Source organism: Gordonia sp. LUNF6 (genome assembly GCF_047041125.1).
Classification (GTDB): domain Bacteria; phylum Actinomycetota; class Actinomycetes; order Mycobacteriales; family Mycobacteriaceae; genus Gordonia; species Gordonia sihwensis.
This window is the reverse complement of record NZ_CP178181.1, coordinates 1307686-1423028: the sequence shown is the minus strand read 5'-3', so window position 1 is coordinate 1423028 and position 115343 is coordinate 1307686. Positions and strand designations below refer to the sequence as shown.

The window sequence follows — 115343 nt, the reverse complement described above, 5'->3', positions numbered from 1 at the left end:
CCACTGCCACCTATGCCGTCGACCACGACGATACCGGCAACAACTTCGCTCACTGCCACAGCGCGACAGACGCCGCCACCTCGCGGACTCACCGTCAAGTACGTCGTCCGGCACCTCGCTTTCGATTTCGGATACGCACCGATCATTCCTGAGACCGGACAATTTGATAAACAGCGCACACTGTCGCCCGACTCACCTCCCGAGGGCGGATTTAACGACTATTGGTCACAAACACTGCACTTCGCCACCACACCCGAATACGTCGGCTTCTCCGTGACCTCTTACGACTACATGCCGATCCGATGCGAAGTATGGATCAATGGGGAACTGAGAGTCGCTCACGAGCAGGAGGACAAGAACACGCCCTTGGTCTGCCGCGCCACCAGACGCACCAGCTAGAACCGGAAATCGAATCCCAGCGCGAGCCCGATCGTGTTGTCACCGGGTCTCGCGTCCTGACGGGTTGCTCACGCGCACCTATGGGTCGCGCCTGAGATCAGTAGCCACAAGGCGTACCGAGGGCAAATCGCCCTCGGCGCGCCTTGCCACGTCTGATGTCAGCGGCGTCCCGGTCTACGACACTCCCGGGGTACGGGACGAGCGTTCTGCCAACCGCACGAGGCACCATCGAAGGATGACGCATCGCACTTCACCGATCGCCGCCCTCGCGGCCGCGATCCTCGCGTCGCTCGGCATCGCCGCGACGTACGAGCTCCTCGTCGTCTCGTACGCGGGCCAGATGGTCGATCAGGACGTGATGGAACTGATGGGCGCGCGCACCGGGAACGACGCTCCGACGGGCGGTCTGCTCGCCGAGATACAAGTCCCCGTGCTCGCCGGCTGCGGCCTGCTGATCGGCGCGATCTGTCTCGCGCGACGATCCTGGCGGCTCGCCCTGCACGCGAGCCTGCTGATCGGCGCCGTCGTGGTGCTCGCGGTCGTCCTGAAATCCGAGCTGCAACGACCGCCGCTGGACGTCGGCAACGCGCTCAACTCGTTCCCGTCCAACACGGTCGCCGCGTTCGCCGCGGCGGGGATCGCCCTGTGCGCGGTCACGCCCCGCCGTGCGCGGCCGCTCGCGGCGATCGCCGCGACGGCAGGTCTCGGAGTGGTCTCGTTCACCGTCGTCAGCCAGCAATGGCACCGACCGTCGGACGTCATCGGCGGAGCGCTCCTCGCGGTCGCCGTCGCGGCGGTCGTCGATCTGCTGATCCCGGCGTGGAACGCGCGGCCGGCACGCGCTCACACCGAGCACGACGTGCGGGACTGGCAACGGTCGCGAGCGGCTGTGCGGTGAGACCACCCCGGGCGCACCCCTAGACCTGCCAGCCCTCCGCTTCTCGCCACCGCTGCCACAGGTCGGCGAACACCCCGCCGCGCGCGAGCAGGTCGTCCACCGCACCCGAGTCCACCACCCGGCCGTGGTCCAGGACGATCACCGAGTCGGCGAGCGCCACCAGCGCGGGTCGGTGCGTCACCACCACAACCGTCCGCGTCCCGCGGATCCGCCGCAGCGAATCGACCACGGCGCGTTCGGTGATCACGTCGAGTGACGACGTCGCTTCGTCGACCAGCAGCAGTCCGGCGGGCTTCGCCAGCGCGCGGGCGAGCCCGACTCGCTGGCGTTCGCCGCCCGACAACGTATTGCCGCCGTCGCCGATCCGCGAGTCCCAGCCCTCGGGGAGCGAGTCCAGCACGGCGTCGAGTCGAGCGAGATCAGCGATCTCGACGAGATCGGGCTCGGCGCTGGTGACCACGTTCTCGCGCACCGTCCCCGGCCGCAGCGAGGTGGTCTGGAAGACCATCGACGCGTTCTGCAGCCGACCCGCGGCAGTCGTCTCGTCGCCGCCGAAGTCGACTCGTCCGGTGCTGGGTTCGCGGAGCCCGGAGATGACGTCGAGCAACGTCGACTTGCCCGAGCCGGACGCTCCGACCAGCACCGTGATCTCCCCGGCAGGGATGGTCAGCTCCACCCCGTCGAGGGCCCGCGTCCCGTCCGGGTAGGTGTAGCCGACCTCGCTCAGACGGACCGGCACGGGAGCACCGTAGGCTTCGCGGAGCGCGTCGTTCGACGTCGATCGCCGCACTGTGTTCTGTTCGGCAGCCAGATCCTCGACGACCAGGTCGCGCAGCTGTGCCAGCAATCGCTCCACTCCGGCGATCGGGGTGGCCAGCAGCGAGAGCGAACCGGTGGTCTCCACCACTCGCAGCAGGACGACGACCATCGCCGCCGCGGTGACTCCGGAGAGGGTGCCGTCGAGGTAGAGCGCTCCGGTCGTGACGCCGAAGGCCAGCAGAACGACCTGACCGGCGACGGTGAAGAGCAGGTCGCCGGGGATCTGCCAGGCGAGCAGCCGGAAACCGCGCCGCCGCGAATCCGCGAGCACCTCGTCGACGGTGCCGGTGCCGACCCCCGCGGCGCGCAGCGTGGGCTGTGCCCAGCCGAATTCGAGCATGCGGTCGTCCAGCGCGCGGCCTGCCTCGGCGAACCGATCCTCCGACTTCGCGACGGCCCGGCGTCCGCCGTAGAAGGCGCCGAGCAGGACGATACCGCCGACGAGAGCGACCACCGCGAGCTGCCACGACACGAACAGCAGGCCGACGGCCAGCATCGGCACCAGCAGGGCCGCATGGATCAGCGGCGAGAAGAGCAGGACGATCGCCGAGACCGACTCCGGGCCGGACTTGGTGACCAGGTCGCGCAGCCGGGACGCACGATCGCCGTGGAGTTCGGCCGGATCGAGCCGGCCGATGGCCGACACACCGGCGCTTTCGGCCGCGTCGATCAAGCCGAATCCGACGCGGAGTCCGGCGCGGGTCGCGAGGATGTCCGCGGTCCAGCCGACCGCGAGCACCGCGACCATCGCCGCCACCCAGACCCACGCGTCCGACGGGGTGTCGCCGAACAACGCGCGCAACAGCGGGATCGACAGCAGCACGGCCGCCGCCTGCAGCGCCGTGGACAGCGTCGTGAGCGCGTAGAAGGCGAGGCGGTGCGGCCGCCCTGCGGCGCCGGTGATGACGCGGACGTCGGCGAAGACGGTCGGCAGGATTCGGGTCGAGTCTGAACTCATCGGAGGGCCTCCTGCGCCTGCGCGGTCATCGCCGCGTATCGTCCACCGGCCGCGATCAGTTCCGGTCCGGTCCCCTGCTCCACGATCTGTCCGCCGTCGAAGACGACGATCCGATCGGCGTCGGCGACGGTGTGCAGTCGGTGCGCCACGATGAGCACCGTGCGCCCCGCCAACAGCCTCGACAGGCCTTGCCGCACCTCCCACTCCGAGTCGGGGTCGGCGGCGGCGGTCGCCTCGTCGAGGACCACGAACCGCGGGTCTCCGAGCAGCGCCCGGGCGATCGCGACCCGCTGCCGCTGGCCTCCGGAGAGGCTGTCGCGATCGACCACCGTGTCGTATCCGTCGGGCATTGATTCGATGACGTCGGCGATGTGAGCCGCCCGGGCCGCCTCCGCGATCGCCGCACGATCCGCGTCGGGCATGCCGAGCGCGATGTTGTCGGCGATGGTGCCGCGGATGAGCTGGACGTCCTGCAACACCACGGCGATCCGCTGCCGCAGCTGCACCTCGGGAATGTCGCGCAGGTCGACGCCGTCGAGCAGTACCGCGCCGGCATCCGGGTCCCACAGGCGAGCGACCAGAGCCGCCACGGTGGACTTGCCCGCACCCGACGGTCCGACGAGGGCCGTCGTCCCGCCCGCGGGCAGGTCCAGGTGCAGGTCCCGCACCACCGGCCGACCGGGCGTGTAACCGAAGGTGACGCCGCGCAGTTCGACTCGCGCCGGGCCGCTCGGCTCCGGCCCGGTGCTGCCGTTCTCCGCCTGTTCGAGCTCACCGCTCGACAGCAACAGGTCGAGCGAGGTCTTGCCGTTCATCCCCTCGCGCAGTCCGCCGACGGCGTACGACGCGGCGAGCAGCCGGTCGCCGAACGAGGTGCCGAGGATCAGGAAGGGCAGGATCGCGGCCGCGTCCATCTGGTCGGCGGTGATCAGTGCCGTGCCCGCCAGCGCGACCACCACCATCGACGTCGTCGGCCGGTTGAGCTGCAGAATCACCGACTTCGCATCGATCGTGGCGCGCTGCCAGTCCTTCAGGAACTCGGTGAGACGCCGCAGTCGGGCGGGCAGGTCGGTGATCGCGCCGTCGCCGAACACGCGGCTGACCTGCTGCGTGCCGATGTAGCGTTCGGCGTCGCCCGGCAGGGTCGCGTCCCATCGCATCTTCTGTTCCAGGCGGGCTCTGTCGGCAGTCGCCAGGCGTGCCATTGCGACGATGTACCCGAGTACCGGCACCAGCAGCACCAGAGCGAGTACCCAGTTCACCGAGAAGAGGTACCCGAGGATCGCCAGCGGCGTGACGATCGCCGTCACGAGATCGGGCACCGCGTGGGTCACCAGGTAGTGCAGCGACGAGATGTCGTCGGCGACCAGCTTCTTGACCTCCGCGCTGCGGCGACCGAGGAACCATCCGAGCGGCAGTCGGGTGAGTTTGTGGAGCACTCGCCGCCGCAGCGCCGCGGCATACACCTGGTCGTAGAAGTGCAGCACGGTGATCAGCACCGCGCTGCCGGCGGCGCCCGCCACCAGAACGATCAGTGCCGTGACCGCGACGTCGATCAGCTCGTGGCGGTCGGCCCCCTCCACCAGCAAGCGCGCCAGCTCCGCGAAGAGCACCAGTGGCACAACCGCGAGCACCGCGAGCACGAGCGCGAACAGACCGGCGACGATCAGCGCGGGAAGGGCGGGTTTGAGGACGGGCTCGGCGGGCGCTGCGGCCTTCGGGGCGCGGGGCGGGGTCAGAGCGGCCGCGACATCGTCCGTCGCCGTCTCGGAGGCGGTCGACACGGCGGTGTCCTCAGTCGCCGTGTCGACCTGTTTTCCCATCGCACGTCCGGCCATCCAGTAGGCCTGGGTGTGCATGGTGGCCTTGTTCTGCTCGTGGTTCAGGGCGAGCGCGCCCTTGGCCAGTCGCGTCGCCTTGCTCTCGGCCGTGACCCACGTGTGCCATCCGCGATAGTCGTCCTCGCCGATCGCCTCGGTCAGCGCCCGGCGGTCCGGACTGGTGGGCACCCAGTCGACGGTGAGGCCCGGATGCTCGGGCAGCGGCAGGTCGCGGTCGTCGTCGTTCTCGTGCTCGATGACCGCCCGGATCGGGATGTCGTCGCCGATCTCCTCGATCAGCCGCACGATGGCCGGCCATGCCGCCACGTCTCCCATCAGCAGGTATCCGCGCGGACGCTCGCCGTCCGCGGCGATGTCGTAGCCGTCGCCGCCGAGCCGTGTCATCAGCAGTTCATCGCCCACGACGGCATTGCGCGCCCAGGTGGACGCGGGTCCGGCCGGATCGTGGACGAGGAAGCAGATCGCGAACGTCCCCGCCGCCGGGTCCGGATCCAGCAGCGTGTATCCGCGTTGATGGAACTTGGCCGCGTTGTTCACATCCGGGAACCAAGCACGGATCCAGGCGGCCGGCTTCTCGCCGCCCAAGTGCAGGATCTCGCCGCACTGGAACTCGATGCGAACGACGTGTTCGGTCACCCACCGCACACCGGTGACCGTCGCCGGATGATTCTTCGCTCCGAGAGCGCGAAGCACCGCTCCCTGGAAGCCCTTGCCCATGTCCACCCCATCGTCAACCACTCGAACCTAAGATTAGGCTTGGCTAATTAGTAGCAGACTGGTGGCAGAACGCACAGTGAGGGCGGCCGCACCGGGCCCGATGCACGGCAGCCGACCAGGTACCTTCGATAGTGTGAAGTCCTCTCTGCCGTCGCCCGCCAAACGACGTCACCGCCCCGCACTGATCGCGCTGGTGGCGGTCGCGGCATGCGCTTGCCTGGCGCTCGCCTGGTGGCAGTGGGGCCGCTACGAATCGTCGACGGGCACCGGCCAGAACCTGGGATACGCCCTGCAGTGGCCGGCCTTCGCGGTGGCCGTCGTGTACGCCTATCGCCGCTTCGTCGTGATGGAAGCCGATCCGGACGCTGAACACCGCGACCGCGCCGAGCCGACCGAGATACCCGAGGGGGTCCTTCCCGAGCGGCCCACGCGACACGACCCGTCGGTCGCGGCCATCCTCGACGCCGCCCCGGACGACGACCTGGCCGAGTACAACAGATACCTCGCCGAACTCGACAGACACCCGACGCACGACTGACGCATCAGCTGAAATCTCCGCGCGACCGATGAAGGACCACGACGTGACCGAATCCGCCAAGACCGCCGACGACGCCCCGGACGGGACTGTGACTGCGACCATCCCCCAGATCCGCAGCGCGCTGCTGCGCTACCGCGTTCTGGCCTGGGTCACCGGCGTGTGGCTGCTCGCCCTGTGCGCCGAGATGATCGCAAAGTTCGGCTTCGGAGTCGAGGGCTTCGGCTGGGTCGGCGTCGCTCACGGCTGGATCTACTTCATCTACCTGATCTGCACCGTCGACCTGTCGATCAAGGTCCGGTGGCCGCTGCCGAAGCTGGTGGCGACCGCGATCGCGGGCACCATCCCGTTCCTGTCCTTCTGGTTCGAGCACATTCGCACTCGCGATGTTAAGGAGCAGTTCAAGCTCGATCAGTGATCGTCTAGCTCGATCCCCAGGCGCTCGGCACCGGCCTTGTAGAGGGCGACCACCTCGCGACGGATGGACGCTCGGTCGGTGAGCTCGTTCGGCCACGGCACGCGGACGGGACGGTCCGCTCCGTCGACGGTCGCCGTCCACTCCCCCGCAACCGAGTCGAAGCCCGTCATCACCGCGGCGGTGGCGTCGGGTTCGGCGAACGCTCGCACAATCGCGAGATTGTCGTCGGCGTGGTCGTCGTTCATATGCGACAGGACGGCGGAGACGACGGACTCGTCGAAGGCCGTCACGACTGGCCCTCGGCGAGGGCCCGGAGTGCCGGGACCAACTGTGCCAGCGCCTTGCCACGGTGGCTCAGCGCGTCCTTCTCCGCGGGCGGCAGCTCCGCGGAGGTGCGCCCGGCGGCCACCTCGTCATCGGGAATGAACAACGGGTCGTAACCGAAGCCGTTCGCGCCGCGCTCGTCACGCAGGATGGTGCCGCGCCACTCTCCGCGGACCACGGTCTCGGCGCCCGTCGGCAGCACCAGCGCACACACCGAGACGAACGCCGCACCGCGTCGTTCGTCCGGTACGTCGGCGAGCTGGGCCAGCAGCAGGCGATTGTTGGCGGCGTCGCCGGCGCCACCGCTCCACCGTGCCGACAGGACTCCCGGCATGCCGTTGAGCGCGTCGACGGCGAGGCCGGAATCGTCGGCCAGCGATGGCAGTCCGGTTGCGGCGACGGCCGCGCGAGCCTTGAGCAGCGCATTGTCCTCGAACGTCGCACCGTCTTCCACCGGTTCCGGATAGCGCGTGACATCACCCAGCCCGAGCACCTTGAGCCCGGTGATGCCCGCCGCTTCGACGACGCGTCGCAGCTCGGCCAGCTTCTTGGCGTTGTTCGACGCCAGCAGGACCGTCCCGGTCACTGCCCGCTGCCCGGGAGCGATCCGGGGTACGGCTGCGACAGCACTTCGCGCTGCGCGGCGACGATGTTCTCAATGCCGGCGCAGGCCACGTCGAGCATCTTGTCGAGCGTTCCGCGCGCGAAGGTCGCGCCCTCGCCTGTCCCCTGCACTTCCACGAGGGTGCCCGCGTCGGTGGCGACCACATTCATGTCGACCTCGGCACGCGAGTCCTCGTCGTACGGCAGGTCGAGGCGGACGCGGCCGTCCACCACACCGACGCTCACCGCCGCGATGATGCACGACAGCGGCTGCGGGTCGGCCAGCTTGCCCGCCGCGCCGAGGTAGGTGACGGCGTCCGCGAGCGCGACGTAGGCGCCGGTGATGGCCGCCGTCCGCGTTCCGCCGTCGGCCTGCAGGACGTCGCAGTCGATGGCGATCGTGTTCTCACCCAGCGCCGCCAGATCGATGCACGCGCGGAGAGAACGTCCGATCAAGCGGCTGATCTCGTGCGTGCGTCCGCCGATCTTGCCGCGCACCGACTCACGCTTCGAGCGCTCGTGGGTCGCGGCGGGAAGCATCGAGTATTCGGCGGTGAGCCAGCCGAGCCCCGATCCGCGCCGCCACGACGGCACGCCCTCGGTGACGCTGGCGGTGCACATGACGCGGGTGTTGCCGAATTCGACCAGCACCGAACCGGCCGGATGAGAGGTGAAACCGCGGGTGAACTTGATGGGCCGGAGTTCGTCGTCTGCCCGGCCGTCTGCTCGTGAAGTCACGCCCCGACCTTACTGGACAGGCCGACATATCCGCCGACGAGGCGGTGCCGGGCAGCGCGCAGCACATCCGCGCAACTCCGCGACGAACGCGCGGGCTGGGAGCGCGCGTCCGTCGTCGAACTGCGCGGATACAAGAACGGGCAGACCGGAAGCGACCGTCGCGGCTCAACCAGCGAGGCGACCTAGGCGACCGGCTTACGGACCTCGATGACCTGACCCTGGTGGACGAGTTGCAGCGGTCCCGCATACTCGCCCGACGCCTCGTCGAGGATGGCGGCGGAGTCGGCCCACGGGACCACGTGAGTCAGGGCGAGCGAGCGGACCGATGCGCGGGCGGCCACCTGTCCGGCTTCGACCCCGGAGAGATGCAGCCCCTCGGGCCGGACGCCGGGCTCGTGCGTCCACGACGCCTCGCACAGGAACAGGTCGGCGTCGCGCGCGAGATCGACCACCTCCTCGCACACGCCGGTGTCGCCGCTGTAGGCGAGCACCTCGCCGTCGGGGCCGACGATCCGCAACCCGAAGGTGCTCGGCGGATGGTTCACCTTGTACGGCTCGATGTGGAGGCCGTGGATCTCGACGGCTTCGCGGTCGACCCACTCGCGCACGTCGTAGGTGTCCGACAGGTCGTCCACCTCACCCGGGTACTCCGACGCCCCGGCACCGACGCGCAGCGCCGTGCCCTCCGGCCCGTACAGGAGCGAACGTTCGGTGGCCGGAGTCGGCGCCCACCGACGCCACACCAGCATTGCGGGCAGATCCATGCAGTGGTCTGCGTGCAGATGACTGAGCAGGACGGCGACCTGGTTCGGATCCGCGTGCTGCTGCAGTTCACCGAAGACACCGTGTCCGCAATCGATCAAGACCGGCGGGTGTCCGTCGGCCTGAACCAGGTATCCGGAGCACGGTGCACCAGGGCCGTTCACACTCCCTGAACACCCGAGCACCGTCAAACGCATGGGACACACTCTGCCATGCCGCTCCGGAAATCCGGCATCAATCCGCCCTCCTGTGACCGGTGAGTTGGCACTGCATCGACCGTGCCGAACGCCACACGGGAGTGGTCAGAAATGCTCTACGTGGCCCACCGAAGGTCCCAAGAACCGGGTCGAGAGCTTGCGGAACGAGTCCGGATCGCCGGTCGCGGAGAAATGACGCCGGGCCACGCGATTCGAGTGCGGATGCAGGGCGTCGCGCTCGGTCAGGACGCGGACAGTGTCCTTCGCCGTCTCCTCGGCGCTCGACACGAGCGTCACCTGATCGCCCATCACCAACTGCACCACACCCGACAGCAGCGGATAGTGGGTGCACCCCAGGACCAGAGTGTCGACGCCGGCCTCCTGCAGCGGCTCGAGGTAGCCCTCGGCAAGACCCAGGATCTGGCGTCCGCTGGTGATCCCCCGCTCCACGAAGTCGACGAACCTCGGGCAGGCGACGGCCGTGATCTCCACATCGCGTGCCGCGGCGAACGAGTCCTGATACGCGCGCGACGCGATGGTCGCCTCCGTGCCGATGACGCCGATCCGACCGGTCTTGGTCGCGACCACCGCGCGACGCACGGCGGGCAGGATCACCTCGATGACGGGAATCGGGGCATAGCGTTCACGCGCATCGCGCAGACAGGCCGCCGACGCGGTGTTGCAGGCGATGACGATCGCCTTGACCCCACGGTGCACCAATTCGTCACCGATGGCCAGCGCATGCCTGCGGATCTCCGGAATGGTCAACGGCCCGTACGGCCCGTTCGCGGTGTCGCCGATGTAGATGACATCCTCATCGGGCAGCTGATCGATGATCGCGCGCGCGACGGTGAGCCCGCCGACGCCCGAGTCGAAGATGCCGATGGGACCGGTTTGCAGCTCGGTTATCGGGGGCCTCCCTTGAGTTCTGGTCGTCGGGGCTCAGAGCTGCCCGGATCGCGTCGGTCGCTGAGCATCCACGCCGCCAGCACGCCGCCGACGGCGCCGAACAGGTGTCCCTGCCACGACACTCCACCTCCGTGCGGCAGCACGCCCCACAGGATCCCACCGTAGACCGCCAATAGGACCACCCCGCCCAGCACCTGCCACACGTCGCGGTTGAATAGACCGCGGACCAGCAGATACGCCAGCCACCCGAAGACGATCCCCGATGCGCCGATCGTCACCGAGCCGGTCGGGGCGGTGAGCCACACTCCCAGACCGCTGATGACCCATACGATCGCCGTCACCCACAGGAAGCGTCCCGACATCAGCAGCAGGAAGCCGAGCACCACGCCCGGGATCAGGTTGCCGATCAGGTGAGCGAAGTCCGAGTGCAGCAGCGGCGCCCAGATGATCCCGTCGAGTCCGGACAGCCGTCGCGGCACGATGCCGTACTCGTCGAGGTCCCCACCGGTCGCCATGTCGATCGCCTCGACCACCAGCAGCACGACGGCGATGACGCCCATCGTGATGCCCGACCGCTCCCACTTGGGCATCGGCGACCGACGCGGCTTCGGAAGACGAGGGTCGGACGGCGACGCGATCCCGCCGCTCATGCGTCGCCGAAGGCGGAGAACAGCACGTCGCGGTATGCCGGGATCCCGGCGACGCCGGTCGCGGCGACCACCGCCGAGACGATCGCCCGCTGCACCACCGTCGCCGATGCGTCGGCCAGTGCCGCGACGATCGCGGTGTCCGGGTCCATCCCCGGCGGAACGTCGACCGCGGTGTCCGGATCGGCGGCCTTCTCGCCGGTGGCGACGGCGAACAGGGTGTCGCCGTCGAGCGGTGAATGCGCGGGACGGACCGCCCGCGCGAGGCCGTCGTGCCCGGACATCGCCAGACGCCGGGTGCTCGCCACCGACAGCGTGGCATCCGTCGCGACCACCCCGATCGTCGTGTTCAGTACCGTGCCCTTTGCGGTGAGCTCGGCGAGCCTCTTGATCTCGAGTTGCTTCGGCGCGCGCAGACGGTGCAGTTCGAGGTCGTCCGCACCCCACGGCAGCCCTGTCGACGGATCGACGACACCGCCGACCGGATTGGCCACGACGAGAGCGCCGATCGTCAATCCGCGAGCCGGACCGTCGGAGAACGTGATCGACGCGGTGCCCACGCCGCCCTTGAGTGCGCCGGCGCGCGCCCCGGTCCCGGCCCCGACCGATCCGATCGCGAAATCGGTCCTGGCGTCGGCGAGCGCCCGCGCACCGAACTCGACGGTCGGACGGTTCTCCCACCGGCCGACCGGGAGGTCGAAGATGACCGCGGCCGGCACGATGGGCACCACGTGCCCCTGACCGTCCATCGGCAGTCCGACGCCGGCCTCCTCGAGTCCCCGCATCACTCCGTCGGCCGCGGCAAGACCATAGGCACTGCCACCGGAGAGCACGATCGCGTCGGCGCCGCGGACCGTGTTGACCGGATCGAGCAGGTCGGTCTCGCGCGTCCCAGGACCGCCGCCGCGCACGTCCACCGCCGTCGCGCACCCGCGCGGCAGGGTGATCACCGTGGTCCCGGTCGCCCACCCGCTGCCGGGTTCAGCGACACTCGCGAGCACCACCTCGTCGTCGAGTCGGTGGTGATGGCCCACCGCGATTCCGGCGACATCCGTGATCCGGTTGCCGGGGCGCGACACAGACGACTTCGGCTCGGTCACCATCCGTCGTGCCCCCACTCCCCTTGCGACGGGTCCTCCGGCTGCGTCCACTCCGCCGACATCAGTGCTTCGACCAGCAGCCCCTGCACCACCGACAGCCAGTCGTAGACGTCCTGGTGTGCGGCGTGCGGATGGTCGGGCGGCAGCTTCGAGGGCTCGTCGGTGATCCCGAGCATCGCGCCCAGGGCCAGTCGGATGTCGGTGAGCGCCGTCAGCCAGCGGTCGGCCTGGGACTCGGTCAGCGAGACGTCCCCGCCCCCGCTCGGCAGTGTTTCGAGAACGGTGCGTGCCGCGGCGAGTTTCGCGTCGATGATCTGCGGTTCGTTGACGCTGCGCAGTCCCCCGTTGAGGTCCGCGGCGATCGGTCCGGCCGCGAGTTCCGGCTCCTGGTCGGGTCGATGGAAATCGGGCAGCAGCCGTCCCAGCGTGACATCGTCCGGTGCGCGGGTGTGCCCCGTCTGGATCCCCGTCAGCTCCGACAGTTCGTCGCGCGGAGCCGACTCGGCACGCTCGTTGAGCAGATCGGTGATGGACTCGACCATCGACGCCAGCAGTTGGCATTCGTAGTTCTCGAGGTTGGAGCAGATGCGGACGTCCTCGCCCGCACCGGTTCTGCGCCAGGTCCGCATCAGGAGTCGTGCTGCATGGTCGCCCACAGGCCGGCCGCATGCAGTTTGCGGACGTCGGCCTCCACCTTCACGCGGTCGCCGCTGGAGACCACGGCCTTCCCCTCGGTGTGCACCTGCATCATCAGCGCCTTGGCCTTCTCCTCCGAATAACCGAAGATCCGCTGAAAGACATAGGCGACGTAGTTCATGAGATTGACCGGGTCGTCCCACACCAGCGTCACCCAGGGGCGGTCGTGAGTCACCTCTGGTTCTGCCACCGCGGTACCGGTGCTCGTACCTGGTGTCGCCTCATCGCGCGCCATGAGTAATAGGGTAGCGAAGGTGACCAGTACCGCGCTGCTGACCGATCAATACGAGCTGACCATGCTTTCGGCCGCCCTGAGGGCCGGGACGGCGCAGCGCAGCTGCGTGTTCGAGGTCTTCGCCCGCCGCCTCCCCGACGGCCGACGCTACGGAGTCGTCGCGGGCACCGGACGTCTGCTCGACGCCCTCGAACGCTTCCGATTCGGTCCGGAGGAGATCGACTCGCTCCGGACCGTGGTCGACCAGGACACCCTGGCATGGCTCTCCGACTACCGCTTCCGCGGAGAGATCGACGGGTACCGCGAGGGCGAGCTCTACTTCCCCGGCTCGCCCATCCTGACCGTGCGCGGCGGCTTCGCCGAAGCTGTGGTGCTGGAGACGCTGATCCTCTCGATCCTCAATCACGACAGCGCGATCGCCTCCGCGGCGGCGCGTATGGTGAGCGCTGCCGCGGGCCGCCCGATCATCGAGATGGGCGGACGCCGCACGCACGAGCGCGCGGCGGTCGCCTCAGCGCGCGCCGCATATCTCGCGGGAGTCGACGCGACCAGCAATCTCGAGGCCGCTCGCACCTACCGCGTGCCGAGTGCGGGAACCGCGGCGCACGCGTTCACGCTCTCGTTCGCGCATCCCGACGGCAGCGACGAGCGGGCCGCCTTCGCCGCGCAGGTCGAGGCGCTCGGCGTCGGGACCACCCTGCTCGTGGACACCTACGACATCACCACCGGTGTCAAGAACGCGATCGAGGTCGCAGGCACCTCGCTCGGAGCGGTCCGGATCGACTCGGGGGATCTGGGCGTCCTCGCCCGCCAGGTACGCAGGCAGCTCGACGAGCTCGGCGCCACCGGCACCAAGATCGTCGTCTCCGGCGATCTCGACGAGTACGCCATCGCCTCGCTGCGCGCCGAACCCGTCGACATCTACGGCGTCGGAACCTCGCTGGTGACCGGCAGCGGTTCACCGACTGCGGGCATGGTCTACAAACTGGTCGAGGTGGACGGCGTCCCGGTCGCGAAGCGGTCGAGCCACAAGGAGAGCCACGGCGGACGCAAGCGCGCCGTTCGCGCAGCCCGCGCGTCCGGAACCATCGTCGAAGAGATCCTGTTGCGTGCCGACGCGCCCGCGGATCAGGCGATCCCGGGCACCGGAGGCCTGGACGTGGCCGAACTCCAGATTCCACTGGTCCGCGGCGGCGACCGAGTTTCCGGGCTGCCTACACTGGAGCAGTCCCGCGGGCATCTCGCGCACGGGCTCGTCACCCTCCCGTGGGAGGGTCTCGGGCTCAGCCACGGCGACCCCGCAGTCCCCACCCGCTACCTGACCGAACCGGAGAGTCGATGACCGAGGAGACCCCACCGCGGAATCGTGCGCTGATCGTCGTCGACGTCCAGAACGACTTCTGCGAGGGCGGCTCCCTCGCGGTGGCCGGCGGCGGTGCGGTCGCCGCCGCGATCAACGCGATCACCGGCTCGTATCCGGTGGTGGCGGCCACCCGCGACTACCACGTCGACCCCGGGGGGCACTTCTCCGAGACCCCCGACTTCGTCGACTCGTGGCCACCGCACTGCGTGGTGGGCACGCCCGGCGCCGAGTTCCATCCGGCCTTCCGCACCGGCCCCGTGCAGGCGGTCTTCTCCAAGGGCGAGTTCGACGCCGCGTACTCGGGCTTCGAGGGCCGCGACGAACACGGAAACGGCCTGGCCGACTGGCTCACCGCGCGCGACGTCTCCGAGGTGGACGTCGTCGGCATCGCCACCGACCATTGTGTTCGCGCGACCGCGGTCGACGCCGCCGCGGCCGGCTTCGCCACACGTGTGCTGCTGGACTTCACCGCGGCCGTCGCCGAGACCACCACCGCGACCGCGTTCGACGTCATGCGCGACGCGGGAGTCGAGCTGGTGGGCACCCTCGTGCACACCGGTGCCCCTCACGAAGACGACGCGGCCGAGTGAGCGTCCCCGATGTCGCCGACCTCCTGGCCACCGCCGTCGAATCCCTCGGCGGAGCCCGGCGCGACGGTCAGCTGGCGATGGCCGAGGCCGTCGGCGAGGCGATCGAGAACGACCATCACCTCGCGGTCCAAGCCGGTACCGGCACCGGAAAGTCGCTGGCCTACCTGGTCCCCGCGCTCCGGCACGCCGTCGACACCGACGAGACCGTCGTCGTCTCGACGGCCACCATCGCCCTCCAGCGCCAGCTGACCGAACGTGACCTACCGCGTCTCGCGGGCGCGCTCGCGAAGCCGCTGGGCCGCGAACCGTCGTTCGCGATCCTGAAGGGTCGCGCCAACTACCTGTGCCTCAACAAGATCCACTCGGGAGTGGCCGACGAGGATCCGAACGCCGAGCTGTTCGACGCCTTCGACCTGTCCCGCATGGGCCGCGAGGTGACGCGGTTGCGCGAGTGGACCTCCGACACCGAGACCGGAGACCGCGACGATCTCTCCCCCGGCGTCAGCGACCAGTCGTGGCGCCAGGTGAGCGTCTCCTCGCGCGAATGTCTCGGGGCGTCGAACTGCCCCTACAGCGAGGACTGCTTCGCCGAACTGGCACGGAAGAAGGCCGGCGCCTCCGACGTCGTGGTCACCAACCACGCGATGCTCGCCATCGACGCGATGAGTCCGGCGACCATCCTTCCCGAGCACCGCGTGGTGGTCATCGACGAGGCCCACGAACTGGTGGACCGGATCACCTCCGTCACCACCGAGGAGATCTCGGCCGCGAGCGTCTCGCAGGTCGCCCGCCGGCTCGGCAAGTTGATCGACGACGAGAGCGCCGACGCGCTGGTCGGCGCGGGCGAACAGCTGGAGTTGCTGCTGGAGGACTCACCCCAGGGCGAGTGGACCCGACTCCCGAGCGGCGCACCCGAGGTCCTCGCATCGCTGCGCGACCGCCTCTGGAACGCGCGGAACGCGGTCGGTCCGGCGCCGTCGGCAGGCACCGATCCGGAGGCTGCGGCCGCCAGGCAGATGGCGCTGTCGGCCACCGACTCGCTGCACGATTCGGTGGTGCGAGTGCTGACGGTCTTCGCCGAGACCGACATCACCAAGAGGCACGACGTCGTCTGGCTGTCCGCCGACCGGATCCGCGGAAACGTCCGCCCGACGCTGCGGATAGCGCCGTTGTCGGTGGCCGGGCTGCTGCGTACCTCGCTGTTCACCGACTCGACTGTGATCCTCACGTCCGCGACCCTGACCATCGGCGGCAACTTCGACGCCCTCGCACGCACCTGGGGGCTGCCCGCCCACGGTGGCAAGGACGTGGAGGCCGCGGGATGGCGCGGCATGGACGCCGGCAGCCCCTTCGACTACCAGCGCGCCGCGATTCTCTACGTCGGCAAGCACCTGCGGGCGCCCGGCCGTGACGGCATCGCGGAGTCGACGCTGGACGAGATGGTCGATCTGATGAACGCTGCGGGCGGTCGTACCCTCGGCCTGTTCTCGTCGATGCGGGCCGCCAAGGAGGCCGCGGAGAAGCTCCGCGACCGAGTCGGGTTCCCGATCCTGTGCCAGGGCGACGATGCGACGTCGGCACTGATCGAGAGATTCGCCGCCGACGAGGCCACCTGTCTGTTCGGCACTCTGTCGCTGTGGCAGGGCGTCGACGTCCCGGGTCCCTCGTTGCGGTTGGTGATGATCGATCGGATCCCCTTCCCCAGGCCCGACGACCCGCTCCTGTCGGCGCGCCAGCGCGATGTGGACGCGCGCGGCGGCAACGGCTTCCTGACCGTCTCGGCGAACCACGCGGCACTGCTCCTCGCCCAGGGCGCGGGCCGGCTCCTCCGCGCCACCGACGACCGCGGCGTGGTCGCCGTGCTCGACTCACGTCTGGCGACGGCGCGGTATGCGGGCTACCTCCTGGCCGGGCTTCCACCGTTCTGGCGGACCACCGACCGCGATGCCGTCCGAGCCGCGCTCACCCGCTTGACGACGGGCGCCGCGAAGAAGTGACGGGGCGATCGTGACGGACCCGCTGTGGCAGCGGCTCGGCGCCCGGCCCCGCGTCGCGGACACCGAATTCGCCGTGTGGGCGCCCAATGCGCGATCGGTCACCGTCTTCGGCGACTTCGACCGATGGGCGGGCACCGACCACCCGATGGAGCGCGGACCGCACGGCGTCTGGACCGCCACGGTCGACGGCGCGCGGCCGGGAATGGCGTACAAGTACCGCGTGGTCGGAGCCGACGGACTGACACGCGACAAGGCCGATCCGCTCGCCCGTGCGACTCAGCGACCACCCGAGACGGCGTCGGTGATCGCCGGTCCGTCGTCGTTCGTCTGGAACGACGAGACGTGGATGGCCGCGCGCGCCGACCGGCGCCCCGAGCGCGAGCCGATGTCGATCTACGAGGTCCACCTGGGGTCGTGGCGCTCGGGCCTGAGTTATCGCGAGGCCGCCGTCCAGCTGGCTGAGTACGCCGCCGACCGCGGCTTCACGCACGTACAGCTGATGCCGATCACCGAGCATCCCTACGGGGGATCGTGGGGCTATCAGGTCGGCTCGTACTTCGCCTGCTCCAGCCGGTGGGGCACCGCCGACGACTTCCGCTTCTTCGTCGACCACCTGCACTCGAAAGGGATCGCGGTACTCCTCGACTGGGTCCCGGCGCACTTCCCCAAGGACGCCTTCGCGCTCGGCGAGTTCGACGGCACTCCCCTCTACGAGCACGCCGATCCGCTGCGGCGGGACCAGCCGGACTGGGGCACGTACGCGTTCAACCTCGGTCGGCCCGAGGTCCGCGACTTCCTGATCGCGAGCGCCGTCTACTGGTGCTCGGAGTTCCATCTCGACGGGCTGCGCGTCGACGCGGTCGCGTCCATGCTGTACCTCGACTACTCGCGCGGCCCGGGCCAATGGCGGCCGAATGCGCGCGGGACACACGAGAACGACGAGGCCGTCGACTTCCTGCGGCGCCTCAATGACGCCGTCCACGAGGCGTGTCCGGGCGCCGTGATGATCGCCGAGGAGTCGACGGCGTGGCCGGGGGTGACAGTCTCCACCGACCGCGGCGGGCTGGGCTTCGACTTCAAGTGGAATCTCGGCTGGATGAACGATCTGCTGTCGTTCCTCTCGCTCCCGCCGCGGCGGCGTGCGGAGCTGCACGAACGTGTCGCGTTCGGCCTCACGCACGCCACCGCCGAGCGCTACGTCCTGCCGATCAGTCATGACGAGGTGGTCCACGGCAAGGGCACCCTCGTCACGAGAATGCCAGTCTCAGCCGACGCTGCGGCGGGGGTGCGGCTCGCCCTGGCCTTCCAATGGGCCCATCCCGGCAAGAAGCTGCTGTTCATGGGGCAGGAGTTCGGGCAGACCCGAGAGTGGGCCGACGACCGCGGGCTCGACTGGAACCTGCTCGATCCGGACGGGTCGAACGCCTCGGTCCACCGCGGCATCGCGCTCGCGGCCCGCGACCTGGCCCACCTGCACGCCGAACTGCCGGCGCTGCACCGAATGGACTGCGACGCCCGCGGCTTCGCCTGGCTCGACGCCCGCGACACCGCCAACACCGTCATCGGCTTCCTGCGGCTGGCCGACGACGGGGCGGCCACCGGGGGCCGCATCGTCGCCTGCGTCTTCAACTTCTCCGACCGCGATCTCCACGGCTACCGGCTGGGCTTCCCGCTCGCCGGGCCGTGGCGCGAGATCCTCAACACCGCCGCGCGGGAGTACGGCGGTCACGGGGTGGGCAACCTGGGCCGGATCGTCGCGGTCGACGAGCCGAGCCACGGCCGTCCCTACAGCGCGGCCATCACCCTCCCCGCTTCCGCCGCGGTCTTCTTCACACCGGGCCGCTGACCCTGCCGGTGGCCGGCGGACGGTCGGAGGCGTCAGTACAGCGCTGTGTCAGTACAGCGCTGTCGCCAGCTTCCGGCGCGCTGCCGTGACGAAGGGCTCGGCGGGGTCGAAGAGCTCGAACAGCTCGAGGAGCCGGGCGCGCGCCCGGGTGCGGTCGTCGTCGCGCGTCACCTTCACCAGCTCGATGATCCGATCGAACGCGGCCTCCGGCCGCTGACCGAGCAGCAGCACGTCGGCTGCGGCGAGCTGAGCGTCCACGTCTCCGGGCGCGGCGGTGTTGACGATCTCGGGTTCGTGGGCCTGCGCTCGGGTGACGAACTCGAGGTTGCGGACCACGGACTTCGCCTCGACGTTGTCCGGCTCGAGTTCGGCGATCGCGCGATAGGCGGCCAGCGCCCCGTCGAGGTCGCCGGAGTTCATCAACTCCTCGGCGGCCGCCATGCGCGGATCCTGCTCGGGCTCGTCGTCGGATGCCGTCGCCGCGGTCTCCGGAAGCAGATGTCCGGCCTTCGCGAAGATCTCGTCGATCCATCCGCGGATCTGCTCCTCCGGCTGCGGCCCCTCGAACATCGCGACCGGCCGACCGCCGATCAGTGCGATCACCGTCGGCACCGACTGAGCACCGAAGGCCTGTGCGATCCGCGGGTTCGTGTCGACATCGACCCGCGCGAGTGCCCACCGGCCGCCGGCTGCCTCGGCCAGGCGCGCCAGCACCGGGGACAGCTGCGTGCTCAGTTCCGACCACGAGGCCCACAGGTCCACCACCACCAGCTGCCGGGTGGAGCGTTCGACGATCTCCGTCTCGAAGTCGAGTTCGGTCACATCGAGGACGACGGCGCCGGGGCGAGAGTCAGAAGCGGGCCGGGACGCAGCTGCCCGCTGCGCCTCGGCCCGCTCCTTGAGAACTGACAGATCTACGGCACCCGCCATCGCGATGGCGGCGTTCGCCGGTTCATTGCGTCGAGAAGGTCTGGTCACACCTTCAGTGTGTCACGATCGGCGGACTCACTGAACGTCGAGTCGGACAGTTCGCCCAGATGACCGTTCTTACTGGCCCACTGCTCGAACCACACCGTGAAGAACGGCGGGATCGAGGCGACGAGTGCCAGCGCCAGAACCTTGAGGTTCCACTTCAACGACCGCGCGGTGAGCACGGTGATGATCAGGTAGACGACGAACGCCACACCATGGAGCGCGCCGGGGACCATCGTCGCCGCATCGATTCCGGCTCCGTACTTGACCCCCATGCTGATCAAGAGCAGGCCCCAGGTGATCGCCTCGATGACGGCGATCAGCCGGAAACGCTTGGCCGGGGTCGAGACGTCGAACACGTTGCCCATCCCACTCACGCCTTCGGGACTCGGACGATGAGCGCATCGCCCTGGCCGCCGGCGCCGCACAGCGCCGCCACGCCGACCCCGCCGCCGCGACGGGCGAGCTCGAGAGCCAGGTGAAGCGTGATACGTGCGCCCGAGGTACCGATCGGGTGACCGAGCGCGATTCCGCCGCCGTTGACGTTGACCTTCTCCGGGTCGACGCCCAGCGCGCGGGTCGACGCCAGGCCGACGGCCGCGAAGGCCTCGTTGATCTCGATCAGGTCGAGATCGGCGGGGGTGATGCCCTCGCGCTCGCAGGCCTTGACGATCGCGTTGGCGGGCTGCTGCTGCAGCGACGAGTCCGGGCCGGCGACCACACCGTGGGCGCCGATCTCGGCGATCCATTCGAGTCCGAGCTCCTCGGCCTTCGCCTTGCTCATCACGACCACGGCCGCGGCTCCGTCGGAGATCTGCGAGGAGTTGCCCGCCGTGATCGTGCCACCCTTGCGGAACGCCGGACGCAGACCCGCGAGGGTCTCCACGGTGGTGTCGGCGCGCACACCCTCGTCCTCGTTGAACAGGATAGGGTCACCCTTGCGCTGCGGGATCTCGACCGGAACGATCTCGTCGGCGAAGACGCCCTTGGCGATCGCCTCAGCGGCCAGCCGATGGCTGCGCGCGGCGAAGGCGTCCTGCTCCTCACGGCTGAAGCCGTCGGTGTCGTTGCCCTGCTCGGTCAGCGCACCCATCGGCTGATCGGTGAAGACGTCGTGCAGTCCGTCGAACGCCATGTGGTCGACCAGTTCGGTGTTGCCGTACTTGAATCCCGAGCGGCTGCCGGGCAGCACATGCGGGGCCTGGGTCATCGACTCCTGGCCGCCGGCGACCACGCAGTCGAACTCGCCCGCGCGGATCAGCTGATCGGCGAGCGCGATGGCGTCGATTCCCGACAGGCACATCTTGTTGATCGAGAGCGCCGGGACGTCCCAGCCGATGCCCGCCTTGACTGCGGTCTGCCGGGCCGGCATCTGGCCGGCTCCGGCGGTGAGGACCTGTCCCATGATCACGTACTGGACATGCGACGGGTCCACGTTGCCGCGCTCGAGCGCGCCCTTGACCGCGACCGCGCCGAGATCGACGGCGGAGAAGTTCTTCAGCGATCCCTGCAGGCGTCCCTGAGCGGTGCGCGCGCCGGAAACGATCACTGTGGTGTTGTCGGACATGTATCAGCTCCTTGGCGGTGGGGGCAGCGGTCGTCACGGCGGCACACGCCGTCGCTGCGGTACTGCTCGGGGCAGCCGCGATGGCGACCCCGTCTGCAAACAACGCTACCGTTATGGCATGACCAACTCCCCATCGAACGACGTGACAAACACCACCAACGGAGGCCCTCTGACCTCGATCGGCGATCTCGTGACAGCGATCGACCATGTCGGCCTCGCGGTCCCGGATCTCGACGCCGCAGCCGCCTGGTGGCTCGACAACTTCGGCTTCGCGAATCAGCACGAGGAGGTGAACGAAGAGCAGGGCGTCCGCGAAGCGATGATCGGCCCCGAGAACGGCGACACCTTGATCCAGCTCCTCATGCCGCTCAACGAGGAGTCGACCATCGCCAAGTTCATCGACCGCAACGGACCGGGAATGCAGCAGATGGCCGTCCGCGTCACCGACCTGGACGAGGTCGCCAAGCGTCTGACCTCGGCGGGAGTGCGACTGCTCTACCCGCAGCCCAAGCGCGGAACCGCCGACTCGCGCATCAACTTCGTCCATCCGAAGGACGCGGGCGGGGTTCTCCTCGAGCTGGTGGAACCGGCCGTCGGTCACTGATCACGACCGCATTCTCGTCGCCGAGCGGGCGGTCGGCCCCGTGCCGGCCGCCCGCGCTGTGCAAGCTCGCTCGCAACACCCCGCATTCGATACTGAATTCGGACGCCGATCGGACCTAGACTGGCATCATGTCAGCCCCTGGACATCGTCAGAGCCCCTTCCCCATCGTGATGCGCGGATACGACCGCGACCAGGTCACCGATCACCTTCGGCGGCTCGAAGCCGAATTGCGCATGATGGCCGCCGATCGTGACTCCGCTCATGCCAGCGCGGACGAACTCCAGGCGCATCTCGACGACGCCCGACACCGCATCCGTGAGCTCCAGGACGAGGTGAACACTCTCTCCGTCCCGCCGACGACGGTCGCGGGGATGACCGAGCGCGTCTCCCGCATGCTGCAGTTGGCCACCGACGAGGCCAGCGAAGTCCGTGCCAACGCCAAGGACGAGGCCGACGAGACGCTGTCCGTCGCCCGCCAGGAGGCCGAGGACATCCGTGCGTCCGCGGCAGCGGCCGCCACCCGGACCAAGGAACTCGCGCAGGAGCACGCCGACGCGAAGATCACCGAAGCCGAGGAGCGAGCCGCCGAGATCGACGAGGCCGCGCGGGAACGCGAAGCACAGTCCAAGCGGGATCTCGAGGCCGCACGGGAACGGGCCCGGGAGATCATCGCCGCCGCCGAGGAGGACGCCGCGCGCCTGCGCGGGGCCGCGCACAACGTCGCGATGAACCGCCTCGCACGCTCCCGTGAGCTGGCGGAATCGGCCCACGATGCACACAAGCAGATCCTCGACCACCTCGACGCTCTCCGCGAGCACATCACCAACCTCCCCGGCGCCCTCGAACTGTCGGACGAGGAGCGGGATCTGGTCTCTCTCACCGAGACCGACGACCTCGAACTCCTCAACCGCACGCTGCTCGGGAGGGATCGATTCACCCCGCAGGACGACGCCTCCACCACGCCGGCCGAGAAGACCGATGTGCTCGACGCCGTCGACGCGGAATACGACGACGATCACGGTGACGAGCGCTACGGCGGTCCGGCGCGTAAGGAGGACTCACCGAAGGGCGATCAGGTCACGGCCTGACCGTCAGAACAGCTTGAACTCGTTGTCCTCGGTGCCGCGCAGCTTGTCGTAGTCGAGCGTCACGCACCGGATCCCCCGATCGTTGGCCAGAGTCTTGGCCTGAGGCTTGATCGCCTGTGCCGCGAACACTCCGCTGACCGGTGCGATCGTCGCATCGCGGTTGAGCAGATCCAGATACCGCGTCAGCTGCTCCACACCGTCGATCTCGCCGCGTCGCTTGATCTCCACAGCGACGGTGTGGCCATCCGCGTCTCGGCAGAGGATGTCCACCGGCCCGATCGCGGTCATGTACTCGCGGCGGATGAGCGTGTAGCCGGCACCGAGCGTCTCGATGTGCTCGGCCAGCAGTTCCTGGAGGTGTGCCTCCACACCGTCCTTCACCAGTCCCGGGTCGAGCCCGAGTTCGTGGCTGCTGTCGTGATGGAATGCCGCGATGCTGATCCGCAGCTGCTCCCCCGCCTTGTTCTCGACCACCCAGACCGAGTCGATACCGTCGGCTCCGTCTGCCGCCGGCTCCTCGACGAGCCAGCACGGCGGGCTCATCCAGTTCAACGGCTTGTAGGCTCGGTCGTCGGCGTGAATGCTGACCGAACCGTCGGACTTGATCAAGATCAGCCGCTTCGACATCGGCAGATGGGCGGTGAGCCGACCGACGTAGTCGACCTGGCAATCGGCAATCACAAGACGCACCTCAGCGAGTGTAGTGGAGACCCCCGACGCGCCCGAACAGCCTTGCCGAGCCGTATCCGAGTCACGAACGTTTCGACTCGCTTCGCTCGCTCAACCAGCCTGAAGGGGGTGCTCCCTCAACCGGCCTGCGGGAAGTGCTCTCCGACTCCTCGAGGTTTGTCGAGTAGGCGGGTGAGCGTAGCGAGCACGCCGTATCGAGACCACTCTGCCCGTCGTGCGGTGGTTTCGACTCGCTTCGCTCGCTCAACCAGCCTAAGAGGGTGCGCGCTCGACCGGCGTGGAATCGCCGGCTCCCTCGAGGTTTGTCGAGTAGGTGGGTGAGCGTAGCGAGCACGGCGTATCGAGACCAGTCTCCCGTCGTGTGGTGGTTTCGACTCGCTTCGCTCGCTCAACCAGCCTGAAGAGTGCGCGTTCGCGGTCCGTCAGGCGCGCCGTACCCCAGACACCACTCGCCGGCCGGGGGTCACGTCCCGGGAAATGGGTTGAGCCCCGATCAGACGGGGTCTGATCGGGGCTCAACAAGTTGTGTTCGGCGGTGTCCTACTCTCCCACACCCATTACAGTGCAGTACCATCGGCGCAGGTGGGCTTAGCTTCCGGGTTCGGAATGGGACCGGGCGTTTCCCCACCGCTATAGCCGCCGTAACAATATGAAACTATCCACACCACAACCCCCACCCAGGGGAATCATGGTTTGTGTGTTGTTTCAGAAGTACATAGTGGATGAACGAGCAAACATTCTGTGTGCGTGTAACAATCACCGAAACCGACTCACACAACCTCGTGATTCGTTGAATCCGAAAAAACAAATTGTTGGTGAGTGTTGTTGGTAAGTCCTCGGCCGATTAGTACCGGTCACCTGAACACATTACTGTGCGTACAGTTCCGGCCTATCAACCCCATCATCTGTAGGGGGCCTTACCCCACCCGAAGGTGGGTGAGAAACCTCATCTTGGAACAGGCTTCCCGCTTAGATGCTTTCAGCGGTTATCCCTTCCGAACGTAGCTAACCAGCAGTGCTCCTGGCGGAACAACTGGCACACCAGAGGTTCGTCCGTCCCGGTCCTCTCGTACTAGGGACAGGTTTCCTCAAGTTTCTACACGCGCGCGGCGGATAGAGACCGAACTGTCTCACGACGTTCTAAACCCAGCTCGCGTGCCGCTTTAATGGGCGAACAGCCCAACCCTTGGGACCTACTCCAGCCCCAGGATGCGACGAGCCGACATCGAGGTGCCAAACCATCCCGTCGATATGGACTCTTGGGGAAGATCAGCCTGTTATCCCCGGGGTACCTTTTATCCGTTGAGCGACACCGCTTCCACACGCCGGTGCCGGATCACTAGTCCCGACTTTCGTCCCTGCTCGACATGTACGTCTCACAGTCAAGCTCCCTTGTGCACTTACACTCAACACCTGATTGCCATCCAGGCTGAGGGAACCTTTGGGCGCCTCCGTTACACTTTAGGAGGCAACCGCCCCAGTTAAACTACCCACCAGGCACTGTCCCTGAACCCGATCAGGGTCCGAGGTTAGAAGCCCAATACGATCAGAGTGGTATTTCAACAACGACTCCACCCACACTAGCGTGCCGGCTTCACAGTCTCCCACCTATCCTACACAAACCGCACCGAACACCAATACCAAGCTATAGTGAAGGTCCCGGGGTCTTTTCGTCCTGCCGCGCGTAACGAGCATCTTTACTCGTACTGCAATTTCGCCGAGCCTGTGGTTGAGACAGCAGAGAAGTCGTTACGCCATTCGTGCAGGTCGGAACTTACCCGACAAGGAATTTCGCTACCTTAGGATGGTTATAGTTACCACCGCCGTTTACTGGGGCTTAAATTCTCAGCTTCACCACCCCGAAAGATGATTAACCGGTCCTCTTAACCTTCCAGCACCGGGCAGGCGTCAGTCCGTATACATCGTCTTACGACTTCGCACGGACCTGTGTTTTTAGTAAACAGTCGCTTCTCTCTGGTCTCTGCGACCACCACCAGCTCACACCGAAAAAGTGATCACCGGTCGTGGTCCCCCTTCTCCCGAAGTTACGGGGGCAATTTGCCGAGTTCCTTAACCACAGTTCACTCGATCGCCTTAGTATTCTCTACCTGACCACCTGTGTCGGTTTGGGGTACGGGCCGTGTACCAACTCACTAGAGGCTTTTCTCGACAGCATAGGATCACCGAATTCACCACAACGGCTACGCATCACCTCTCAGGCTCAAAAAGACACGGATTTGCCTATGTCTCACCCTACAGGCTTACACCAACTATTCCACCAGTTGGCCCGGCTACCTTCCTGCGTCACCCCATCGCTTGACTACTACACCCAAGGTCCCACGCAGCCACCATCAGAGAAATCCGAAGAAATCAACGACAGCTTTTGGATGGTTAGTACAGATGATTCATCACTGGGCGCGGATACACGGGTACGGGAATATCAACCCGTTGTCCATCGACTACGCCTGTCGGCCTCGCCTTAGGTCCCGACTCACCCTGGGCGGATTAACCTGGCCCAGGAACCCTTGGTCATCCGGCGGACAAGTTTCTCACTTGTCTTTCGCTACTCATGCCTGCATTCTCACTCCCACACCCTCCACAACTGGATCACTCCGCTGCTTCCACGGATGCAGGACGCTCCCCTACCCACCCACACCACTACACACCCACCCGCAGGCAGGCATGGATGAAATGTGTGAGTGCCGCGGCTTCGGCGGTGTACTTGAGCCCCGCTAAATTGTCGGCGCAGAATCACTTGACCAGTGAGCTATTACGCACTCTTTCAAGGGTGGCTGCTTCTAAGCCAACCTCCTGGTTGTCTCAGCGACCCCACATCCTTTTCCACTTAGTACACGCTTAGGGGCCTTAGCCGGCGATCTGGGCTGTTTCCCTCTCGACTACGAAGCTTATCCCCCGCAGTCTCACTGCCACGCTCTCACTTACCGGCATTCGGAGTTTGGCTGACGTCAGTAACCTGATAGGGCCCATCGGCCATCCAGTAGCTCTACCTCCAGTAAGAAACACGCAACGCTGCACCTAAATGCATTTCGGGGAGAACCAGCTATCACGGAGTTTGATTGGCCTTTCACCCCTACCCACAACTCATCCCCTCCATTTTCAACTGAAGTGGGTTCGGGCCTCCACAACCTCTTACAGCTGCTTCACCCTGGCCATGGGTAGATCACTCCGCTTCGGGTCTAGACCCAGCGACTCAACACGCCCTATTCAGACTCGCTTTCGCTACGGCTACCCCACACGGGTTAACCTCGCCACTGAGCACTAACTCGCAGGCTCATTCTTCAAAAGGCACGCCATCACCCACCACCCCAAAAGGGTGCGCAGGCTCTGACGGATTGTAAGCGTCCGGTTTCAGGTACTATTTCACTCCCCTCCCGGGGTACTTTTCACCTTTCCCTCACGGTACTAGTCCGCTATCGGTCACCAGAAAGTATTTAGGCTTACCGGGTGGTCCCGGCAGATTCACAGCAGATTCCACGAGCCCGCTGCTACTTGGGAACAATCGAAGCCAGTCAACACGCTTTCAGCTACGGGACTCTCACCCACTACGGCAGACCATTCCAGGCCACTTCACCTAACATGTCGATTTATCACTGACCCACCGCACGGCAGCACGATGAACGATCACCCCACAACCCCACACGCACAACCCCTGCCGAGTATCACATACGCATGGTTTAGCCTCCTCCGCTTTCGCTCGCCACTACTCACGGAATCACACTTGTTTTCTCTTCCTGTGGGTACTGAGATGTTTCACTTCCCCACGTTCCCTCCACACCCGCTATACATTCACGAGTGGGTAACACCACATCACTGGTGCTGGGTTTCCCCATTCGGACACCCTCGGATCACAGCTCGTTTGACAACTCCCCGAGGACTATCGCGGCCTACCACGTCCTTCATCGGCTCCTGGTACCAAGGCATCCACCGAACGCCCTCAAACACTTACAACAACACCCACAAACACACCCCACACACCAAACAGTGCCCGAGGCGCGAATGCGGACAACAAACAAAAACAACGATCACAACACGCGATCGCACAAACCAGAATCGAAATTGCAGAACACACAAACCCAACAACAACAAATGCTGCCGGGCTAGATGCTCGCATCCACTATGCACTTCTCAAACAACACACACCCACCACCCCCAACACCCCACACTCGAGGCGGAAAACAGTGAGCACCAAGACAACCCGCGCAGAACGCGTGTTCCCTCAGAACCCCGATAGTGTGCTTCGTCCACAACCGCAATCACTCACGGTCGACCACCCGCCGGCCCGCCCGCATCTCGCAGGCCACCGACAAACAAATGATGGTTTCTTGTGTTTCACCCATGAACAAACACCGACCCGATACACATTCGGCACCAGCATCGACGTGTTGTTTGCTCCTTAGAAAGGAGGTGATCCAGCCGCACCTTCCGGTACGGCTACCTTGTTACGACTTCGTCCCAATCGCCGATCCCACCTTCGACAGCTCCCTCCACAAGGGTTAGGCCACCGGCTTCGGGTGTTACCGACTTTCATGACGTGACGGGCGGTGTGTACAAGGCCCGGGAACGTATTCACCGCAGCGTTGCTGATCTGCGATTACTAGCGACTCCGACTTCATGGGGTCGAGTTGCAGACCCCAATCCGAACTGAGACGCGCTTTAAGGGATTCGCTCCACCTCACGGTCTCGCAGCCCTCTGTACGCGCCATTGTAGCATGTGTGAAGCCCTGGACATAAGGGGCATGATGACTTGACGTCATCCCCACCTTCCTCCGAGTTGACCCCGGCAGTCTCCTGCAAGTCCCCGGCATAACCCGCTGGCAATACAGGACAAGGGTTGCGCTCGTTGCGGGACTTAACCCAACATCTCACGACACGAGCTGACGACAGCCATGCACCACCTGTACACCAACCACAAAGGGGGGCCGTATCTCTACGGCTTTCTGGTGTATGTCAAACCCAGGTAAGGTTCTTCGCGTTGCATCGAATTAATCCACATGCTCCGCCGCTTGTGCGGGCCCCCGTCAATTCCTTTGAGTTTTAGCCTTGCGGCCGTACTCCCCAGGCGGGGTACTTAATGCGTTAGCTACGGCACGGAACTCGTGAAATGAGCCCCACACCTAGTACCCACCGTTTACGGCGTGGACTACCAGGGTATCTAATCCTGTTCGCTCCCCACGCTTTCGCTCCTCAGCGTCAGTTACTACCCAGAGACCCGCCTTCGCCACCGGTGTTCCTCCTGATATCTGCGCATTTCACCGCTACACCAGGAATTCCAGTCTCCCCTGTAGTACTCAAGTCTGCCCGTATCGCCTGCACGCCTGCAATTGAGTTGCAGAATTTCACAGACGACGCGACAAACCGCCTACGAGCTCTTTACGCCCAGTAATTCCGGACAACGCTCGCACCCTACGTATTACCGCGGCTGCTGGCACGTAGTTGGCCGGTGCTTCTTCTCCAGGTACCGTCACTTACGCTTCGTCCCTAGCGAAAGAGGTTTACAACCCGAAGGCCGTCATCCCTCACGCGGCGTCGCTGCATCAGGCTTGCGCCCATTGTGCAATATTCCCCACTGCTGCCTCCCGTAGGAGTCTGGGCCGTGTCTCAGTCCCAGTGTGGCCGATCACCCTCTCAGGTCGGCTACCCGTCGTCGCCTTGGTAGGCCATTACCCCACCAACAAGCTGATAGGCCGCGGGCCCATCCTGAACCGCAAAAGCTTTCCACCACCAACCATGCAATCAGTGGTCCTATCCGGTATTAGACCCAGTTTCCCAGGCTTATCCCAGAGTCCAGGGCAGATCACCCACGTGTTACTCACCCGTTCGCCACTCGAGTACCCAGCAAGCTGGGCCTTTCCGTTCGACTTGCATGTGTTAAGCACGCCGCCAGCGTTCGTCCTGAGCCAGGATCAAACTCTCCAACAAAAAATGCAGAAACCACAAGATTTCAACACAAAGCCAGAAAACAGAACCTGACCAAATCCAAAAAACTGACATGGTAAAAAATTCATCCAAAACACTCACCAACCCCCCAAAAGGGCCGGCAAGCACAATCTGTCCAAAAATCTCCCACGCCACAAAACAAAAAAATAGTGGCACAAGAAATCCAAAACACACTATCGAGTTCTCAAAGAACACACACCCACCAGAACCAACCCCCACAAACAAGGGCCGAACACCAGCAGACATCTGCAATTAACTGTCAGCCACCCCGTCTCCGAGGCGACCTTCCCAGCCTACCAGACCGGAATCCTCCCTGCAACCGCGACATTCTCGAACTCCGAAGAAGAACGGGAAGTCCGCCAGACGCAGGACCGCTACTCTACCCCCACCACCCCGGCAAGATCAACTCACCGACCGGAAGGACATTTCGCTCGCCAGCACCGACGCGCTGACCTGCAATAAGTTACGCAGCGCGGCCCGGAAGGTCAAATCGCCAGGTCGCGAGAGTGAACATTCGGCGGTTTCCGCAGGTCGACGGTCGCAGACCTGTACTTTCGGTCAGCTCCCACGACCGTTGGGTCAGTTACCCCGAGGGCGCCACCGTCTTAGCGTCGGAGAATGAGCACCGCCACCGCACTCCCAGCCGCTCTATCTGCGCCGACACGTGGCTTGGTCGTCGAGACCGTGTCCGGCCGCTCGGCACTCGCCGGTTTCCGAGGATCCGGTCGGCTGAGGTGGCGACGATCCGGCGATCTGCTCGAGCTGGCGCACCCCTACGGTCCACGCGACATCAGCGATTCGGTGGTTGTCGGCGAACTCACCGCGCTGGTGTCGGCCGGCGCGATCGCCGGCCAGGAGGAGTTCGAGGCTGCGGCGGTCGAACTCATCACCGGGTGCACCGCCGATTCGGACGAGGCCTGGGTCGCCTTCTATCGCAACTCAGTCCGGGAACTCCGTGATGGCTCAGTGCCGTTCAGTCCGATCCATCGCCGCGCTCGCGGCCTTCTCGTCGGCGAATCCGTCCTCGAGGTGGGCTCGTGCTTCGGCTTCTTCGCCCTGCAGTGCGCCGGCGACGGATTCGCGGTGACGGCCACCGACATCTGCCAGGGCGCCCTGGACCTCCTCGGCCGCGCCTCGTCGAGCCTGAATCTCCCGGTGACGACCGTCCCGGGCGATGTTCGCCGCCTGCCTTTCACTGATGACAGTTTCGACACAGTGACGATACTGCATCTTCTGGAGCACCTCCCCGCAGACGATGTCTGCACCGCGATCGCCGAATGTTGCCGGGTCGCGCGGAGTCGCGTGGTGGTCGCGGTGCCGTACGAGGATGAAGTGTGTCCCCACTTCGGCCACCTCGAGCTGCTCCGCGAGGCCGACCTCCGGCAGTGGGCGCAGGCGGTCGGTGAGCACCGCACGACGATCTTCGCCGACCACGGTGGCTGGCTCGTCATCGACCTGTAGACGAAGACGGCCGTCATTCACCGCCGGGGTCGCGATCAGATCAGTCCGCGCTTGCTCGCGACGTACACCGCGTCCGTGCGCTTCGAGACCCCGAGCTTCCGGATCACATTGCGGATGTGGAACTTCACCGTCGATTCCGAGATGAACAGCGTTCTGCCGATCTCGGCATTCGATTTTCCGTCCGCCAGCAGCTTGAGTACTTCGCGTTCGCGGTCGGTGAGATCCGCCGGCGCCTCGTGCTCACCGGACACGGTGCGGAGCACGATCGCGGCACTCCGCGGGTCGAAGGCGCTTCCGCCCGTCGAGACGGTGCGGATGGCGCGGATCAGTTCGGTGGTGTCGACGTCCTTGACCACGTACCCCTTGGCGCCGGCGCGGACGGCCCGCACCACCAGATCGTCGTCGAGGAACGTGGTGAGCACCAGAGTCGCGACCCCGGGATTCCGCTTGGCTATCTCCCGGATCAGGCGCAGACCCTCGTATTCGGTACCCGCCGTGAGCTTGAGATCCACCACGACCACATCGGGCGCACAGTGGGCGATCTCGGCCAGCGCGGCGTCGAAGGTTCCGGCCTCGCCGACCACCACCACGTCGTCGTCCCGCTCCAGCAACGACCGCAGGCCTTCGCGCAGCAACGCGTGATCATCGATCAGGACCGTACGTATCGGTGCACCCATCAGATCTCCTCCTCCACCGAGTCGCCGGAACCCGGCGGAACGAGCGGCAACACGGCGGCGATCCGCACGCCACCGAGCCGCGACCTGCGGATACGCAGAGTCCCGCCGAGTTCTTCGGCCCGAGACGCCATGTTCGCCAATCCCCGATGACGGCCGGCCGCGCGGTCTCCGGCCAGTGCTGCCCGCAGAACCGAACGCAGGTCGTCGGGATCTCCGGCCCCGTCGTCGTCCACCCACAGCGTCACCCGCTCATCGGTGTAGCCGAAGGTGACGTTCACCCGTTCGGCCTCGGAGTGCACGGCGGCATTGAACAAGGACTCCCCCGCGATCCGCAGCACGGCGTGCTGGAGGTCGCCGGAGAGCTCGCGCGGCCGCCCACGGACGGTCACTGACGTCTGTGTGTCGGCAGGCATGTGCAGGGCGCACAATTCATCGAGGGTCTCGGCGATGCTGGGCGCCGGTGTCCGCGCATCGGCGAGCGTGTAGATCGCGTTCCGCAACTGCTCCATCGCGTCGCGAGTGAGCCGGACCGCCTTGTCGACGTGGTCGGCTGCCGGACCCGACACCGACGGGCGGCACAGTTCCATCTGCAGCCCGGCCGAGAGAACCGACTGACCGACCGAGTCGTGCAGCTCGCGCGCGATGCGCGCCCGCTCGCCGCCCAAGAGTGCGGTGCGCTGGGCCGCGGACAGCTCGCGCTGGGTCCGGAGCAGTTCCGAGTTCCGCTCCGCGAGTTCCTCAGCCCGACGGTCGGTCTCCGCGAACAGCGCGGCATTCACCATCGCCACAGTTGCCTGACCGGCGAGGATGCGTAGAACCATGAGATCGGCCGGGTCGACGTCGCGGTCGGCGGGCGTCCACGCCGACAGTCCGCCCACCACTCGCCCGTCCAATTCGACCGGCACATGGATGTGGTGCTCGGAGACGATCGGGCCGTGAAGGACATCGCGTTCGCCGCGCAGGACGTCGTTGAGCCTGTTGAGCACCTGATCGGGCAGATCCGTCGGCTCGGTCGCGATCCGGACGCCCTCGAAGGCCATGATCCGCCCGTCCCCCGACGCGATCAGGTGCCGCGGGGTGGTCTTGCCCAACTGACCGTCGGCCAGCGCGAACAGCACCCAGTCGGCGCCGAGATGGTCTCGTACCGTCTCCACCACCGCGACCACCAGTGCCTCGGGCCCCTCGGCGGTCTGCACCAGCGCCTTCGAGATCCCCTCCAACGCGGTCATCACCCGGCTCAGGCGCGCCGCCGTGCCCCGGAACTGCGCGTAGTGCCCGCCTTTGACGGTGCGCAGGCCGACGAGGCTGGCGAGGTCCGGTTCCTTCTCGGGCACGGTCACATCGCCTGCCGGTACAGGTCGAGGATCGCGGCCTCCTCCGGCCGCCGCGGGTTGGTGATCATGCACGAATCCGCCAGAGCGTGCGAGGTGAGCAGATCCAGGTCACCGGACCGCACGCCGAGGGGCGACAACGTGTCGGGCATGCCGACCCGCGCCGCGAGCCGTGCGACGGCGTCGGCCAGCCGGTCGGCCACGGCCCGCGGGTCTCCCGACGTCGCCAGCCCGACGGCGTCGGCGAGTTGCACGAAGTCGTCCGCGCACACCACGGCGTTGTAGCGGATGACGTGCGGCAACAGGACGGAATTGATGGTGCCGTGCGGGGCGTCGCAGTATCCGCCGACCGGGTGGCTCATAGCGTGGGCGGCGCCGAGGATCGCGTTGGTGAACGCCATACCGGCCCGCAGCGACGCCAGCGCCATCTCCTCGCCGGCTCCGGCGTCGCGCGGGTCGTCGACCAGCCGTTCCAGGTTATTCCACACTCCGCTGAGCGACTCGAGCGCGAGCGAGTCCGTGAGCCTACCGTGAGCCAGGGACACGTACGCCTCGACGCAATGGGTGAGCGTGTCCATCCCCGCCTGCGCGGTCACTTCCGGCGGTGCGGTGGTGAGCAGCGTCGGATCGATCACCGTCACATTCGGCACCAACGTGCGCCCGATGATGGTGACCTTGGTCCGCCGCTCGGGATCGTTGATGATGCAGAACTGAGAGACGTCGGCCCCGCTGCCGGCTGTGGTCGGCACTGCGACCAGCGGCGGCAGCGGCCGCACCGCACGGTCGATGCCCTCGTACTCGAGGATCACCCCGCCGTTCGACGCGAGCACGGCGACGCCCTTGGCCGTGTCGATCACCGATCCCCCTCCGAGGGCGATGAGGCCGTCGGCACCGTGTGCGCGATACGCGGCGAAGCCGTCGGCCACCTCGCCCGCCCGAGGGTTCGGCGTCACGTCCAGATACGACGCCGGACTCAGACCCTGGGCACGGAGGTCGTCGAGCAGTGCGCCGTACCAGGGCGCGGCCTCCAGGCGGCGGTCGGAGACCACCAGCGGTCGGCGGACCCCGAGCCCGGCGACGGCCACGGCGGCCTCCGGGAACGATCCGGGGCCGAGCACGATCTCCGGCGTGTGAAACTTCGCGACGCTGGTGGTGGCGCGCCGCGGCGCCCGGTCACCGTTCACCGATCACCTCCTGTTCGCCGGTGACGCTACCCCGCTCAGCGCAGCGCCGCGCCGAGTTCATCGCACCGGGTGAGGATCTCTTCACCGTCGCGCGCGCTCACGACACCGGCACAGTGTTCGGCGTAATCGCCTAGCGCACAACCGGTTTGGTTCCAGTATCGGGAGGGTTCCGGCGTCAGCCATGCCACTCGGTAAGCGCGGCGCGCGATCTCGGCGAAGAGGTCCACCCGGGGATCGAAGGCGTTGCTCCGTCCGTCCCCGACCACCAGCACGCTGGTCCGCCGGGAGAGCAGGTCGCCGAAGCGGTCGAGCACGGCGGCCCAGGTGCGTCCGTAGTCGCTCGTCGCGGCGAGGTCGAGACCGTCGGCGGCCAGGACTGCCGCCAGAGCGTCGTCGGTGTCGGCGGCCCGCAGAGCCGGCGTCACAAGCACCGGATCGTCGACGAAGGCCATCACCTCGCATCGATCGCCGAAGCGGTGCAGGGTCTGAGCGAGCCGCAGGATGAAGCCGGCGACCGGGCGCACCGATAGGGAGACGTCCACGATCACCAACAGTCGCACCGGCCCGGGCACGGTCCGGCGTCGCCACAGGTCGACGGGAATCCCGTCGGTCGCGATCGCCGCGCGCATGGTGGCTCGCATGTCCAGACGGCCGGTGTCGGCGAGTCGGGGAACCCGTCTCGGAGCTCCTCGCATCCGCTGGACCAGCCGATGACAGGCCCGATCGAGATCGGCCTGGTCGCGGTGTTCGACGGCAGTCCCGGCCGGATCGGCCGCCACCGTCTCGATCCGCTCCGACAGTGCGTCGACGAACCGCGCGAGGGCTTCCTCCAGCGCCTCGCGCCGTTCGGCGCCGAGCCCGGCGACCTGGTCGCACGGACCGTCCTGCTCGTACGCCGTCCGGCCGTCACCCGCGCCGAGCGCGCGCAGCAGACTGGCCGCGTCGGCCAGCGACAGCGCGCCGCCCTGGACGCGCGCGGTGCTCGCGACCAGTTCTCCGACGTCCGCGGCAGCGGCGTGGTCGACATCGATCGTGTACGTCGCACCGCTGCTCACGTTGTCCGATTCGGTCGCGACCTGCAGTTCCTCGGTGCCGGACGAGACGGAGAAATCGTCGTCCTCGCGGTGCGAGCTCTCGCCCGTCCGTTCGGCGGCATCGGGATCGTCGATCATCAGATCGCCGATCTCCTCGGTGTGCTCGTCGGCACCGATCATCCGTCCGGCGCCGGTGAAGTCCTCGTCCCAGGCGACGTCGTCGGGCAGATCGTTGACGACGGTCCGCACCTTCGGCCGATCGGCGGCCGTCTCCTCGGGCCGGCCGAGACCGAAGTAGGTCGCGAACGCACGCTCGAACATCGGCTGCTCGTGCGAGTACTTCACGCTGGCGCACCGGAGCCCCGTCCGGAGGCGATCGAGATCGGCCGCTCCGACGATGTCCATCACACGCCGGATCTCGATCACCTCCGCGGGCGACGCCGGGAGGCCGTGGGCTCGCAGCGTGTGGCCGAAGGCCACGGCGAGACCGTCGAGCACGGTCATCGCCGCGCTCCGGCACCGGACCGGGCCCGGCCGGCACCGAAGGCGGTGGCGGTCCCCGAACCCGTCACGCCCGAACCCGCCGTCCCCGATCCGGCCTTCGCACCCGATCCGAGATCGGACGCGAGGAGCCGTCGCACCTGGTCGAGGTCGGTGCCGAACTTCACCAGCAACGACATCAACGCCGGGTCGCCGTCACCGGCTCGCCGATCACCCAGGAGTGCCGCGGCCCGCGCCGCGTCGATCACCTCGGCGATCGACGGACTCTTGCGGAGCGGGAGTTCGCGGAGCCGGCGCGCCAGATCGACGACGTCGGCGACCACCGCCTCGGGCACCCCGGGCGCCCGCACCGCCACGATGCGCTGCTCCCGCTCGGCCGTCGGGTACGACACCTGGAAGTGCAGACACCGCCGCTTGAGCGCGGGCGAGAGCTCCCGGGTGTCGTTGGAGGTGAGGATCACCCACGGCGCCGACCGCGCGACGAAGGTGCCGAGTTCGGGAACGGTCACCTGGCGTTCGGCGAGCACCTCCAGCATCACCGCCTCCATCGCCTCGTCCGTGCGGTCGATCTCGTCGACCAAGAGCACCGTCGGCGCCGTGGACATGATGGCCGCGAGGAGCGGACGCGGCACCAGGAAGTCCTCGGTGTACACGCCGACGTCGGTTCGCGCGAGCGCCGACGACGCGGCCGAGAGCGTCTCGTGGGCCGCCAGTTCGTCGCTGATGCGGTCACGGAGCATCTGCACGTGCAGCAGTTGGCGTGCGTAGTCCCACTCGTACAGCGCCCGCGCGTCGTCGAGGCCCTCGTAGCACTGGAGCCTGATGAGTTCCCGGCCCGACGCCGCGGCGAGGGCCTTCGCCAGCTCCGTCTTCCCGACGCCGGCCGGGCCCTCCAGCAGCAACGGACGGTCGAGCAGGGTCGCGAGGTGCAGCACCACCGCGAGGTCCGGCTCGATCAGATAACCCTGCGCCTCCAGCGACGCGGTCAGGTCGTCGACCGTCTCGAACTGCGCGATCGGTTCGCCGTCCCGCGGTTCGGCAGGCACAGGCTTCCTCGTCTTCGTCGTCTCCATCACGGCACGTATCTCCTCGTCCTGCTCGACCGTCGCGATCAGTAGCTTCCGGTCATCGCGTGGCGGATCATCGGAATCTGCGACTCGACCGTGCATTCGCGCGGATTGGCCGGCGTGCACCAGTCCTCCATCATGTGCTCGGAGATGGTGCGGATCATCTCGTCGGAGGTGTCGATCGACGAGCCGCGGCCTTCGTACTTGCCCGTGTTCATCCGGTTCTTCTGGTAGGTGTCGGGGTGCACCGAGCCGAAGTTGTCGGGAATGCCGAGGTCCTTCGACAGCCGGATCGCGGCCTCGACCGCGGCGTCGGCCGCCTGCACCGTCGTCATGTTGCGGGTGTCGACGCCCATCAGCGGAGCGATCTCGGCGAATCGCTCGTACCGCGCCGGCAGGTTGTACTCCCACACGCGCGGCAACGCGATCGCGTTGTTCAGTCCGTGATGCAGGTCGAAGTACGCGCTGACCGCATGCGACATCGAGTGGATCTGGCCGAGACCGCCCGAGTTGAACGCCTGGGCCGCGATGTACTGGGCGTGCATCATGCCGGTCCGTGCCTCCAGGTTGTGGGGGTCGTAGACGGCGGTGGGCAGGTGTTTCGCGATCAGCTCGATCGAGTACTTGGCGTTCCCCAGCGAGGGCGCGAAGTCCAGTCGCGAGACGTACGGCTCACTGGCGTGTGCGAGGACGTCGAAACCGCAGTACGCGGTGAACTCCTGCGGGCACGAGTAGTAGAGCAACGGATCGTCCATCGCCAGATCCACCAGGCAGGTGTCGTCGAAGGCCACCCACTTGTGCGGCTTGTCCATGTCGGAGGTGTCGGTGATGACGTACGCCCACGACGTCTCCGAACCCGTGCCCGCGGTGGTCGAGACCGCGATGTGCTTCGGGTTCTCCTTATTGGTGGCCTTGGAGAAGCCTTCGAACTCGTTGATGTTGCGGCCGTCGTGCGCGATCACCATTCGCGCGCCCTTCGCCGCATCGTGGCTCGAGCCGCCGCCGACCGAGATGATCCCGTCGCACTTCTCCGACTGGTAGCGAGCCGCGGCGTCCATCGCGTTGGTGTCCTTCGGGTTCGACTGCACCTCGTCGAACAGGACCACGTCGACGCCCTGGTACTCGATCTTCCCGGTCAGCTCCTCGATGATCCCGGAACCGCGCAGGCCGGTCGTCATCAACAGCACGCGGGTCATGCCGAGTTCCTTGGCTTCGACACCGAGCATGTCGTGCGCGCCGACGCCGAGCTTCGCCTTCGGGAACGGGTGGAACTCCTTGATCGGGAAGTCCCAGATCTGATTCAGCTCGATTGCCATGGGCTGGTCAACTCCTTCTGTCGGGGATGCGGTGCACCCCGTTGCCGAAACGGTCCCCACCAGCGTGTTCCCCGTCACATCATGGCGACAAGGGGCCCTGACCCGGCGCCGAGAGGATCAGCCCGAGCGGATGGGAGACGCACCTGGCCGTTCGGACAGGTTCTGCGTTGAAGGAGGGCGAACGACGAAGGGCGTTCAGCCGGAGACGCGCTCGATCTTGCCGCCGAGCGCGCTCAGCTGCTCTTCGAAGTTCGGGTACCCGCGGTCGATGTGCTCCACGTCGTGCACCTCGGTGACGCCGTCGGCGACCAGACCCGCCAGCACCAGACCGACGCCGGCACGGATGTCGGACGACCACACCGGCGCGCTCGAAAGCGTCTCGACACCGCGGATCACCGCGTGGTGCCCGTCGGTGCGGGCGTCGGCGCCGAGCCGCACCATCTCCTCGACGAACCGGAAGCGCGCCTCGAAGACGTTCTCGGTGATCATCGACATGCCCTCGGAGACGGCCGCCAGCCCGATCGCCATCGGCTGCATGTCGGTCGGGTAGCCCGGATACGGCAGCGTCGCGGTGTTCACCGCCACCGGCCGGCCTGCCTGCACCACGCGGAAACCGTCGTCGAACCGCTCCACCGTGGACCCCGCGTCTTCGAGCTTCTTCAACACGAGTCGGAGATGATCAGGGTCCACGCCGCGCACCCGGATGTCGCCGCGGGTCATCGCCGCAGCCACTCCCCAGGTTCCGGCGACGATCCGGTCGCCGACCACGTGGTGGCGGGTCGGGCTCAGCGACCGCACGCCGGTGACAGTGAGCGTGGGCGAGCCGACGCCGTCGATTCGGGCGCCCATCTGGATCAACATCTCACAGAGGTCGACGATCTCCGGTTCGCGAGCGGCGTTGTCGATGGTCGTGACGCCCTCGGCGAGCACGGCCGCCATCAGGATGTTCTCGGTGGCTCCCACCGAGGGGAACTCCAGCGCGACCGCCGCACCGGTGAGTTCCTCGGCCTCGGCGACCACGCAGCCGTGCTCGATCGCACTCTGTGCCCCCAGCGCGCGCAGTCCGGCCTGGTGCATGTCGAGCGGCCGGGAACCGATGGCGTCACCGCCCGGCAGGGCCACCACCGCCCGGCGTCGCCGGGCCATCAGCGGGCCCAGCACACAGACCGAGGCGCGGAACTGCTTCACCGCGTCGAAGTCCGCGTGGTACTCGGGCTCGGCGGGCACGTCGATCACCACCACGTCGCCGTCGATCATCACCTCGGCGCCGAGTCCGCGCAGCACGTCCGCCATCAGCGGGACGTCGGCGATCTCGGGCGCATTGGTCAGAACTGTGCGGCCCTCCGCGAGCAGTGCCGCCGCCATGAGCTTCAGAACGCTGTTCTTGGCTCCCCCAACCGTCACCTCTCCCGCCAGCCGTGCCCCACCAGTAACCAAGTAGCGATCACTCACGCACACAGCTTATCGCCGGACGCGTAGGTTGACAGACATGGCAGTCCATCTCACGCGCATCTACACCCGCACCGGCGACGACGGGACCACCGGTCTCTCCGACTTCTCACGAGTCCCGAAGACCGACTCCCGAGTGGTCGCGTACGCCGACTGCGATGAGGCCAACGCGGCCATCGGAGCCGCTCTCACGCTCGCCGCGGACGTCCCGCCCGATATCGCGGAGGTCCTGACCACGGTCCAGAACGACCTCTTCGACGCCGGGGCCGATCTCTCCACCCCGGTCGTCGACGATCCGAAGTATCCGCCGCTGCGGATCGAACCGGAGTACATCGACGCGCTCGAAGCCTGGTGCGACTCCTTCGGCGCCGAGCTCGCTCCCCTGGACTCGTTCATCCTCCCCGGCGGTACCGGGCTGTCGGCGCTTCTGCACCAGGCGCGGGTGGTGACCAGGCGAGCCGAGCGCTCCGCCTGGGCGGCGATCGCCGAACATCCCGACGATTCGTCCGTGCTTCCGGCCAAGTACCTCAACCGGCTCTCCGACCTGCTCTTCATCCTGGCACGGGTCAGCAACGTGCGCGCCGGGGTCGGCGACGTCAAGTGGGTTCCGGGAGGCGACCGGAAGCGGTGAGGAGCGGGGCGCGCCCGGTATCAGGCGGCCGGACGACGCCGCTTGGACCGCTTCGGGGCACGCGCCTCGATCCACGACTGGAAGGCCGTGGAGACCGCCGGGCTCATGCCGATTTCGTAGCGGCCACCGGCACCGGAGCGCCCTATCGACAGCTCGACGATGGCGAAGTCGGCGTCCATGATCTCCAGTTCGGTGCCGACCGGGGCTCGGCGTCCCACGATCTCGATCCGGCGGCGCGAGAGGCTGACGGTGGGGCCCGGACGCAGGGAACTGAGGCGGTAGTACGCGAGGGCGTCGTCGCCGTACTGCACCGACCCGTGCCGCCAGCCCTGATCGGCGTCGGCGGGCAGCGACCGCAGCAGCACCGGAGTCCCGGCGCGCCGGACCTCGATCAGCCGGTAGACGACGCCTGCGGCCACGAACAGGCCGGCCACGACGACGCCGACGATCACCCATACCCACATCGGCACCGCATCAACCTCCTCACATGCAGGTATACACGACCGCGGATGAGCCCTTCCTGAGACGACGACAGCCGCCCTGCAGAGCAGGACGGCTGTCGTCGTCTAAATCACATCTGCTGCGCGCAATGTCGCAGTCTCCCGGTCAGCCCACGGCTTCCGCGGCGCGGACCCGGGACTTGGCCCGGAGGAACTCCGCGCTGCCCTCGTCGGCCGACTCCAGCACCGAGCGCTCGGCGGCGACATCGATGTCGGAGGCGAACTGCGCGTGCTCGGCGAGCACGGTGACCGACTCGCCGGTCACCGACAGGAATCCGCCCTGCACCGCGAACGCGGTCCGGTTTCCACCGGACTCGGTCACGACGACGCAGCCGCCGGGAGCGAGCTCAGCCAGCATCGGAGCGTGGCTCGCGAGAATGCCGAGTTCGCCGACGGTGGTCTGAGCCACGAGGAACGTCGCGTCGCCGGAGTACAGTTCCGAGTCCGGCGAGACGACCTCGAGTCGGAAAGTCTTGTCAGCCATGAGCAGCGACTACTTTCCGGCGATCTTCTTGGCTGCAGCCTCGACGTCGTCGAGCCCGCCGCAGCTGTTGAAGGCCTGCTCGGGCAGGTGATCGAACTCGCCCTTGCACACGCGGTCGAAGGCCTCGATGGTGTCCGACAGCGGGACGACCGAACCCTTCTGGCCGGTGAACTTCTCGGCGACCAGGAAGTTCTGGCCGAGGAACTTCTGCAGGCGACGGGCGCGCGCGACCGTGACCTTGTCCTCTTCCGAGAGCTCGTCCATACCGAGGATCGCGATGATGTCCTGCAGCTCCTTGTACTTCTGCAGGATGCGCTTGACCTCGTTGGCGACGCGGAAGTGCTCGTCGCCCACGATCGAGGCCTCGAGGATTCGCGAGGTCGAGGTCAGCGGATCCACGGCCGGGTAGATACCCAGCTGCGAGATCGGGCGCGAGAGCTCGGTGGTGGCGTCGAGGTGCGCGAACGTGGTCGCCGGCGCGGGGTCGGTGTAGTCGTCCGCGGGGACGTAGATCGCCTGCAGCGAGGTGATCGAACGGCCCTTGGTCGAGGTGATGCGCTCCTGCAGCTCGCCCATCTCGTCGGCCAGCGTGGGCTGGTAACCCACAGCCGAAGGCATACGGCCGAGCAGGGTCGAGACCTCGGAACCGGCCTGGGTGAAACGGAAGATGTTGTCGATGAACAGCAGCACGTCCTGGTGCTGCACGTCGCGGAAGTACTCGGCCATGGTCAGGGCCGAGAGAGCGACGCGCATACGCGTGCCCGGCGGCTCGTCCATCTGGCCGAACACCAGCGCGGTGTCCTGAAGAACGCCCATCTCCTCCATCTCGAGGTGGAGGTCGGTGCCCTCACGCGTACGCTCGCCGACGCCCGCGAACACCGAGGTGCCCGAGAACTCGCGAGCGATACGGGTGATCATCTCCTGGATCAGAACGGTCTTGCCGACACCGGCGCCACCGAACAGACCGATCTTGCCGCCCTTGACGTACGGGGTCAGCAGGTCGATGACCTTGATGCCGGTCTCGAGGATCTCGGTCTTGCCCTCGAGCTGATCGAAGGCCGGCGGCTTGCGGTGGATACCCCACTGCTCGCCGTCGCGACCGGTGCCCGGCGCATCCAGGCAGTCGCCCAGCGCGTTGAAGACGTGGCCCTTGACGACGTCACCGACGGGAACCGAGATCGGCTTGCCGGTGTCGACGACGGCCGCACCGCGGACGAGGCCGTCGGTGGGCTGCATCGAGACGGTGCGGACGACGTTGTCGCCGAGGTGCTGAGCGACCTCGAGCGTCAGGGTCTTCGCGACCGCCGGAAGGGTGACCTCCGCGTGCAGGGCGTTGAACAGGGCGGGAATGGCGCCGCGCGGGAACTCGACATCGACGACGGGGCCGATCACCCGGGCGACACGACCGGCTGTCGCGGACGCGGCCCCCGGCGTATCAGTGACTGCTGCAGTCATTGTTCTTCACTTTCCTTCAGGTGTGTCTTGTGTCGCGATCAGTTCGCCAGCGCTTCGACGCCGCCGACGATCTCGCTGATTTCCTGGGTGATCTGCGCCTGACGGGCCGCGTTGGCCTGACGGGACAGGTTCCTCTCGAGCTCGGTCGCGTTGTCGGTCGCCGCCTTCATGGCGGTGCGACGTGCCGCATTCTCCGATGCCGCCGACTCGAGCAGCGCAGCGAAGATCCGCGATGCCACGTACTTCGGCAACAGCGCGTCGAGCAGTTCCTTGGCCTCGGGCTCGAACTCCACCTCGGCGCTCACCTCGGCGTTGGCGGAGTCCTCGAGGATGTCCTCCCCCATGTTCAACTGCTCGATCTCGAACTCGACGTCGATCGGCGCCATCCGGCGCACCACCGGCTTCTGCGTCAGCATCGACACGAAACGCGTGTAGACGATGTGCAGTTCGTCGACGCCCTCGATCTCGCCGCCCTCGGGCAGCGCCACCGACTCACCGGATCCGGCCAGGAAGGAGTCCACGAGATGGTGGACCGCGTCGGCGCTGTCGGAGAACTTCGGCTGCTGGGAGAACCCGGACCAGCCGGCGGCCACCGGACGGTCACGGAAGGTGTAGTACCCGATGCCCTTGCGGCCCATCACGTACACGACCGGTTCCTTGCCCTCGCTGCGGAGCAACGAGAGGAGTTCCTCGGTCTCCTTCAGCACGTTCGAGTTGTACCCGCCGCACTGACCGCTGTCGCTGGTGACGACCAGGACCGCGGCGCGGCGCGGGTTCTCCCGATCGACCAGCAGCGGGCTGTCCAGGGACGTGGAGGCGTTCGCCAGCGTCGTGACGACCCGGGTGATCTCCTGGGCGTAGGGACGGGCGGCAGCCACCCGTGCCTGAGCCTTGGTGATCCGCGAGGTCGCGATCAGCTCCTGCGCCTTCGTGATCTTCTTCGTCGATTGAATCGACTTGATCCGTGAGCGCAGCTCCCGAATGGTTGCCATGTTACTTCAGCTTCTTCGTCACTCGGATCGTCTCGGACTCGACGTCCTCGGGCGCCAGCGGGTCGGCCTCGACCTCGACGACACGGCTGCCGTCAGAGGCGATGAAGCCGGCCTTGAAGTTGTTCGTGGCGGTCGCGAGCGCGGCCTTGTCCTCGTCGGTGAGCTTCTTGCCGCCGGCGATGTTGCTGTACACGCCGGAGGCGGTGTGCCGCAGATCGCCGAGGAGCTCGGCCTCGAAGCGACGGATGTCGGCCACCGGCACCGAGTCCATGAAGCCCTCGCCGCAGAGGTACAGCGAGACGATCTGGTCCTCGACGGCGACCGGGCTGTACTGATCCTGCTTGAGCAGTTCCACCCAGCGGGCACCGCGCTCGAGCTGTGCCTTCGACGCGGCGTCCAGGTCCGAGGCGAAGGCCGAGAAGGCCTCCAGCTCACGGAACTGCGCGAGTTCCAGACGCAGCGAGCCGGAGACGTCCTTCAGGCCCTTGGTCTGCGCGGCGCCACCGACACGGGAGACCGAGATACCGACGTTGATCGCCGGGCGGACGCCCTTGTTGAACAGGTCCGACTCGAGGAAGACCTGACCGTCGGTGATCGAGATGACGTTGGTCGGAATGAACGCCGAGACGTCGTTGGCCTTGGTCTCGATGATCGGCAGGCCGGTCATCGATCCGCCGCCGAGCTCGTCGGACAGCTTGGCGCAACGCTCCAGCAGGCGGGAGTGCAGGTAGAACACGTCACCGGGGTACGCCTCGCGGCCCGGCGGGCGGCGCAGCAGCAGCGAGATCGCACGGTAGGCCTCAGCCTGCTTCGACAGGTCGTCGAACACGATCAGGACGTGCTTGCCCTGGTACATCCAGTGCTGGCCGAGGGCCGAGCCGGTGTACGGTGCGAGCCACTTGAAGCCGGCCGAGTCGGACGCCGGAGCGGCGACGATGGTGGTGTACTCCATCGCGCCCGCCTCTTCGAGGGCGGTCTTGACGCCCGCGATGGTCGAGCCCTTCTGACCGATGGCGACGTAGATGCAGCGAACCTGCTTCTCCGGATCACCGGTGGCCCAGTTGGCCTTCTGGTTCAGGATGGCGTCGATGCAGAGCGCGGTCTTGCCGGTCTTGCGGTCGCCGATGACCAGCTGACGCTGGCCGCGGCCGATCGCGGTCATCGCGTCGACGGCCTTGATACCGGTGGCGAGGGACTCCTCGACCGGCTGACGCTCGAGGACGGTGGCTGCCTGCAGTTCGAGGACGCGGTCGCCCTCGGACTCGATGGCGCCCAGTCCGTCGATCGGCGAGCCCAGCGGGTCGATGACTCGGCCGAGGAACTTGTCGCCGACCGGGACCGACAGGACGTTGCCGGTGCGCTTGACTTCCTGGCCCTCTTCGATGTTCTCCGAGTCACCGAGGATGACGGCGCCGACCTCGTCCAGGTCGAGGTTCAGTGCGACGCCGCGGATGCCGCCGGGAAACTCCAGCAGCTCGTTGGCCATGGCACCCGGAAGGCCGCTGACGTGAGCGATGCCGTCGCCGGTGTCGGTGACGGTGCCGATCTCTTCTCGCGAGGCCTGGTTGCCCACGTCTTCGGTGTAACTTGCGATCGCGCTCCGAATTTCATCGGAGGAGATGGTCAACTCCGCCATGTTCCTGCTCTTCCTGGCTTTCTGGTTCTTGGTCTTGGGAATCGATTGTGGTGACGTGCGATGGTGTTACCGCAGGCCGCGACGCAGCGTCGCGATCTTGCCCGAGATGCTGCCGTCGATGCGTTCGTCACCGACACGCACCACGACGCCGCCGAGAAGCTCGGGATCGATGTCGACGTGCAGGGTGACGGGTGCCGAGTAGATCTCGGTGAGCTTGGCCGCGAGCGCGTTGCGCTGATCGCTCGACAGCTCGCCCGCGCTGGTGACGTAGGCGACCTTGCGGCCGTTGCTCGCCGCGGCGAGCTGCGACAGTTCGTCGACCGCGTCGCCGGGGAGCTCCTCGGTGGTCGCGACCGCGTTCACCGCCAGCCGCTCGGTGATGGTGTCCACCTTGCCGTCGATCAGCTTGCGCAGCAACGCGGTGCGATCGGCGGTGCTGCGTGCACGATCGGACAGTGCCTGCTCCAGAGCCGTGTCGCCCTTGATCACGCGTGCGAGGCGGAACAGCTCGTCTTCGACGGCATCGGACTTGCCCGCGTCCTTGGCAGCCAGCAGCAGAGCCTCTCGGCCCAGCCGGCGGAGGCCTTCGACGAGGTCGGCATCGCTTGACCACGCCCGCGCCGCCGTCGAGGAGACGATGGAACGGGTGGCGTCAGAGACCTTGCCGGTCAGGACCTTGTCGGCCACTGCCGCCCGGGTGTCGGGCGCAGTGCTCGAGTCGGCCAGCGCGATGCGCAGCGAGCGGTCACCACTGACGGCGTCGGACACCGACAGCAGTTCCTCGCCGACAGTCACCGCATCGGTGTCGGACGATGCGGAGGTTCCACGAAGGACGGTTTCCAGCTCAACGCGGGCCCCTTCGAGGGCTTCGCGGCTTGACGCTGCGTACATCTAGCTACATTCCTTGTCTAGGCGGACCCCGCCTGGGTGTCGGCTTGCCTCGGATGCGGCGGAGCGAGGGACGGAGATCTCTCCGACCCCCTCGCCGACCCGCACCATCGGTGTATCCATCGGATTACTTGGCGGTCTCGTTCGACACGCCGTCCAGCTCGGCGAGGAACCGGTCGACGGTTCCGGCCTGCTTGACGTCGTCCGACAGGGACGCACCGACCAGCTTCTCGGCCAGATCGACCGACAGCTTGCCGAGGTCACCGCGCAGTTCGGAGACGACCTGCTGACGCTGGGCGTCGAGCTGAGCCGCGCCGTTGGCGATGATCCGCTCGCTCTCGGTGGTTGCCTGAGCCTTCATGTCCGAGACGATCTGCGCACCCTGGGTGCGTGCCTCGTCGCGGATCGCCGCAGCCTCTTCACGAGCGCCTGCGAGCTGCTCGCGGTAGGCCGCCAGCTGCTGAGCCGCTTCGGCCTGAGCCGCCTCGGCGCGGGCGATACCGCCCTCGATCGTGTCGTGACGCTCGTCGAGCACCTTGCGGTACCGCGGGATGACGAACTTCCAGAAGACGAAGAGGACGACGGCGAAGGCGACCAGCGACCAGGTGATGTCGTACCACTCGGGAAGGAGCGGGTTATGGCTCTCGCTCTCTTCGGCGAGAATCAGACTGGTGTTGATCATGTCGTGGTCTCGTATCAGAAGATGAAGCCGGCGACGATACCGATCAGCGCCAGAGCCTCAGAGAGTGCGATACCGAGGAACATGGTGGTGCGGATCTGACCGGCCAGCTCGGGCTGACGGGCGATACCCTCGATGGCCTTGCCGGCCACGATGCCGACGCCGATACCGGGGCCGATGGCAGCGAGGCCGTAGCCGATCGCGCCGAAGCCCTTACCCGTGATGGTTTCGTCGGCCAGAGTCTGGGCGATGTAGCTCATCTTTGCGATTCCCTTTCTTGGTGGCTCCCCACCCGGTCGGGCGAGCGAGTCAGTCTGTTTCGGTCCGGCGCTCGTGCCGGCCCGAAGTATTCAGTTGGTCAGGACGAGTCGTGTCAGTGCGCGTCTGCGTGGATCGACTGGTCGATGTAGACCGCGGTCAGCAGAGCGAAGATGTACGCCTGCAGCGCGATGACCAGAAGTTCGAAGAAGGTGAAGCCGACGGCGGCGACGAGCGAGCCCAGTCCGGCGACGCTCCAGATGCCGCTCTTGTCGATGATGAAGAACTGCGTCGCGGCGAAGAACAGCGCGAGCATGATGTGGCCGGACAGCATGTTGGCCATGAGTCGGACGGTCAGCGTGAACGGCCGCAGAATGAAGGTCGAGACGAACTCGATCGGAACCAGCAGGAAGTGGATCGGCAGCGGCACACCGGGGAGCACGATCGAGGATCGGATGAAGCCGAAGAAGCCGAACTTGGCGATGCCCACCCAGCAGTAGGTGATGTAGGCGACCGCCGCCATCACCAGCGGCATGCCGATGCGTGCGTTGGTGGAGATGTTCAGGAACGGGATGATCGAGGTCAAGTTCAGGAAGATCGTCGCGAAGAAGATCGAGGCGATGATCGGCAGGAACTTGCGGCCGTTCTGCTTGCCGAGGATCTCCTCGGCGATGTTGATGCGCACCCAGTCGATGAAGCTCTCACCGACGTTCTGAAGACCACTCGGGACGATCTTGGGGCTGCGCAGAGCGAGCGCGAAAAACGCCGCGACGAGCACCGCCACGACGACTCGGATCAGCATGAGCCGGTCCATTCCCCACCAGGTGTCTTCTCCGAACAGCATCGGGGGGTAGAAGTCATCCAGGGACGGTGCGTGGAACTCGGCTGCGAGGGTGGCGCTCAGCGTTCTCTCCCGTTCTCGGGCCCGCACAACTTCTCAGCCGGCGGGTTCCATCGTTCAGTGTGCGAGGTGCCGCAGTGCATTGAACTGCACATTGCCGCATCGACCCGCGGTGAGCAGACTAGCAAGTCAGGATGGTCAGCGACCAATCCGGGGCGACAATATCTGCATATCGTCCCGATGCAATCGTTCTACTATCAGCCGTAGTAGCTGGTCAGGCGACCCTTCGTGATACTCGTCACATTCAGACCTCCGAGTCGGCGTCCGGACCCACATAGGTCTGCCGGGTGGTCAACACTCCCCACAGTTCGCTGCCCAGAACCAGAACGATCGCGCCGATCAGCATGCTGACCAGCGCGCCTTTGCTGTAGAAGGTCATATCCTTCAGAAGCGCGGTCACAGCGATCACGATCACCACCTTGACGAGGTATCCACCCATGAGGGCCCCCATCACCACGCTCGGTGACGCCTTCGCGGTGAGCAGGATGGTCAACACCGTGATGAGGATGAAGCCGCCGCCGATCGCTGCGCCCACCAGTACGCCCCACAACCCCGGAGTGCCCTTCCAGGGCCACCAGATCAGCAGGCCCGCGACGAGCAGCGCCCCGAGTCCGTAGAGGCCGTACCTGAGGCCGGCCCGCAGCGGCGCGGTGGGATCGGTGGCCTCGTCCAGCGCCCCCGAGTCGATGCCGCTCGCGGCCGGTTCGGGTGATTCGTTCTCGTCATTGGTCGACACGAGAGACCAGGTTAGCCAGCCGCCCCGCTATCGGGCGAACCGGCGGCTCAACCGCGGAGCGAAGGTCGCCGCCAGCGCGATGACCAGACCACCGAAGAACAGCGGCATCACCACCTCGAGAGGCAGCAGGCTGCCCGCCGCCACGGAGAAGGCCAGCACGCCGACCCACAGGTAGATCAGCAGCGCCACGCGTCGCTGCGAATGTCCGAGTTCGAGCAACCGGTGGTGAAGGTGCATCTTGTCCGGCGTGTAGAAGCCCACTCCGGCGCGCGTCCGCCGGATCACCGCCATGATCATGTCGAGCATCGGAATGAACATCACCGCCGCCACCAGGATCAGCGGCGAGAGCAGGGTGAACATATCCGCGGGGCCGTATGCGCTGCGGGCGACGCGGCCCGAGGCGCTCGTCGACGCGGCGGCGAGCATGAGTCCGATCAGCATGGCGCCCGAGTCGCCCATGAAGATCCGCGCCGGCGAGAAGTTGTGCGGCAGAAAGCCCAGGCACGCGCCGGCGAGAGCCACGGTGATCAGGGCCGGCGGGTAGTAACTCACGTCGCCGCCCTGGTCGTGGAGGAGTCCGAGGGAGAACAGGCAGATCGCACTGGCGGCGATGAGCCCGAGTCCGGCCGCGAGGCCGTCGAGTCCGTCGACGAAATTGATCGCGTTGATCGTGGTGACCGTGATGGCGACGGTGAGCAGGCCGGCCTGGAGCGGATCGAGGACCACCGTGCCGATGTCGGCGAACGGCACGTAGAGCAGGTACCAGCTGACGCCCATGATGACCAGGACGCCGGCGGCGGTGAGCTGTCCGACGAATTTGGTCAGCGCATCCAGGCCCCAGCGGTCGTCGATCACGCCGACGAGCACGATCACCAGTCCCGCGGTGATGACGGCCAGCATGTCGTGGGTGTACGAGAATCCGCGGTTCAAAGCGGGCAACTGTGCGGCCAGGCCGATCGCGCAGACGATGCCGATGTACATTCCGACACCGCCGAGCCGCGGCGTCGGGATCACATGGACGTCACGCTGCCGGGGAACGGCGACGGCGCCGAAGCGGACCGCACAGACCCGCACCAGCGAGGTCAGGAAGTACGTGATCCCCGCGGCGGTGAGGCCGACGAGCGCGAGTTCGCGCAAGGGCACGCCAGCACCGCCGCCGGACGACTCCAGCGCGTATTCGAGCACCGTCACCCCTCCCCCACGGCCGCCACGGCGGCGGTGATCGCCGCGCGGCGGGCCTCGTCGGACGGATCGGTCCGCATGGCGTCGAGCATGAGGTCGGCGATCTGCGGCATGTCCGCGGGCCGCAGTCCGTCGGCGGCGAGTACGGCCGTGCCGAAGCGGATGGCCGAGCCCTCGGAGACCGGCGCCTCGTCGAACGGGGTGACCGCCTTGTCGACGATGATCCGGCAGGCCGCCAGCCGCTTGGCCGCTTCCCGTCCGGTGATGCCGAGCGACGAGACCTCGATCACCGCCAGATGCGTGTCGGTGCCGCCCGAGACGGTGCGCAGCCCGCGGGCGCCCAGTTCGGTGGCCAGGGTGGCGGCGTCGTCTGCCACGTCGCGGGCATAGGCCGCGTACTCCGGGCGCAGGCACTCGCCGAACGCCACCGCCTTGGCCGCGATCGAGTGCATCGCCGGAGCACCCTGCATGAACGGGTACACCGCCCGCGAGAGCGAGTCCTCGTGTTCGGACCTGGCGAGCAGCAGTCCGCCGCGCGGTCCGCGCATCACCTTGTTGGTGGCGACCGTCACCACGTCGGCGTACGGCACGGGCGAGTCGAGCACCCCGCCGACGGCGAGACCGGCCAGATGCGCCGCGTCGACCCAGAGGATGCAGTCGGCCTCGTCGGCGATGGTGCGCATCGCCGCGAAGTCCCACGACCGGGAGTAGGACGTACCGCCCGCGACGAGAATCCGCGGCCGGTGGATCAGGGCCAGATCCCGGATCTGGTCGTAGTCGATCCGCTCGGTGTCGCGGCGGACCTCGTAGTTCAGGACACTGAACCAGCGTCCCGACAGGTTCGCGCGCGAGCCGTGTGACTGGTGGCCGCCGTGCTTGAGGTTCAGGGAGAGCACCTGATCGCCCGGCTGCGAGAACGCGGCGTACACCGCGAAGTTCGCGAGCGCCCACGACAGCGGCTGGACGTTGACGTAATCGGCGCCGAACAGCGTGTGCGCGCGGCTGATCGCGAGCTGCTCGACCTCGTCGACCACCTCCGCTCCGCCGTGGTACCGGTGGCCGGGATAGCCCTCGGCGTACTTGTCCGCCAGAATCGATCCGACCGCGGCCCGCACCGCGGGGGTGGCCGTCGACTCCGCGGCCACCATCTGCAGGCTGCCGCGCCGGCGCGTCTCCTCGCGCCGAAGCAGTTCGGCGATCTCCGGATCACTCGCCAGCGGATCGGTCACGGCCGTCCCCGGAGCTCATCCGCGTCCACGTCGAGCACTTCGGCGATGTCCTCGGCGGTGATCGCGCCCTCACGCAGAATGCGAGGGTCCGGGCCGGTGAGGTCGACGATCGTCGAGGCGACGGCATGGTCGGCCGGACCGCCGTCGAGATAGACCGACACCTTCTCCTGCAGCTGCTCGCGGGCCTGGTGCACCTGCACCGCCGGCGGATGGCCGGAGATATTGGCGCTGGAGACGGCCATCGGCCCGATCTCCCGCAGCAGCTCGATCGCGACCGGATGCAGTGGCATGCGGATCATCACGCTGCCCGAGGTGTCGCCGAGATCCCAGGCGAGAGACGGGGCCTGCTCCACCACCAGGCTCAAACCGCCCGGCCAGAAGGCCTGCACCAGCTCTCGGGCCTGCGGCGACACCGACCTGACGAGACCGTCCACGGTGTGCCACGAGCCCACCAGGACCGGTACCGGCATGTCCCGCCCGCGGCCCTTCGCCGCCAGCAGCGACGCGACCGCTTCGCTGTCGAATGCGTCGCACCCGAGTCCGTAGACCGTGTCGGTCGGCATCACGATGAGCCGCCCGGCGCGCACGGCTCCCACCGCCGCCCGGATTCCGGCTTCCCGCTCGTCTGGATCACTGCAATCGAACACCGCGCTCACGTATTCCATCCTTCCACGCCGTCGGCCCCCGATCGCGCAGGGTCACCGACGGCTGCTCGTACAGCGGTCACGAACCGGGGTCGCCCGGCGAGGTCGTCATGGGTGCGGACGGCGGCGAATCCGCCGGTCGCCGTCAGCGCGTCGCGCACCAGATCGGCGGTCGTGTCGTCGTGCTCGACGGCCACAAACGCGCCCACTCGCAGAGCCGAGGCGAGGATCGGCGCCAGTTGATCGATCAGGTCCATTCCGCAGTCGCCGGAGAAGACCGCCTCGGGCGGATCGTGCGCCACCTCCGGTGAGACCTCGGCGCCGGACGGAACGTACGGCGGGTTGCTCACGACGACGTGCGCCGAAGCCAGCAGGGGCGCGACCGCCGCGACATCGGTGACGTCGGCCCGCACCACGGCGACCCGTTCCGTGAGTCCGGTCGCCTCGAGGTTGCGTCGCAGATACGACAGCGCCCGCTCCGAGCGCTCGACGGCCGTCACCGTCGCGTCGGGTGCGCCGGCGGAGATCGCCAGGGCCAGCGCGCCGCTCCCGGAGCACAGGTCGACCACGCGGATCGGGTCGCCCGCACTCTCGCGGAGTTCGGCGATGCGGGCCAGTGCGCACTCCGCTAGCAACTCGGTCTCCGGCCGCGGAATGAAGACTCCCGGTCCCACCGTCAACTCCAGGCCCGCGAAGAATGCGCGAGAAGTGATGTGCTGCAAAGGAACCCGCGAGCAGCGTTGCTCCACGGCGGCAACGACGCGACTGCGCATCTCGGCAGGCACCTCATCGACGAGAAGCAGCCGTCCGGGATCCACCCCGAGCATCTGCGCCACCAGTTCGGCGGCCTCGGCACCGGCCGAGTCGATCCCGGCCTCGGCCAGCCGCACCGCCGCCCACCGGCGCAGAGCGTCGGCCGAACCGCCTTCGGGTGCCGTCACTGCTGCAGGCGTGCCTGCTTGTCGGCGTCGACGAGCGCGTCGAGCAGCGCGTCCATCTCACCGTCGAGCACCGAGTCGAGGTTGTTGGCCTTGTAGCCGATCCGGTGGTCGGTGATGCGGTTCTCCGGGAAGTTGTATGTGCGGATCCGCTCCGAACGGTCCACGGTCCGGATCTGCGCCTGCCGGCCGGCGGCGGCCTCGGCCTCGGCCTCCTCCTCCGCCAGGGCCTTGAGCCGCGCCGCGAGCACCTGCATGGCACGGGCCTTGTTCTGCAACTGCGAGCGCTCGTTCTGACAGGTCACGACGATGTTCGTCGGCAGGTGCGTGATGCGGACCGCCGAGTCGGTGGTGTTGACGCCCTGACCGCCCTTCCCGGAACTGCGGTAGACGTCGATCCGGAGGTCGGACTCGTCGATGTGGATCTCCTCCACCTCGTCGGGCTCCGGGTAGATCAGCACCCCGGCGGCCGATGTGTGGATCCGGCCTTGGGACTCGGTGACCGGAACCCGCTGAACCCGGTGGACACCGCCCTCGAACTTCAGCCGCGACCACACACCGTCGCGGAGCGTCTCCCGCGCCTTGATCGACACGGTGGCCTCCTTGTAGCCGCCGAGATCGGACTCGGTGACGCCCAGGACCGTCGCCTTCCAGCCGCGCTTCTCGCAGTACTTCAGGTACATGCGGACGAGGTCGGAGGCGAACAGCGCCGACTCCTCGCCACCCGCTCCCGACTTGACCTCGAGCACGACGTCGTCGGAATCGTGTGGATCGCGGGGCGCCAGCAGGTCGGTCAGCGCGGCGTCCAACTCGGCGACGGTCGACTCGAGCGCCGGGATCTCCTCGGCGAATCCCGGATCTGCCTCGGCGAGTTCCCTGGCCGCCTCGAGGTCGTCGCGCGCGGCCGTGAGCTTGGTGTAGGTGGTCATCACGGGTGCGAGTTCGGCGAACCGTTTGCCCACGCGGCGCGCGTTGGCCGGGTCGTCGTGCAACGACGGGTCGGACAACTGAGTCTGGAGTCCGGCGTGCTCGGCGAGGATGTCGTCGATCGCGGACGGTTCCTGCGTACTCACCTGATGATTCTCTTTCGTCCTAGGAGGCTCCACCCAGACACTCCGGCGTGCCGCGCCGCGCCAGACGGCGGCGTCGAACGACAGCGGGCGTTAACCGACGGTGGCGTTAAACGACGGTGGGCGTTAAACGACAGACGCCCGACTCGAGATCCGCTGGGATCTCTCGCCGGGCGCCGGATGCAAGCTACTTGACGCGCTTGCCGTAACGCTTCTCGAAGCGAGCCACACGACCGCCGGTATCGAGGATCTTCTGCTTGCCGGTGTAGAACGGGTGGCAGTTGGAGCAGACTTCCACGGTGATGTGGCCGCCCTTGGCGGTGCTGCGCGTGGTGAACTCATTGCCGCAACCGCAGTTGACGGTGGTCACCTCGTAGTCGGGATGGATTCCCTGCTTCATTGATGTCCCTTCATCATGGTCGCCGGGTCACCTCTGATTTTTCAGTGGTGTGAACCGGAACCGGACTGACCGAAGAATTATTCCACAACCCCGGTCACCCCGGCCAATCGCGCAGGTGCGAGGCCTGGCGGTCCTCCAGCGCGACAGCAGTCAGATCGCAGTGAGACCGGTCTCTCTTCCTGTCGGGCCCAACCGGAGCCGACCGCCGGACGGTCTACCCTCGTACTCGGACCGGCCCGGTCGAGGACGCCGTCCACCCCGCACCACGTCCCTGCGAGCCTCCGGGAGCACCGAGTACACATGACGACCGCGAATCCGACGAGTGATGCCGCAACCGCCCGCGCCTCGAAACGGCCTCGCTGGTCCCGCCGGAATCCGTACCCTGCGACCGTGGTGCGCAACAGCCTCCTGACGGCACCCGACAGCGACAGGGAGGTGCGCCACCTCGTACTCGACATCTCCGGCTCCGGGCTGGAGTACCTGCCAGGCGATGCCGTCAACGTCACCCCCGCCAACGAGCCGGCGCTGGTCGCCGCGATCGTCGACCGGCTCGGCGTTCCGGGCGACACGGTGATCACCGACCGCAAGGGTGAGCGGACGCTCACCAATGCACTCACACACGGTTTCGAGATCACCTCGGTCTCGCCGTACCTGCTCGATCACCTCGCGAACGCCCGCGGCGTCGGAGAGGTGGCCGACCTGCTGGCCGGCGACCGTGCCGCACTCGAAGAATGGTCGCGCGGCAGGGACGTCCTGGACCTGCTCAACCTGGACCCCACCTGGTTTCCGACGCCCGAGGCCTTCCTCGGCGAACTGCGCCCCCTCGCCGCCCGCACGTACTCGATCTCGTCGTCGCCTGCCGTCCACGAGGGAACCCTGCACCTGACGCCCGCCACCGTGCGACATTTCGCGACCGAGTTCTGGGGCGATGGCCGCGACCGCGGCGGCGCCGCGTCCACCTATCTCGCCGACCGCGTGGAACCCGGCGACACCGTGGGGATCTACGTGACGGCCAACAAGTCGTTCCGGCTGCCCGAGCCGGACACCGACATCATCATGGTGGGCCCGGGCACGGGCATCGCCCCGTTCCGTGCCTTTCTGCACGAGCGCCGCCAGGACAACGGCCGAGGACGCAACTGGCTGTTCCACGGTGCTCGACATCGCGACCAGGACTTCCTGTACCGCGACGAGATGTGGGCGATGGAAGCCGACGGGACCCTCCGGCTCGACGTCGCCTTCTCCCGCGAGCAGGACGAGAAGGTCTACGTCTCGCACCTCATGGGAGGACGGGGCGAAGAACTGTACAGCTGGATCCGCGACGGCGCGGTCCTCTACGTCTGCGGCGACGCCACCAAGATGGCACGCGACGTGGAGGAGACCCTGGTGGCGATCATTCGCGAGTACGGCGGCTTCGACGATGAGGGAGCACGCGCCGAACTCCAGCGGCTGCGCGAGTCGGGTCAGTACCGCCGCGACGTCTACTGACGCCGCACTCTCCCGAAACGCCCCTGTGCCGTACCCCGTGACCCGATTCGGGTCACGGAATACGGCACAGTGCACCACTCCGCGGTGGAGGCCTCAGTCGTTGTCGACGACGCTGGGCGCGTTCTTGCTCACCTGCATCAGGAACTCGACATTGCTCCGCGTCTTCTTGAGCTGCGCGACGAGCAGGTCGATCGCGGCCTGCGAGTCCAGTCCGGAGAGCAGACGGCGCAGTTTGTGGACGATGGCGAACTCATCCGGCGACAGCAGGAGCTCGTCCTTGCGCGTGCTCGACAGGTTGACGTCGACCGCGGGGAAGACGCGCCGCTCGGCGATCTTACGGTCGAGCTTCAGTTCGGCGTTGCCCGTGCCCTTGAACTCCTCGAAGATCACCGTGTCGCCCGTCGACCCGGTCTCGACCAGCGCCGAAGCGATGATCGTCAGCGATCCGCCGTTCTCGATGTTGCGCGCGGCACCGAGGAATCGCTTCGGCGGATACAGCGCCTGGGAGTCGACACCACCGGAGAGGATGCGGCCCGAGGCGGGCGATGCGTTGTTGTACGCGCGGCCGAGACGGGTGATCGAGTCGAGCAGCACGACGACGTCCATACCGTTCTCCACCAGCCGCTTGGCACGCTCGATCGCGAGCTCCGCGACGCTGGTGTGATCCGACGGCGGGCGGTCGAAGGTCGACGCGATGACCTCGCCCTTCACACTCCGCTGCATATCGGTGACTTCTTCGGGACGCTCGTCCACCAGCACCACCATCAGGTGGCATTCCGGATTGTTGGTGGTGATCGCGTTCGCGATGTCCTGCAGGATCGTCGTCTTACCGGCCTTCGGCGGGGAGACGATCAGCGCACGCTGCCCCTTGCCGATCGGCATGATCAGGTCGATGACGCGGGTGGAGATCCGTTCGGGCGTGGTCTCGAGCCGCAGTCGCTGATTCGGGTAGAGCGGAGTCAGCTTGGTGAAGTCGGGACGCTTGCGCGCCGAGTCGACGTCGGTGCCGTTGACGGTGTCCAGCCGCACCAGCGGATTGAACTTCTGCCGCTGGTTGTTGGGGTTCTCGCCCTCGCGCGGCACCTTCACGGCACCGGTGATCGCGTCACCGCGGCGCAGTCCGTTGCGGCGGACCATGTTCATCGATACGTAGACGTCGTTGGGTCCGGCCAGGTAGCCGGACGTCCGCACGAACGCGTAGTTGTCGAGCACGTCGAGGATGCCCGCCACCGGCGCGAGGACGTCGCCCTCGTTGACCTGGGGCTCCCCCGCGTTGCCGCCGTCGCGGTCGCGTCCGCGACGACGCTCGCGGAACCGGCGTCCGCGGCGACGACCACCGCCCTCGCCGTCGTCGTCATCGTTGTTGTTGCGGTTCTGGTTCTGACCGCCGCCCTGGTTGCCGCCCTGGCCCTGGTTGCCGCCCTGGTTCTTCTGACCCTGGTTCTGGTTCCCGCCCTGGTTCTGATTGCCCTGACCCGACTTATCGCCGCCGTCCTGGCTCTTGTCGCCCTGGTTCCGCTCTCCCCCGCGGTTCCGGTTGCGGTTGCGCCGGTTGCCGTCGCCGTCCTGCTCGCCGCGCTGCTGGGCGGGCTTCTCGTCGCGGCCCTGCTCGGTGTTGCGCTGGTCGGAGCCCTTCTGGTCGGAGCTCTTCTGGTCAGCGCTCTTCTGGTCAGCGCTGTCGGTCTGCGGAGCCTTCGCGGTCTGCGACGATCCACCGTCGCCCGCAGCATCGGCGCCGCGCCGGGCGTTGCGCCGTCCACCGGGCTGCTGATCGTTCGCGGCACGCTCGCCGGCCTGCGGCTTCTCCGGCGCAGACTTCGCTGCGTCGGACTTCTCTGCGTCGGACTTCTCTGCGTCGGACTTCTCTGCGGGCTTCTCTGCACGCTTGTCCGCTGCGGCCTTCTCTGCGCCCTTGGCGGAGCCTGCTCCGCCGTGCTGATGAGCCCTGATCACGTCGATCAGATCGCCCTTGCGCATTCCCGACGTGCCCTTGATGCCCAGCTCAGCAGCCAGACTGCGGAGTTCGGGCAGCAGCATGGCGGAAAGTCCGGTACGGGCCCGCTTGGGTGCCTGCACATCCGTTTCGGTCACGGAATTCCTTTCGTTCCCCGGCTTCAGATGCCGGGGGCCCCACCCAGAACACGGGTGGAGGAGCAAAAATTGTTGGTTCGCCGGACAATCGGGTGGAGATCAGACACGCCCTGGGTCCCGGTGAAGCACTCTCAGCGTACCACCGGGTAGCCGCTGCGTCAGGAGACCACCTCGACGCCGTCCGCCACCGCGACGGGGATCATCGCGAAACCCAGATCGGCGGCGAGGTCTGCCTCGTGCGTTCCGAGGGGACTCGTTCCCAGCACCAGAACCGAAGGCCCAGCACCCGATACGGTAGCGGCGTGTCCGCGTTCGCGCAATGAATGCACCAGGCGAGTCGTCTCTGGAAGCGCCTGTTCGCGATAGCCCTGGTGCAGACGGTCCTCGGTGGCGTCGATCAGCCAGGCGGGATCGGTGGTCAGTGCCACGACTCCCAGTGCCGCGCGGCTGACGTTGAAGACCGCGTCCGCTCGCGGCACCGCGTCGGGAAGCAGGCCGCGCGTGGTCTCGGTGGACGACTCGGTCTGCGGCACGAATACCGTGGCCACCACCGCCGGATGCAACTCCAACCGGCGGGCGTAGAACGACTCCTGACCGTGCGACCACGTCACCACCGCCGAGCCCAGCACGGACGCCGCCGCATTGTCGGGATGGCCTTCGAACTCACTGGAGAGCTGCACCAGCGCAGCGTCGTCGAGGGCCGGGCGCCGACCGTCGAGGGCCACCAGCGCCGACGCCGCCGCGAGTCCGCCCACCGCTGCCGCGGCCGACGACCCCAGCCCGCGCGAGTGCGGGATCGCGTTGCGGCATTCGAGGTGGAAACCGCCGACTGCGACGCCGGCGCTCTCGAACCCCCGGACCACCGCGCGCGCCACCAAGTGGCGCTCGTCGAGCGGAACCTGGTCGGCGGCTTCGCCGGTCACCGCGACGGTGATGCCGGTTCCGGTGACGGTGACCGCGACCTCGTCGTAGATCGCGAGGGCCATGCCGAGGCAATCGAACCCCGGACCCAGATTCGCACTCGACGCCGGGACCTTCACTCGGACCGAAAGCCCCTCGGGCAGAATGCATTCCGCGTCGGGATGCCCGATCAGCGCGTCGTTGGTCATCGCCGTTTCCACGTCGTCAGTTCACACCCAGCGCAGTCGCCACGGCGACGGGATCGACCTGGATCGCATCCACCTTCGGCATGCCGAGCAGCGCCGTGTCCGGGTCCTTCAAACCGTTGCCGGTCACGGTGCACACCACGGTCTCCCCCGGCTTCACCCAGCCCTCCTCGCGGCTCGCGAGCAGGCCGGCGACGCTGGCGGCCGAGGCCGGCTCCACGAAGACGCCTTCGCGTCCGGCGACCAGCTTGTACGCCTCGAGGATCTTCTCGTCGGTGGCCGCCCGGAACATGCCGCCCGACTCGTCCTTGGCGGCGACGGCCTGGTTCCAGCTGGCCGGCGAGCCGATGCGGATCGCGGTCGCGATGGTCTCCGGGTCGCTCACCGGGGCTCCGTTGACCAGCGGCGCGGCACCGGCGGCCTGGACGCCGAGCATGCGCGGCAGGGAGTCGATGATCCCGTCGGAGTGGTACTCGCGGTAACCCTTCCAGTACGCGGTGATGTTTCCCGCGTTACCGACCGGGAGTGCGTGCACGTCGGGGGCCTTGCCGAGGACGTCGACGATCTCGAACGACGCCGTCTTCTGGCCCTCGATGCGGGCCGGGTTCACCGAGTTGACCAGCTCGATCTCCGGGTAGTCGGCGGTCACCTTGCGCGCGAGCTCCAGACAGTCGTCGAAGTTGCCCTGCACCTGGATCACCTTCGCGCCGTGCATGACGGCCTGAGCGAGCTTGCCCATCGCGATCTTGCCCTCGGGGATCAGCACCGCACAGGTGATTCCCGCGCGCGTCGCATACGCCGCAGCCGACGCCGACGTGTTGCCGGTCGAGGCGCAGAGGACCGCCTTCTTGCCGTTGTTGACGGCATTGGTGACGGCCATCGTCATACCGCGGTCCTTGAACGACCCGGTGGGGTTGAGCCCCTCCACCTTGAGGTAGACCTCGCAGCCGGTGATCTCCGAGAGCACCGGAGCCGCCACCAACGGCGTCGCGCCCTCCAGGAGGGTGACGATCTTCCAGTCGTCGCGCACCGGCATGCGGTCGCGGTAGGCCTCGATCAGGCCCGGCCATCCGCGGTGGACGGGCTGGTACTCGGCGTTAGTCATTGGTTCCCTCCAGACGGAGCACGCTGGACACCTTGATTACGGAGTCCATCTGTTCAAGTGCGGCAACGGTTTCCGACTGTGCGCGGTCGGAGGCGCGATGTGTGACGACGATCAGCCGGGCGTCGGTGCCCGCGCCCTCCTGGCGTACCGCGGCAATGCTGACGTCGCGCGCCGCGAACTCGCCCGCCACCTGCTGAAGGACTCCGGGCTTGTCGGCGACCTTCATCGAGACGTAGTAGCGCGTCGGGACCTCGTCGATCGACGCGATCGGCAGCGAGGCATACGTGGATTCCAGCGGACCGCGCCCGTGGTACACCCGGTTCCGGGCGGCCATCACCAGATCACCGAGCACCGCCGATGCGGTGGGTGCGCCGCCGGCGCCCTGACCGTAGAACATCAGGCGGCCGGCATTCTCCGCCTCCACGGCGACGGCGTTGAACGCGCCGTTGACGGTGGCGAGCGGGTGCTCCAACGGAACCAGCGCCGGGTAGACGCGGGCGGAGATCTTCTCCCCGTCGGCGGTCTGGATGCGCTCGCAGATGGCCAGGAGCTTCACCGTGCAGTCGAACTTCTTCGCCGCCTCGAGATCCTTCGAGGTGATCTTGGTGATCCCCTCGCGGTAGACGTCCGACGCGGTGACCCGGGAATGGAAGGCGATCGAGGCGAGAATCGCGGCCTTCGAAGCCGCGTCGTATCCTTCGACGTCCGCGGTGGGATCGGCCTCGGCGTAGCCCAGCCGGCCGGCCTCGGCGAGTACCTTGCCGTAGCCCGCGCCGGTCTCGTCCATCTCCGAGAGGATGTAGTTGGTGGTGCCGTTGACGATTCCGGCCACCCGATTCACCGAGTCGCCCGCGAGCGACTGGGTCAGCGGGCGGATCACCGGGATCGCGCCCGCGACCGCCGCTTCGAAGTACAGGTCGACCCGGTTGTCCTCGGCCGCCTTGGCCAGTTCGCCCGAGTGCGCGGCGATCAGCGCCTTGTTGGCGGTGACGACGGACTTGCCCGACTCCAGGGCGGTCTTGATGAGCGCGCGGGCCGGCTCGATGCCGCCGATCAGCTCGACCACCATGTCGACGTCGTCGCGGGCGACGAGGCTGTGCGGATCGTCGGTCAGCAACGCCGGATCGACGCCCTCGCGCGCTCGGGAGGCATCGCGCACCGCGACGCCCCGGAGCACGAGCGGCGCGCCGATCCGAGCCCGCAGGTCGGCGGCGTTCTGGGTCAGAATCCGAACGACCTCGGTGCCGACATTGCCCATGCCCAACACGGCCACGCCGATCGGACGGGATGATTCGCTCATTCCGGGTCCACCTCCAGGCTCAAGAAGTCCTCCACCGTCTCCCGCCTCAGCATGAGCCGGGACCGGCCGTCATTGACTGTCGCGACCGCCGCACGCGGCACCATGTTGTAGCGGCTCGACATGGAATAGCAGTAGGCGCCGGTGGCGCCCACCACGAGCAGATCGCCCGGGACCAGGTCGTCCGGCAGCCAGCAGTCGCGGATAACGATATCGCCGCTCTCACAGTGCTTGCCCACCACCCGGCAGACGACGGCCTTCGCGTCCGAGACCCGCGAGGCGAGCCGGACGTCGTACTCGGCGTCGTAGAGCACCGTGCGGATGTTGTCGCTCATGCCGCCGTCGACCGAGACGTACCGGCGCACGGTGTTCCCGTCGAGTGCGACGTCCTTGACGGTTCCCACCCGGTACAGCGTCACGCCCGCCGGCCCCGCGATCCCGCGACCGGGTTCGACCGCGATGGTCGGCATCGGCAGGTTCAGCGCGGCCGACTCGCGGCGGACGATCTCCGCCAGGGCCTCGGCCAGCACACTGACCGGCGGCGGGTCGTCGCTCTCCAGGTATGAGATGCCGAGACCGCCGCCGAGGTCGAGCACCTTGAGCTGCGAGGTCTTCTCGACCCCGAACTCGGCGACGATGTCGGCGAGCAGGCCGATCACCCGGCGTGCGGCGAGCTCGAATCCGTCGATCTCGAAGATCTGCGAGCCGATGTGGCTGTGCAGCCCCACCAGACGCAGGTTGTCGGCGGCGAAGACCGCGCGAACCGCGTCGAGCGCCACACCGCCGGCGAGTGCGAAACCGAACTTCTGGTCCTCGTGCGCCGTCGAGATGAACTCGTGAGTGTGCGCCTCGACGCCCGGAGTCACCCGGACCAGCACGTCGGCGACCACTCCCCGTTCACCGGCGAGACGGTCCAGACGCTCGATCTCGATCATCGAGTCCAGGACGATGTCCCCGACACCCGCGTCGAGTGCCGCCGCCAGTTCGTCCTCGGCCTTGTTGTTGCCGTGCAGTGCGATGCGCTCGGCGGGGAATCCCGCGTGCAGCGCCACCGCCAGTTCGCCTCCGGAGCAGACGTCGAGCGAGAGGCCCTCGGACTCGATCCACTTCGCGACCTGCGAGGAGAGAAAGGCCTTCGACGCGTAGTGCACGCGGCCGTACGGCCCGAACGCCCGCTGCATGTCGGCGCAGCGCGACCGGAAGTCCGCTTCGTCGTACACGAACAGCGGGGTGCCGTACTGCTCGGCGAGCCGGTCGACCCGGACTCCGCCGATCGTCACGACGCCGTCCTCGTCGCGGACGGTCCCACGCGGGTAGACGTTCTCCGGGATACGGGAGAGCTCTTCGGGGCGGTTGGGGCGCTCCGCGAGATGCGGAGCGGCGAGGATCTCGGCGTGGCGGGGGCCGGCGGGGTGTGCCATCACATTCTCTCCGGAGCGCTGACGCCGACCAGCTCGAGGCCGTTGGCGAGGACTTGGCGGGTGGCTTCGCAAAGCGCGAGCCGGGCGGCGTGCACATCGCCCGCCTCCTCGTCGCCCTGCGGGAGGACGCGGCAGCGCGCGTAGAACCGGTGATAGGCACCGGCCAGCGACTCCAGGTAGCGGGAGACCCGATGCGGTTCGCGCAGTGCGGCGGCGGTGGCGACCACCTCGGAGAAGTCGCCGATGGTGCGGATCAGATCGCCCTCGGACTCGTCGTCGAGAAGCTCCAGACGCGCGGTGCTCGCCGACAACCCGAGCTCGGCCGCGTGACGGGCCAGCGCCGACAGCCGGGCATGCGCGTACTGCACGTAGTAGACCGGGTTGTCGGAGGACTGCTTGCGCAGCAGATCGAGGTCGATGTCGATGTTGACGTCGATCGACGAGCGGATGAGCGCGTAGCGGGCGGCGTCGACTCCGACCGCCTCGACGAGGTCGTCGAGCGTGATGACGGTTCCCGCGCGCTTGGACATCCGGACCGGCTGTCCGTCCCTCACCAGATTCACCATCTGCCCGATGAGGACCTCGACGGCTTCGGGGTCGTATCCCAGCGCGGCGGCTGCGGCCTTCAGCCGAACCACGTAGCCGTGGTGATCGGCGCCGAGCATGTAGATGAGGTGATTGGCGCCGCGGTCGTGCTTGTCCTTGAGGTAGGCGATGTCGCCGGCGATGTAGGCGGCGTTCCCGTCGCTCTTGATGACGACGCGGTCCTTGTCGTCGCCGTAATTCGTCGACCGCAGCCACCAGGCGCCTTCGGCCTCGTACAGGTTCCCGTTGGCCTTGAGCTCGTCGATCGCCTGCTCGACGAGGCCTCGATCGAACATCGAGTTCTCGTGCGTGTAGACGTCGAAATCGGTGCCGAACTCGTGCAGCGTCCGCTTGATGTGCGCGAACATGAGCTCCACGCCCTCGGCACGGAAGACCTCCCGCGCCTCCGCGACCGGCAGCTCGAGGACTCCGGGCGACTTCTCGACGACGGTCGCGGCGATCTCGTCGATGTACTCGCCGGCGTACCCGTCGTCGGGGGTCGGCTCGCCCTTGGCCGCGGCCAGCAGCGAGTTCGCGAACCGGTTGATCTGCTCGCCGTGGTCGTTGAAGTAGTACTCGCGCGTCACCTTCGCGCCGCGTGCGGTGAGCACGCGCCCTAGTGCGTCGCCCACCGCGGCCCAGCGTGTGCCGCCGAGGTGGATGGGGCCGGTGGGATTGGCGGACACGAACTCCAGGTTCACGTTCAGCGCCGAGAGCTCATCACCGCGGCCGTACGCATCCCGCTGTGCGAGGACGGCGGCGACCGTCTGATTCTGTGCGGCCGCAGCCAAGCGCAGATTGACGAATCCGGGTCCGGCGACCTCCGCGGAGTCGATGCCGGGGTCGGTCGCGAACTCGTCGGCCAGCCACGTCGCCAGTTCGCGCGGATTGGCTCCCGCGCGCTTGCCCAGTTGCAGGGCGATGTTGGTGGCGTAATCGCCGTGCTCCGGGCTGCGCGGACGCTCCACGACCACGGTCTCCGGAATCAACGACGTATCGAGGTCATGAGCGTGGAAGACCTTCTGCGTCGCAGCGCGAAGCAGAGCAGCGAGTTCGGTGGGAGTCACGGGAACCTATCTTATTGTCCCAGGTGCGGTTCACGACAATCGGACCTCGGTGCCGGGAATCGGCGCTGTCCGAGGCCCCACCCGCCGGGCGAAGTGCTCAGGGCAGGTTCAGCTGCCAGGACACTCCGAATCGGTCGTTGACCCAGGCGAAGGCCTGCGAGAAGCCGTAGTCGCCGATCGGCATCAAGACCCCGCCGCCTTCGCCGAGAAGTGCGGCGAGACGCTCGAGCTCGGCGCGATCGTCGACGTCGACGAACAGCGAACTCGACGGGGTGAAATCGAAGGCGTGGCCGACGGCGCTGTCGCTGACCAGCACCCGCAGACCGGCGAGATCGAGTTCGGCGAGCATGATGCCCTGGGCCGGGTCGGCGTGCGGCGTGGACGTGACCACGCGTCCGCCGGGGAATGCGGAGAGGTACAGGTCGATCGCGTCGGCGGCGACGGCCCCCTGGAACATGAGGAACGGACGGATCTGCGTCATGACGCGGGCGTAGTGGCGGTAGCGCGGTTCAGCAGCCGAGCAGGGTCGCGAGTTCGTCGATGCCGCGAACGTGGAAGCGATCGTCGGGGCAGCGCGCCTCCGGCTTGGGCTCCGGACCCCATTCCGCGGGCCGCTCCACATACGCCGTCTGCAGGCCGAATCCACGCGCCGCGGCGAGATCGGTCACGTGCGTCGCGACCATCAGGACCTCACCGGGATCCACCCGCATCAGCCGCGCGAGCCCGAGGTACACCTCACCGGACGGTTTGTAGTGGCGCCAGAGGTCCGAGCCGCCGATGAAGTCCCAGGGCAGACCCGCGGACTTGGCCATCTCGGTCAGGAGTGCCACGTTGCCGTTGCTCAGGGCGCAAATCGTGTACCTCTCCTTGAGGCGACGGAGTCCCTCGGGCGAATCCGGCCACGCCGGGAGGACGTGCCACGCGTGCACCGCGGCGTCCAGCTGATCGGCACCGGCCCGGATTCCGTGCTCTTCGCGCAGCAGCCGGTCGAGTGATTCGCGATGCAGATCGTCGAGCAGCGTCCAGTCCCGGCTCCCCTGTTCCACCTCGGCCAGTGCCGGCGCGTAGGTTCGTCGCCAGGAACGCGCCAGCGCCGAGGCGTCGATCTCCGGAAAGATCTGAGCCAGAACACGACTGACCCCGGTATGCCAGTCGGCCACCGTCCCGAAGGTGTCGAAGGCGATCACTTTCACCGAGGGCGCGCCGGTAGTCGAAGTCACCCGGTCAGTGTCGCATCGCCGGCACGTGAGTACTCGGACGCCTCCCGGATCTGTTCCGGCGTCGGCGTCACTCCGGTGTAGAGCGCGAACTGCGCCGCGGCCTGGCCGGCGATCACCGCGTCTCCGCTGATCGTCTCGAGTCCGCGTGCCCGCATCGCCCGCACCATCGGCGTGTCGGGCGGCATCGCCACCACGTCGAGACAACCGGTCGCCGCGTCGACGAGAGCCTCGTCGAACGGCAGCGCGTCGGCGTCCGGTCCCCCGGCCATGCCGATCGGCGTCGCGTTGACGAGAGTTGCGGGGGCGAGTCCCGCTGCGTTGACCGCATGCCGGTAGCCGTATCGCGCGGCGAGCACGGCACCGGCGGCCCGGTTGCGCGCGACCACGGTCACATCGGTGAAGCCGGTCGCACGCAGCGCCGCGACCACCGCCTTCGCCATTCCGCCGCTTCCGGCGACGGCCACCGGCGCGGTGCGATCGAAGCGCGAGGCGGCCAGCAGGTCGGCGACCGCCTGATAGTCGGTGTTGTACGCGTGGAGCACGCCGTCGTCGTTGACGATCGTGTTCACCGAGTCGATGGCCGCGGCCGACTCCTCCATCACGTCGATCAGGTCGATCACCGCCTCCTTGTACGGCATCGACACCCCGGCACCGCGGATCGGGAGGCCACGGATCCCGGCCACCGCCGAGGCGATGTCGGTCGGCGCGAAGGCCTTGTAGACGAAGTTCAGGCCCAACCGGTTGTAGAGATAGTTGTGGAAGCGGGTCCCGATGTCGGACGGCCGCGCCGCCAGCGAGACGCACAGCACGGTGTTTCGGTTGAGAGCGCGGGAATGCGGGGCGGTCATGGACCGACCGTAGCGGGCAGCCGGTGCCACGAGCCACCGAGCCGGCGACCGATTCGCTCTGAAGAATGCGAAACGCGCAATTCTATCACGCCGCTGAAATCACTCCCGACGAGTTTGACATCGGTCGGACAATTCACCATCGTGACCCTTGGGACGACCATCGATCGTTTGACCACAGATGGGTCGGTACACGGCCCGGGACCAGCGGATTCCAACGACATCCCTCAGTCCAGTCTGGCGTGAAAGGTAAAATGTTGAATAGTGTGAAAAGAGTTGCGATCATCGGCGCGGGGCCCAGTGGAATGGCAGCCCTGCGCGCTTTCAAATCGGCGGAGAAGTCCGGCTCCGAGATCCCCGAAGTGGTCTGCTACGAGAAGCAGGACGACTGGGGTTGACAGTGGAACTTCACCTGGCGCACTGGAACCGACGGGTACGGCGAACCCGTGCATTCGAGCATGTACCGGAATCTGTGGTCCAACGGCCCCAAAGAGGCGCTCGAGTTCGCCGAGTACACATTCGACGAGCATTTCAACCGTCCGATCTCCTCTTATCCTCCTCGCGAAGTCCTCTGGGATTACATCAACGGCCGTGCCGTCCAGTCGGGTGTGAAAGAACTCGTCCGATTCGCTCACGTGGTGCGTCGGGTGGAATTCGACGATGAGACCGAACAGTTCACCGTCACCGTCGACGATCTGCGCGAGCATGTGACCTCCACCGAGGTCTTCGACGAAGTCATCGTCTCGACGGGTCATTTCTCATTTCCCAATGTCCCCGACATCGCGGGAATCGAAACCTTTCCCGGCGAGGTGATCCACGCGCACGAGTTCCGCGGCGCCGAGCGATTCGCCGGTCAGCGCCTGCTGCTCGTCGGGGGTCGTACTCCGCCGAGGACATCGGCATCCAATCTCACAAGATGGGGGCCCGGCACGTGACGATGAGCTGCCGGTCGCGGCCGCAGGGATTCGCGTGGCCCGACGGTGTCGACGAGAGACCGCAGATCGACCGGATCGACGGCGGTGTCGCCACCTTCATCGACGGCTCATCCGGAGAGTTCGACGCGATCATCCTCTGCACCGGGTACCTGCACCACTACCCGTTCCTCCCGGAGCATCTGCATCTGCGTTCGCCCAACAACCTCTACCCCGGCGGTCTCTACCGGGGCGTGACGTGGCAGGCGAACCCGCACCTGCACTACCTCGGCGCGCAGAATCAGTGGTTCACGTTCAACATGTTCGACGCGCAGGCCTGGTATGTCCGGGACCTCATCCTCGGTCGAGCCCAGCTCCCGTCCGCCGCTGAGCGCGCCGCGCACATGCGTCAGTGGGCCGATCGTTACCGCGGCGTCGAGGACGACGCCGCCGCGGTGCGTTTCCAGGCCGACTACATCCGCGATCTGATCGAGCAGACGGACTACCCGATGTTCGACCTCGACGAGGTGGTGCGGATCTTCCTCGAATGGAAGGCCGACAAGAAGCGGAACATCCTCACCTACCGGGATCAGGTGTACCCGTCGGTGATGACGGGAACGATGGCCGCCGTTCACCACACCCGCTGGATCGACGAGCTCGACGACTCCCGGGAGCGCTACCTCGAATCCCAACCCACGGCCGACCGTGTGACGAGCTGACGGCCACCGGCGCAGACGGCCGGATGTCGGAGGGCGCACCTACAATCGGGGCAGCATCCGCGCGACGAGGAGCACAGCGTGCAACAGCCGTCACTCTTCGAGCCCGACGACACCGGCCGTCCGCTCGCCGACCGAATGCGGCCTCGGTCGATCACGGAGGTGGTCGGGCAGGACCACCTCCTCGGCCCGGACGGAGCGATCGGCCAGATGGTCGCCGAGAAGCGGCTGGCGTCGATGATCCTGTGGGGTCCCCCGGGCTGCGGCAAGACGACGATCGCGCGGCTTCTCGCCGAACAGACCGACCTCGTCTTCGAACCGCTGTCGGCGACATTCGCGGGAGTCGCCGATCTGCGGAAGGTGTTCCGCGCGGCGGAGAAGCGCCGCGAGCTCGGCCGCGGCACCCTGCTGTTCGTCGACGAGGTGCATCGGTTCAACCGCGCGCAGCAGGACTCCTTCCTTCCCTACGTCGAAGACGGCACCGTCGTCCTGGTGGGCGCGACCACCGAGAACCCCAGCTTCGAGCTCAACGCCGCCCTGCTCTCCCGCTGCCGAGTCTTCGTTCTCAAACGACTCGAGGAGGCCGCGCTCGTCGAGTTGGTCGAACGAGCCGAGACTCTGACGGGACGAGAGCTGCCCCTCGACGGCGAGGCCCGGCAGGCGCTGATCGCGATGGCCGACGGCGACGGACGCTATCTGCTCAACCTCGTCGAGCAACTCGGCCACATCAGCACGCCGATCGGCGTCGACGAGTTGGTCCGGCTGGTGCAGCAGCGGGCTCCCCTGTACGACAAGTCGCAGGAAGGGCACTACAACCTGATCTCGGCCCTGCACAAGTCGATGCGCGGCTCCGACGCCGATGCCGCCTTGTACTGGCTGGCCCGGATGCTCGACGGCGGAGAGGATCCGCTCTACATCGCCCGGCGCATCGTGCGCTTCGCCGCCGAGGACGTGGGCATGGCCGATCCCCGGGCGCTCGCGCAGGCGCTGGCCGCGTGGGACACATACGAGCGGCTCGGCTCACCCGAAGGTGAGCTCGCCATCGCACAGGCGGTGGTGTACTTGGCCACCGCGCCGAAGTCGGTCGCCGTCTACCGGGGATTCGGGGCGGCCCGGGCCCTCGCCCGGCGCACCGGATCGCTCATGCCGCCGAAGCACATTCTGAATGCGCCCACCGGATTGATGCGCGAGCTCGGCTACGGTGCCGGCTACCGCTACGACCCGGACGCCGAGGACGGGTTCTCCGGGGCCGACTACTTCCCCGAAGGCCTGGAGCACGAACCGCTGTACCGGCCGACGGCCAACGGTTTCGAAGCCTCCGTCCGCGAGCGCATCGCCGAATGGGACCGGTTGCGTCTCCGCCGCCGCGGCGAGGGACGGTGACCGCGCCTCAGCGGATCGAGCGGTACACCGCGGTCTCGAAGTCCAGGAAGGCGGCGACCGACGCGGGATCGGCGAACGGCAGCACTTGCGAGCCCCACATCCCGGCGACGTCTGCCTCCCTGTCGATCCAGTAGTAGAGGTTGGCCAGTCCGGCCCACGCGAGCGAGCCCGCCGACCGGCCCGTCGGTGCGGGCTCGTCGTTGACCATGAACGAGTAGGCCCACGACTTGGACTGCCCGGGGAAGAACTCCGCGTCGTGAGTCAGGGCCGGCGCCGACCCGACGAGCTTTCCGATCTTCAGCTCGCCCAGCCCGTTCCGGGATGCCGCCCGCACGGTCTCGGGCGCGAGCACCCGACCGCGCTCGCCCTCGCCGTCCCGCAACCACATCCGCAGGAAGCGGGTGTAGTCCGGGATCGTGGCGTACACCCCCTGTCCGCCCATGTCGACCTCCGGGTCCTGCGGAAGCACCAGGCCGGTGGCGACCAATGACCCGTCGTCGACGCGCTGGTGGACCTCCGCGCGACGATCCGCCATCGACCGGCTCATGACGAAGGCCGAATCGTCCATGCCGAGGGGCTCGAAGATCCGCTCCCGCATCACCTGCGACAGCCGTTGTCCCCGAACGGCTTCCACCACCAGCCCGGCCCAGTCGATGTTGGTGCCGTATCCCCACCGAGTCCCGGGGTCGAAGAGCAGTGGCGAGGTGAGGCATTCGCGGGATGCGGTGAGAATGTCCGGCTGTCCCGTCGACTCGAGCAGGCGGGCGTAATCCGGTGAGAAGAAGGAGTACGACAGGCCCGCCGTGTGGAGCAGCAGCATCCGGGTGGTGATCTGCGTCGACGGTGGCCGCAGTCGCGGTGAGCCGTCCGGGGCGAAGCCCTCGAGCACCTGCAGCCGGCTGATGTCCGGTACATAGTCCGCAGCCGGGGCGTCGAGGTCGACCAGCGCCTCCTCCACGCATTGCAGCACGGCGGTGGAGGTGAGCGCCTTGGTGCACGAGAAGATCGCGAATACCGTGTCGGCGGTCATCGGCCGACCGTCGTCCACGGACCGGACGCCCGCGGTGCCGAGGTAGGCGTCGCCGCCGCTGCGGGTGACGGTCGCGACGACGCCGGGCACGCGCTGGGCGTCGTCGGCGGAGGCGGCTCGGTTCAGAATGTCGTCGAGGCGGGTGAGGTCGGGCATCGGGATCTCCTGTGCAGCAGTTGATGGCACCAGTGATCCTGGCCGGTGTTCACGGCCGGGTACGTCTGCGAACGGCAGGCACCGTCTCCGAGCGGCGAGCTTCTCGTAGCGGAGACTCGTCCCTACCGGCGGCGGGTCACGACCGCGCGCGAGCGAGCGTCTCGGAGGGATTCTCGCCGAACCTGCGTCGATAGGAGGCCGCGAAGACGCCGAGGTTCACATAACCCCAGGCGTGGGCGGTCGCCGTCACCGACTCGGCGCCGGAGCGCAGTTCGCGGTAGACGCCTTGGAGGCGCTGCTCGACGAGATAGGAGCGCACCGACGTTCCCAGATAACGAGCGAATCCACCGCTCAGCGACCGCACGCTCACGCCCGCCGCGGCCGCGATCTCGGCCACCGTCGGCAGGTCGCGGGCGTGGGCGTCGATGAAGTGCGCCGCGGTGCGGACATAGCCCGGTGCCGCCACGGCGGGCCGACGTTCGAGGTCGACGGCGGCTCGCAGCGCCCAATCGTGCAGGAGTTGCGCGGCGATGAGCTCCTGCAGATGGAGCCCGATTCTGCCCGAGGCGACTGCCTCGGGCGAGATGGCCGCCGTACTCGTCGCATACCCGAGCAGATTCCACCACGGGCTCCCCGATCCGCCGATCACGGCGCCGCGGGACCACAGGGCGTCGTCGGGGACGTGGCCCCACCACTGCAGCGAGAGATCGGCGAGCAGTCGGTGCGGCACCGTGAGATTGAGTTGCAGATGGTCGTCGTCGGCGGCGAGCCGGAAGTCGGTGCGGCTGCAGTCCGCGACGAACGTCTGCCCGGCCCCGAGTTCGGTCCCCTCGGCGCGCCCCACCCGGTGCCGCGTCCGTCCGCGCAGCGTGGTCAGAACCAGCACGTTGCCCGCTTCGGCGTCGAAGTCCCGCAGTGCCACCTCGGTGCCGTACCGGAAGTGCGTCATGGTGATCTCACCGACGTCGATCGAGAACATCGACGAGCAGGGCGACGTCGAACGGCCCGACGGCCGGACGTCGAATGACATGTACTTGTCGTCGGTCCACGCCGCGATCGCATCCCAGTCGGTCTCCGTCACGGACGAGAGGACACCGTTCGGGCGCGGATCGAGCTGTGTCGGCATGGTCGGTAGGTTACTGACACACTGCGACGTTCGGCAGGGATTCACCTGGCCAGGCGAGGTCTCGGAGGACCGCTGAGAATGATCAGCGCTGACAGATCTGGTGCCCCCCGTAGGATTCGAACCTACGACCTTCTGCTCCGGAGGCAGACGCTCTATCCCCTGAGCTAGGGGGGCTCATCGGGCGAAAGCAACATTAGCGCACAGGGACCTCACCGCCCAACACCGGGGTCACCGCAGCGCGTCAGACGGCGATCAGCTTGGCTCCGGCCACTTCCCGGTACCGGTCGGGCGTGCAGGTCAGGACGATGATCTGCGCATCGCCACCCGCGGTGCCGAGCACATGGGCCATCGAGGCCAGGCGCGTCGGATCGGTGTAGCCGAGCGCATCGTCGAGGATCAACGGCACCCCGTCGGCCTTGTCGACCAGAGTGGCGCAGGCGAGCCGGGCGAGCAGACCGAGCTGCTCCTTGGCACCGCCCGAGAGCGAGTCGACGTCGACCGTGACGCCGTCGAGGGTGCGGGTGGCGATGACGAAGTCGTCGTCGATGTGGAACGACACACCGGAGCCGAAGACCGGGGCCGCCAGCTCCTCCAGACGCTCGGCGAATGGATCCACGTACCGCGCGCGGCTCTCGTTGCGCTTGCGCTGCAGCGTCTCGTGCAGCACACGCGCTCCTGCGGCGCGCTCTCGGACGCGTTGCAGGTGCGCCTGCGCGGCGTCGTTCGCCGCGACCGCCTCCGACAGTTCATCGAGACGTCCGTCGCTTCGGCACACCTCGAGTCTGGTCGACAGCTCGGTCTGGATTCGCTTCTGCTCCGACACCTGCCTGCGCAGCCGGTCCTGCGCGGCCTCGGCCTGCGCGAGCTTCTCGCGCAAACCGTTCAGATCCAGCTGCTCGAGGCGCTGCGTCAGCCGAGCCAGATCCGCCTCCGCGTCGTCGACCTCGGCCGCGTGCTCACGGACCCGCTCCGCGAGCGTTTCGTCGGACGCCGCGGCGGCGGAGTCGCTGAGCTCGGACTCCAGCGCGGCCGACTCTTCGGCGATGCGGACGCCGGTCTCCTCCAGCGCCGATGCCCGCGACTCGTACTCACGCACCGCTGCCAGCCGCGCCTGCCGTGCTCGGTCGGCTTCCGCGGCGAGATCGGACGCGTCACGCTCGATCCGCCGGAGCTCGGCGAGGTCGGCGTGAGCGCGCTCTCCCTCGTGCCCGTTGCCTGCGTCTGCTCCCGCCTGCTGAGTGAGGCGAGACAGCAGGTCCAGGCGCTGCCGTTCGAGGTCCTCCGCCTCGGCTCCGCCGAGCTCACGCGCCAGGGCACGCTCGGTGTCCTGAATCCGCCGAAGGATCTCCGCTCGTCGCGCGGCCGCCGATGCGACGAGCGACAGTTCGGCTACTCCGCACCGGCGACGAAGCTCTGCGGCCCGCTCGCGGAGCGTCTCCAGTTCTGCGGCCGGCTCGGCGGAATCGGCGCCCGGCCGGACCTCGACGCGCACCGATCCCGGCACCTCCACGACTGTGGGCCGCGCCGCCGAGACCTGCGCACCGTCCGCCGCCGTCTCACCGTCGAGGAGGACCTCGTCCGCGCCCAGGCGAGTGATCGTGACCGTGGGTGCGGCCGCGTCGAGCCGAGCCGCGGTGGCGGCGAGATCGCGCTCGAGTGCGGCGGCGAGCCGGACGTCGTCCTCGCTCACCGGGACGGCTGCGGCTTCGGCACGCGCCGACGCCAATTCCGATCGCAGCCGCCGGACCTCGTCGAGTGAGTTGTCCAGGCGGGCCAGACGGGCCCGATCCGATGCGACCACCGCCGCCCTCTCGGCCGCCCGGAGTTCCGCGCCGAGGTCGTCTCGCCGCTTCTGCGATTCCGCGAGCGCCGACGCCAGCTCGGCCGCCTCGCCGGCGGCGGACTCGGCCTTCGCGCGCGCCTGACTCACGGCTCGGCGATTCTCCGCGAGGGACTCGCGCAGCGCCGCGGCTCGTTCCCGGTCGCGCCGACGGCTTCGCAGCGCGTCGGCCGCGACCCGGTGCGACAGCTTCCTGCTCTCGACTGTGGCCCGAGCCGCCTTGACCTGCTCGCTCACCGCTTCGGCCTCCGCCAACGCCGCGGCGGCGGTGGAGACCTCGACGTTGCCCGACTGCTCTTGCGCCACCAACTGCCGGATGGTCTCGGCCACGCGGGGAAGCCGATCAGCGGCGTCCTGAACCCGCGCCAGGATCTCCTCGCGCTCGGCGACCGCGGCGGCTGCCCGATCGGCCGCATCGGCGGCCGCGGCGAGTTCACCGGTCGGCCGTCCTTGGGCGAGGGTGAAGTACTTCTTGTACTCCGCGGCCACCGCCGCGACCAGTTCCTGGGTCTGCGGCGTCTCGCCGCCGTCCGACTCGGACTGTCCCGCCGCACGGTCGAGCGCCTGCGAGAGCGCCGAACTGTTCGCGAGGTCGCCCAACCGCGGGTCGGCCGACTGCAGCAATCGGAGCGCCCCGAACAACGTCTTGTCGAGCGCCTCCGCGAGAATCTGGTCCACACGCTCGTGCGCCTCGCGCCCGGTGAGTTGCTCACGCACCGGCCGCGTGATCGTCAAGGTGGTCTCCGGCTGCCGATTGAAACGTTTGAAGTACTCGAAACGCCAAGAGCCGCAAGAGATATCGGCCCAAACCTCGGTACCGACGTCGCGCCCCGCGGGCTGGACGGCACGGACGTTCCTCGCCTTGCTGCTCGCCTGAGCGGTCAGCAACAAGTCGAAGGCCTCCATCATCGACGACTTGCCCGCCTCGTTGTCGCCCTCGATGACGGTGACGCCCGTGTCGGCGAACTCCACCTCGCGGGCGGCCACTCCGCGAAAGTTCGCCACTCGGAGTCGGTGCAGTCTCATCGGCCCGCCCCCGCCAGCCGGTACAGCAGGGCGAGGGCCGCGCGCGCGTCGGCGGCGTCCGCGGCGTCGGAATCCGACGCCGCCCGCTCGGCCAGCTCGGCCGCGGCGAGCGCCGCATAGCCTTGGAGATCGAGCTGGGCCACATCGGAAGGATCGGACACGACGGTCAAGTCGTGGTGCCGCTCCCAGATCTTCAACGCCGCGAACCGGTCGCCGAACTCGTCGAGCAGGTCGGCCAGTGCGACTTCGTCGGTCACGCTGATGGTCCCGGTCAACGCCAATTGCACCACCGTGCGCGACTTGTCCGGGATCTCGGAGAACAGTCCGCGCAGCCGCGCGATGTCGTCAGCGCCGTTCATGTGCTCGCGGATCGTGCGAAACGACCACTGCCCCACGCGGTGCGGGGTCACCTCGATCGAGGACTCGCCGCCCCGGCTCAGGGTCACCTCCAGAACGTGCCCCGGCGCGGACTCGACATGATCGAATGCGGTCACCTCTGGCGCACCGGAGTACCACACGCGCCCCGAGTCGCCGACCGAAGTGAGCGAATGACGATCCCCCAGGGCGACGTAGTCGACGAGTTCCGCGGCCACCGCGACATCCAGGGCGGCGCTGCCGACGATCGACGGGTCGTCGTTGGGACTGAGCGAATCGACCCCGCCGTGTCCGACCACGATCCGAATGTCGTCGGACTCGGTCAGCTGGGACAGTTGATCGCTCACCAGGTCGGTCAACGGCCGTTTCGTGGTCCACGGGGCCGCCACCAATGCGACACCGTCGCGCACCGCCACCACCCCGGGCTCGTCGAGGACGATGACGTTGTCCGGGCAGGCGGCGACGAACTCGCGCGAGCGGTACACGCTGGTGGCATCGAGCGGATCGTGATTGCCGGGCAGCAGGTACACCGGGACCGGATACTCGCCCAGCGCAGCGAGCGTGCGGCGGATGATCCGGGTCGACACCCGGGGGTCGTCGAAGACATCTCCGCACACCACGACGAACTCCGCTCCGGTGGCGCGTGCGAGATCGCCGATGCGCACCACTGCGTCGTCGCGGGCCGCACTGTACGTCGACTGCGCGTCCCCGGACAGGAAGTGCCGGGTCATGCCGAGTTGCCAGTCGGCCGTGTGCAGGAAGGTGACGCTCCGTGCCGCGGCGGGCTCGGGCGTCGATTCCGCAGCGTCGGCGGGGACGGAGAACAATGCCAGCGGTTCGAGGTCGAACAGCGGTTCCGTCACGCACGACGCGCCGTCGAGCGCCGAATCGTCGTAGGACGGCCGTGACATGCTCCCGCTCCCTCCAGATCGTCTGTCGGACCGGAGTCGGCCCGTCGTGACGATGGTACGAGGCACCTCCGACAATCCGGGTCAGACGCGGCCGCGGCTCAGTCCGCCGAACCGACTCAGGTCCGCACGAGGAAGAGCGTGGCGACGGCACCCACCAGCAGGACGGCGGCGCCGAGATAGATCGACTCGCCCATCGCTCTCGCGAATCCGTCGCGCAAGAACTCCGGCAGCTGATGAACCTCGCCGCTGTGGCCGGCGGTGTCGACTCCCGGCAGGTGCGCCGAGAGCCGTGACATCATCAGCGCACCGATTCCCGCCGAACCGATCACCGAGCCGATGACCCGCGTGGTGTTGTACACGCCGGCGCCCGCCCCCGCCTGATGCCAGGGCAGATTCCGCGTCGCGGTCGCCGCCAGCGGCGCCCAGATCCCGGCGCTCGCCAGACCCATCAGGAGCGTGGGCGCGACCAGGAGCCACACCGGGCTCTCCGGCCGGAACACGGCTCCGGCCCAGAAGGACGCCACCGCATAGACGAACAGTCCGAGCGCGACCACGTTTCGCGGATGGACCCGGTCGAGCACGCGCCCGACGATCGGCGCGAAGATGCCGGTCAGCACGGCCATCGGCACCAGGACGAGCGCCGACCGCAGCGGCGACATCCCGCCGACCAGCTGGAGGAAGAACATGATCGGGATCATCGAACCGGAGACGGCGAATCCCATCGTGGCGATACCCACGTTCGACACACTGAAGTTGCGGTCACGGAACAGCGACAGGGGCACCAGCGGCTCCCCCCGCGTGCGGCTCTCCCAGAAGACGAACACCCCCATCACCGCGACTCCGGCGCCGATGAGCACCCAGATCCATGCCGCCCAGTGGTACGACTCTCCCTCCTGGATGCCGAAGACCAGCGCCGTCAGACCCACCGCGGACAGCGCGACGCCGACCCAGTCGAACTTGTGGTCGTGGGTCTCCACCCTGGGCACCAGCATCTGGGCGAGCACCAGTCCGACCAGCCCGACCGGGAGATTGACGAAGAAGATCCACTCCCACCCCAGCGAGTCGGTGAGGACGCCGCCGAGAAGCGGACCGACCAGTGTGGCGACACCGGCGACCGTGCCCCAGACGCCCATCGCCGCACCGCGCCGCTCGGGCGGGAAGATGCGGGTGATGAGCGCCATGGTCTGCGGTGTGATCAGCGCCGCGCCGAGTCCCTGCACGCTGCGGGCCGCGATGAGTTCGCCGATGCTTCCCGACAGTCCGCACCACACGCTCGCAGCGGTGAACAGGAACAGGCCGGCCTGGTACACCCGCTTCGGCCCGATCTTGTCGCCGAGACGGCCGGCGACCAGCAGCGGCACCGCGTAGGTGAGCAGATAGGCGCTGGTCACCCAGACGATCCCGTTCACATCGGCGTCGAGCGCCTCCATGATCTGCGGCTGGGCGACCGCGACGATCGTCATGTCGACGAGGATCATGAAGAAGCCGACGCACAGCGCCATCAACGCCGCCCACGGCCGATCGGTGACCGATTTGAACACCGGAGTCTGCAGGGTTGTGGTCACGTGCGCGTCCTTTCGGATCCGGACATCGGCGCGAGGCCGAGCGAGGGCATCAGGTTAACACCGCTCACCGACCTGTTCCGGACGCCGCCGGGCTCTCTGGCGGAGCTCGGCGCACCACCGATGTCAGTGGTCGCGCATATTGTGGAGTCGTCGCCCGGCCATCGCGTCGCGCACCGGTCGCGCGGAATCCTCGCGCGGAATCGGAGTACACGTCCGCGCCGACAGCCCGGCCGACAGGGAGGATCGACACATGCGCAAGTCGAAATCCGTCGCGCACAGCGACGACAACCGCCGCAGTGGCGCGCCCGCTCCGGTGACCTACGTCGACGGCCGGGCCGCCCAGAACGCGGGCAAGTCGTCGCTGGCGATCTTGACCGTGCTCGTCGACAAGGCCCAGCGACTTCAACAACCGGCGGTGGCGAAGTACGTGCGCCGCGTGCGCCGCAAGCATCCCGACGAGGGTCCCGAGCAGGTGATCCGACGGCTGGAGAAGCACTACCTGCGCTCGGTCACCGCATCGGGAGGCGCGGTCGGCGCGGCCGCGGCGATTCCCGGCGTGGGCACCCTGACCGCCCTCGGCGCGATCACCGCGGAGAGCGCCGTGTTCATCGAGGCGTCCGCCCTGCTGGCCCTGGCGGTCGCCGAAGTCCACGGCATCTCGCCTGCGGACACCGAACGCCGCAAGACGCTGGTGCTCGCCGTCGCGCTCGGCGAAGAGGGCACGTCTGTCGTCGGGAAAGCGCTCGGAGCGCGAGGCGGTGACGCGATCGCCAAGCTCGGCGTGCCCGGGATGCCCGGGGTCAACCTCTCGACGCTCAATAAGACACTCGGCAACCGGTTCATCAAGAAGTTCACGATCGGCAAGGCACCCGTCGTGATGGGCAAGCTCATTCCGGGCGGCATCGGCGCGGTGGTCGGCGGCGTCGGCAACCGGGCGCTGGGGTCGCTCGTGGTCCGCAATGCGCGCGAAGCCTTCGGTCCCCCGCCCCGCTTCTGGGACGTCGACGGGGAGGTTCTCGCGCACCAGCGCACGATCGAGGCCGGTTGACCGGCCGCGCGGCGCCGGCCGCGCAGGGCTGGATTCGCCGCCTGGTCGGCGAGTGCGGACGACACCGCCGCCTCGCCGTGGTGCTGGTCGCCGTCACCCTCGGCGCCGTTGCCGTCGATCTGGTCACTCCACTCATCACCAAGGCCGCCATCGATTCGGCCACCGGTCAGCAGGCGGCCCGTGTGGGACTTCCCGTCCTCATCGGCGCCCTGCTGGTGGCCGCGGCACTGCGCTACGCGTGTCAGTTTGGCCGACGGATGACCGCCGGCCGCATGTCGGTCACGGTCCAAGACGGTCTGCGCCGACGGCTGCTCGACACCCTCCATCACGTCGACGGACCGGCGCGCGACACGATTCGCACCGGCCAAGTGGTGTCCCGCTCCATCTCCGACCTCCAGGTGGTCCAGTCACTGCTGGCCATGGCACCGCTCTCGCTCGGCGGCGCGGTCCAGGTGGTGCTGTCGCTTGGTGTGATGGCCTGGCTGTCGCCGCTGCTGACGCTAGTCGCGATCGCCATCGTCCCGCTCATCGCGGTGATCGTGTACCGCAGCCGCAAACGGCTGTTCGCCGCCACCTGGGCGGCGCAGCAGGCCTCCGCCGAGGTGGCCGGCCACGTCGAGGAGACGGTGACCGGCGTGCGTGTGGTGAAGGGTTTCGGCCAGGAACGCAGGGCCACCGACGAACTCGCCGCCCTGGGCGAGCGGCTGTACCGCTTCAAACTGCGCGCCGCAAACCTGAGCGCGCGCTTCACGCCGACCATGGCATCGATTCCGCAACTCGGGATGGTCGCCGTCATCGGTCTCGGCGGATACCTCGTGTATGCCGGCGACATCACCGCGGGCACCTTCCTCGCCTTCTCCACCTATCTCGCCACCATGACCGGCCTCGCGCGCATCCTCACCAACCTGGTCGTGAACGCGCAGCTCGCCGCATCGGCGGTGACTCGCGTGTACGAGGTGGCCGACCACCCGCTCGATCGCGCCTTCGAGAACACGACGACCGTTCCCGACGGCCCGCTCGGCCTGAGCTTCGACGGCGTCGGACTCACGCTCGGCGGACGCCGGGTTCTCCGCGGCGTCGACCTGCGCGTGGCGCCGGGGGAATGCGTCGCCGTGGTCGGCGGGCCCGGATCCGGCAAGTCGACCCTCGCCGAACTCGTGACCGGCGCCTATCGGGCCGAGTCGGGGACGGTCGCGCTCATCGGCGCCGAGGGAAGCGGTCTGGACGTCACAGAGCTGGCGCCGGACGAACTGTACCGAGCAGTGGCGTTCGCCTTCGACGACCCGTTCCTGTATTCGACGACGATCGCCGCGAACATCGGCCTCGGCCCGCAACCGGTGCCGCCGGACGGGGTCGACGATTCCATCCGGGCCGCCGCACGCGCGGCGGCCGCCGACTTCGCCGCGGAACTGCCCGACGGATACGCCACCGAGGTGGGCGAGCGAGGCCTCACTCTGTCCGGAGGACAGAGACAGCGAGTCGCCCTCGCCCGAGCCCTGTATCAGGGCAGCCGGGTACTGGTCCTCGACGACGCGACGTCGGCGGTCGATGCCGCGACCGAGGCGCGGATCTTCGCTCATTTCCGCGCTCTCGGGACCACGATGCTGGTGTTGGCGCACCGCGATTCCACGCTGGCGATCGCCGATCGGGTCGCGGTCCTCGACGACGGCGTGGTCACCGACGTCGGAACGGTCGCCGAACTCACCGAACGCAGTGCGCGTTTCCGCGCGCTGATGTCGCCGACCGACACCGCGGAACAGCGGGCGGCGGCCTCCGCGAGCGTGCGCGCGCAGAACGACATCGGCATCGAGGAGCTGTGGCCCGGCGGCGTCGACGCGCCGGCTCCGAAAGCCCGCCGTGAGGCCGCGCCCCCGATGCGCATCGGTCCCGGCGGCGGCGGTCGGGCCGGAGTGCTCGGCGCCATGCCCGCCACCGACGAGATCCGTGCCGCGGTGGCCGCACTGCCGCCCGCCGACGACGATCCGAAGGTGGACGTCGAGGCCGCCCGCGCCGAACGCACCGACTTCAGTCTCAAACAGATTCTGCGTCCGGTGGCCGGTCTGCTCGCCGTCGTGCTGGCGACGATCGCTGCGGACACGCTGATCGGACTGGCCTTCCCGTCGCTGGCGCGCACGGTTCTGGACGCCGCCTCGCGTTCGGATGCCGACGTGATCGGGGTCGCCGCGCTCACCGGCTTCGCGCTCGTCGCCGCCGCCTGGATCGCGGGGGCGGTGAACGTGGTGGCGGCGGCCCGCGCGGGAGAACGCGTCCTGTACGGCCTCCGCATCCGCAGCTACGCCCACCTGCAACGACTCGGCCTCGACTACTACGAGCGCGAACTCTCGGGCCGCATCATGACGCGGATGACCACGGACGTCGATGCCCTCTCCGGATTCGTCCAGAACGGGCTGTCGTCGGCCGTGGTCGCGGTGCTGACCCTGGTCGGTGTCTTCGGTGCCCTGATCGCGACCGACTGGGAGCTCGGTCTGGTGATCGCTCCGGTGTTCCCGGTCCTGCTGATCGCGACCGTCGTGTTCCGCCGGATCAGCTCGCGCGCCTACACCCGCACCCGCGAACTGGTGTCTGCGGTGAACGCGGACTTCCAGGAGAACATCGCGGGTCTGGCGACCACACGCGTGTACCGGCACATCCCGGTGGCACGGGCCGAGTTCGGCCGGCGCAGCGACGAGTGGGTCGACGCGCGGATGGACTCCCAGCGCGCCATCTCGGTGTACTTCCCCTTCATCACGTTCTGCTCCGACGCGGCCACCGCCGTCGTCCTCGGGTTCGGCGCCCATCAGGTGGCCTCCGGCGCGATGTCCTCGGGCACCCTGATCGCGTTCGTGCTCTACCTCGCGATGTTGTTCGGGCCCGTGCAGCAGCTCACGACGGTCTTCGATTCGTATCAGCAGGCGGCGGTCGGTCTGCGTCGCATCCGCGATCTGCTGCTGACCCCGAGTTCCCTGGTGGACGCACCGCAGGCCGATTCGGAGGCCTCGCCCGCCGAACTGGCGGCGCCCGCGTTCGACGGCGACGTTCGGCTCGACCGCGTGGACTTCCGTTACGCCGGGGCCGACCGCGACGCGTTGAGCGGGATCGACATGCACATCCCGGCGGGCACCTCGCTGGCGCTGGTCGGCACCACGGGCGCGGGCAAGTCGACCATCGTCAAACTGCTTGCGCGCTTCTACGACCCGACGGCCGGCAGCGTGCGGATGGACGGTATCGATCTGCGGACCATCGATCTGCACCGCTATCGCAGCCGCCTGGGCGTGGTCCCACAGGAACCCCACCTGTTCGCGGGGACCGTTGCCGACAACATCGCCTACGGCAGGCCCGGTGCCTCGCGCGAGAGGATCGCCGAAGCCGCGCGACGAGTGGGCGCGGCGCAAATGATCGCCGGTCTCCCCGGAGGCATGGAGTTCGGCGTGTCCGAACGCGGGCGGGGACTCTCCTCCGGGCAACGCCAGTTGATCGCGCTGGCCCGCGCCGAACTGGTGGAGCCGGATCTGATCCTGCTCGACGAGGCCACCGCGACTCTCGATCAGGCCACCGAGGCGCAGGTGCTCGCGGCCGGCGAGGCACTCTCCCGGCGCCGCACGAGCGTGATCGTCGCGCACCGCCTCGCCACCGCCGCACGAGCGGATGTGATCGCGGTGGTCGAGGGCGGCCGGATCGTGGAGAGGGGCACGCACCACCGACTGCTGGCGGCACACGGCGAGTACCGGCGTCTGTGGGACGCCGGCGTCTCCCCCGACGACTGCGAGGCGCCGGCTGCCGGGCCGCGCCCGGCCGACCGCTCCAGCGTCGGCTGAGCTCCTCGGCGTTCCGCTGACCGAGACGATCCCCGCTGTCACACGGTGGTCAGCACGTGAGATTGACCACTTACCGCGGCGTGTCACCCTCTGTGCGGCACACAGCGCCCGAGCCGCGAGCGGTCCGCGTACCATCGATTGATGGCAGGTCGGCCGCGGTTCACGAGACCAGCGGTTCACCCGCCACGCGATCGAAGAACACCTGGGTGAATTGAGGCGAGACAGCGCTGTGAGCAGTTCGATTTCCGAATCCGACTTCGGACAAAACGAATGGCTGGTCGAGGAGATGTACCAGCGATTCCAGACCAACCCCGAATCAGTCGATCCGAGCTGGCACGAGCTTCTCAAGAACTATCGCCCGGGTTCGACGGCGACCGCCCCGTCCTCGAACGGTGCGGCCCAGGCGACCCGGGTGGCTCCGAAGCAGGCGGTCACGCTCGACACCGAACCGACCAAGGCCGCACCGGCGCCCACCCGCGCCCCCGCACCGGCACGTGAGTCGGCCGCGACCAAGGCCGCATCCGGTACCAGCCTGGCGGCGTCCGCCGCCAAGCCTGCCGCCGATGCCGGGACAGACACGAATAAGGTGCTCCGCGGCCCCGCCGCGACCATCGTGCGCAACATGTCGGCCTCGCTCGAGGTCCCGACCGCGACCAGCGTCCGCGCGGTTCCCGCGAAGCTGATGATCGACAACCGCGTCGTGATCAACAACCACCTCGCCCGCACCCGCGGCGGCAAGGTGAGCTTCACGCACATCCTCGGCTATGCGATCGTCCAGGCGATCAAGGCGTTCCCGAACATGAACCGCCACTTCGCCGTCGTGGACGGTAAGCCGAACGTCGTCACGCCCGCCCATACCAATCTCGGCCTCGCGATCGACCTGCCGGGAAAGAACGGGAACCGCACGCTGGTCGTCGCCGCGATCAAGGGCTGCGAGACCAAGAACTTCTCCGAGTTCGTCGCGGCGTACGAGGACATCGTCCGCCGGGCCCGCGACGGCAAGCTCGGCGCCGAGGACTTCGCCGGCGTCACCATCTCGCTGACCAACCCCGGCACCATCGGCACCGTCCACTCGGTGCCGCGGCTGATGCAGGGCCAGGGCGCCATCATCGGCGCCGGAGCCATGGAGTACCCGGCCGAGTTCCAGGGCGCGAGCGATGAGCAGATCGCCGAGATGGGTGTCGGCAAGCTGATGACGCTGACGTCCACCTACGACCACCGGATCATTCAGGGCGCCGAATCGGGCGACTTCCTCCGCAAGGTCCACACGCTGCTGCTCGACGACTCCTTCTGGGACGAGCTGTTCACCTCGCTGCAGATCCCGTACGAGCCCGTCCGCTGGCGTCGCGACGTCCCCGCCGGACTCGTCGACAAGAACACGCGCGTCCTCGAGCTCATCGCCGCGTACCGCAGCCGCGGTCATCTGATGGCCGACACCGACCCGCTGATGATGAACGCGGCCGCCAAGGCCTCGCATCCGGACCTCGACGTACTGACCTACGGCCTGACTCTCTGGGATCTGGACCGCACCTTCAACGTCGGCGGCTTCCACGGACAGCGGAACATGAAGCTGCGCGACGTGCTGTCGATCCTGCGCGACGCCTACTGCCGCCACGTCGGCGTCGAGTACACGCACATCCTCGACCCGGAGCAGCAGCGCTGGCTCCAGGAGCGGGTGGAGATCAAGCACGCCAAGCCGTCGGTCGCCGAGCAGAAGTACATCCTGAGCAAGCTGAACGCCGCCGAGGCGTTCGAGACCTTCCTCGCGACCAAGTACGTCGGCCAGAAGCGCTTCTCGCTCGAGGGCGCCGAAGCCGTCATCCCGATGATGGACGCGGTTCTCGATCAGAGCGCCGAACACCAGCTCGAAGAGGTCGTCATCGGCATGCCGCACCGCGGCCGGCTGAACGTCCTGGCCAACATCGTCGGCAAGCCGTACTCGAAGATCTTCACCGAGTTCGAGGGCAATCTCGGCCCCGCTGACGCGCACGGCTCCGGCGACGTGAAGTACCACCTCGGCGCCGAGGGCAAGTACTACCAGATGTTCGGCGACAACGAGATCACCGTCTCGCTCACCGCCAACCCCAGCCATCTGGAGGCCGTCGACCCGGTCCTCGAGGGCATCGTCCGCGCCAAGCAGGACGGCATGTCGGAGGACCGCGAGTTCGACGTGCTGCCGCTGATGCTGCACGGTGACGCCGCCTTCGCCGGTCAGGGCATCGTCGCCGAGGTGCTGAACATGTCGATGCTGAACGGCTACCGCACCGGCGGCACCGTCCACATCGTGGTGAACAACCAGGTCGGTTTCACCACCGCACCCGAGCACTCGCGCTCAACGCAGTACTGCACCGACATCGCGAAGATGATCGGCGCACCGGTCTTCCACGTGAACGGCGACGATCCGGAGGCCTGCGTCTGGGCCGCCAAGCTCGCCGTCGACTACCGCGAGGCGTTCCACCGCGACGTCGTGATCGACCTCGTCTGCTACCGCCGCCTGGGCCACAACGAGGGCGACGATCCGTCGATGACCCAGCCGGCGATGTACGACGTCATCAACAACATCCGCAGCGTCCGCAAGAGCTACACCGAAGCGCTGATCGGCCGTGGTGACATCTCCACCAAGGAGGCCGAGGACGCACTGCGCGATTACCAGGGACAACTCGAGCGCGTCTTCGTCGAAGTCAAGGAACTCGAACGGTTCACACCCGAGGCGTCGCCGTCGGTGGAGGGCGAGCAGACGCTGCTCACCAAGCTGGTGACCGCGGTGCCGCAGGAGAAGCTCGCGGAGATCGGCGACGCCTTCGGCAATCTGCCCGAGGGATTCAACGCCCATCCGCGCGTCAAGCCGGTCATCAAGCGGCGCCACGAGATGCCGGTCAAGGGCGACATCGACTGGTCGTTCGCCGAGATCCTCGCCTTCGGCACCCTGGTTCAGGAAGGCCGCACGGTGCGGCTGTCCGGTCAGGACTCCCGCCGCGGAACGTTCACTCAGCGCCACTCGGTGCTGATCGACCGCGAGAACGGCTCGGAGTACACACCGCTGAACCACCTGCCCGACGCGACCGGCCGCTTCCTGGTGTACGACTCGCCGCTGAGCGAGTACGGCGTGCTCGGCTTCGAGTACGGCTACGCCCTCGCCGACCCCGACGCACTCGTCCTGTGGGAGGCGCAGTTCGGCGACTTCGTCAACGGTGCGCAGTCGATCATCGACGAGTTCATCAGCTCCGGCGAGGCCAAGTGGGGTCAGCGCAGCGACGTCGTGCTGCTGCTGCCGCACGGCCACGAGGGCCAGGGTCCCGACCACACCTCGGGCCGCATCGAGCGCTTCCTGCAGTTGTGCGCCGAGGGTTCGATGACCGTCGCGCTGCCCTCGACTCCGGCGAGTTACTTCCACCTGCTGCGGCGCCACGTGCACGATGGCATCAGCCGGCCGCTGGTGGTCTTCACCCCGAAGTCGATGCTGCGCAACAAGGCGGCCGTCTCGCCGGTGGAGGATTTCACCGAGGGCAAGTTCCTCTCCGTGATCGACGATCCGCGTTTCGCCAAGCAGGGCGGCGACCGCGACAAGGTGCAGCGTGTGCAGCTGGTCAGCGGCAAGCTCTACTACGAGCTGGCCGCACGGCAGGCGAAGGACGGTCGCGACGACGTCGCGATCATCCGCGTCGAGCAGCTGTACCCGGTGCCCTACCGCAGGCTCGCGCGCACGCTGGAGCAGTACCCGAACGCGAAGGACTTCGTCTGGGTTCAGGAGGAGCCGGCGAACCAGGGTCCGTGGCCGTTCCTCGGTCTCTGGCTGCCGGAGATGCTCCCCGAGTTGCTCGGCGGCCTCCGCCGGATCTCGCGCCGGCCGATGTCCGCGCCGTCGTCGGGCTCCAGCAAGGTCCACGCGGTGGAGCAGCAGGAGATCATCGATCAGGCCTTCCGCTGATCTGATGCGACTCTGACACGACACACGAGAGGGGCCGCCCCGCTTCGGCGAGGCGGCCCCTCTCGTGTGTCCGCGGCCGGCATCGCCGGCGCCGGCTCATGTCTGAGTCACGTTCCCGACCAGCCCGGCTAGGGTGGGCAGAGCGGCGACGAAGATCTGTACGAGCTGTTCCCGGGTGATCACCGGGTCGTCGAGCCAGCGGACGAGCGTCTCCTCCACGAAGGCGATCCAGCCCGCCACCGACAGTTCGATCGCCGGGCTCCGTTCGATCCCGATGGCGGGCGCGTGCGTCAGAATCCGCTCGGTCATCGCCGCGCGCGTCCGGTCGGCGACCGCTCTGATCGCGTCGTCCGCACTCGCCGCGCCGCGGATGACGCCCACGAACCCGCGCCCGTTGTCGGCGACGTAGTCGACGTAGGCGGTCATCGAGGCCTGGAGCATCGCGATCGGATCGCCGAGCTCGGCCTGCGGCTCCGTGCGGGCGAGCATCTCCTCCGCCTGCTCGGTGATGACGCTCAGATGGAAATCGGCCTTGGACTCGAAGTAGTGGAAGATCAGTGCCTTCGACACTCCCGCCGCTTCGGCGACCGCTTCCATCGTGACCGACTCCAGGGGACGGTCGCGTGCCATCTGCACGCCCAGATCGATGAGCTGACGACGGCGTGCAGCAGGGCTCAAACGGGTTCTGGCGGTGGTCATGCACCAACCGTAAGCGCTTATTGACCTGAATTCAATTGCCTATTGACTCGCGGTCAACACGCGCTTATCGTAGGCACCATGACAACGCATGATGTAGAGATCGCGATCATCGGAGCCGGGTTCTCCGGACTCGGTGCAGCCATCAAGCTCAGCCAGGAGGGTGTGGACGATTACGTCCTGCTCGACCGCGGCCAGGACTTCGGCGGCACCTGGCGCGACAACGTGTACCCGGGTGCCGCGTGCGACGTCCCGTCGCACCTGTACTCCTACTCGTTCGCGCTCAACCCGGAATGGTCCCGGTCGTACTCTCATCAGCCCGAGATCCACCGCTACATCAACGCCGTCGCCGACGAGCACCGCATCGGCGAGCACGCTCTGTTCGGCTCCGATGTGCGCCGTGCGGAGTGGGACGAGACCGCCGGACGCTGGAAGCTGGACTACGAGCGGGACGGCGAGAGCCACACCCTCACCGCGCGCACCCTCATCGGCGGCGTCGGACCGCTGTGCGAGCCGAACCTCCCCGATATCGAGGGCTTCGGCGACTACCGGGGCAAGATCGTGCACTCGGCCCGCTGGGACACCGACTACGACTTCACCGGCAAGCGCGTGGCCGTCATCGGCACCGGCGCCTCGGCGATCCAGATCGTGCCGCAGCTGGGCAAGGTGGTCGGACACATGGACGTGTACCAGCGCACCGCGCCGTGGATCATCCCGCGCAACGAGCGCCCGTACCTGAGCGTGGAGAACTGGGCGTTCAAGAACGTCCCCGGTCTGCAGGCGGCCATCCGCGGCGGCATCTACTCGTTCAACGAGGTGGTCGCGGCCGGGATGACCTACGCCCCGAAGGCGCTCAAGCCCGTCGAGGCGCTCAGCCGAGCCAACATCTTCCGCGGTATCCGCGATCCCGAGCTCCGCAAGGCGGTGACCCCGCGGTTCGCGGTGGGCTGCAAGCGCATCCTGAAGTCCAATGAGTGGTACCCGACCCTCGACCAGGACAACGTCGAACTGGTGACCGACGGCATCGACCGCATCACCGAGACCGGCATCGTCACCGCGGACGGCACCGCCCGCGACGTCGACGTGATCGTCGTCGCGACCGGATTCCACGTCACCGACTCCCCTGTCTTCGACACCATCGTCGGAGCGAACGGCGAGAGCCTGGCACAGGTCTGGGAGCGCGAGGGCATGCAGGCCTACAAGGGCTCGTTCGTCCACGGTTTCCCGAACCTGATGCTGCTGATCGGACCGTCGACCGGCCTGGGCCACACGTCGATGGTGTACATGATCGAGTCACAGCTGAACTACCTGGTGGACTACGTGCGCAAGACACGCGCCCGCGGCATCACCAGAGTGGACGTGCGCAAGGACGCGCAGGACCGTTTCAACGCGGGGATCCAGCGCACGCTGCGGTCCAGTGTCTGGGTGAACGGCGGGTGCGCCTCCTGGTACAAGGATCACAACGGCGACATCACCGTCCTGTGGCCGGGGTTTACCTTCAACTTCCGCAATCAGACGCGTTCGTTCGACCTCGACGCGTACGACGTGCGCACCGCGGACCGGCCCGCCGTCGTCGCAGAGCCCGTGCAGACCGCGGACGAGGCCCCGGCCGAACCCGTCGGCACCGACGCCTGACCCGACCGACACCCGACTTCCCGACACCGCAACTTCCCGACTTCAGGAGAGAACTATGAAGGATTTCAACAACAAGGTCATCGTCATCACCGGCGCCGGCTCCGGGATGGGCCGCGACCTGGCGGTCAAGCTCGCCAAGCGCGGTGCCAAGATCGCCATCTCCGATGTGAACCCGGACGGTCTCGCGGAGACCGAGCGGCTGGTCGCAGCGACCGGTGCGCAGGTGCACAGCCAGTTGCTCAACGTCGCCGAGCGAGAGGCCGTCCTCGCGTACGCCGACACCGTGGCCGGCCACTTCGGCACCGTCAACGCGATCTTCAACAACGCCGGCATCGCGCACCACGGTGAGGTCGAGACCATGGAGTTCAAGGACATCGAGCGTGTCATGGACATCGACTACTGGGGCGTCGTCAACGGCACCAAGGCGTTCCTGCCGTACCTGATCGCGTCGGGCGACGGCCACGTCGTCAACACCTCGTCGCTGTTCGGCCTGCTGGCCGAACCGGGTCAGGCCGCGTACAACTCCGCCAAGTTCGCCGTCCGCGGCTTCACCGAGGCGCTGAATCAGGAGATGATCATCGCGAAGCACCCGGTCAAGGTGACCTGCGTGCATCCGGGCGGAATCAAGACGGCGATCGCCCGCAATGCGACCACGTCGGGCGATCACGACCAGGCGAAGACCGCCGAGCTGTTCGACAAGTACCTGGCGAACACCAGCTCGGAGAAGGCCGCCGACATCATCATCAAGGCGGTCGAGCGCGACCGCGCACGCGTCCTCGTCGGCGCGGACGCGAAGGTTCTCGATCTGTGCGTCCGTCTGGTGGCCTCCGGCTACCAGGGCATCGGCGCCCGCGTCACCGGTTGGGCGCTCAAGCGCACCAAGTAGCCTCCCGGACCACGGACGGGGCCGCCGCGACGAGACGATCGTCGCGGCGGCCCCGTCTCGGTGTACGAGCCCGGCGGATCAGACGCCGTGCGTGCCGATCCATTCGTTCGCGACGGCCGCGGGGTCTGCGCCCCGCTCCACGCGCGCGGCGAGCTCGGCCAGATCCGCGGTGGTCAACTCACCGGCGACACGGCTGAGCGCCTTCATCTGCGGCTTGCCGATCAGGGATGCGCGGAATACGGGCACGAGATCCTGCGCCATCGGCCCGGATTCGGCCGACCGCAGGGCCGTCACGTCGTCGCGGCCGGCTAGCGCCGTCGCCGCCTCCAGCCCGGTCAGCGTTCCGAGCGCCTGCCCGCCGCGGACGCGGTCGGCCACCTGCTGCGGCGTCAGGCGCTCCGTGATCGCACCGAACCGGCAGACGCTGAACGCCTGCTTCTCCTCCGCGGTCAGCTCGCCGGTGCTCACCAACGGCAGTCCGGGCGGCACCGCCCCGCATTGCGCCAGGTCGGTGAGGTGATCGGCGTCGGAGACGGTCTGGGCGAGGATCAACTGCCTGCGGTCGTTCACCGCTGCCGGATCGCCGATCGTCACGCCCTGCGGCAGAGCGCGGTTCACCGCCTCCTCCACGTCTTCACTCGACACGGCGTCGGGCCCGGGCATCAACGCGGTCAGCAGATCGCCGGTGAACGCCGGGAACAGGTCCACATCGCCCTGCGCCGCCTCGTCGAGGAGCCGTCTGTCGGCCGACGCCCGGCCGCCGACGTCGACTCGGACGCCGGTGCGCGCGAGCGCTCCCGCGTAGATCTGCGCTGCCACCTGCATCTCGGGGGTGCCGTCGGTACCGACGCGCAGAGGTGCCGGTACATCGGATCCGCACGCCGTGATCAGGGTCGCAGCCGCGCCGATCGCGGCCGCGAGAGCGGCGGCGCGGCGGGAGAATCGTCGAGTAGACATCGCCGACCAGACTAATCGACGCTCACGCCGTGGCCGCGAAACCGATCACCGACGTCGCGATCAACTGGACCGCGATGGCCGCCAGAAGCAGACCGGCGATCTTGGCGAGCAGCGTGATGCCGCTGACCCGCAGCACCCTGATGATGCCGGTCGAGAAGAACAGCGCCAGCGCCACCACGGCATGGACGGTGAGAATGGCCGCGGCGATCGCCGTGTACCCGGGCACTTCTCCGTGTACCTGGCTGACGGCGACGATCACCGCGGCGATGGCTCCGGGGCCGGCGAGCATCGGTGTGCCGAGCGGTACCAGCGCCACGTTGACGTCGTCGGACACCTGTGCGGCGGTCGAACCGCCGAGTCCCATGAGCAGTTGCAGCGCGACCAACAACAGCAGCAGTCCACCCGCGCCCTGCAGCGCCGGTATGCCGATGTGCAGATAGGCCAGGATGGCGCGGCCGCCGACCGCGAACAGGCTGATGACGAGCAGCGACACCAGCGGTGCCTGCCAGGCGGCCTTACGCCGGTACTCGGCTGAGCGCCGGCCGACCAGGGACAGGAACACCGGAACCTGCCCGGGCGGGTCCATGATGACGAGCAGGGTGATCGCGGTCGTCGTGTACACGGAGACGTCGAATGGCACGGACTGAGTGTAAGCGGGCGGCCCGGCGGCTCGCTAAGGTCGACGTGTGCCGTCCATGCCGAGAATGCTGCAGCCGGGTAACCGCGGGCCGGGTAAGAACCCCGAGGTCGCAACGCCCCCGGTCCCCGTGGCTCGCGCGATCGTCGACTGCGGCGTCTACGTCGACGGCATCCGGCAGCCCACCCCGCCCGACATCCGCTCGGCTCTCGCATTCGTGCGGACCACCGGAAGCGGCTTCGTGTGGCTCGGTCTGCACGCACCGGACGAGCGGCAGATGAACGACGTCGCCGAGACCTTCGGGCTGCATCCGCTGATGGTCGAGGACGCCGTCCACGCCCACCAGCGTCCCAAGCTCGAGACCTACGACGACACTCTGTTCCTCGTTCTGCGGACCGTCAAGTACATCGACCACGACGACGACGAGGTCGCCAACGACATCGTCGAGACCGGCGAGATCATGGTGCTCGCCGGACGGGACTTCGTCATCACCGTCCGCCACGGGGAACACACACATCTCGCGGGCGTACGCGCGCGCCTCGAGCAGACACCCGAGCATCTGCGGCTCGGCCCCGCGACTGTCGTCCACGCGATCGCCGACCGGGTGGTCGACTCCTATCTGAGGGTCGTGCGCGAGATGGAGGCGGACGTCGACGGGCTCGAAGAGCGCGTCTTCGCGGCGTCGTCACGGGATCTCGACATCGACGTGGTCTACCTGTTCAAACGCGAGGTGCTGGAGCTGCGCCGCGCGGTCCAGCCGCTGGCGGTGCCGCTCTCACTGCTGTCGGGCAGCTCCGGCACACTCGAATCGGCGGCGCTCACCCCGCACGACACCGAGATCCAACGGCACTTCCGCGACGTCGCAGACCATCTGACCACGGCGAACGACCTGGTCGTCGAGTACGACGAGCGCCTGACGGCACTGCTGAACGCCGCCGCGACCAAGGTCAGCACCCAGATGAACACCGACATGCGGAAGATCTCGGCGTGGGCCGCCATCGCCGCGGTCCCCACCGCGGCGGCGGGGATCTACGGGATGAACTTCGACTTCATGCCCGAACTCCACTACCGGTACAGCTACCCGCTGCTGCTGCTCACTCTGTTCGCGGTGTGCTTCACCCTGTGGCGGATCTTTCACCGCTCCCACTGGCTGTGAGCGACGCTACGGCGACACCGCGGCCCGGCCGGGGTCGGTCACATCCGTGCCGGCCTCAGCCCACGCCGCGCGCAGCTCATCGGCGCCCTTGAGCCGCACCCATGCCGCTTCGTTCGCGGTGATCGGCACCGCACGCAGGAAACGCACCGGATCGGCGGGGTCGTCGAGCGGCAGATCGGCGAACCGGTCGTCGCCGGTGAGGAGGAAGGCCGAGCAGATCGCCCCGGCCCACAGCGGCTCCTGCAGGTCGATCAGCGAGTCCTCCGCCAGGATCAGCCCTTCGACGGCGGGCGCCGCGGCGAGCATGGCCAGCGACTTGTGCAGTCCTTGCAGCGGCATGCTCGCGCGCAGGGTCACCGTCACCTCGGCTCGCGGTCCGCGGACCGGGTCGGGAGCGAAGTCGGCCGGATCGTGCATCGGGTGGCGTGCGCACCCCACCGTCACGTAGACCACTCGGTCGCCGTCGGCGAACCGCAGCACGTCGATCGGTTCGACGCCGAGAAAGGTGACCGACGCCCGCTGCGGCTCGCTGCCGACGGCGGCGGACACGTGGGCGATCACCCGATCGCTGACAGAACTCACCCCACCAGTTAAACACCGGTGGGGTGAGTCGGATCGGTGCGGGGCCGTGCCCGGCGCACGGCCTCAGCGCAGGCTGACGCCGCTCGCGGTGTCGAAGACGTGCATCCGTGCCGGGTTCAGCGCCAGGGTGAGCGTCTCGCCCCTGCGGGCCTGGGTGTAGGGCGACAGCCGGGCCACCTTCTGCCCGCCCGCGGTGGTGGAACCGAGGTCCTCTGCCAGCTTCGAGAGCACCTGCGTCGCCGAGTCGGGCGCCTGCCAGCCGAAGTACACGTACTTGTCCGACCCCATCGACTCCACGAGGTCGACCGTGATCGGAAAGCTGAGGAAGCCGGCCAACTCGGCCTCGTGCGTCAGCGCCGCGTCCACCAGGTGCTCCGGCCGGATGCCCAGCAGCACCTCGCCGTTGCTGTCGGCCTGGCGCGCACGGCCGGCGATCTCGTTGTAGTCGGGGAACTCGATGTGGCCGATGGCGGTGTCCGCGCCGGTCGCGGTCAGCCTGCCCGGGAGGAAGTTCATGGCCGGCGAGCCGATGAATCCGGCCACGAACAGGTTGGCCGGGCGGTCGTAGAGCTCCTGCGGCGCGCCGACCTGCTGGACGTAGCCCGCGCGCATCACCACGACGCGGTCGCCGAGCGTCATGGCCTCGGTCTGGTCGTGGGTCACGTACACGGTCGTCGTCCCCAACCGGGCCTGCAGCGAGGCGATCTCGGTACGCATCTGGACACGCAGCTTCGCGTCGAGGTTCGACAGCGGCTCGTCCATCAGGAACGCATTGGGCGTGCGGACGATGGCCCGACCCATCGCGACGCGCTGACGCTGACCGCCCGACAGGTTGGCGGGCTTACGGTCGAGGTACTCGGTGAGGTCGAGCATCGCGGCGGCCTCGTCGACGCGGCGGGCGATCTCGGCCTTGTCCATCTTCGCGAGGCTGAGCGGGAAGGCGATGTTCTGCCGCACCGACATGTGCGGGTACAGCGCGTAGCTCTGGAAGACCATCGCGATGTCCCGGTCCTTCGGGGCCACCTCGTTCATCCGCTTGCCGCCGATACGCAGCTCACCGGACGTGATGTCCTCGAGACCGGCGATCATGTTCAGCGTCGTCGACTTGCCGCAGCCCGACGGTCCCACCAGGATGACGAACTCGCCTTCGGCGATGTTCAGGTTCACCCCGTGCACGGCGATCGAGCCGTCCGGGTACTGCTTGGAGACGTTCTCCAGAACGATGTCGGCCATGGGTTATCCCTTCACCGCGCCGGAGGTGAGGCCGGCGACGATACGACGTTGGAAGAAGAGCACGAAGATGATGATCGGAATGGTGATGACGACGGCCGCTGCGGCGATGGCCCCGGTGGGCTCCTCGAACTGACTGCTGCCCGTGAACTGAGAGATCGCGACGGGCGCCGTCTCCGCGTTCTCGGTGGAGGTCAGCGACAACGCCAGAAGCAGGTCGTTCCACGCGAAGATGAAGACCAGGATCGCGGCGGTCACCACGCCCGGCGCCGCCAGCGGGACGATCACGCGGCGGAACGCCTGAGCCGGCGTGGCTCCGTCCATCTGCGCGGCCTTCTCCAGGTCCCATGGGATCTCCCGGAAGAACGCCGAGAGGGTGTAGATCGCCAGCGGCAGCGCGAAGGCCACGTAGGGCAGGATCAGACCGAGCCACGTGTCGAACAGGCCGAGCCGGCGTTCGATGTTGAACAGCGGCGTCACCAGTGAGATCTGCGGGAACATCGCGATCAGCAGGGCCGCTCCGATGAGCAGCTTCTTCCCGCGGAACTCGAGCCGCGCGACCGCGTAGGCGGCCATGGTTCCCAGCAGCACGGCGATCACCGTGGTGATCAGGCCGATGCCGATCGAGTTGATCAGCGCCGACGTGAACAGGCTGGTGTCGAAGATTCCCTTGTAGTTGTCGAAGGTCCACTGCTTCGGGATGAAGCTGCCGTCGGTCACACTGCCGGTCGGCTTGAACGACAGGCTGATGATCCACCACAGCGGGATGATCGCGTAGAGGACCACCAGAACATTGGCGACGCTCCAGCCGACTTTACGGCGAATGCTCGCATCCATCGGTGGTCACCTCCCCTCGTCGTCGGAGCCGGGGGCGGCGGTGCCGAACCCCTTGATGAACACGAAAGCGATGATGGCGACGCACAGGAAGATCAGGATGCTGATCGCCGAGCCGACACCGAGATTGAAGGCCTTGAAGAGGTTGTCGTAGCCGAGCATCGACACCGACCCTGTGCCGTTGGAGCCGGCCGTCAGGACGTAGATGTTGTCGAAGATGCGGAACGCGTCCAGCGTGCGGAAGAGCAGCGCGACGAGGATCGCCGGCTTCATCAGCGGCAGGATGATGCGGAAGAGCCGGGTCCACGCGCCCGCGCCGTCGAGTTGGGCGGCCTTGAGGAGGTCGTCCGGCACCAACGCCAGCCCGGCGAGCAGCAACAGCGCCATGAACGGCGTCGTCTTCCACACCTCGGCCAGGATGATGATGAACAGCGACGGCCACTGCTGGGTGAGCGGCGCGGAGCCGTCCGGGAGCAGGTTGGCCAGGTAGCCGGTGCCCGGCGTCCACGCGTAGTACCAGGAGAACGCCGCGGCGACCGTCACGATGCCGTACGGGATGAGGACCACGGTGCGGACCACGCCCCGGCCGAACAGGGTCCGGTGCATGACGAGGGCGATCGCCATGCCCAGCACCAGTTCGATCAGCACCGACACCAGGGTGATGAACACGGTCACGCCCAGCGCCGACCACCAGTAGCCGTCCGAGAGGACGGTGCCGTAGTTCGACAGGCCGATGAACTTCTGCTCGTCCGGCGCGGTCAGCGTCGCCTTGTTGAGCGAGAGCCAGAAGGCGTAGACGATCGGGTAACCGGTCACCAGCGCCATGACGATCGCCGCGGGTGCGATGAGCCAGTACGCCAGACGTCGCTCCGACGACTTGCGTCCAGTCGCCTTCGGCGCCAGGGGCGCCGGCTGCGCCGGAGTGGGACCGGTGTCGAGGATCTCAGACATCGAACCTCCGTTCATTCCAGGCCCGGCGGGAGTCGCTCCGGCGGCAGCCGCGGCCATCGCGGTCTCGGGCACGGCCTGCGGCATCGGTGGGTGCGGCGGTGGCGGGGCGGGTTCATCGGGTCGGGGTGCCGCGGCCTCCGGCGGCACCCATACGTCGGAGTGCACCGGCTCGGCGCCGTCGCGGGAGTGCTGACCGTGCCCGTCCCCCGAGACGCCTTCCCCGTCACGGGGTTCCGGCGACCGCTGGTCATCGTGCTTGTCGTCGCTCACGGGATGATCCCCTCGCCGTCGATGGCCTTCTGGACCTGCTCGGTGAGCTTGTCGACCATCTGTGCGGGATCCCAGGCGCCCACCGGCGCGAGGGTGGCGGTCACGAGCGTCGAGATCGCCTGGTATTGCGGCGACGCCGGCCGCGGCGCCGAGTGCTCGGATTCGAGCTGGGTGCGGATCACGTCGCCCATCGGATACGCGAGCTTGAAGTCCTTATCGTCGTAGATCGACGCGATGGTCGGCGGCGTTCCACCCGATATCGCGTACACCTTCTGCGCCTTCTCGCTGGTCATGCACTTCGCCGCCTCGAAGGCGAGCTCCGGCTGCCGGGAAGTGGATGCGACGGCCACGTTCAGCCCGCCGGGCGTCGACTTCGCGGTCTTGCCGGGGAAGACACCCGGGTAGAGCGCGAAGTCGAAGTGCTTACGCATCTTGGCGTTGATCGGAGCGAGCTGCGCGTCTGTCGGCGGATTGTCCTCGTCGGTGAGCAGAGTCTTGTACGGCGAGAGAACGTCCTGGAGGAAGGCGACGTCGCCGGTCGCACCGTTGGTGCGCGCCGAAGCCCACACGAACGGCCAGTTGATCTCGAACGCCGCCTTGCCCGTCTCCATCCCGAGCCGGGCGGTGCCCTCGTCGGACTGGGTGATCGACGGGTCGTGCCCCGGCGCCGTGGCCACCGCCTTCATCACCTCGAGCGCCTTCAGCGTCGCCGCCCGGTGCTCCGGGGTGTCGCTGAGGGTCACCTTGGACGCGTCGTTCGGATCGAGCACCGAACCACCGGCGCTGGCGAGCAGCGAGTTGAACCAGACCATCAGGCCCTCGTACTGCTTGGCCTGGACCATGATCCAGCTCGGTCCGCCGGCCTTCTTGATGGCCTGCGTATCGCTGAGCATCTCATCCCAGGTCGCCGGCGCCCGCCGGCTGCCGAGCGTGTCCTTCATCAGGTCGGGCCGGTACCAGAGCAACTGGGTGTTGGTCCAGATCGGCATCGCGTACATGCGTTTGGCCGCGTCGTCGGGCCGCTGCCACATCGCTGTGGCCACCGGGCCGCCGAGATTGGTCTTCTCGATCTCGGCCGCGGTGTCGTCCGGGACCGGCACGAGCCAGCCGGCGTTCGCGAACTCCGCGGTCCACACGACGTCCATGCCCATCAGATCCAGGGTGTGGTCGTTTCCGGCCAGCCGCCTGGCCAACTGCAGTCGCTGATCGTCGGCGCTCTTGGGCAGGACGTTGGCCTGCAGCTTGTAGCGCCCGCCCGACTCCTCGGTACAGGTCTGCGCGAACTGCTTGATGTAATCGAAGCCGTCGGCCGGCGCATAGATGTTCAGAACACCCTGCTCGTAGCCCGTGGAGCAACCGGCCAGCATCGGCGCGGCGACCGCCGCCGCCACCGCCACTGCCGACAGCCGCCTGGCCAGAGATCGTCCCCTCGGCGCGGATCTACCCTTGCTCATCTCGCTGCCAGCCTCCTGCCTGTCGGCCTCGTCTAAGAATCAGCTGTGAAAGCTGATGCGGGCCTTAGGTTATCCCACGACAGGTGACATAGCGCACACGATGGCACATCGGCGCGCCCGAGACGGCGGAGGAGCGGTCAGAGAGCCAGTTTGGCGAGCATGTCGCGCGCCTGTTCCGCGGTGCGCGGATCGCACAGCACGTCGTACCGTCCGGCGACCAGTTGCATGGTGGAGGTGAAGTCACGCTGGCCGCGGGTGGCCGCGTACGGGATGGCGGCGCTGATCAGCCCGAACACCATGCCGGCGAGCACGCCGAAGAGGATCGGCGTCCACGACGTCCCGACCACCAGTGAGACGAGTGCGCCGAAGAACAGGCCCAGCCAGGCGCCGGACCCGATGCCTCCCGCGATCACCTTGCCCCAGGTGAGTCGTCCGAGGACTTTCTCGACCTGCATCAGGTCGACGCCGACGATCGTCAGATTGTCGACCTGGAATTCGTTGTCGGACAAGTAGTCCACCGCGCGCTGGGCCTGCGCGTAGGTGTCGTAGGACCCTACCGGCCAGCCCTTCGGCGGCGTCGGCAATCCCGGCATCGGTCGCATTGGGTTCGTCACTTCGGCTCCTGAGCTCGGCTCACTTTAGGCTTGACGTATGACGCCCGCCCTCAAGGTCTTCGTCGCCAGACTAGTCGGCCTCGCCGTTCTCGGCCCTGATGGTGAATCAATCGGTCGGGTCCGGGACGTCGTGATCTCCATGCACATGCCGGGCAAACAGCCGCGCGCGCTCGGGCTCGCCGTCGAACTCACCACGCGCAGACGCATTTTCGTGCCGATGCTGCGTGTGACGAGCATCGAGCCCGACGCCGTCACCCTGACCACCGGACATGTGAATCTGCGACGCTTGCGGGTGCGCCCGAACGAGGCGTTGGCGGTGGGTCAGATCCTCGACACCCGGGTCCGCACCGACGATCCGGACTACCCCGAACTGCACGATGTGGACCTGACGGTGGTGGATCTGGCGATCGAGCAGAACCGCAGCCGCGACTGGATGGTCAGCCGCGTGGCGCTGCGCACCACCCGCAAGGGCCTGCGCAGGCGCGGCGAGACGATCGTCGTGCAGTGGCGCCACGTCCGCGGCATGAACCGTCTCGAACTCTCTCGCCCGGGACAGGGCGTGGAGATGGCCCTGGCGCAGTTCGAGGACATGCGCGCGCCCGACGTCGCCAACGCGCTTCGCGAACTGCCGGTGAAACGGCGCGACGAGATCGCCGCGGCGCTCGACAACGAGCGTCTCGCGGACGTGCTGCAGGAGATGCCCACCGACGATCAGACCGCGATCCTCGGCAGCATGGAGCCCGACCGCGCCGCCGACGTCCTCGAAGCGATGGACCCCGACGACGTCGCCGACCTGATGGGTGAACTGCCCCAGGCCGAGGCCGAGGCGTTCCTGTCCCGGATGGACCCGGAGGACTCCGAATCCGTCCGGCGGCTGCTGCTGCACTCCCCCGACACCGCCGGCGGCGTCATGACGCCGGAACCCCTGATCGTCACCGCGAACGCGACGGTGTCCGAGGCGCTGGCCCGGGTGCGCGACCCGGACGTGAACTCGGCGGCCGCGAGCATGGTCTTCGTCGTCCGCCCGCCGACCAACACCCCCACCGGGAAGTTCCTCGGCGCGGTGCACACGCAGGCACTGCTCCGAGAGCCGCCGGCCAATCTGGTGGGCGGCATCCTCGACAAGGAGATGCCGCGACTGCTCCCCGACGACTCACTGGAGAAGATGACCCGGTTCTTCGCCACCTACAATCTGGTCTGCGCACCGGTGATCGACGAAGCCGATCACCTCCTCGGCGCCGTCGTCGTCGACGACCTCCTCGATGCCCTGCTCCCGCGCGACTGGCGCGAGACCGACCCCGAAGGGACCGCTCCATGAGTCCTTCCGGACGCCATCTCGACACTCCGAGCCCTCGTCGCAGCCGGTTCAACGTCAATCTCGACTCCGACGTGGTGGGCGTGTACTCCGAGCGGATCGCCCGCTTCCTCGGCACCGGCCGGTACCTGCTGATCCAGACCGTGATCGTGGTGATCTGGGTGCTTCTCAACGTGGGCCTGTTCGCCTTCGAATGGGATCCGTACCCGTTCATCCTCCTCAATCTGGCCTTCTCCACTCAGGCCGCGTACGCCGCGCCGCTGATCCTGCTGGCACAGAACCGCCAGGAGAACCGGGACCGTGTCTCGCTCGAGGAGGACCGCGCCCGCGCCGCCCAGACCAAGGACGACACCGAGTTCCTGGCCCGTGAACTCGCCGCCGTGCGGCTCGCGGTCGGCGATACCGTCACCCGCGACTATCTGCGCCGCGAACTCGACGATCTGGTCGACGAACTGGTGGAACGGATTTCGGCACGCGCGGGCAAGGGTGAAGAACCGGATCCGACATGACCGGAGGAAACGCTGCATGTATGCTGGCTCACAGTCGTCGGGGGGATGATCGCAGACTCCCCCTGATTCGACGTGAACGACACGCCGAATGCAGTGAGAGTCGATGAGGACCAATGGGATGACTTTCTGGCGCAGCCGCCCGAACCGGATTCACGTGCCGCGCCGCGGCCTGGCGGTCGGGACCACCGCCGCCGCACTCGGCGCGCTGGTGCTCGGCGGAACGGTGTCGAGTGTCGCGGCCGATCCGGTGTCCTCGGTCCAACCGGGACCCTCGATCGATCTCGCGGGTGCCCAGAGCGCCGTGGCCGCCCGCGCGGTCGCGGAGACCGTGCCCTCCGGCAGCAGCCAACTCGTCGGATTCGCTCCCCCGGCCGACCCCACGGCCGCCGGCGGCGGCGACCCGCAGTTCCGGCTCGCCGCCGACCTTCCCGCAGGTCCCCTCGGCATTCCCGGGATGGTCCTCAAGGCGTACAAGCTCGCCGCCACCCGGGTGGCCGCCGAGTCGCCGCAGTGCAAGCTGCCCTGGTTCCTTCTCGCCGGCATCGGACGCATCGAATCCGGCCACGCGGGCAACGGGAACGTCGACGCGTACGGCAACACCCTGACCAAGATCCGCGGCCCGGTACTCGACGGCTCGCTCGCCGGAAACGCCGTCATCCACGACTCCGACGGCGGCAGGCTCGACGGCGACGGCGGGCACGACCGCGCGATGGGTCCGATGCAGTTCATCCCGAGCACGTGGGCGGCCTGGGGCGCCGACGCCAACGGCGACGGCAAGGCCGACCCGGACAACATCTTCGACGCCACCTATTCGGCCGGACGCTACCTGTGCGCCGGTTTCACCGACATCATGGCCGGCCAGAACAAGGTGAACGCGGTCCTGCGCTACAACCACTCGATGGCCTACGTGAACAACGTGCTCGCATGGGCGGCCGCGTACTCGACCGGCGTGATGCCGACCACGCCCATCCCGGAGATGTCGGCGACTCCGGACGACAAGGACAAAGACAAGAAGGACAAGGACCGCGACAAGAAGAACGGGGACCGCGACAAGAAGCCCGGCGAGTCCACCCGGCCGTCCACCCCGAAATCGTCCACGCCGCCGAGTAAGCCGTCACCGAGCAAGCCTCCGCACGCCTGCCTCGGCATCATCTGCCTGCCGCCCGGCATCGGTCCGGCCCCGGCGCCCGCCCCCAAGCCCTCGCCCAAGAAGCCGGCGCCGGCTCCCGCCGGCCCGGCGAAGACCGCCGACCGCTGAGGCGAGAAGCCGAGTCCGTCTCGGCAGCGATATGGTTGAGGTGTGACCACCCCCGCCACACCCACTGAGTCCGCCGTCCGTTCCGCACTGAGCAAAGTGATGGACCCGGAGATCGGCAAGCCGATCACCGACCTCGGCATGGTCAAGTCCGTCGCGGTCGCCGCCGACGGCAGTGTCGACGTCGGGGTGTACCTGACCACGGCGGGCTGCCCGATGCGCACCAAGATCTCCGACAACGTCGAGACGGCCGTCGCCGATGTGCCCGGTGTGGGCGCCGTGCGCGTCGAACTGGACGTGATGGACGACGAACAGCGCACCGAACTCCGCAAGAAGCTGCGCGGCGACCGTGCCGAGCCGGAGATCCCGTTCGCCAAGCCGGGCAATCTCACCAGGGTGTACGCGATCGCCTCCGGCAAGGGCGGTGTGGGCAAGTCGAGTGTCACCGTGAACCTGGCGACCGCACTCGCCGACCGCGGTCTGTCCGTCGGCGTCCTGGACGCCGACATCTACGGTCACAGTGTTCCGCGCATGCTCGGCAGCGACGCGAAGCCCACCCAGGTGGAGTCGATGATCATGCCGCCGCAGAGTCACGGCGTGAAGTTCATCTCGATCGGCCAGTTCACCGACGGCAACACGCCGGTCACGTGGCGCGGCCCCATGCTCCACCGGGCGCTGCAGCAGTTCCTCGCCGACGTCTACTGGGGCGATCTGGACGTGCTGCTCCTGGATCTGCCGCCGGGCACGGGCGACGTCGCGATCTCGATCGCCCAGCTCATTCCGGGTGCGGAGATCCTGGTGGTGACCACCCCGCAGCAGGCCGCCGCAGAGGTCGCCGAACGCGCGGGCGCGATCGCCCTGCAGACTCGGCAGAAGATCCTCGGCGTGGTCGAGAACATGTCCTGGATGCAGCTCCCGGACGGCACGCGGATAGAGCCCTTCGGCTCGGGCGGCGGCCAGTTGGTGGCGCAGCGGCTCACCCGTGCCGTGGGATCTCCCGTAGAACTGCTCGGGCAGGTCCCGCTGGAACAGGAACTCCGCGAAGGCGGCGACGTGGGCACTCCTGTGGTGCTCTCGGCACCCGAATCCGCCTCCGGCTCGGCGCTGCGCGCCATCGCCGACAAGCTGGCCGTCCGCCGGCGCGGGCTCGCCGGCATGAGCCTCGGAATCGACACCACCCGGCACTGACCCGCCGGGACCCGACCGGTCCGGCTAGGTCGCGTCCCAGTCGGTCACGTCGTACTTGCGGGCAGGAGGTGCGGGCGGCTGCGGCGATTCGCGCGACACCTGCCGCTCCCCGTCCGGCTTCGCCGGCGGCCGACTCACGTCGAGGGTCTCACGCACCGACTTGCCCAGATCGTCGATCGTCGACGAGTCACCGTCGAAGATGTGCTTGGTGACGATGCTCTTCGGGCTCATCTGGCGGAGTTCGTTGAGCTGAGTGAGCGGCTCACGGAGCTGATCGAAATCGGGCCCGAGTTCGTCACGCAGCTGCGAACTCGCCCCCGTCGCATAGTCGCGCACCTTGCGTACCGCGCCCATCGCCCAGCTGACCGCGCCCGGCAGACGTTCGGGGCCGAGGATGATGAGCGCTGCGGCCAACAGAATGAGGAGTTCACCCCAACCGACACTGCTGAACATGATTCCTCGCCGCTCTCTGGACTGGTCCGACGCTTCCGGCGCTAATCGCTGACCGGGGTGAGCTCGCCGTCGAAGTATCGACCGTCGCGCCAATACGTGAACTTCACCTGCTCACCGATTTTCGACGTCCGCACCGCGACGGTCAACTCGTCCGCGCTCTCGATCGGGCGCCCGTTGAACTTGGTGATCACGTCGCCCTCGCGCAGACCGGCCTGGGCCGCCGGACTGCCCCCGGCGACGTCCTTGATCTGCGCACCGAAGATGCGGTCGTTTCGAACGGTGGCGGCGGTGATGCCGACCGACGGGTGCTTCACCTTTCCGTCCGCGATCAGGGTGTTCGCGATCGGGATGACCTCGTTGATCGGAATCGCGAAGCCGAGACCGATGGACCCGCCGCCGGTCATCGCGCCGGCCGTGTTGACGCCGATCACCTGGCCGTCGTCGTTGAGCAGGGGCCCGCCCGAGTTGCCCGGGTTGATGGCCGCATCGGTCTGGATGGCGTTGATCACAGCGTCGGTATCGGAGTCGGCGTCCGGCCTCAGCGGCACCGGCCGATCGAGTGCGCTGATGATGCCGCTGGTGACCGTCTTGTCCAGCCCGAGCGGCGAACCGAAGGCGATCACCTCCTGACCGATCTGAAGGTCGGCGGAGTCGCCGAGCTTGGAGACCGTCAGATTGGCGACGTCGTCCACTTTGATGACGGCCAGATCGGTCTTCACGTCGCGTCCGACGAGCCGCGCGGGCACGCGCTGACGATCGGAGAAGACGACTTCGAGCTTGGCTTTGGAGTCGTTGGCGGCCTTGGAGATCACGTGGTTGTTCGTGACGATGTACCCGGCCTTGTCGACGATGAATCCCGAACCCGAGCCGCCGTCGACCGCGGTGCGGACCTCGATGGTGACCACCGATCGCTGAACGGCCTTGGCGACCCGCTCCACATCGGTGCCGCCGGTCGCGGAGTCGGGGCTGTCGCCCTCGAGGTGAACGGTGTCGGCGTGCAGCGGCGTGACGACCTCTGCGGTCCATCGTCCGACGAGCCCGCCGAAGAGTCCGACGAGGAGTGCGAGCAGTCCGAGAGTCGCCAGAGCCCACCAGTGCACCCGGCCGCCGAACAGCAGCTCGCGTATCCCCAGTAGCGGCCCCTTCTCCCTCGGCGACGACTCCGGGTCGACGCCGACAGCCGGTGCGGACAGGTGCGCGGCGCTGTCGGGATCACGCCACGGATCCGGTTCCGGCACGTCGTCCGTGGCGGGCTGGGCGTACGGGTCGCGCTGCAGCGTCTGGGTCTCGCCCTCCGGCCGGCCGAAGGCCTCCGCGAGGACCGGATCGGGCGGTGCGATCGTGGGCTGCGGGCGCTCCGCCGGTGATGCCTCGGGAGCGAACGAGCCGTCGACACCCTCCGGCCTGCCGAAGGTGGCGGCGAGGTCGGACGCCGGTTCGTTCGCGGGCAGCACCGGATCGGTCGGCCGGTCGTCGGACGAAGCAGAGCTGTCGGTCACGAGTCAGCGGCCCCAGCGGTTGGTGCGCCGATCCCTGCGGAAGTCGATCTCCTGAGTCGGGATCTGGCTGAGCTGCGCGCGGAGCGAGTCGGGCACGCTGAGGTCGGTCTGGCAGGTCTGCAGCATCGACCGCGCACGCGCCTGTGCGGCGACCTCGCGCGAGCAGTCGGGGCAGAGCGCCAGGTGAGCGTCGGCGCGCGCCGACGCCTGACGGGTGAGTTCGTCGTCGACGTAGGCGACGACCGCCTCGGGATTCAGATGCTCGGTGGACGCGAATCCGGTCGGGCGCCGGTATTCGGGGTTCGGTGCGATCGACGTCGGAAACGGCGACCACCGACTCCCGCGTGAACGTCCTGTCTGGCCCAGACCCACCGGCGTCACCCCTCTCCTCAGATGCACTCGAACTCGATTCAGAGCCACGGTCCAGCGTAGCCGACAGAACCGGAGAGGGTCGCGGAGGTCACTCTGCGGCCGCGACCGAGCGGCTGTCGGTGTGGCCGCGAGCCGCCAGGTACTGGCGGATGCCCTGGCGTCCGCGGTGGATCCGGCTGCGGACGGTGCCCATCTTGACCCCGAGCGTGGCGCCGACCTCCTCGTACGAGAGTCCCTCGATGTCGCAGAGGACCACGGCGGCGCGGAACTCCGGCGCCAGCGAGTCGAGGGCCGCCTGCAGATCGGGATCGAGGTTGGCGTCGGCGAAGGCCTGCTGCGGGTCCGGGGTGTCGGTGGGGATCCGGTCGTAGTCCTGCTCCAGCGCCTCCATGCGGATCTTGGCGCGGCGTCGGACCATGTCGAGGAACAGATTCGTCGTGATGCGGTGCAGCCAGCCCTCGAAGGTGCCGGGCTTGTAGTTGGTCAGCGACCGGAACACCCGGATGAAGGTCTCCTGGGTGAGGTCCTCGGCGTCGTGCTGATTTCCGGAGAGGCGGTACGCCAGCCGGTACACCCGGTCCGCGTGCTCTGACACCAACTCGTCCCACGAGGGCATCAGATCTCGATCGCCGGTCGCGTCGAAGCCCGCGGTTCCGCGGAACGCTCCGGTGGTGGTGTCGGGGTCTGCTTTGCCGATCATCGGGACGGTCATCGTGTAGGTGCCAGTTCCTTTCCTCGCTCCGGGCCTGTCAGGGCTATTCTCCCCGATCAACGCGCCCGGCGCGATCGATATTCCGGACCATTGCGCTCTACCCTGTCGCACCTGAATGTGGTGCCCCTATTACTGTCCTGAGGGTTTGATAAGGAAGACCGGGCCCGCAGACGGCGTGCCCGCAACCGCAGGTCAACGACCGTATGGCACCCTCGATGTCATGAGTGACACAGCGGCCGCGGCCGCAAGCCTGAGCGAGTACGCCGAAGCCGCGATCATCGAGGACGAGGCCCTGATCGAAGCCCGCATGCGCGCCGAGGAGCTCGGCGCCACGGCGATCTCCCCCGCCACCGGAGCGCTGCTGTCGCTGCTGGCCCGGGTCGCCGGGTCGACGCACGTGGTCGAGATCGGCACCGGAGTCGGCGTCAGCGGGCTCTGGCTGCTGGCGGGCATGCCCGAGAATGGCGTCCTGACCACGATCGATCCCGAGCCCGAGCATCACCGGGCCGCCCGCGAGACCTTCGCCGACGCGCACATCGGTCCCGGCCGCACCCGGCTCATCAACGGCGCGCCGACCGACGTGCTCACCCGGCTCGCCGACGAGACATACGATCTCGTCTTCGTCGACGGAGCACCGCTGAGCTATCCCCTGTTCGTCACCGAGGCGATCCGCATTCTCCGGCCGGGCGGACTGGTCGTCGTGAACAACGCCTCGGCCGACGGCACGATCGCCGACCGTGAGGCCGACGATCCGCGGACCCTGGCCGCGCGCGAGGCGGCGTCGATCATCGCCGAGGACGACCGGCTGCTGCCCGCTGTGATTCCGGTGGGAACGGGTCTGCTCGCTGCCGCCAAGGCCTGAGCGGCCGGCCGATCGCGCTCGGGATCACACGTCGGTCGAGAACCGGATTCCGCTCTCGGGGATCTGCACTCCCGGCCATACGCGCGCGCCGCGCAGCAGCTCGCATCGGGCACCGACCTGTGCACCGTCGCCGATGACGGTGTCGCGCACCAGCGCATGCGCGCCGACGGTGGCGCCGAACCCGACGATGCTGCGCTCGACCACCGCTCCTGCCTCCACCGACGCGCCGTCGAAGATCACCGCGCCGTCCAGCCGTGCCCCCGACCCGACCCGCGCGCCGCGGCCGACGACGGTGCCGCCGATCAGCACGGCGTCGGACGCCACGTCGGCGCCGTCGAGCGAGAGCGACTCCCCGCAGGGCTTCGCCAGCGCGGGCGACGGCGCGATGCCGCGGACCAGGTCCGCCGAACCGCGGACGAAGTCCTCGGGAGTCCCCATGTCGCGCCAGTAGGCGTCGTCGACGTGCGCCTGAATGTGCCGTCCCTGCGCGAGCAGCGACGGGAACACCTCGCGCTCCACCGACACCGGCCGACCGGCCGGGATCTCGCCGATCACCTTGCGGTCGAAGACGTAGGTGCCCGCGTTGATCTGATTGGTCGGCGGATCCTGAGTCTTCTCCAGGAACGCCGTGACCCGCCCGTCGGCGTCGGTCGGCACGCAGCCGAAGGCGCGCGGATCACCGACCCGGACCAGGTGCAGGGTCACTTCGGCACCCGAGCGCTCGTGCGTCGACAGCACGTCGCGGATGTCGGTGCCGCCGAGGACGTCGCCGTTGAACACGAGCACCGTGTCGGCGGTCAGCTCGTCGTAGACGTTGCGGATGCCGCCGCCGGTGCCCAGCGGTTCGCTCTCCGTGACGTAGGTCAGATTCAGGCCCAGATCGGAACCGTCGCCGTAGTGGTCGGAGAAGACGTGCGCCTGGTAGGAGGTGCCGAGGACCACGTCGGTGATCCCCGCCTCCCGGATCCGCGACAGCAGGTGAGTCAGAAACGGGGTCCCCGCAGTCGGGAGCATCGGCTTGGGCGCCGACAGGGTCAGCGGCCGCAGCCGCGTGCCCTTTCCTCCGACGAGGATCAGTGCCTGAACTGATGAGGTCACAGAGTTTCCTTCCTTGTCCACACTCGTGTCGCGGCTGTTCACGCGGGCCCTCCCGTACGGCGCTGTTCACGCAGGGCCGCGGCGACAGCGATCTTCGATCGCACCGCCAGCCCGGCCCGCAACGCCAGGCGGATCGGCGCGCGCAACGGGCCGGGATTCCGGTCGGCGGTGAAACGATAGGCGCTCGCATGATGAGCCGGAATCATCTTCTCCGGATGTCTGCTGACCGAATGGCTCTTCGCGTGCATCACCGACACCGACGGCACGAAGACGTTGAGCCACCCCGACCGGCCCAGCCGGTCGCCGAGGTCGACGTCCTCCATGAACATGAAGTAGCGCGAGTCGAAGCCGCCGATGGCGTCGAAGGCCGCGCGCCGCAGGAGCAGACACGAGCCCGAGAGCCAGCCGACCGGCCGTTCGGTGAGGTCGGCGTCGTCGTTGCGGTACGCAGCCGTCCAGGGGTTCGACTTCCAGACCGTGCCGAGCACCGCGTGGCCGGTGCCCGAGATCAGATCGGGGACGCGGCGCGCGGACGGGTACACGGTGCCGTCGGGCTCGGTGATCAGCGGCCCCAGACTCGCGGCCCGCGGCCAGCGGCGCGCCGCCTCGAGCAGTCCGTCGATCGCGCCCTCCGACCATTCGACGTCGGGGTTGGCCACCACCACGAACTCGATGTCCTCGTCTATCTGCGCGACTCCCCGGTTCACGGCGCCGCCGTAGCCGATGTTTCCGCCGGTGTGCACCAGGGTGACGTTGTCGTGGTCGGCCGCCGCCTGTTCCGGTGCGCCGTCGGTGGACCCGTTGTCGGCGATGATCACTTCGGGCGTCTCACGCGATGCGCGCGTCAGCGTGCGAAGGAAGTTGTGGAGGTAGTCGCCCGAGGAATAGGTCACGGTCACGACGGCGAAGCTGGCAGTCACGCGCTCAGACTAACCGAGCGTCCGGGTGCGGACCGCGATCGCATCGTGCAGGGCGAGCGTCCAGTTCCGCAGCGGTGTGAGACCCGCGGCAGCCCAACTCGCGCCGGAGAGCACCGAGTACGCGGGCCGCGGCGCGGGGCGCGGGAACTCCGCGGTGGTGCACGCCTGGACCCGGGCCGGGTCGGCACCGAGCTCGACGAACACGGCGCGGGCCAGATCGCACCAACTGGCCGTTCCGGCGTTGGTGGCGTGCAGAGTCGCGCCGTCGCGCAGATTCGGCCCGTCGCACCGTTCGGCGAGTTCCCACAGGCCGGCCGCGAGATCGCGCGCGTAGGTGGGCGATCCCACCTGATCGTCTACCACCCGCAGAGTATCGCGCTCGGCCTCCAGTCGGGCCATCGTCGCGACGAAGTCGCTGTCCGCGGACCCGCCGGTGAACACCCACGCGGTGCGCACGACGATCGTCCGCGGATCGGCCTCGCGCGCGGCGCGTTCGCCGGCGAGCTTGGTGGCGCCGTACACCGTCGGCGGCTCACCGGAGACGTCACCGGGTTCGAAGGGTCGCGGTGCGTCGCCGGAGCCCGCGTCGTCGCGGGCGAAGACGTAGTCGGTGGACAGATGGATGAGTCGCGCCCCCGACGCGCCGGTGACGGCCGCCAGATGGGCCGGACCGAGTGCGTTCACCGCGTGCGCCGCCTCGCGGTCGGTCTCGGCGGCGTCCACGGCGGTGTACGCCGCGGTGTTGATCACCACATCGCCGCGCGCAAGGCCACCGAACGCGTCGCGAACCGATCGCTCGTCGCGCACATCGACATCGGACGAGGTCAGCATGACCGCTTCCCGGCCGCCGCGCGTCGACGCGAGCGCCGATCCCACCTGGCCGGAGGCGCCGACGATGTACACCCGATTCGAACCCATGAGTGACCATCCTGGTGCATCCGGACCTCCGCCGGGAGCTCACGGTCGCGGGCAGTGCTGCAGATCACCGGGCCCGGCACCGGCTGCGCCTCCCCGGCAACGGCTCTCCCGATCAGTATTCTTGCGGAAGACCAGCAGCCGAGACGACCGGAAGGGACATCGCGACAGGTGGAGTCACGACGCGACGGCTCGGCAGAGCCCGAGGACACCGACGCCGACGCCGTTTCCGGCGGCCGTGCCGGGGAGCCCTCGACGCGGCGGTCCGTGCCGACGCGCACGGGTGCGGGCACCCGGTCCCGCCGGACCTCCGAGGAGATCCACACGCGGCCCCGCCGACGCCCCCGCAGCACCGACCCCCGCAGCAAGACGGACCGGGGCGCGCGCCACGGCGCCCGGACACGCACGCGGCCCTCCGGTCCACCGCCGGGCAGCTTCCGCGCCGCCCTCAAACTCTGGACGACCCGCCCGATCGCCGGGATCGCACCGAAGAACATCGGCCGGGCACTGATCGCCCTCGTCACCGTGATGACACTGGTCGTCACGGGGCTGGGCTGGGCGAAAGTGCGCAGCCTCAACGGGGCCGTCACGCTGCTGGGAGACCTCGGCCTCGGCGGCGGTGACGACGGCGCCATCGACATCCTCCTCGTCGGCACCGACTCCCGAGTGGATGCGAAGGGCAACCCGCTCTCGGAGCAGGAGCTCAAATGGCTGCGGGTGGGCGGCGACGTCAGCACCAGCACCGACACCATCGTCCTGGTGCGCATCCCGACCGACGGGTCCAAGGCCACCGCCATCTCGATCCCCCGCGATGCGTACGTCGACGTCCCCGGGATCGGCATGAGCAAGATCAACGCCGCCTACGGCGCCACCAAGGAGGGCGTCCGCGAGCGCGAGGTGGAGCAGGGCACCAGCGAGGAGCAGGCGGAGAAGGACGGGACCAAGGCCGGGCGCAAGGCCCTGATCGATTCCGTCGCGAATCTGACCGGCATCACCGTCGACCACTACGCGGAGGTGGGACTGCTGGGATTCGCGCTGCTCACCGATGCCGTCGGCGGAGTGGACGTGTGTCTCAAGAATGCGGTCGACGAGCCCTTCTCGGGCGCCAAGTTCCGCGCCGGCCGGCAGACGCTGAACGGTCCGAAGGCGCTCAGCTTCGTCCGGCAGCGCCACGATCTTCCTCGCGGCGACTTGGACCGGATCACGCGACAGCAGGTGTACATGGCTTCGCTGGCGCAGAAGATCCTCTCGACGCAGACACTGACCAACGCGGGCAAGCTCCAGGAGTTGCAGGATGCCGTGTCGCGCTCGGTGATGATCGACGACGGCTGGGACGTCCTCTCGTTCGCAGAGAATCTGAAGGACCTCACCGGCGGCAACGTGAAGTTCACGACGATCCCGATCGAAGACGATCAGGCCTGGAGCGATGACGGGACGCAGAGCGTGCTGAAGGTCGACCCGCAGGCGGTCCACGCCTTCGTCGACCGGCAGCTCGGCCGCACATCGAAGGCCGGATCGGAGAATCCCCGCTCGGACTACACCGTCGACGTGGTGAACGCGGGCACCGTGGACGGTCTGGCGTCCAACCTGATGCGGCTGCTGAGCGGCCTCGGCTACCAGCAGGGCGCCACGTCGAGCAAACCGATGAACGAATTCGATTCGCTGATCTTCGCCGATTCGAAGGACAACGAGGGCGCCAAGCAACTGGTGAAGGACCTCAAGGCGGGCCCCATCGAGATCCGCGAGGACTCGTCGCTCCCCGAGGACAAGCTCCGGCTGGTGCTGACGAACACCTACAACTACGGTCTCGGTGCGGTCTCCGACACCGGCGGCGACAGCGGTTCGGACTCGGGGTCGTCGGCGGCGCCGTCGTCCAAGCGCCCGTCCCCGGTCATCAAGGCCGACGGCGACGGACCGGTCTGCGTCAACTAGCTCCGGCGGTCGCCGGAGCCGGACACGATAAGCGAGGACACTCGATGAGCCACGACACCGTCACGGGCGCGATCTTCGCGGCCGTGCCCGACCATGCGCGGCCGATGCTGACCTACTACAACGAGTCGACCGGCGAGCGCACCGAGCTCTCCGGTGCGACGCTGGGCAACTGGGCCGCCAAGATCGCGAACTACCTGCGGGACGGGCTGGGCCTGGCGCCCGGCGACCGCGTGCGGGTGGATCTGCCGGAACACTGGCAGACCGCGGCCGTTCTGCTCGGTGCGTGGTGGGCGGGCGTCGCCGTCGATCTGAGCGACGACGCGGCCGACGACCGCGCGACCTTCACCTCGCGGGAGCGAGTCGACGAGCACGACACCGACGAGGTGATCGCGGTTCCCCTGGATCCGTTCGCCATGGGTGTGCGCGACCTCCCGGTCGGCGTCGAGGACTTCGGCGAGTCGGTGCGCGCGCACGGTGACCAGTTCGTCCCGGCGGGTTCCGGGCGGGACGCCGTCGACGAGGTGACGGTGGCGCAGGTGCTCTCGGCCGCCGACGGCGGGCTCGATCCGGCCGACCGACTGCTCAGCACCCGCGGATGGCGCACTGTGACCGACGTCGTCGCGAACCTCGCCGCTCCGCTGTTGTCCGGGGCGTCTCTCGTCGTCGTCGCGGGGGGCGTCGAGGACTCCCGTCTGCGGGCGATCGCCGAGACCGAGAAGGCGACCGTCGTCCGGACCTGACCGAGACGAATGCGCGGGCCGACCGCCACCCGCTGACCTCTCGGTCGGGACGGCGGCCGGCCCGCGCATTCGACGGTCCGGCCGGGTTCAGCCGCGCAGCAGCGCGCGGCTCATGACGACGCGCTGGATCTGGTTGGTGCCCTCGTAGATCTGGGTGATCTTGGCATCGCGCATCATGCGCTCGACCGGGAAGTCGGTGGTGTATCCCGCACCGCCGAAGAGCTGAACGGCGTCGGTCGTGACCTCCATCGCGACATCCGACGCCAGGCACTTGGACGCCGAGCTGATGAAGCCGAGGTTGCCCTCGCCGCGCTCGGCACGAGCGGCGGCGGTGTAGACCATCAGGCGCGCGGCCTCCACCTTCATCGCCATGTCGGCGAGCATGAACTCGACGCCCTGGAACTGGCTGATGGTCTTGCCGAACTGCTTGCGGTCCTTGACGTACGCGATGGCCGCGTCGAGGGCGCCCTGCGCCACGCCGACGGCCTGCGCGCCGATGGTGGGACGGGTGTGATCCAGGGTGGCCAGAGCGGTCTTGAAGCCGGTGCCCTCGTCGCCGATGATCCGGTCGGAGGGGATGGTGCAGTTCTCGAAGTACAGCTCCGCGGTGGGGCTGCCCTTGATTCCGAGCTTGTGCTCCAGCGGGCCCACCGTGAAGCCGGGGTCGTCCTTGTGGACCATGAACGCGGAGATGCCGTTGGCGCCCTTCTCCGGGTCGGTGACCGCCATGACGGTGTACCAGGTGGACTTGCCGCCGTTGGTGATCCAGCACTTGGAGCCGTTGAGCACCCAGCTGTCGCCGTCCTTGCGGGCGCGCGTCTTCATCGAGGCGGCGTCCGATCCGGCCTCGCGCTCCGACAGTGCGTACGACGCCATGGCCTCACCCGAGGCGATCGACGGCAGCACCTTGGCCTTGAGCTCGTCCGAGCCCGACAGGATCAGGCCCATGGTGCCGAGCTTGTTGACCGCGGGGATCAGCGACGCCGAGACGTCCACGCGCGCAACCTCTTCGATCACGATGCAGGCCGCGACCGAGTCCGCACCCTGCCCGTCGAACTGCTCGGGAACGTGCACCGCGTTGAAGCCGCTGGCCACGAGTGCGGCGCGCGCCTCCTCCGGGAAGCGAGCCTTCTCGTCGACGTCCTTGGCGTGCGGTGCGATCTCCTTCTCGGCGAGCGCGCGGATGGCCTCGCGCAGCGCCTGGTGCTCCTCCGGGAGCTGGAAGAGGTCGAAATCGGGGTTCCCGAACTTGCCCATCGTTTCTCCTTAAACCGGCGCTACGAGCCCTGTCACTCAGTGCCGTGATCGTCTTCTCGATAAGTGCATCACGGCACTGGGTGCCGCGTCAATCGCCTCCGCACCGCCTCCGCGACCTCATCGGGCGTGGTCCCGGCCGGAAAGCTGACCACCGCGACCTCGGGAGCGGAGGCCGACGACGGATCGGCGTACTCACCGACCACGCCGTAGATCGCGAGCAACTCCCGCCGCAGGGTCTCGGCGGTGGCGTTCTCGTCGCCGCGGACCATCGACCGCAACAGATAGTTGTGGGCGCCGGTCACGGCGGCGGCGAAGGCCACGATCCGCACCCGCGGCACATCCGGCAGAGCGCGGCGGAGGAACTCCTCGAACTTGCGCTGATAGCGGTAGGTGGTGACCAGCTCCCGGTCGCGCAAGGCAGGCACCCGCGCCACCACCTGATAGCGCCGGACCGCGAGATCGCGGAGCGTCGCGAAGTGCGCGAAGACGAGCTCGGCCGCGGCACACACCGCCCACCAGGGATCGGTGCCCGCCTCTTCCTCGCCTCGCAGCAAGTCGGTGACCTGTTCGAGCAGGGACTCATGGTCGGCGAAGATGAGGTCCTCTTTGGACCGGAACTGCCGGAACAGGGTCCGGCGCGACACGCCGGCGGCGGCGGCGACCTCGTCGACCGGTGTGGCTTCGTAGCCGCGTTCGGAGAACAGGCGGATCGATTCCGCCACCACGTGCGCGGCGAACTCCGCGGGATCGGTGTGCACCTGGTCGGTCGTCGCCATGCCGACATTATCGCGCAGATCCCCTCGCCTCATGCCTCGGCCTCGCCGACCGCCCGTCGATACGGCAAGCTGGAGCACATGAAGGTTCCGCATGCCGTGGCGCTCGTCAACAAGTACGTGACCAATCCGATCCAAGGAGTGTGGGCGGGACGGATCGCGCCGTGGGCGATCGTCGAACACGTCGGGCGCAAGTCGAACCGCCGCTACCGCACGCCGGTCCTGGCCTTCGTCGACGCCGGCCGCATCAGCATCGCGCTGAACTACGGCGCCGACTCCGACTGGGTCAAGAACGTGCTCGCCGCCGGCGAGTTCACGCTCGTCCGCAGCGGTAGGGAGCTGAAGGTGGCCGGCGTGCGGGTGATCCCGTCCGACTCCCCCGACGTCGTGAAGTCCGCTCGGATTCCGGCCAAGCTGTCCGAATCGGTGCTCTACGGCCGCCTCGTCGAAGCATGACCGACGCACTCGACGGCTTCGACCGCGCAGAGTTCACCGACGACGGCGTCACCCACCGGTACTACCGCCGCGGATCGGGCCCGGCGGTGATCGTGATCCCCGAGATCCCCGGCATCACACCGAAGGTCGCCGCCTTCGCCCGCCGGGTCAGCGACGCGGGCTGCACGGTGTACGTCCCCTCGCTGTTCGGCGTCGACGGTGCCGATCCGTTCCCCGGCGGTGTGACCGGACCGGCCCGGACCGGTGCGCTGATGGCCCGAGCGCTCGGCCGGGTATGCGTCAGCCGCGAGTTCACCGTCTTCGCCACGGGACGGTCGTCGCCGGTGGTGTCCTGGCTGCGTGCCCTCGCGCGACGGGCCCACGCCGAGTGCGGCGGCCCCGGCGTGGGCGCCGTCGGCATGTGCGTCACCGGCGGCTTCGCACTCGCGATGGCGGTCGACGACACCATGCTGGCGCCCGTGCTGTCGCAGCCCTCGCTGCCGGTGGGCCTCACGCCCGCACGGCGCAGGACCATCGACATCTCGCCCGGCGATCTGGAGACCGTTAAGGTCCGCTGCGCGCGGGGACTGCAGGTGATGGGTGCCCGGTTCGAGGGCGACCGGCTGGTCCCGGGCAGCCGCTTCGATTTTCTGCGAGAACAGCTCGGCGACGCCTTCATCGGCGTCGACCTGCCCGACGACGCCGCTGCCCCGGACGCGTTGATTCCGCCGCACTCGGTGCTCACCGAGCACCTGATCGACCAACCCGGACAGCCGACGCACGACACGCTCGAGGCGGTCATCGCGTTCTTCCGCCGGAAGCTGGAAGTCGAATGACGGGCACCGTCGATCTGACGCCGCTCGACGATCCGTTCACCTGCGCTCTGACCGGGCGGCAGGAGCGGTTCGCCCGGCGGCGCGGCCGCATCAGTGCGTTCGAGCCGGAGGTCTCGGTGTTCTTCGGTCATCCGCGCGAGATGACCGACGCCGACTGGGTCGACATGGCAGCGCTGGCCGGACCCGGGAACACCGTCGGCCTGC

Annotated in this window: 100 protein-coding genes, 1 tRNA gene, 3 rRNA genes and 1 pseudogene (2 of these 105 only partly in view); 31 read left to right on the top strand and 74 right to left on the bottom strand. The window is 67.9% G+C overall.

The window, feature by feature from the left end:
* Together ACK8HH_RS06660 and ACK8HH_RS06655 are read left to right on the top strand one after the other, a co-directional pair.
* Positions 1 to 399, top strand: the 3' portion of a protein-coding gene (locus tag ACK8HH_RS06660) for a hypothetical protein (protein ID WP_006898237.1). 303 nt of this gene lie to the left of the window's left edge; 399 of the gene's 702 nt are visible here — the last part of the coding sequence; its start codon lies off the left edge, out of view; the stop codon is at positions 397 to 399.
* Positions 400 to 634: 235 nt separating this feature from the next.
* Positions 635 to 1297 carry a phosphatase PAP2 family protein gene (locus ACK8HH_RS06655; RefSeq protein WP_006898236.1) on the top strand — a complete coding sequence of 221 codons (663 nt, stop codon included), beginning with the start codon at positions 635 to 637 and terminating at the stop codon, positions 1295 to 1297.
* Between the two features lie 19 nt (positions 1298 to 1316).
* Here ACK8HH_RS06655 and ACK8HH_RS06650 read toward each other — a convergent pair whose 3' ends face one another.
* Positions 1317 to 3074 carry an ABC transporter ATP-binding protein gene (locus tag ACK8HH_RS06650; RefSeq protein WP_412475639.1) on the bottom strand — a complete coding sequence of 586 codons (1758 nt, stop codon included), beginning with the start codon at positions 3072 to 3074 and terminating at the stop codon, positions 1317 to 1319.
* A complete protein-coding gene (locus tag ACK8HH_RS06645) occupies positions 3071 to 5632 on the bottom strand; it encodes an ABC transporter ATP-binding protein/permease (protein ID WP_412475720.1) in 2562 nt (853 codons plus the stop codon). Before ACK8HH_RS06645 ends, ACK8HH_RS06650 begins: the two co-directional genes overlap by 4 nt.
* A gap of 133 nt (positions 5633 to 5765) precedes the next feature.
* Between ACK8HH_RS06645 and ACK8HH_RS06640 the strand changes: the two genes are divergently transcribed.
* Positions 5766 to 6170, top strand: a complete 405-nt coding sequence (locus ACK8HH_RS06640; RefSeq protein ID WP_006898233.1) for a hypothetical protein — start codon at positions 5766 to 5768, stop codon at positions 6168 to 6170.
* 43 nt (positions 6171 to 6213) lie between these two features.
* Positions 6214 to 6585: a DUF3817 domain-containing protein gene (locus tag ACK8HH_RS06635; RefSeq protein ID WP_039868175.1), complete on the top strand. Its 372-nt coding sequence runs from the start codon at positions 6214 to 6216 to the stop codon at positions 6583 to 6585.
* On the opposite strand, the gene ACK8HH_RS06630 is transcribed toward ACK8HH_RS06635, so the two are convergent.
* The 9 genes from ACK8HH_RS06630 to clpS all read right to left on the bottom strand — a co-directional run bounded on the left by ACK8HH_RS06630 (position 6579) and on the right by clpS (position 12796).
* Entirely contained in the window at positions 6579 to 6875 is a 297-nt protein-coding gene (locus ACK8HH_RS06630) for a DUF2470 domain-containing protein (RefSeq protein ID WP_412475638.1), read from the bottom strand. The genes ACK8HH_RS06635 and ACK8HH_RS06630 overlap by 7 nt on opposite strands.
* A complete protein-coding gene (rdgB, locus tag ACK8HH_RS06625) occupies positions 6872 to 7495 on the bottom strand; it encodes an RdgB/HAM1 family non-canonical purine NTP pyrophosphatase (protein WP_412475637.1) in 624 nt (207 codons plus the stop codon). The genes ACK8HH_RS06630 and rdgB overlap by 4 nt, the downstream gene beginning before the upstream one ends.
* Complete coding sequence (rph, locus tag ACK8HH_RS06620) at positions 7492 to 8250, bottom strand: ribonuclease PH (RefSeq protein ID WP_006898227.1); 759 nt, start codon at positions 8248 to 8250, stop codon at positions 7492 to 7494. Before rph ends, rdgB begins: the two co-directional genes overlap by 4 nt.
* A gap of 182 nt (positions 8251 to 8432) precedes the next feature.
* The gene (locus tag ACK8HH_RS06615) at positions 8433 to 9209 is read right to left on the bottom strand and encodes a cyclic nucleotide-degrading phosphodiesterase (protein ID WP_006898226.1); all 777 of its coding nucleotides are present in this window, start codon (positions 9207 to 9209) and stop codon (positions 8433 to 8435) included.
* A gap of 105 nt (positions 9210 to 9314) precedes the next feature.
* Positions 9315 to 10118: a glutamate racemase gene (murI, locus tag ACK8HH_RS06610; RefSeq protein WP_045536770.1), complete on the bottom strand. Its 804-nt coding sequence runs from the start codon at positions 10116 to 10118 to the stop codon at positions 9315 to 9317.
* Positions 10115 to 10708, bottom strand: coding sequence for a rhomboid family intramembrane serine protease (locus ACK8HH_RS06605; protein ID WP_006898224.1), 594 nt, complete (start codon positions 10706 to 10708; stop codon positions 10115 to 10117). Before ACK8HH_RS06605 ends, murI begins: the two co-directional genes overlap by 4 nt.
* A gap of 56 nt (positions 10709 to 10764) precedes the next feature.
* Complete coding sequence (locus tag ACK8HH_RS06600) at positions 10765 to 11868, bottom strand: P1 family peptidase (protein ID WP_412475719.1); 1104 nt, start codon at positions 11866 to 11868, stop codon at positions 10765 to 10767.
* Entirely contained in the window at positions 11862 to 12494 is a 633-nt protein-coding gene (locus tag ACK8HH_RS06595; protein ID WP_006898222.1) for a DUF2017 domain-containing protein, read from the bottom strand. Before ACK8HH_RS06595 ends, ACK8HH_RS06600 begins: the two co-directional genes overlap by 7 nt.
* The gene (gene clpS / locus ACK8HH_RS06590) at positions 12494 to 12796 is read right to left on the bottom strand and encodes an ATP-dependent Clp protease adapter ClpS (RefSeq protein ID WP_081598161.1); all 303 of its coding nucleotides are present in this window, start codon (positions 12794 to 12796) and stop codon (positions 12494 to 12496) included. The genes ACK8HH_RS06595 and clpS overlap by 1 nt, the downstream gene beginning before the upstream one ends.
* Before the next feature lie 19 nt (positions 12797 to 12815).
* On the opposite strand from clpS, the gene ACK8HH_RS06585 reads away from it, so the two are divergent.
* Genes ACK8HH_RS06585 through glgB form a run of 4 tightly spaced genes read left to right on the top strand, consistent with a single transcriptional unit; the run spans position 12816 to position 18592 of the window.
* Positions 12816 to 14138 (top strand): nicotinate phosphoribosyltransferase, encoded by a 1323-nt coding sequence (locus tag ACK8HH_RS06585; RefSeq protein WP_006898220.1) that lies wholly within the window; start codon positions 12816 to 12818, stop codon positions 14136 to 14138.
* The gene (locus ACK8HH_RS06580; protein WP_278126875.1) at positions 14135 to 14749 is read left to right on the top strand and encodes an isochorismatase family protein; all 615 of its coding nucleotides are present in this window, start codon (positions 14135 to 14137) and stop codon (positions 14747 to 14749) included. Before ACK8HH_RS06585 ends, ACK8HH_RS06580 begins: the two co-directional genes overlap by 4 nt.
* Positions 14746 to 16746, top strand: coding sequence for an ATP-dependent DNA helicase (locus tag ACK8HH_RS06575; RefSeq protein WP_278126873.1), 2001 nt, complete (start codon positions 14746 to 14748; stop codon positions 16744 to 16746). The genes ACK8HH_RS06580 and ACK8HH_RS06575 overlap by 4 nt, the downstream gene beginning before the upstream one ends.
* Positions 16747 to 16756: 10 nt before the next feature.
* Entirely contained in the window at positions 16757 to 18592 is a 1836-nt protein-coding gene (gene glgB, locus ACK8HH_RS06570) for a 1,4-alpha-glucan branching protein GlgB (protein ID WP_278126871.1), read from the top strand.
* A gap of 48 nt (positions 18593 to 18640) precedes the next feature.
* Here glgB and ACK8HH_RS06565 read toward each other — a convergent pair whose 3' ends face one another.
* From ACK8HH_RS06565 to ACK8HH_RS06555, 3 genes are read right to left on the bottom strand one after another with little or no spacing between them, the layout of a single operon-like run.
* The gene (locus ACK8HH_RS06565) at positions 18641 to 19522 is read right to left on the bottom strand and encodes a tetratricopeptide repeat protein (protein WP_278127415.1); all 882 of its coding nucleotides are present in this window, start codon (positions 19520 to 19522) and stop codon (positions 18641 to 18643) included.
* Between the two features lie 44 nt (positions 19523 to 19566).
* A complete protein-coding gene (locus ACK8HH_RS06560) occupies positions 19567 to 19932 on the bottom strand; it encodes a DUF3817 domain-containing protein (protein ID WP_006898215.1) in 366 nt (121 codons plus the stop codon).
* 5 nt (positions 19933 to 19937) lie between these two features.
* On the bottom strand, positions 19938 to 21131 hold the full coding sequence (locus tag ACK8HH_RS06555) for an acetyl-CoA C-acetyltransferase (RefSeq protein WP_006898214.1): 1194 nt from the start codon (positions 21129 to 21131) through the stop codon (positions 19938 to 19940).
* 118 nt (positions 21132 to 21249) lie between these two features.
* Here ACK8HH_RS06555 and mce point away from each other — a divergent pair, with 118 nt between their 5' ends.
* Together mce and ACK8HH_RS06545 are read left to right on the top strand one after the other, a co-directional pair.
* Positions 21250 to 21735: a methylmalonyl-CoA epimerase gene (mce, locus tag ACK8HH_RS06550; RefSeq protein WP_039868171.1), complete on the top strand. Its 486-nt coding sequence runs from the start codon at positions 21250 to 21252 to the stop codon at positions 21733 to 21735.
* Between the two features lie 128 nt (positions 21736 to 21863).
* Positions 21864 to 22823, top strand: coding sequence for a hypothetical protein (locus tag ACK8HH_RS06545; protein ID WP_062367949.1), 960 nt, complete (start codon positions 21864 to 21866; stop codon positions 22821 to 22823).
* 3 nt (positions 22824 to 22826) lie between these two features.
* Here ACK8HH_RS06545 and nucS read toward each other — a convergent pair whose 3' ends face one another.
* The 4 genes from nucS to ACK8HH_RS06525 all read right to left on the bottom strand — a co-directional run bounded on the left by nucS (position 22827) and on the right by ACK8HH_RS06525 (position 29453).
* Entirely contained in the window at positions 22827 to 23513 is a 687-nt protein-coding gene (gene nucS, locus ACK8HH_RS06540) for an endonuclease NucS (protein WP_278126867.1), read from the bottom strand.
* A 527-nt stretch (positions 23514 to 24040) separates the two neighbouring features.
* A 5S ribosomal RNA gene (rrf, locus tag ACK8HH_RS06535) occupies positions 24041 to 24157 on the bottom strand.
* A gap of 180 nt (positions 24158 to 24337) precedes the next feature.
* Positions 24338 to 27482 (bottom strand): 23S ribosomal RNA (locus ACK8HH_RS06530).
* Between the two features lie 449 nt (positions 27483 to 27931).
* A 16S ribosomal RNA gene (locus tag ACK8HH_RS06525) occupies positions 27932 to 29453 on the bottom strand.
* Together the 16S, 23S and 5S rRNA genes form the textbook arrangement of a ribosomal RNA operon.
* Before the next feature lie 636 nt (positions 29454 to 30089).
* On the opposite strand from ACK8HH_RS06525, the gene mftM reads away from it, so the two are divergent.
* Entirely contained in the window at positions 30090 to 30932 is an 843-nt protein-coding gene (gene mftM / locus ACK8HH_RS06520) for a mycofactocin oligosaccharide methyltransferase MftM (RefSeq protein ID WP_278126865.1), read from the top strand.
* A 35-nt stretch (positions 30933 to 30967) separates the two neighbouring features.
* On the opposite strand, the gene ACK8HH_RS06515 is transcribed toward mftM, so the two are convergent.
* The 7 genes from ACK8HH_RS06515 to murA form a co-directional block, all read right to left on the bottom strand.
* Positions 30968 to 31609: a MadR family response regulator transcription factor gene (locus ACK8HH_RS06515; protein WP_062367570.1), complete on the bottom strand. Its 642-nt coding sequence runs from the start codon at positions 31607 to 31609 to the stop codon at positions 30968 to 30970.
* Entirely contained in the window at positions 31609 to 32943 is a 1335-nt protein-coding gene (locus ACK8HH_RS06510) for a MadS family sensor histidine kinase (protein ID WP_411815879.1), read from the bottom strand. The genes ACK8HH_RS06515 and ACK8HH_RS06510 overlap by 1 nt, the downstream gene beginning before the upstream one ends.
* 2 nt (positions 32944 to 32945) lie before the next feature.
* The gene (locus tag ACK8HH_RS06505) at positions 32946 to 34124 is read right to left on the bottom strand and encodes an iron-containing alcohol dehydrogenase (protein ID WP_062367568.1); all 1179 of its coding nucleotides are present in this window, start codon (positions 34122 to 34124) and stop codon (positions 32946 to 32948) included.
* A 35-nt stretch (positions 34125 to 34159) separates the two neighbouring features.
* Positions 34160 to 35662 carry a MadC family VWA domain-containing protein gene (gene madC, locus ACK8HH_RS06500; RefSeq protein WP_006896391.1) on the bottom strand — a complete coding sequence of 501 codons (1503 nt, stop codon included), beginning with the start codon at positions 35660 to 35662 and terminating at the stop codon, positions 34160 to 34162.
* Positions 35659 to 36732 (bottom strand): MadB family AAA-type ATPase, encoded by a 1074-nt coding sequence (locus ACK8HH_RS06495; protein ID WP_081598107.1) that lies wholly within the window; start codon positions 36730 to 36732, stop codon positions 35659 to 35661. Before ACK8HH_RS06495 ends, madC begins: the two co-directional genes overlap by 4 nt.
* Before the next feature lie 38 nt (positions 36733 to 36770).
* Positions 36771 to 38042, bottom strand: coding sequence for an NDMA-dependent methanol dehydrogenase (gene mdo / locus ACK8HH_RS06490; RefSeq protein ID WP_006896393.1), 1272 nt, complete (start codon positions 38040 to 38042; stop codon positions 36771 to 36773).
* 195 nt (positions 38043 to 38237) lie between these two features.
* Entirely contained in the window at positions 38238 to 39494 is a 1257-nt protein-coding gene (gene murA / locus ACK8HH_RS06485; RefSeq protein WP_006896394.1) for a UDP-N-acetylglucosamine 1-carboxyvinyltransferase, read from the bottom strand.
* Between the two features lie 37 nt (positions 39495 to 39531).
* Between murA and ACK8HH_RS06480 the strand changes: the two genes are divergently transcribed.
* Entirely contained in the window at positions 39532 to 40122 is a 591-nt protein-coding gene (locus tag ACK8HH_RS06480; RefSeq protein ID WP_006896395.1) for a cob(I)yrinic acid a,c-diamide adenosyltransferase, read from the top strand.
* A 20-nt stretch (positions 40123 to 40142) separates the two neighbouring features.
* Here ACK8HH_RS06480 and ACK8HH_RS06475 read toward each other — a convergent pair whose 3' ends face one another.
* The 16 genes from ACK8HH_RS06475 to rpmE form a co-directional block, all read right to left on the bottom strand.
* Entirely contained in the window at positions 40143 to 40592 is a 450-nt protein-coding gene (locus ACK8HH_RS06475) for a DUF2550 domain-containing protein (RefSeq protein WP_006896396.1), read from the bottom strand.
* Between the two features lie 136 nt (positions 40593 to 40728).
* Complete coding sequence (locus ACK8HH_RS06470) at positions 40729 to 41106, bottom strand: F0F1 ATP synthase subunit epsilon (protein WP_006896397.1); 378 nt, start codon at positions 41104 to 41106, stop codon at positions 40729 to 40731.
* 9 nt (positions 41107 to 41115) lie between these two features.
* On the bottom strand, positions 41116 to 42561 hold the full coding sequence (gene atpD, locus ACK8HH_RS06465; RefSeq protein ID WP_006896398.1) for a F0F1 ATP synthase subunit beta: 1446 nt from the start codon (positions 42559 to 42561) through the stop codon (positions 41116 to 41118).
* A gap of 38 nt (positions 42562 to 42599) precedes the next feature.
* Positions 42600 to 43553, bottom strand: coding sequence for a F0F1 ATP synthase subunit gamma (locus ACK8HH_RS06460; protein ID WP_006896399.1), 954 nt, complete (start codon positions 43551 to 43553; stop codon positions 42600 to 42602).
* 1 nt (position 43554) lies between these two features.
* Complete coding sequence (gene atpA / locus ACK8HH_RS06455) at positions 43555 to 45189, bottom strand: F0F1 ATP synthase subunit alpha (protein ID WP_006896400.1); 1635 nt, start codon at positions 45187 to 45189, stop codon at positions 43555 to 43557.
* A 66-nt stretch (positions 45190 to 45255) separates the two neighbouring features.
* Positions 45256 to 46080 carry a F0F1 ATP synthase subunit delta gene (locus tag ACK8HH_RS06450; RefSeq protein ID WP_006896401.1) on the bottom strand — a complete coding sequence of 275 codons (825 nt, stop codon included), beginning with the start codon at positions 46078 to 46080 and terminating at the stop codon, positions 45256 to 45258.
* A 124-nt stretch (positions 46081 to 46204) separates the two neighbouring features.
* Positions 46205 to 46759: a F0F1 ATP synthase subunit B gene (locus ACK8HH_RS06445; RefSeq protein ID WP_006896402.1), complete on the bottom strand. Its 555-nt coding sequence runs from the start codon at positions 46757 to 46759 to the stop codon at positions 46205 to 46207.
* A gap of 14 nt (positions 46760 to 46773) precedes the next feature.
* On the bottom strand, positions 46774 to 47016 hold the full coding sequence (locus ACK8HH_RS06440) for an ATP synthase F0 subunit C (RefSeq protein ID WP_006896403.1): 243 nt from the start codon (positions 47014 to 47016) through the stop codon (positions 46774 to 46776).
* 113 nt (positions 47017 to 47129) lie between these two features.
* On the bottom strand, positions 47130 to 47858 hold the full coding sequence (gene atpB / locus ACK8HH_RS06435) for a F0F1 ATP synthase subunit A (protein ID WP_231875735.1): 729 nt from the start codon (positions 47856 to 47858) through the stop codon (positions 47130 to 47132).
* 301 nt (positions 47859 to 48159) lie between these two features.
* On the bottom strand, positions 48160 to 48651 hold the full coding sequence (locus ACK8HH_RS06430; RefSeq protein ID WP_412475636.1) for a hypothetical protein: 492 nt from the start codon (positions 48649 to 48651) through the stop codon (positions 48160 to 48162).
* A gap of 27 nt (positions 48652 to 48678) precedes the next feature.
* Positions 48679 to 49836, bottom strand: a complete 1158-nt coding sequence (locus tag ACK8HH_RS06425; RefSeq protein WP_006896406.1) for a glycosyltransferase family 4 protein — start codon at positions 49834 to 49836, stop codon at positions 48679 to 48681.
* A gap of 2 nt (positions 49837 to 49838) precedes the next feature.
* Complete coding sequence (gene glyA, locus ACK8HH_RS06420) at positions 49839 to 51062, bottom strand: serine hydroxymethyltransferase (protein ID WP_006896407.1); 1224 nt, start codon at positions 51060 to 51062, stop codon at positions 49839 to 49841.
* The gene (locus ACK8HH_RS06415; RefSeq protein ID WP_039867458.1) at positions 51059 to 51718 is read right to left on the bottom strand and encodes an L-threonylcarbamoyladenylate synthase; all 660 of its coding nucleotides are present in this window, start codon (positions 51716 to 51718) and stop codon (positions 51059 to 51061) included. Before ACK8HH_RS06415 ends, glyA begins: the two co-directional genes overlap by 4 nt.
* Positions 51715 to 52647: a peptide chain release factor N(5)-glutamine methyltransferase gene (gene prmC, locus ACK8HH_RS06410; RefSeq protein WP_006896409.1), complete on the bottom strand. Its 933-nt coding sequence runs from the start codon at positions 52645 to 52647 to the stop codon at positions 51715 to 51717. Before prmC ends, ACK8HH_RS06415 begins: the two co-directional genes overlap by 4 nt.
* Positions 52644 to 53717: a peptide chain release factor 1 gene (gene prfA / locus ACK8HH_RS06405; RefSeq protein WP_006896410.1), complete on the bottom strand. Its 1074-nt coding sequence runs from the start codon at positions 53715 to 53717 to the stop codon at positions 52644 to 52646. Before prfA ends, prmC begins: the two co-directional genes overlap by 4 nt.
* A 184-nt stretch (positions 53718 to 53901) precedes the next feature.
* Complete coding sequence (gene rpmE / locus ACK8HH_RS06400) at positions 53902 to 54114, bottom strand: 50S ribosomal protein L31 (protein ID WP_006896411.1); 213 nt, start codon at positions 54112 to 54114, stop codon at positions 53902 to 53904.
* A gap of 300 nt (positions 54115 to 54414) precedes the next feature.
* Here rpmE and ACK8HH_RS06395 point away from each other — a divergent pair, with 300 nt between their 5' ends.
* Positions 54415 to 55599, top strand: coding sequence for a sulfite reductase flavoprotein subunit alpha (locus tag ACK8HH_RS06395; RefSeq protein WP_006896412.1), 1185 nt, complete (start codon positions 54415 to 54417; stop codon positions 55597 to 55599).
* Positions 55600 to 55692: 93 nt separating this feature from the next.
* On the opposite strand, the gene rho is transcribed toward ACK8HH_RS06395, so the two are convergent.
* The 9 genes from rho to ACK8HH_RS06350 all read right to left on the bottom strand — a co-directional run bounded on the left by rho (position 55693) and on the right by ACK8HH_RS06350 (position 66339).
* Positions 55693 to 57690, bottom strand: a complete 1998-nt coding sequence (gene rho, locus ACK8HH_RS06390) for a transcription termination factor Rho (protein ID WP_412475635.1) — start codon at positions 57688 to 57690, stop codon at positions 55693 to 55695.
* 158 nt (positions 57691 to 57848) lie between these two features.
* Positions 57849 to 58799 (bottom strand): homoserine kinase, encoded by a 951-nt coding sequence (thrB, locus tag ACK8HH_RS06385; RefSeq protein WP_039867429.1) that lies wholly within the window; start codon positions 58797 to 58799, stop codon positions 57849 to 57851.
* A gap of 16 nt (positions 58800 to 58815) precedes the next feature.
* The gene (gene thrC, locus ACK8HH_RS06380) at positions 58816 to 59901 is read right to left on the bottom strand and encodes a threonine synthase (protein WP_006896415.1); all 1086 of its coding nucleotides are present in this window, start codon (positions 59899 to 59901) and stop codon (positions 58816 to 58818) included.
* A complete protein-coding gene (locus tag ACK8HH_RS06375; RefSeq protein WP_006896416.1) occupies positions 59894 to 61201 on the bottom strand; it encodes a homoserine dehydrogenase in 1308 nt (435 codons plus the stop codon). The genes thrC and ACK8HH_RS06375 overlap by 8 nt, the downstream gene beginning before the upstream one ends.
* Positions 61198 to 62622: a diaminopimelate decarboxylase gene (gene lysA, locus ACK8HH_RS06370; RefSeq protein ID WP_174302286.1), complete on the bottom strand. Its 1425-nt coding sequence runs from the start codon at positions 62620 to 62622 to the stop codon at positions 61198 to 61200. Before lysA ends, ACK8HH_RS06375 begins: the two co-directional genes overlap by 4 nt.
* Positions 62619 to 64271 (bottom strand): arginine--tRNA ligase, encoded by a 1653-nt coding sequence (argS, locus tag ACK8HH_RS06365; RefSeq protein ID WP_006896418.1) that lies wholly within the window; start codon positions 64269 to 64271, stop codon positions 62619 to 62621. Before argS ends, lysA begins: the two co-directional genes overlap by 4 nt.
* A gap of 97 nt (positions 64272 to 64368) precedes the next feature.
* Positions 64369 to 64752: a VOC family protein gene (locus ACK8HH_RS06360; protein WP_006896419.1), complete on the bottom strand. Its 384-nt coding sequence runs from the start codon at positions 64750 to 64752 to the stop codon at positions 64369 to 64371.
* 28 nt (positions 64753 to 64780) lie between these two features.
* A complete protein-coding gene (locus ACK8HH_RS06355) occupies positions 64781 to 65491 on the bottom strand; it encodes a haloacid dehalogenase type II (protein ID WP_231875733.1) in 711 nt (236 codons plus the stop codon).
* Positions 65488 to 66339, bottom strand: coding sequence for a shikimate 5-dehydrogenase (locus tag ACK8HH_RS06350; protein WP_006896421.1), 852 nt, complete (start codon positions 66337 to 66339; stop codon positions 65488 to 65490). Before ACK8HH_RS06350 ends, ACK8HH_RS06355 begins: the two co-directional genes overlap by 4 nt.
* Before the next feature lie 302 nt (positions 66340 to 66641).
* Here ACK8HH_RS06350 and ACK8HH_RS06345 point away from each other — a divergent pair.
* Positions 66642 to 67966 (top strand): annotated as a pseudogene (locus ACK8HH_RS06345) (NAD(P)-binding domain-containing protein).
* 78 nt (positions 67967 to 68044) lie between these two features.
* Positions 68045 to 69346, top strand: a complete 1302-nt coding sequence (locus ACK8HH_RS06340; RefSeq protein ID WP_412475634.1) for a replication-associated recombination protein A — start codon at positions 68045 to 68047, stop codon at positions 69344 to 69346.
* Positions 69347 to 69353: 7 nt separating this feature from the next.
* On the opposite strand, the gene ACK8HH_RS06335 is transcribed toward ACK8HH_RS06340, so the two are convergent.
* From ACK8HH_RS06335 to ACK8HH_RS06310, 6 genes are all read right to left on the bottom strand, one after another.
* Complete coding sequence (locus tag ACK8HH_RS06335; RefSeq protein ID WP_412475718.1) at positions 69354 to 70532, bottom strand: serine hydrolase domain-containing protein; 1179 nt, start codon at positions 70530 to 70532, stop codon at positions 69354 to 69356.
* Positions 70533 to 70668: 136 nt separating this feature from the next.
* The gene (locus ACK8HH_RS06330; RefSeq protein ID WP_346075744.1) at positions 70669 to 71658 is read right to left on the bottom strand and encodes an AraC family transcriptional regulator; all 990 of its coding nucleotides are present in this window, start codon (positions 71656 to 71658) and stop codon (positions 70669 to 70671) included.
* Positions 71659 to 71756: 98 nt separating this feature from the next.
* A tRNA-Arg gene (locus ACK8HH_RS06325) sits at positions 71757 to 71832 on the bottom strand.
* Between the two features lie 67 nt (positions 71833 to 71899).
* The gene (locus ACK8HH_RS06320) at positions 71900 to 74524 is read right to left on the bottom strand and encodes an AAA family ATPase (protein WP_412475633.1); all 2625 of its coding nucleotides are present in this window, start codon (positions 74522 to 74524) and stop codon (positions 71900 to 71902) included.
* Entirely contained in the window at positions 74521 to 75810 is a 1290-nt protein-coding gene (locus ACK8HH_RS06315; RefSeq protein WP_006896429.1) for a metallophosphoesterase family protein, read from the bottom strand. Before ACK8HH_RS06315 ends, ACK8HH_RS06320 begins: the two co-directional genes overlap by 4 nt.
* A 116-nt stretch (positions 75811 to 75926) precedes the next feature.
* On the bottom strand, positions 75927 to 77312 hold the full coding sequence (locus ACK8HH_RS06310) for a DHA2 family efflux MFS transporter permease subunit (RefSeq protein WP_051999642.1): 1386 nt from the start codon (positions 77310 to 77312) through the stop codon (positions 75927 to 75929).
* Between the two features lie 313 nt (positions 77313 to 77625).
* Here ACK8HH_RS06310 and ACK8HH_RS06305 point away from each other — a divergent pair, with 313 nt between their 5' ends.
* The 3 genes from ACK8HH_RS06305 (at position 77626) to ACK8HH_RS06295 (ending at position 86166) form a co-directional block, all read left to right on the top strand.
* The gene (locus ACK8HH_RS06305; RefSeq protein WP_006896431.1) at positions 77626 to 78423 is read left to right on the top strand and encodes a hypothetical protein; all 798 of its coding nucleotides are present in this window, start codon (positions 77626 to 77628) and stop codon (positions 78421 to 78423) included.
* Positions 78420 to 82238, top strand: a complete 3819-nt coding sequence (locus ACK8HH_RS06300; RefSeq protein WP_412475632.1) for an ABC transporter ATP-binding protein — start codon at positions 78420 to 78422, stop codon at positions 82236 to 82238. Before ACK8HH_RS06305 ends, ACK8HH_RS06300 begins: the two co-directional genes overlap by 4 nt.
* A gap of 229 nt (positions 82239 to 82467) precedes the next feature.
* Positions 82468 to 86166 (top strand): multifunctional oxoglutarate decarboxylase/oxoglutarate dehydrogenase thiamine pyrophosphate-binding subunit/dihydrolipoyllysine-residue succinyltransferase subunit, encoded by a 3699-nt coding sequence (locus ACK8HH_RS06295; RefSeq protein WP_006896433.1) that lies wholly within the window; start codon positions 82468 to 82470, stop codon positions 86164 to 86166.
* Positions 86167 to 86262: 96 nt separating this feature from the next.
* Here the strand turns inward: ACK8HH_RS06295 and ACK8HH_RS06290 are convergent, their stop codons facing one another.
* Entirely contained in the window at positions 86263 to 86865 is a 603-nt protein-coding gene (locus tag ACK8HH_RS06290) for a TetR/AcrR family transcriptional regulator (protein ID WP_006896434.1), read from the bottom strand.
* A 78-nt stretch (positions 86866 to 86943) separates the two neighbouring features.
* Here ACK8HH_RS06290 and ACK8HH_RS06285 point away from each other — a divergent pair, with 78 nt between their 5' ends.
* The gene (locus ACK8HH_RS06285; RefSeq protein WP_412475631.1) at positions 86944 to 88497 is read left to right on the top strand and encodes a flavin-containing monooxygenase; all 1554 of its coding nucleotides are present in this window, start codon (positions 86944 to 86946) and stop codon (positions 88495 to 88497) included.
* Between the two features lie 55 nt (positions 88498 to 88552).
* The gene (locus tag ACK8HH_RS06280; protein ID WP_045538384.1) at positions 88553 to 89383 is read left to right on the top strand and encodes an SDR family NAD(P)-dependent oxidoreductase; all 831 of its coding nucleotides are present in this window, start codon (positions 88553 to 88555) and stop codon (positions 89381 to 89383) included.
* A gap of 78 nt (positions 89384 to 89461) precedes the next feature.
* Here ACK8HH_RS06280 and ACK8HH_RS06275 read toward each other — a convergent pair whose 3' ends face one another.
* Both ACK8HH_RS06275 and ACK8HH_RS06270 read right to left on the bottom strand, forming a co-directional pair.
* Positions 89462 to 90340, bottom strand: coding sequence for a glycine betaine ABC transporter substrate-binding protein (locus ACK8HH_RS06275; RefSeq protein ID WP_412475630.1), 879 nt, complete (start codon positions 90338 to 90340; stop codon positions 89462 to 89464).
* Positions 90341 to 90362: 22 nt separating this feature from the next.
* Positions 90363 to 90980: a MarC family protein gene (locus tag ACK8HH_RS06270; protein WP_062367552.1), complete on the bottom strand. Its 618-nt coding sequence runs from the start codon at positions 90978 to 90980 to the stop codon at positions 90363 to 90365.
* Between the two features lie 55 nt (positions 90981 to 91035).
* Here ACK8HH_RS06270 and ACK8HH_RS06265 point away from each other — a divergent pair, with 55 nt between their 5' ends.
* A complete protein-coding gene (locus ACK8HH_RS06265; RefSeq protein ID WP_039867437.1) occupies positions 91036 to 92133 on the top strand; it encodes a magnesium and cobalt transport protein CorA in 1098 nt (365 codons plus the stop codon).
* A gap of 6 nt (positions 92134 to 92139) precedes the next feature.
* On the opposite strand, the gene ACK8HH_RS06260 is transcribed toward ACK8HH_RS06265, so the two are convergent.
* The 6 genes from ACK8HH_RS06260 to ACK8HH_RS06235 all read right to left on the bottom strand — a co-directional run bounded on the left by ACK8HH_RS06260 (position 92140) and on the right by ACK8HH_RS06235 (position 98068).
* Positions 92140 to 92715, bottom strand: coding sequence for a suppressor of fused domain protein (locus ACK8HH_RS06260; protein ID WP_039867438.1), 576 nt, complete (start codon positions 92713 to 92715; stop codon positions 92140 to 92142).
* Positions 92716 to 92778: 63 nt separating this feature from the next.
* Positions 92779 to 93948, bottom strand: a complete 1170-nt coding sequence (locus ACK8HH_RS06255; RefSeq protein WP_006896441.1) for an ABC transporter ATP-binding protein — start codon at positions 93946 to 93948, stop codon at positions 92779 to 92781.
* 3 nt (positions 93949 to 93951) lie between these two features.
* Positions 93952 to 94782 carry a carbohydrate ABC transporter permease gene (locus tag ACK8HH_RS06250; protein WP_062367551.1) on the bottom strand — a complete coding sequence of 277 codons (831 nt, stop codon included), beginning with the start codon at positions 94780 to 94782 and terminating at the stop codon, positions 93952 to 93954.
* A gap of 6 nt (positions 94783 to 94788) precedes the next feature.
* Positions 94789 to 96000: a carbohydrate ABC transporter permease gene (locus ACK8HH_RS06245; protein WP_412475629.1), complete on the bottom strand. Its 1212-nt coding sequence runs from the start codon at positions 95998 to 96000 to the stop codon at positions 94789 to 94791.
* Complete coding sequence (locus ACK8HH_RS06240; protein WP_051999639.1) at positions 95997 to 97454, bottom strand: extracellular solute-binding protein; 1458 nt, start codon at positions 97452 to 97454, stop codon at positions 95997 to 95999. Before ACK8HH_RS06240 ends, ACK8HH_RS06245 begins: the two co-directional genes overlap by 4 nt.
* A gap of 137 nt (positions 97455 to 97591) precedes the next feature.
* Positions 97592 to 98068, bottom strand: coding sequence for a general stress protein (locus ACK8HH_RS06235; protein WP_039867440.1), 477 nt, complete (start codon positions 98066 to 98068; stop codon positions 97592 to 97594).
* Positions 98069 to 98105: 37 nt separating this feature from the next.
* On the opposite strand from ACK8HH_RS06235, the gene ACK8HH_RS06230 reads away from it, so the two are divergent.
* From ACK8HH_RS06230 to ACK8HH_RS06215, 4 genes are all read left to right on the top strand, one after another.
* On the top strand, positions 98106 to 99386 hold the full coding sequence (locus ACK8HH_RS06230; RefSeq protein WP_006896446.1) for a magnesium transporter MgtE N-terminal domain-containing protein: 1281 nt from the start codon (positions 98106 to 98108) through the stop codon (positions 99384 to 99386).
* Positions 99383 to 99892 carry a DUF1003 domain-containing protein gene (locus ACK8HH_RS06225; RefSeq protein ID WP_006896447.1) on the top strand — a complete coding sequence of 170 codons (510 nt, stop codon included), beginning with the start codon at positions 99383 to 99385 and terminating at the stop codon, positions 99890 to 99892. The genes ACK8HH_RS06230 and ACK8HH_RS06225 overlap by 4 nt, the downstream gene beginning before the upstream one ends.
* A 118-nt stretch (positions 99893 to 100010) precedes the next feature.
* Positions 100011 to 101150, top strand: coding sequence for a lytic transglycosylase domain-containing protein (locus ACK8HH_RS06220; RefSeq protein WP_412475628.1), 1140 nt, complete (start codon positions 100011 to 100013; stop codon positions 101148 to 101150).
* A 42-nt stretch (positions 101151 to 101192) separates the two neighbouring features.
* The gene (locus ACK8HH_RS06215) at positions 101193 to 102335 is read left to right on the top strand and encodes an Mrp/NBP35 family ATP-binding protein (RefSeq protein WP_006896449.1); all 1143 of its coding nucleotides are present in this window, start codon (positions 101193 to 101195) and stop codon (positions 102333 to 102335) included.
* 24 nt (positions 102336 to 102359) lie between these two features.
* On the opposite strand, the gene tatB is transcribed toward ACK8HH_RS06215, so the two are convergent.
* The 4 genes from tatB to sigE all read right to left on the bottom strand — a co-directional run bounded on the left by tatB (position 102360) and on the right by sigE (position 105371).
* Complete coding sequence (tatB, locus tag ACK8HH_RS06210; RefSeq protein WP_375002288.1) at positions 102360 to 102788, bottom strand: Sec-independent protein translocase protein TatB; 429 nt, start codon at positions 102786 to 102788, stop codon at positions 102360 to 102362.
* 41 nt (positions 102789 to 102829) lie between these two features.
* Positions 102830 to 104287, bottom strand: coding sequence for a S1C family serine protease (locus ACK8HH_RS06205; RefSeq protein WP_082781301.1), 1458 nt, complete (start codon positions 104285 to 104287; stop codon positions 102830 to 102832).
* Positions 104288 to 104290: 3 nt separating this feature from the next.
* A complete protein-coding gene (locus ACK8HH_RS06200) occupies positions 104291 to 104668 on the bottom strand; it encodes a zf-HC2 domain-containing protein (protein WP_006896452.1) in 378 nt (125 codons plus the stop codon).
* Positions 104669 to 104747: 79 nt separating this feature from the next.
* Complete coding sequence (gene sigE / locus ACK8HH_RS06195; RefSeq protein WP_006896453.1) at positions 104748 to 105371, bottom strand: RNA polymerase sigma factor SigE; 624 nt, start codon at positions 105369 to 105371, stop codon at positions 104748 to 104750.
* Positions 105372 to 105591: 220 nt separating this feature from the next.
* Between sigE and ACK8HH_RS06190 the strand changes: the two genes are divergently transcribed.
* A complete protein-coding gene (locus ACK8HH_RS06190) occupies positions 105592 to 106233 on the top strand; it encodes an O-methyltransferase (RefSeq protein WP_006896454.1) in 642 nt (213 codons plus the stop codon).
* Positions 106234 to 106257: 24 nt separating this feature from the next.
* On the opposite strand, the gene ACK8HH_RS06185 is transcribed toward ACK8HH_RS06190, so the two are convergent.
* Genes ACK8HH_RS06185 through rfbD form a run of 3 tightly spaced genes read right to left on the bottom strand, consistent with a single transcriptional unit; the run spans position 106258 to position 109169 of the window.
* A complete protein-coding gene (locus ACK8HH_RS06185; protein ID WP_006896455.1) occupies positions 106258 to 107331 on the bottom strand; it encodes a sugar phosphate nucleotidyltransferase in 1074 nt (357 codons plus the stop codon).
* A gap of 38 nt (positions 107332 to 107369) precedes the next feature.
* Positions 107370 to 108251 (bottom strand): glycosyltransferase family 2 protein, encoded by an 882-nt coding sequence (locus ACK8HH_RS06180; RefSeq protein ID WP_006896456.1) that lies wholly within the window; start codon positions 108249 to 108251, stop codon positions 107370 to 107372.
* A gap of 9 nt (positions 108252 to 108260) precedes the next feature.
* The gene (rfbD, locus tag ACK8HH_RS06175; RefSeq protein ID WP_062367548.1) at positions 108261 to 109169 is read right to left on the bottom strand and encodes a dTDP-4-dehydrorhamnose reductase; all 909 of its coding nucleotides are present in this window, start codon (positions 109167 to 109169) and stop codon (positions 108261 to 108263) included.
* Positions 109170 to 109337: 168 nt separating this feature from the next.
* Between rfbD and ACK8HH_RS06170 the strand changes: the two genes are divergently transcribed.
* Together ACK8HH_RS06170 and ACK8HH_RS06165 are read left to right on the top strand one after the other, a co-directional pair.
* Positions 109338 to 111098, top strand: coding sequence for an LCP family protein (locus ACK8HH_RS06170; RefSeq protein ID WP_006896458.1), 1761 nt, complete (start codon positions 109338 to 109340; stop codon positions 111096 to 111098).
* Positions 111099 to 111142: 44 nt separating this feature from the next.
* The gene (locus ACK8HH_RS06165) at positions 111143 to 111838 is read left to right on the top strand and encodes a TIGR03089 family protein (RefSeq protein WP_006896459.1); all 696 of its coding nucleotides are present in this window, start codon (positions 111143 to 111145) and stop codon (positions 111836 to 111838) included.
* An 87-nt stretch (positions 111839 to 111925) separates the two neighbouring features.
* Here ACK8HH_RS06165 and ACK8HH_RS06160 read toward each other — a convergent pair whose 3' ends face one another.
* Positions 111926 to 113095, bottom strand: coding sequence for an acyl-CoA dehydrogenase (locus ACK8HH_RS06160; RefSeq protein WP_006896460.1), 1170 nt, complete (start codon positions 113093 to 113095; stop codon positions 111926 to 111928).
* A 68-nt stretch (positions 113096 to 113163) separates the two neighbouring features.
* Positions 113164 to 113871, bottom strand: a complete 708-nt coding sequence (locus tag ACK8HH_RS06155) for a TetR/AcrR family transcriptional regulator (RefSeq protein ID WP_006896461.1) — start codon at positions 113869 to 113871, stop codon at positions 113164 to 113166.
* Between the two features lie 78 nt (positions 113872 to 113949).
* Between ACK8HH_RS06155 and ACK8HH_RS06150 the strand changes: the two genes are divergently transcribed.
* The 3 genes in view from ACK8HH_RS06150 to ACK8HH_RS06140 are tightly spaced (each overlapping or abutting the next) and all read left to right on the top strand, a layout consistent with a single transcriptional unit that may run on beyond the window.
* Positions 113950 to 114324, top strand: a complete 375-nt coding sequence (locus ACK8HH_RS06150) for a nitroreductase family deazaflavin-dependent oxidoreductase (RefSeq protein WP_006896462.1) — start codon at positions 113950 to 113952, stop codon at positions 114322 to 114324.
* On the top strand, positions 114321 to 115139 hold the full coding sequence (locus ACK8HH_RS06145; RefSeq protein WP_006896463.1) for a dienelactone hydrolase family protein: 819 nt from the start codon (positions 114321 to 114323) through the stop codon (positions 115137 to 115139). Before ACK8HH_RS06150 ends, ACK8HH_RS06145 begins: the two co-directional genes overlap by 4 nt.
* Positions 115136 to 115343: the 5' end (the start) of a GNAT family N-acetyltransferase gene (locus tag ACK8HH_RS06140; RefSeq protein WP_006896464.1), read on the top strand. Its footprint extends 491 nt past the window's final position; the window shows 208 of its 699 coding nt (coding positions 1-208); it begins with the start codon at positions 115136 to 115138; its stop codon lies beyond the right edge, outside the window. Before ACK8HH_RS06145 ends, ACK8HH_RS06140 begins: the two co-directional genes overlap by 4 nt.

What these genes read in the sequence shown, in the direction of transcription:
- madC (WP_006896391.1), bottom strand. Translation starts at nt 35,662, where the DNA reads ATGACCGTGCTCGACGGTCTCGCCGTGGCCTTCGGCCACACGCTGCGA.
- ACK8HH_RS06155 (WP_006896461.1), bottom strand. Translation starts at nt 113,871, where the DNA reads ATGGCGACGACCGACCAGGTGCACACCGATCCCGCGGAGTTCGCCGCG.
- ACK8HH_RS06160 (WP_006896460.1), bottom strand. Translation starts at nt 113,095, where the DNA reads ATGGGCAAGTTCGGGAACCCCGATTTCGACCTCTTCCAGCTCCCGGAG.
- ACK8HH_RS06190 (WP_006896454.1), top strand. Translation starts at nt 105,592, where the DNA reads ATGAGTGACACAGCGGCCGCGGCCGCAAGCCTGAGCGAGTACGCCGAA.
- ACK8HH_RS06375 (WP_006896416.1), bottom strand. Translation starts at nt 61,201, where the DNA reads ATGAGCGAATCATCCCGTCCGATCGGCGTGGCCGTGTTGGGCATGGGC.
- ACK8HH_RS06320 (WP_412475633.1), bottom strand. Translation starts at nt 74,524, where the DNA reads ATGAGACTGCACCGACTCCGAGTGGCGAACTTTCGCGGAGTGGCCGCC.
- ACK8HH_RS06305 (WP_006896431.1), top strand. Translation starts at nt 77,626, where the DNA reads ATGCGCAAGTCGAAATCCGTCGCGCACAGCGACGACAACCGCCGCAGT.
- ACK8HH_RS06600 (WP_412475719.1), bottom strand. Translation starts at nt 11,868, where the DNA reads ATGGTGACCGAGCCGAAGTCGTCTGTGTCGCGCCCCGGCAACCGGATC.
- ACK8HH_RS06240 (WP_051999639.1), bottom strand. Translation starts at nt 97,454, where the DNA reads ATGAGCAAGGGTAGATCCGCGCCGAGGGGACGATCTCTGGCCAGGCGG.
- ACK8HH_RS06555 (WP_006898214.1), bottom strand. Translation starts at nt 21,131, where the DNA reads ATGTCCGACAACACCACAGTGATCGTTTCCGGCGCGCGCACCGCTCAG.
- ACK8HH_RS06275 (WP_412475630.1), bottom strand. Translation starts at nt 90,340, where the DNA reads ATGTCTACTCGACGATTCTCCCGCCGCGCCGCCGCTCTCGCGGCCGCG.
- ACK8HH_RS06565 (WP_278127415.1), bottom strand. Translation starts at nt 19,522, where the DNA reads ATGGCGGGTGCCGTAGATCTGTCAGTTCTCAAGGAGCGGGCCGAGGCG.
- ACK8HH_RS06515 (WP_062367570.1), bottom strand. Translation starts at nt 31,609, where the DNA reads ATGGGTGCACCGATACGTACGGTCCTGATCGATGATCACGCGTTGCTG.
- ACK8HH_RS06230 (WP_006896446.1), top strand. Translation starts at nt 98,106, where the DNA reads ATGACGCCCGCCCTCAAGGTCTTCGTCGCCAGACTAGTCGGCCTCGCC.
- ACK8HH_RS06655 (WP_006898236.1), top strand. Translation starts at nt 635, where the DNA reads ATGACGCATCGCACTTCACCGATCGCCGCCCTCGCGGCCGCGATCCTC.
- ACK8HH_RS06250 (WP_062367551.1), bottom strand. Translation starts at nt 94,782, where the DNA reads ATGGATGCGAGCATTCGCCGTAAAGTCGGCTGGAGCGTCGCCAATGTT.
- ACK8HH_RS06580 (WP_278126875.1), top strand. Translation starts at nt 14,135, where the DNA reads ATGACCGAGGAGACCCCACCGCGGAATCGTGCGCTGATCGTCGTCGAC.
- atpA (WP_006896400.1), bottom strand. Translation starts at nt 45,189, where the DNA reads ATGGCGGAGTTGACCATCTCCTCCGATGAAATTCGGAGCGCGATCGCA.
- atpD (WP_006896398.1), bottom strand. Translation starts at nt 42,561, where the DNA reads ATGACTGCAGCAGTCACTGATACGCCGGGGGCCGCGTCCGCGACAGCC.
- mftM (WP_278126865.1), top strand. Translation starts at nt 30,090, where the DNA reads ATGAGCACCGCCACCGCACTCCCAGCCGCTCTATCTGCGCCGACACGT.
- ACK8HH_RS06360 (WP_006896419.1), bottom strand. Translation starts at nt 64,752, where the DNA reads ATGACGCAGATCCGTCCGTTCCTCATGTTCCAGGGGGCCGTCGCCGCC.
- ACK8HH_RS06265 (WP_039867437.1), top strand. Translation starts at nt 91,036, where the DNA reads ATGCCGAGAATGCTGCAGCCGGGTAACCGCGGGCCGGGTAAGAACCCC.
- ACK8HH_RS06280 (WP_045538384.1), top strand. Translation starts at nt 88,553, where the DNA reads ATGAAGGATTTCAACAACAAGGTCATCGTCATCACCGGCGCCGGCTCC.
- thrB (WP_039867429.1), bottom strand. Translation starts at nt 58,799, where the DNA reads ATGACCAACGACGCGCTGATCGGGCATCCCGACGCGGAATGCATTCTG.
- ACK8HH_RS06480 (WP_006896395.1), top strand. Translation starts at nt 39,532, where the DNA reads ATGGCAGTCCATCTCACGCGCATCTACACCCGCACCGGCGACGACGGG.
- ACK8HH_RS06290 (WP_006896434.1), bottom strand. Translation starts at nt 86,865, where the DNA reads ATGACCACCGCCAGAACCCGTTTGAGCCCTGCTGCACGCCGTCGTCAG.
- mdo (WP_006896393.1), bottom strand. Translation starts at nt 38,042, where the DNA reads ATGGCAATCGAGCTGAATCAGATCTGGGACTTCCCGATCAAGGAGTTC.
- ACK8HH_RS06650 (WP_412475639.1), bottom strand. Translation starts at nt 3,074, where the DNA reads ATGAGTTCAGACTCGACCCGAATCCTGCCGACCGTCTTCGCCGACGTC.
- clpS (WP_081598161.1), bottom strand. Translation starts at nt 12,796, where the DNA reads ATGGCGCGCGATGAGGCGACACCAGGTACGAGCACCGGTACCGCGGTG.
- ACK8HH_RS06220 (WP_412475628.1), top strand. Translation starts at nt 100,011, where the DNA reads ATGACTTTCTGGCGCAGCCGCCCGAACCGGATTCACGTGCCGCGCCGC.
- sigE (WP_006896453.1), bottom strand. Translation starts at nt 105,371, where the DNA reads ATGACCGTCCCGATGATCGGCAAAGCAGACCCCGACACCACCACCGGA.
- rpmE (WP_006896411.1), bottom strand. Translation starts at nt 54,114, where the DNA reads ATGAAGCAGGGAATCCATCCCGACTACGAGGTGACCACCGTCAACTGC.
- ACK8HH_RS06165 (WP_006896459.1), top strand. Translation starts at nt 111,143, where the DNA reads ATGAGCCACGACACCGTCACGGGCGCGATCTTCGCGGCCGTGCCCGAC.
- ACK8HH_RS06615 (WP_006898226.1), bottom strand. Translation starts at nt 9,209, where the DNA reads ATGCGTTTGACGGTGCTCGGGTGTTCAGGGAGTGTGAACGGCCCTGGT.
- ACK8HH_RS06335 (WP_412475718.1), bottom strand. Translation starts at nt 70,532, where the DNA reads ATGCCCGACCTCACCCGCCTCGACGACATTCTGAACCGAGCCGCCTCC.
- ACK8HH_RS06470 (WP_006896397.1), bottom strand. Translation starts at nt 41,106, where the DNA reads ATGGCTGACAAGACTTTCCGACTCGAGGTCGTCTCGCCGGACTCGGAA.
- ACK8HH_RS06645 (WP_412475720.1), bottom strand. Translation starts at nt 5,632, where the DNA reads ATGGGCAAGGGCTTCCAGGGAGCGGTGCTTCGCGCTCTCGGAGCGAAG.
- ACK8HH_RS06145 (WP_006896463.1), top strand. Translation starts at nt 114,321, where the DNA reads ATGACCGACGCACTCGACGGCTTCGACCGCGCAGAGTTCACCGACGAC.
- ACK8HH_RS06450 (WP_006896401.1), bottom strand. Translation starts at nt 46,080, where the DNA reads ATGTACGCAGCGTCAAGCCGCGAAGCCCTCGAAGGGGCCCGCGTTGAG.
- ACK8HH_RS06285 (WP_412475631.1), top strand. Translation starts at nt 86,944, where the DNA reads ATGACAACGCATGATGTAGAGATCGCGATCATCGGAGCCGGGTTCTCC.
- ACK8HH_RS06395 (WP_006896412.1), top strand. Translation starts at nt 54,415, where the DNA reads ATGACGACCGCGAATCCGACGAGTGATGCCGCAACCGCCCGCGCCTCG.
- ACK8HH_RS06460 (WP_006896399.1), bottom strand. Translation starts at nt 43,553, where the DNA reads ATGGCAACCATTCGGGAGCTGCGCTCACGGATCAAGTCGATTCAATCG.
- ACK8HH_RS06330 (WP_346075744.1), bottom strand. Translation starts at nt 71,658, where the DNA reads ATGCCGACACAGCTCGATCCGCGCCCGAACGGTGTCCTCTCGTCCGTG.
- ACK8HH_RS06495 (WP_081598107.1), bottom strand. Translation starts at nt 36,732, where the DNA reads ATGGAGACGACGAAGACGAGGAAGCCTGTGCCTGCCGAACCGCGGGAC.
- ACK8HH_RS06150 (WP_006896462.1), top strand. Translation starts at nt 113,950, where the DNA reads ATGAAGGTTCCGCATGCCGTGGCGCTCGTCAACAAGTACGTGACCAAT.
- ACK8HH_RS06605 (WP_006898224.1), bottom strand. Translation starts at nt 10,708, where the DNA reads ATGCCCAAGTGGGAGCGGTCGGGCATCACGATGGGCGTCATCGCCGTC.
- ACK8HH_RS06315 (WP_006896429.1), bottom strand. Translation starts at nt 75,810, where the DNA reads ATGTCACGGCCGTCCTACGACGATTCGGCGCTCGACGGCGCGTCGTGC.
- ACK8HH_RS06255 (WP_006896441.1), bottom strand. Translation starts at nt 93,948, where the DNA reads ATGGCCGACATCGTTCTGGAGAACGTCTCCAAGCAGTACCCGGACGGC.
- thrC (WP_006896415.1), bottom strand. Translation starts at nt 59,901, where the DNA reads ATGACTAACGCCGAGTACCAGCCCGTCCACCGCGGATGGCCGGGCCTG.
- ACK8HH_RS06350 (WP_006896421.1), bottom strand. Translation starts at nt 66,339, where the DNA reads ATGACCGCCCCGCATTCCCGCGCTCTCAACCGAAACACCGTGCTGTGC.
- rfbD (WP_062367548.1), bottom strand. Translation starts at nt 109,169, where the DNA reads ATGGGTTCGAATCGGGTGTACATCGTCGGCGCCTCCGGCCAGGTGGGA.
- ACK8HH_RS06595 (WP_006898222.1), bottom strand. Translation starts at nt 12,494, where the DNA reads ATGCGGACCTGGCGCAGAACCGGTGCGGGCGAGGACGTCCGCATCTGC.
- ACK8HH_RS06310 (WP_051999642.1), bottom strand. Translation starts at nt 77,312, where the DNA reads ATGGCGCTGTGCGTCGGCTTCTTCATGATCCTCGTCGACATGACGATC.
- ACK8HH_RS06560 (WP_006898215.1), bottom strand. Translation starts at nt 19,932, where the DNA reads ATGGGCAACGTGTTCGACGTCTCGACCCCGGCCAAGCGTTTCCGGCTG.
- atpB (WP_231875735.1), bottom strand. Translation starts at nt 47,858, where the DNA reads ATGCTGTTCGGAGAAGACACCTGGTGGGGAATGGACCGGCTCATGCTG.
- ACK8HH_RS06440 (WP_006896403.1), bottom strand. Translation starts at nt 47,016, where the DNA reads ATGAGCTACATCGCCCAGACTCTGGCCGACGAAACCATCACGGGTAAG.
- ACK8HH_RS06225 (WP_006896447.1), top strand. Translation starts at nt 99,383, where the DNA reads ATGAGTCCTTCCGGACGCCATCTCGACACTCCGAGCCCTCGTCGCAGC.
- mce (WP_039868171.1), top strand. Translation starts at nt 21,250, where the DNA reads ATGACCAACTCCCCATCGAACGACGTGACAAACACCACCAACGGAGGC.
- ACK8HH_RS06545 (WP_062367949.1), top strand. Translation starts at nt 21,864, where the DNA reads ATGTCAGCCCCTGGACATCGTCAGAGCCCCTTCCCCATCGTGATGCGC.
- tatB (WP_375002288.1), bottom strand. Translation starts at nt 102,788, where the DNA reads ATGTTCAGCAGTGTCGGTTGGGGTGAACTCCTCATTCTGTTGGCCGCA.
- ACK8HH_RS06445 (WP_006896402.1), bottom strand. Translation starts at nt 46,759, where the DNA reads ATGATCAACACCAGTCTGATTCTCGCCGAAGAGAGCGAGAGCCATAAC.